Source organism: Promicromonospora noduliphila (assembly GCF_056951025.1).
Genome location: NZ_CM167806.1, coordinates 5,837,552 through 5,947,901 on the forward strand (window position 1 = coordinate 5,837,552; position 110,350 = coordinate 5,947,901).

Consider the following 110,350-nt stretch of genomic DNA (forward strand, 5'->3'; position numbering starts at 1 on the left):
GACCTCGCGGCCCAGCTCGGCGGACCAGAAGTCGGCGTCCTCCTGCGCGTAGGCGCAGACGGCCTGGTCGCGGCCGCCGTGGTTGGCCCGGTCGGCCTGCACGTCGGCGTACAGCCCGAGGGGCCGGACCTTGACCCGCCCCTCGACGGGCCGCTTGTCGATCGCCGTCACGCCCACGGTGCCGGCGTCGGGATGCAGGGTGTAGACGCGGCAGACCGCGAGAAGCTCAGCCATGCACCCATGCTCTCACTTGGGGAAGGCCAGGTCGGCGCTCCGCCGAGGCGGACCGACCCTGCTGACGTCGGCAGGTCGCCTCGCGGCGTCGGCAGTCTCCGGCGACGTCGGCAGTTTGCATCGAGATCGGTCCAGGCCTGAGCCGATCTCGATGCAAACGCACGAGTTCGTGGTGCAAACTGCCGACACCGCGGAGAACTGCCGACGTCCCGCAGCCTGCCAACGTCCCGGAAGACCGCCGACACCGCAGGAAACTGCCGACCGGAGTCACCAGTAGCCTCCAGTCAGCGGCCCCGTCAGTGGCCCCGCGGCAGCGGCAGCGGCTCCATCCACTGGTCGTTCGCGGTCAGATCGATGCCGAACTCCGACGCGAAGCGCATGCGCGTGCCAGCCAGTACCCCGTCCACCGACTCGTCGAGCTCGTACACCCGAGCGCCGCGCAGCCGGTTCCGCTCGGCACCCCCCAGGCCGTACGTGCCGAACCCGGTGTTGCCCGCGTAGCCGAGCAGCACGCCGTAGTAGTCGCCGTGGTAGGTGTTCACGTGGTCGTGCCCGCAGAACACGCCGCGGACGTCGCCCCGGTGCTGGATCGCGGAGAACATGCCGGAGTTGAACGGCCCTGGGCACTCCTCCTCGTTCCGCTCGCCCTCGATCCCGTGCCGCGCGAGCCCGCGCGCGTGGTCGGCGTCGGTCCGGCCGTCCACCGAGCCGAACCACATGAACCGGTACTCCCACAGCGGGATGTGGATGAACATGAGCGACGGGATCGCCCGCCCGTACCGGCGCTCGAGCTGCACCGAGGTGTCGTAGTACCACTTCACCTGGTCCATGCGCAGCCAGTCCCAGGTGGGGTAGCCGTCGAAGTTCTGGCCGGACAGCGTCTCGGGGGCGTACCGCCCAGAGTCGAGCAGCCAGAGGTTGAACGCCGGGCGCCCGTTCCGGCCCTCGATCAGCAGGTTCGAGTTGCCCTGCCCGGTGACGCCGCGCGCCGTCGGACCGTTCACGTTGTAGCGGTAGGACCGGTAGAAGGCCAGCATGTCAGCCTCGTCGACGCCGCTGTCGGGCGTCGAGTCCTCGTCGTGGTTGCCGAAGGTGATGGCCCACGGGATGGCCCGCTCCTCCATCGGCTGCACCACGTTGTTCATCGCCTGGCGCATCTCGAGCGGGGTGTCGCAGCCGCCCGTGATGTTGTCACCGTTGAGGACCACGAAGTCCGGCCGCTCGTCGTCGAGCACCGCGCGCATGAGCTCCAGGGTGCGGCGGTCGATCTTCTCGTCGTCCTGCGTGTCGTTGAACTGGACGATCTTGAACTTGCCGTCCCGCCCGAACCGCAGCCCGCGCTGCGGGTGCCGCGCGAGCTCGGTGGCGTCCGCCGGCGCGGAGGCGGCCGTGGCCGCCACGGTCGCGACGCCCGCCGCGCCGAGGCTGCTCAGGGACAGGAACGTCCTGCGGTCGACGCCGGACGCGGCGTCCTCGGCCGGGGTGGTCTCGCTCGGCATGCCGCCGGCAGTGTTCTCACTCATGCCGACGACGATCGAGCGCCGCGCTGGCGCCCGCCCGTCCGCCGGATGGACCCCCGGTGACGGTCTGCTGAACGCCTACCGCCGCGCCGTCGTCGCGGTCACCGCCGCGCCGTCGTCGCCTGCTCGGCCGGCACCCGGCGCACGGCGCGCGTGACCCCGTAGACCGCGAGGATCACCACGACGAGGCCGGCGGTCGCGGCGATCTGCGGCCGGGCGGCGTCATCGGACAGCATGAGGCCCACCACCGCGACGAGCGCCGCCAGCGTGGCCCACGAGAGCCACGGGTAGCCCCACGCGCGCAGGCGCAGGGGCTCGCCACGCTCTGCGGCGGCGGCCTCCAGCCGCGGCCGCAGCCGGAGCTGCGCGACGACGACGAGCAGCCACACCACGAGCAGCGCCGAGCCGACGGCGTTGAGCAGCACCCCGAGCAGCGACTCGGGCAGCAGGTAGTTGAGCAGCACCGCCACGACGCCGAAGAACACCGAGACCAGCACGGCGACCCACGGGACGTCGCGGCGCGAGACCCGGGTCGCGAGCGCCGGGGCGTCGCCGCGCCCGCCGAGCGAGAACAGCATGCGGGACGTCGCGTAGACGTTGGCGTTGAACGCGCTGAGCAGCGCGAGCACCACGACGACCTCCATGAGCCGCGCCGCGCCGTCGAACCCCGCCATCTCCAGCACGGACACGAACGGCGACTCCAGGCGGGCGGCGTCGGTCCACGGGATCAGGGCGACCATGATCGCCACGGAGCCCACGTAGAAGAACAAGATGCGCCACAGGATGGTGCGGGTGGCGCTCGCGACCGCCGTCTGCGGGTCGCGCGCCTCGGCTGCCGCGATGGTGACGATCTCGATGCCGCCGAACGCGAACACCACGGTGAGCAGGCCCGCCGCGATGCCGGGCAGCCCGGCGGGCGCGAACCCGCCGTGTGCCGCCCACTCGCCCAGGACACTGCCCGTCACCGGGACGACGCCGGTCACGATGAGCACACCCAGCACGAGGAAGCCCACGATCGCCGCGACCTTGATGGTCGCGAACCAGAACTCGGCCTCGCCGAACTGCCGCACGCCGATCAGGTTGACCGCCCCGAACACCCCCACGACGACGGCGGCGACCACCCACTGCGGCACCGCGGGCCACCAGCCGTGCACGATGCCGGCCACGCCGGTCACCTCGACGCCGAGCACCATGACGATGGTGAACCAGTACAGCCAGCCGAGCACGAACCCGGCCCAGCGGCCCAGCGCCGCCTCCGCGTACACGGAGAAGGACCCGCTCGACGGGAGCGCAGAGGCCAGCTCGGCGAGCATCCGCATGACGAGCACGACGATCGCGCCGGCTATCGCGTAGCTGACGAGGACGGCCGGGCCGGCGGCCGCGACGCCGAGGCCGGAGCCCAGGAACAGGCCGGCGCCGATCGCTGAGCCCAGGCCCATCATCGTCAGGTGGCGGGTGCGCAGGCCGTGGGCCAGCCCCTCGCCCTGGTCGGCCGGGCCGGTCTGGTCGGTCTGGTGGTCGGTGGTACTCACGACCGACCACGGTAACCCGGCGATGAGAGACTTTCGTACGTGACCGATTCCGTGCACACCTCCATGCAGCTACCCCCCGACGAGGACGAGGACTACGGCATCGAGACCCCGCTGAGCGGGCACCCCGAACCGCTGCCGCACGTGGTGGTGGTCGGCGGTGGGTTCGCCGGCATGGCCGTGGTGAAGGCCCTCCGGGACGCGCCCGTGCGGATCACCCTGATCGACCGCCGCGTCTACAACACGTTCCAGCCGCTGCTGTACCAGGTGGCGACGGGTGGCCTGAACCCGGGCGACGTCACCTACTTCCTGCGCGGCCTGCGGCTGCGCCAGAAGAACGTGCACGTGGTGCACGAGCATCTGGTGGGGGCCGACCACGCGGCGAAGAAGATCCGCCTGCTCAACGACCACTGGGTCAGCTACGACTACCTCGTGGTGACGGCGGGCGTGACCACCAACTTCTTCGGCACGCCCGGCGCCAAGGAGCACGCGTTCCCCATGTACTCGCGGTCGCAGGCGATGCGGATCCGCGACAACCTCTTCATCCGCCTGGAGAAGGCCGCGAAGTCCAAGCGGATCGACGACGGCCTGCGCGTCGTCGTCGTGGGCGGCGGCGCCACGGGGGTCGAGGTAGCCGGCGCGCTCGCCGAGCTGCGCACCGCGGGCCTCGCACCCGCCTACCCGGAGATCCACGGCGACGCGTTCGAGGTCAAGGTGGTGCAGCGCGGCGGCGAGATCCTCAAGTCGTTCGCCCCCAAGCTGCGCAGGTACGCGGCCGAGGAGCTGCGGCACCGCGGGGTCTCGCTGCACCTGGGCGCCGGCGTCGCCGCCGTCGAGCGCGAGGCGGTGGTGCTGACCGACGGCACGCGCATCCACGCCGACCTGACCGTCTGGTCCGCCGGCGTGCACCCGCACGAGGAGGTCGCCGACTGGGGGCTGCCGCAGGACGAGGGCGGCCGCATCAAGGTCGGCGACGACATGCAGGTCGAGGGCCTGCCGGGCGTCTTCGCTGCGGGCGACATCGCGGTCTCGCCGGCCGACCTGCCGCAGCTCGCCCAGCCGGCGATCCAGGGCGGCCTCGTGGTGGGCCGGAACATCCGCGCCCTGCTCGACGGCCGCCCCCTGCACGAGCTGCGCTACGTCGACAAGGGCACGATGGCGGTGATCGGCCGCCGCGCCGCGATCGCCGAGATCAACCTGCCCTTCGGCCTGCGCGAGGGCAAGCCGCTGCGGATCACCAAGGGTTCGGCGTGGCTGGTGTGGCTGTTCGTGCACATCATGTCGCTGGTGGGGCCCCGCAACCGGGTCACGACGCTGGCGGGCCTGGTCACGCGGTACGGGTTCCCGTTCCACCGGCGTCCCGTCCCGATCGTCGGCGACGTCCCGACGGTCCGGCCGCCCAAGAAGGCGACGGTGCTTCCGTCCGAGAGGGCGTAGCCGGCCTCTGGCGCTCTTGCGCCCTGAATCGACGAGTGTCAACATAGAAATATGTCGATACAGAGCGGAGCCGCCTCCTCCGCGGAGGCGCACGCGATCGGGGCCGACGCCGCGGCCGAGCTCGCCGCGACGCTCAAGGCGATCGCGGACCCGCTCCGGCTCCGCATGCTGTCGGCCATCGCCACCTCGCCCACCGGCGAGACGACGGCGGGCGAGCTCGCGACGCTGACCGCCGTCTCCCAGCCCACGGTGTCGCACCACCTCAAGGTGCTGCGCGACGTCGGCCTGCTCACCTCCGACCGGCGTGGCACGTGGGTCTGGTACCGGGTCGCGCCCGCCTACCGGGGCGCCGTCACGACGCTGCTGGACCGGTTCGCGCCCGCCGCCATCGAGGTCGCGAACGTCGCCAGGGCCGCGGAGCGCGGCGCACGAGGCGGGCACGGCTCGCCCGGCGGGCACGGCGAGGTGACGGGCCTCGACGACGTGGACGCGGCGCTCGACCGGCTCGCGGCCTCGCTCGCCGAACGGTTCCCCGGAACCCCGGAACCCGAGTGCTACCGCGTGGTCCGCGAGTCGTACGCGGCGCTCGCCCGCCGGGGCGGCAACACGGCCTACCTGGTGCCGCTCACCGAGCACTTCGCGCGGCAGCGCATCGTCGACGTCGAGAAGGTGCGGGCGCTGGACGCCGAGCACAAGCCGCAGGTGCTCTTCGTGTGCGTGGCCAACGCCGGGCGGTCACAGCTCGCGGCGGCCCTGCTGCAGCACTACGCGGGCGACCGGGTGGTGGTCCGGTCCGCCGGCTCCGCACCCGCGAGCGACGTGCACGCGACGGTACGCACCCTCCTCGACGAGCTCGGTGACAGCGCCGCCGCCGACACGGTCGACGACGTCACGCGCTTCTACCCCAAGCCCCTGACCGACGACGCGATCCGCGCCGCCGACGTCGTGGTGACGATGGGCTGCGGCGACGCCTGCCCCGTGCTGCCGGGCAAGCGGTACGAGGAGTGGATGGTGGGCGATCCCGCCCTCGCCTCCCCCGCCGGCGTCGCCGCCATCCGCGACGAGCTGGACCGGCGCGTGCGCACTCTGCTCGCGTCGCTGGCGACCTCCCCGTCGGCCACCCGATGAACCCCGGCGACCCGATCACCCCTGGACAGGAGAGCTCCATGACCACGCCCGCGCCCGAGACCACCGCCAAGCCGTCCGCCCTGTTCGTCTGCGTGCACAACGCGGGCCGGTCCCAGATGGCCGCCGGATTCCTCCGGGCGCTGTCCGACGGCGCCGTCGAGGTCCGTTCGGCCGGGTCCATGCCCGCGGAGCAGCTCAACCCCGTGGTCGTGGAGGCGATGCTGGAGAAGGGCATCGACCTCCGCGGCGAGAAGCCCAAGATCCTGAGCAACGAGGCCGTCGAGGCCTCCGACGCCGTCATCACCATGGGCTGCGGCGACGCATGCCCCTACTACCCCGGCAAGAACTACCAGGACTGGGAGCTCGACGACCCGGCGGGCCAGGACCTGGACGCCGTCCGCCCCATCCGGGACGAGATCGAGCGGCGCGTGCGTGGGCTTCTCGTCGAGCTGGGTGTGCAGCCCGTGGCGTGAGCGCGCCCGGGCCGCACACCCAGCTCGGCGCGGGTTGGCGCGTGGTCGCTCAGCGCATGGCGCACGAACGCTCGGCACACGAGCGCTCGGCGCACGAGCTCCCGGCGCTCGGCTCAGCGCGCCGCCGGGTCCGCCGTCCTGAGCCCGATCGAGACGGGCTGCGGGCCCGCGGGGACGGCGCAGCACGAACCCGATCCGGACACGGCGGCGAGCGCGTCCAGCGGAACGACGCCGTCGGCGGCGGCGGCCAGCGCGAGGTCGGACGAGCAGACGCCGGTCTGCGGGAGGTTCAGCTCGACGGCCTCGGCCGCCGCACGGTCCCCGGCCAGGGCCGCGGCGATGGACCGGACCTGCTCGTAGCCCGTGGCCAGGAGGAACGTCGGCGCGCGGCCGTAGGACTTCATGCCGACGAGGTAGAACCCGGCGTCCGGGTGGGAGAGCTGGGCCTCACCGTGCGCGGGGACGGTGCCGCATGAGTGCAGGTTGGGGTCGATGAGCGACGCGATCTGCCGCGGCGCCTCGACCACGGGGTCGAGGTCGAGGCGGATCTCCCGGAGCATCGCGAGGTCGGGCCGGAAGCCGGTGGCGGCCACGACGTTGTGCACCGTCAGGTCGAGCGCGCCGTCGCCGACGCCGTCGCCTTCGCGGAGGGTGCCGAGCACGCGCAGGGTGCCGACGGCGGGTGTCGCCCCGGGCGTACCCGCCGGTTCCAGCCGCTCGATCGCCACCCGGGTCAGCAGCTCGATCCGGCCCGCCTCCACGGCGTCGCGCAGGCGCGTGCCGAGCAGGCCGCGCGCCGGAAGCTCGTCACCGGACCCGCCGCCGTACAGGCGGCGCGGCGACCCGCCGCGGACGGCCCAGGTGATCCGCGTGCCCCGCTCCTGCTCGGCGAGCTCGGCCAGGCTGAGCAGGGTGTTCGCGGCTGAGTGCCCCATCCCGACCACCAGCGTGTGCCGCCCGGCGAACCGCGCGCGGTCGCGGCCCAGCACGTCCGGCAGGGCGCCCACGAGGAAGCCCGCTGACTCCTCCTCGCCGAGCGCCGGCAGCCCGGAGGTACCCAGCGGGTTGGGCTGCCCGAAGGTCCCGGACGCATCGATCACGGCCCGCGCGCGGATCTCCTCCACGGTGCTCGACCCGCCGGACGCGGGACCGGTGACCACCCTGATCAGGTACGGCAGGCTCGCGCGCCCCCGCGACCGGGAGCGGTCCGCACCGTCCCGGGTCACGGCGACCACTCGCGTGCCGTACCGGATCCGCGCGCCCGCACGCTCGACGAGCGCGTCGGCGAGGGGTACGAGGTACCGCTCGACCAGGTCGGCGCCGGTGGGCAGCGCGTCGGGGTTGGGCTCGGCCCACGTCGTCCCGGCCTGATCGGCACCTTTGCCCGTGGCACCCGCACCAGCGCTGCCGGCGCCCGGCGCACCGATGCCCGCGCCGGCCGGGTCCGCACCCGGTGCGGCAAGGAGCAGACGGCGGGCGGCGGCGTCGACGTCGTACCGCCATGGGGAGAAGAGGCGCACGTGGCCCCACCGTGCGACGGCGGCGCCCGGACCGTCGCCCGCCTCCAGGACCAGGGGCTCCAGCCCGCGCTCCGCGAGGTGCGCCGCGGCCGCCAGGCCCACGGGCCCCGCACCGATCACCACGACCGGAAGGCTCTGCCCCGCCGGCCTCCCCGCTCGCGTCGCTGTCGTCGTCATCGCCGTCACCGCTTTCTCGTAGGACCTACAGATCGAAGATCGTCAATACGTCTCTGGCGCCGAACATATCCAGAAACTTCGATGCATGGCAAGATGGGGGCATGACCACGATCGCGCTCGCGCCCACACCGGCCGCGCCGACGTCGGGCGCCTGCTGCGCCCCCATCGTGCGCGAGGCCACGGACCCGGCCGCTGCCGCCGACCTCGCCCGCTCCTTCAAGGCGCTGGGTGACGCCACCCGGGTGCGGCTGCTCTCGATCGTCGCGGCGCACGACGGCGGCGAGGCCTGCGTGTGCGATCTCACCGAACCCGTCGGCCTGAGCCAGCCCACGGTGAGCCATCACCTGAAGATCCTGGTCGAGGCGGGTCTGCTCGCCCGTGAGCAGCGCGGCAAGTGGGCCTACTACTCGGTGGTGCCCGGCTCGCTCGACCGGCTCGGTGCGCTGCTGAGCGAAGCGGCGAGGTAGCCTCGCTCCTGGCACTCGGCCACACCGCCGTCGGCCCAGGAGAGACCCATGACCCCGGACGAGCTGCGCTCCGCACAAAAACTCACCATGGCGAACCCGGAGCGGTTGCGTCTGCTGGCCCGCATGCTCACGCACCCGGCGGGCGGCTCCACCGCCGAGGAACTGGTACCGCGTCCGGCGCCGCCGCGGCCGGGGGACGCGCGGCTCGGCGACCTGCGGCAGGGCGTGGGCACCGTGCTGGCCGTCGCCGACGTCGAGCAGCACCTCGAGGCGCTCGTGTCGGTCGGGCTGGTCGCCGTCGTGGGGCCCGTGTCGCCCGATGCCCGCCGCTCGTACGCGCCGCTGTACCGCGTGTCGTCGCGCGGTATCGCGCGGTTCGGGTCGGCGGCCCTCGCGACCCCGCGGTACGACGGCGAGGCCGCGCTCGACGTGCACGACCACGACGCCCTCCTCGCGCGGCTGACCGAGACGCTGTCCGTCGGGTTCGCCGCGAACGCGGGCGCCGGCACGGTGGACCGCCTGGTCCGGGAGTGCTACTCGGCGCTGAGCAGGCAGGTCGGGTCGTTCGGGCATCTTCCGGCGCTCACCGCATGGCTCGCGACCGACCGGCTCGCCGCGATGACCGAGGTGACGCACGGCTCACCGCGCGACGTGCTGTTCGTCTGCGTGCACAACACGGGCCGGTCCCAGATCGCCGCGGCGGTCACCCGGCGCCTCGCCGGTGACCGCATCCGCGTGCGGACGGCGGGGTCACGGCCCGTCGCCGAACCCGACCCGATGACGGAGACCGTGCTCGCGCGGCGCGGCCTCGACGGGCTCATCGAGTTCCCGCGCGAGCTCACGGACGACATCGTGCGCGCCTCGGGAGTGATCGTGACGATGGGCTGCGGCGACGCGTGCCCCGTCTACCCCGGGCGGCGCTACCTCGACTGGCCGCTGGACGACCCGGCGGGCCGGCCGATCGAGGAGGTGGAGCGGATCGTCGACGACATCACGGCGCGTGTGCGGGCCCTGGTCGCGGAGATCGACGCGGCCGAGGACCGGCCGACGGCGGAGCTCTCGGAGGCGGGGCTGTCCGAAGCGGGGCTGTCCGGGGCAGGCTTGTCCGACGCCGGGATGCCGCGGGGCTGGCTGCCGCGTCTTGCGCGGCGCCCGTGGACGGCCGTCACGAGCGCCATCGCCGCGAAGAGTCAGCGCAAGGCCCGATAGCCCGCGGGGTCTGTGGCGGTTCCACAGGTGTCCACAGGGTTGTGGACGACTTCGGTGGATAACTCCGATCTGGCATCCCTCGCGGGTGTCCGGTGGGCAATGTCAGTGGCTGGGTGCAGGGTGGTAGTCCAAGCATCGTTCGTGAGACGACCTCCTGAAGGGCTGAACCATGTCCGAACAGACCTCTGCCGCCCCCGACGCCATGCCGCCGTCCAGCGGGGTGGGCTCGCTCGACAGCGTGGTGCTCGACGTCCCTGACCTCGTCACGGAGGCCAACTTCTGGGCGGCGCTGACGGCGGGCACCGTGTCGAAGCAGGACGACGACTGGGTCACCGTCGTGACCCCCGACCGGTGGGGCATCGCCTTCCAGCTCGCGCCCGACCACATACCTCCGCAGTGGCCGAGCCAGGAGCACCCGCAGCAGGGACACCTCGACCTGTACGTCCCGGACCTGGCGACCGCGAGCGCCCGAGCGGTGGAGCTCGGGGCGACCGTGCTGCGGGAGAACGAGCAGTGGATCACGCTCGCCGACCCGGCCGGGCACCCCTTCGACCTGTGCCTCAAGGAGGAGCAGGAGGGCGTCACCGTCATGGGCACCACCTTCGACTGCGCCGACGCGTCGGCGCTCGCCCAGTTCTGGTCCGGCGTGCTGGGCGCTCCGGTGACCTACGACGCCGACGGGCTCGCCATGGTCGGCGGCACCAGGCCCGTGCTGTTCCAGTCCGTGGAGAACTACAACCCGCCGCAGTGGCCGGACCCCGGGCACCCGCAGCAGCTCCACCTCGACGTCGAGGTGCCCGACCTCGACGCGGGCGAGGCGGCGGTGCTGGCGCTCGGCGCGACCCGCCTGCCCGGCGGGAACGGCGGGTTCCGGGTGTTCGCCGACCCCGCCAACCACCCGTTCTGCCTCTGCGCGGAGGCATAGGAATGCCGCGCCCCGGCCCGCCCTGCGGCCACGGTCCGCCGGGCAGCACACCCTCGAAAGGAGTCCGTTGACATGCTGACCGTACGAGAGATGAGGACGCAGCTCGCCCGTCGGTTCGGCACGGCGCTCGAGAAACGTGCGGGCGTCAAGGTGACGCGTGTGCCCCGGTCGCCGTCCGACCAGAATGCGGTGCCCGACCAGAAGGTGGCCGCGCGGGACGATGCCGGCGAGAACGGAGGCACGAACGCCGTCGCGCCAACGGGCCAGGCCGGCAGGGCCGGCCTCTCGCGGACCGTGCGCCCGCCGGCCGACCCCGAGGCCGACCGGCTCCTGGAGGCCCCGGTCTTCGTGCTCTCCGCGCCCCGCTCCGGCTCGACGCTCCTGCGCGTGGTGCTGAACTCGCACTCCCAGCTCCACGCACCGATCGAGACGCACGTCCGGCGGCTGTCCGTGCGCGTCACCACCCCGCTCGCCCGGGAGGCGATGGAGACCCTCGGGCACAACGCGGCCGACGTTGAGCACATCCTGTGGGACCGGATGCTCCACCGTGAGCTGCTGCGCAGCGGCAAGCAGACCGTCGTGGAGAAGACCCCCAGCAACGTCTTCGTCGCCGACCGGTTCGCGGTGTGCTGGCCCGACGCCCGCTTCCTGTTCCTGCTGCGCCACCCGGTGTCGATCGCCCGGTCCTGGCACGACGCCGACCCGCCGCGGCGGCCCATGAACCGGGCCATCCGCCACACGCTGAAGTACATGGAAGCCCTGGACCGCGCCCGGCGCCGGCATGCCGGCCTCACCGTGCGCTACGAGGACCTCACGGCCGACCCGGCCACCGAGACCCGCCGCATCTGCGAGTACCTCGGCGTGCCCTGGGAGCCCGACATGATCTCCTACGGGCAGCAGGAGCACGGCGAGTTCCGCAAGGGCATGGGCGACTGGCGCGGAAAGATCCATACGGGCACCATCCAGCCCGGGCGTCCCCTCCCGAGTCCCGACCGGATCCCGCGCGAGCTGCGCGCGATGTGCGAGCGCTGGGGGTACGTCCCGGCGCGGAGCGGCTGAACGGGCGCTGCGCGGGCTCGGGAGCGGGCGCCACGCGGGCTCGGAGCGGGCGCGGCGCGGGGCCTGGTCAGCGGTGCACGAGGGCCGGATGGTCCGGGTGGTCGACCCGGACGACCAGGTCGGAGAGGCCGTCGGCCTCCCGCGCGTACCGCTCGTAGGCGGGCAGCTCCCACGCCTGCTCGGGCGGTGTCCGACGGCGGAGCGTGGCCGGCTTGAGCGACAGGTGCACGGCGACGTCGGTATCGAGTCCGCGGCCGATAGCGAGTGAGCCGTCGAGCACAAGAACCGTGCCGGGTGCGGCCTGCACGTAGGCCGCGCGTGTGGCGCGGTCGGTGTCCGGGTCGCGCAGGCTGGGCAGGTACTCCTGCCGTTCGACGACGCGCGTCAACACCTCCCGATTGAGGGAGCCGACGTCGATCCAGTCGTCGAGCAGGCTGTCCGGGTCCTCGCGGCCCCGCTCCAGCCGGAGCGACCGCGAGCGGAGAAAGCCGCTCACGCTGACCCGGGCGGTGGGCCGGCCGGCGGCCTCGAACGGCGCAACGAGAGCGTCGGCCAGCCGCCCGGGATCTGTGGACGGGTGACCGTCGACGAGCAGGCGGACCGGAGCGCCGGATCCGCGCCGGTCCGCCTGCTCGGCGGCGCGGGCGAGGACAAGATCGACGACACGCTCGACGAGCAGCGCCGCACTGACCGGTTCTACGCGTGTGCTCATCGAGGAGTGACCTTATGTCGCCCTGCCTGCGACGGCTAATTCGGTTTCCACACCATGCATCACTCCGGGTGCGCCGCGTTCGATGCTCGCACGGCTGTCGTTCTACTGTGGCTCCATTCGTCCGGATCGGTGTGATGGAGGTCGTCGGCATGGGCACTGTCGAGGCTCCCGGCCTTCGCCTGCCTTCGCCGTTGACGCAGTTGCACGACGATCGCCTGTCGGCCGCGGCTGTGCGGGTGCTGCTCAAGCGGGATGACCTGATCCATCCTGAGCTGCCGGGCAACAAGTGGCGCAAGCTCAAGTACAACCTGGCTGCCGCGCGCGACGCCGGTGCCGAGCGTCTGCTGACGTTCGGTGGCGCGTACTCCAACCACATCCGGGCGGTGGCGGCGGCAGGCCGCATCTTCGGGTTCGACACGATCGGCGTGATCCGCGGCGAAGAGCACCTGCCCTTGAACCCGTCGCTGCAGTTCGCGGTCGAACGGGGCATGCGGCTGAGCTACCTGGATCGGACCACCTACCGCGCTAAGTCCACGGCGACGGTGATCGACCACTTGCATCAACAGTTCGGGGACTTCTACCTGATCCCCGAAGGCGGTAGCAACGCCCTGGCACTACGGGGCTGCGCCGAATTGGTCGAGGAGATCGAGGAGGACTTCGACGTCATCTGCTGCGCCAGCGGCACGGGCGGAACGCTGGCTGGCATCGCCGCTGCCCTGCCTCCTTCTCGCACCGCGGTGGGGTTCTCCGTGCTCAAGGGTGGCGGCTTCCTGCGCGACGACGTCGCCTCCCTCCAGCGTGACGCCTACGGTCGTGTGACGGGGAACTGGTCGATCGAGACCGACTACCACTTCGGCGGCTTCGCCAAGAAGAACGAGACCCTGCGCGGGTTCATCGACGATTTCGAGAGCAGGCACGGTCTGCGGCTGGAGTGGGTGTACGTCGCCAAGATGATGTACGGGCTGTTCGATCTGATCCAGCAGCGCCGGTTCTCGCCGGGCGCGACTGTGGTCGCGGTCGTCACGGGACCGGACTTCGCCACCGACGGATGACCGGCTGGCCGTGCGGTTGGTCAGACCCGCTCGTGGTAGCGACGTTGGACCGACTTCGTGGTCGAGCCTTCCTCCCAGGTGAGCGTCCACTCGCCAGTGTTCACGGTGAAGTCGCGTCCGAAACCGAGCCAGCGGCCGCTCATGTGCCGGCGGCTCGGGTCGATCACAAGCTGAAGAGCCCCGTGGTACGTCGCGCCCCGGTAGTACCCGTCTGGCGCCGTCGTCTCGCTCCAGCTTCCCGTGGCGACGGGCGGGTCCAGGGCGAGCTCGATCCGCACCCGAGAGCCCGTCGAGTGCGGCAGGCTCTGTGCGATGAGCTTGTTCGCGGTCTGCCGGGCCACCAGGTAGTGCTCGTCGACCAGGTCGGCTTCCGCCCTGGCGCTGCGATACACGTACCGGCTGTGCCAGATCCCTTCGAAATCGCCCGATGGCAGCAGGTGCGCACTCGTCGCCGCTCCCGACGATGCCTGGCCGGTCAGCTCGGGTGAAGCCACGGCCAGGGAGAGCCCGGCGCTGAGCTTGAGCAGGAGCGCGCGGCGTTCGTCCAGGCTGCCTATCTGGCGCGACCACTCGGTCGCCAGGCGAGCGATCTCCCCCATGTCGGCGCGCTCCAGTTGCGCCGCCAGCCCTTGAGCGGCCTCAGTGTCGGCGTCACCGGTGCTCGATAGCGCGGCCAGATGGGCGGGATCGAACCCCGCTGAGTCGCCGACGGCCTGGTCCCGCGACCGGAAGTCAGCACCGTCGCTGACCAGGTCGGCCACGCTGCACTCATACAGCTCTGCAAGGCGTGCCAGTACGTCCAACGACGGCGCGTGACCTGTGCGGCTGGGCCACAGCTCCCAGTACGAGAAGTTCTTGTCCGTCTTGGGGTCGTCCGGCCAGCGCTGGTTCCAACGGTCGGCGGCGTCCCGCTGGCTCCAGTCGCGTGCCATCCGCAGTCCGGCGCGGAGGTTGACGTGATACCGCTCGCGGAACACCGAGGCGACCTGAACCCAGGTCTTGTGCTCGGCGCGCAGGGCCGCGGCCAGGTTCCGCTGCTCCTGTCGGACGCTTCTTGTCCCCATTCCCGGTCCCCTCGTTCGGTGGCTCCTACCGAACACGCTCCGGCTCCCGACCGCAAGATATCCCGGTTGAACAGGGAGATCCCGCCTGGCATGTTCACGGATCTGCGGGGTGTCTTGAGCCTCTGACCTGCGGTTTCGTAAAGGCACTGGAGCTTTGCCAGTCCCCGGTCGATACCGCAGCCCGCCAAGGGAGCACCTCCGATGGCCCACACCCCAGCAAGCCCTCCATGCACGACACCAATGGCAGCACGCCGTGGGACCACCAGCGCAGCCTCGCGCCACATGGTCGCCTTGGATGTCGACGGAACCCTCGTTGGTCATGACGGGAGAGTGCCGACCGGGACCGTATCGGCACTGGACCTGGTCCGCGCAGCCGGGCACGAGGTGGTGCTGGCGACGGGTCGGTCTCTGGTGGGGCTGGGGCCGGTCGCTACGCAGCTCGGCCTGATCGACGGCCTCGCGGTGTGCTCGAACGGCGCCCTCACGGTGCGCCTGGACTCGGCGGTTGCCTCTGGCTACGTGATCCAGCACGCCCGCCGATTCGACCCCTCGCCGGTCGTCCGTCGCGCCCTCGACATTGCGCCAGAGGTTCAGATCGGAGTCGAGGACGTCGGCTGGGGCTGGCGCGTGTCCGAGCCGTTCGCGCCCGGGCTGCTCAACGGAGAGCAGAAGCACGTCAGCGTGGTGGATCTGTGCGCAATGCCAGCAACACGGATCGCGCTACACGCCACCGGCATCCGCCAGCACGTCGCGGCTGTGGCCGCTGCCGGGGTGACGGTGATCCCGGGCGGGCAGGACTGGTTGGACCTGACCGCGACCGGCACCGGAAAGGCCCCCGCCCTGGAACACCTCCGCACTCGGCTCGGCATTGAACCTGAGGCAACGGTTGCGATCGGCGACGGACACAACGACCTGGACATGCTCGCTTGGGCTCGCCGTGGTGTCGCGATGGGACAGGCCCCCGAGGAGGTACGACAGGCGGCGGACGAGGTCACCGGCACGATCGGCCAGCACGGGGCCATCGCGGTTCTCCGTTCCCTGCTTCCCGACGACATCCAGACGGACGCGCTCTCACCGCTCGCGGGGCAGCTCGCCGTAGCTGCCCGGACGGCGCCCGACCCACTGGTCCTGCGGGTCTGGCACGAGCACCGCTCAGAGATCGCACGGTGTGACACCGCGGTCCTTCGTGACGGCGTCTGGGTACAACACGGTCCGATCCCCTCCGGTACCGGGGCGACGATGCGCGCAATCGAGCTCGCCGCTCGTGAAGCCGGTCTCGCCTATCCACGCGGCGACGTCGGCCGACGTCGTGCGCACTGGCGCAGCGTGCACGACAGCCGAGGCCGAACCGGGTTCGAGCTGCCCCTTCACACGCGACTCGATGCGCTGACCTCCACAGTCACAGACAGCGGCCCGCACTGACCCGCCGCGCATCGGTGGCCTGTCGAGTAAGCCCGCCGCCCATTTCGGCCGCGGCGCCCACAGCCGTCCGGGATCTACCCGGACTCGATGAGAGGAGAGATAGCGATGGAGAACAACGCGAGCATCACGGCGGCGATGGCGGCCGAACCCATGGAGCAGGAAGTGATCGACCTCGGTGACGTCGTCACGCTCACGGAGGGCAGCAAGAAGAAGGCCGGTACGGAGGACAAGCGGTACACCTACCGCTGATCTGAACGGTGGTGGTCCGGTCGCGAAACCGGGCCACCACCCCGACGTGAAGCTGGGCAGACGAGCAGGAAAGGGACGCAGATGCACTGGATCGCAGGATCGTGCGGCGCCGGAGGGTCTCGGCGCCCGGCTGGTTCCGTACCCGTCGACGGTGCTGTGAACCTTTGGCAGGTCGGTGACCCACCCAGAGCCTGGATACACGTCGCCGGTGGTCCGATGCGGCGTGTCGTCGTCATCGGGACGTGCGGCGTCAGCGACGACGACCTGTACCAACTCGTCTCCTCGGGCGTCCCCGATGACGTGGCCTGGCGGTGGCCCGGCGCGTACGCAGTCGTCGAGCAGACCAACAGGGCCACCACGATCTGGACCGACTTGGCCTGTGCCGTCCCCGTCTACACCACGATGTTGGGCGACACCGTGTACTGGGCCAACACGGCACGCGGCCTGGCCGGGCTGACCGGTGCCACGGTGAACAACGAACGTCTCGCAGCCGAGCTGCTCGCGCCAAGCAGCCCGCTCCTAGCCGGCACCACCACCTACTTCGAAGCCGTCGATCTGGTGCCGCCCGGCCATCGCATACAGATCACCAGTAGCGGGATGACGGTGGCCCGCGTGTGGTGGCCGGGTAGGGCACCGAGCCCTGAGGGCTCGTTCCGCGCGGAACTCGATGCCGCCGTCGGAGTCCGGGTGGACAACGCCGTGTCGCCGTCTGCGGACCTGTCGGGTGGTCTCGACTCCAGCTCGCTCACGCTCCTGGCCGCTCATCGACTCAGCTCAGACCGGTCCGTGGCTGCATTCACGGTCCACGCACCGTTCGACCGCCCAGCCGGAGACGTGTCCTATGCCCTTGAAGCGGCCCAACGACGTGGCGTCGCGCACCATCTGCTCCCACTGCAAGCGGCGCATCTCCCCTACGGCGGCTTGGACGCGATCCCGGCCACCGACGAACCGGCACCGTCAACGCGTGCCTACGCCCGCTTCATGTACCAGATGACCGCGATGGTTGACCGGATGGGCACCGACGCACACCTCACGGGTGACGGCGGGGACTCGTTGCTGGGCACGCCGGACGCGTGGATCGCTGACCTCATCACGGCTCACCGGTACAGCGAGGCGTCCGCTGAGGTACTCCGCCTGGCACGTGCTCGCCGCCGCTCACCACGTCGAATCCTGCACGACGCCCTGGACTTCTTGCATAGCGACCCGGCCCACGCTCTCGTCACCTGGGCGCGGCTCGCGCGCGGTCGGGGAGCCACGAGCAAGACCCTCAAGCGCACCGCGCGCTGGCTGCCACTGCCTGACCAACAAGGTTGGGTCACCGATGCAGCTCGACACCAGGCCGCCACCCGGGCCGACCAGGCGGCCGAGTCAGCCTCGCCTGCACCGAGGGGACAGCAGGCGGTCTGGGACGTCATCGAGCAGATGACCGAGGTCGGACGCACCGCGCACGCCGATGCTCAGCTCGCAGCCGAGCCCGGCGTCCGCCTCCACAACCCGTTCGCCGACTCTCGCGTCATCGACTCCTACCTGTCCGCCGTCGCAGGACAGATGCCGAGCCCGGCCGCCTACAAGCCGGTGCTCCGGGCCGAGATGGGCGGGATCCTGCCGGCCTCGCTGCTGGCACGAACCACCAAGGGCATCTACACCCCCGACTACCACCTCGGACTGCGCGCCCACCTGACCGACCTCAGCAACCTCGCTGACGGCCACCTCGCGGCACTCGGCCTGATCGACCCCGCGGGTCTGGTCGATGCGCTGCGACGGGCTGCCGCCGGACTCACCGGTGGACTCTGGCTCCTAGACGCCGCGATCACCTGCGAGACCTGGCTGCGGGCTCACTACTCCACTGCGCTGCCCGCCTGGGAGAACGTCACAGACCACGTCAGACCGGAGGCGCTCACGCCATGATGCCCACACCCGCTATCCCTGACGTACGGGTCTGCGCGTTCGACAGCATGTCCATCAGGATCGACTACACGACCGGCCACGTCACCGCTGCTACCGGCGCCACAGCCGCGGCGTGGGCACAGGCACCCGGGGCCATCCATGGAACCCACTGGGGTCTGTCATTCGGCACCGAGGAAGCCGACCTCGAACCTAGCCCTACCTCGCGGCCCACCGTCTGGGACGGCGTCACGGCTGCAGCGGCGCTCGTCGTGACGCTCGCGGTCCGCTCACTCGGCCCACGCGAGCGAGCGATGTCACGGCTGACGAGCCTCGCAACGACAGCGGCCAGCCTCACCGCGACGTGGCCGACCACCAACGAGGCGGAACGAGTCGTATCCGCCGTCCGCTGGGTCGCACGCTGGATACCGTTCCGGGTCGCGTGCCTGGAAGAGTCGATCGCCGCCGTCCTGGTCCTGACAGCACGCCGACGCAGAGTGACGTGGTGCCATGGCGTTGCACCCGACCCGGTGCAGTTCCACGCTTGGACCCAGATCCACGGCCTGCCCGTTGCGGAGCCGTCCACGACCAGCCGCTACACCGTCCTGCGCACCATCCCCTGACCCACGTGGAGACCACCATCAACACCACCGCCACCCCCGACCTGTGGCTGACCCACAACGACGTCGGCCTCGGCCCGCTCCGCGCTGACCTCGCCGAGGCCTACTGGCGCTGGGAGAACTCGCTGCCAGTCATGGCCGGCTACGCCCGCCAGACCCCCGAGTCCCTCACCGAACGCACCGCCGGGCTTGAGGCCCAGCTCGAAGGCGGCGCCGACCAGACCCGCTTCACCATCTACCGCCGCCACAACGACACCTGGACACCCGTCGGGATGACGTCCCTGCTCATCGACGACCGCTACCGCACCGGCGAGTTCTTCATCTACATCGGCGACCCCGACCACCGCGGGCACGGCACCGGCACCACCGCCACCACGATGGTCCTGGACTGGGCCTTCCATGTCACCGCCCTGCGCTGCGTCTACCTGGAAGTCCTGGCCAACAACACCGCCGCCATCCGCGCCTACGAGAAGGCCGGATTCCGCACCGTCGGCACCCGACGCCGCACCGGCTCCTGGCTCGGCCAACCCGCCGACGAAGTCATCATGGACGCCATCCCCGAGGAATACGCGGGACCGCGACTCATCGAAGCCGCAATACTCGGCAACGACCCGACGGTCAGGTGACGATCCGGGCAGGCTCAGTTACTCACTCGCGCGTTCTGACAAGCCCACGAGGACCAGCTCTCCGGATGTGGGGCCGGGCTGTACCGTCGGTGGCATCGTCGAACACACGATCGACTCACAGGGGGACTACATGACGCAGACCGATGCGACCACCAGTTCGGCCGGGACGGCGTCGGGCTCGGAGGCCTTGCGGGAGCGCATGATTGCTGAGCTGATCGAGTCCGGTGTGCTCACCGACCCGGTCATCGAGGCAGCGTTCCGTGCCGTACCGCGCGAGGTGTTCACACCGGCCGGTACTCCGGCCGGACTGCCGTATGCGGTCAACGACATTGTGGCGACCCGGTTCAGCGACGACGGCAAGACCCTGTCCTCGCTGTCCGCACCCACGATGCACGCCGGCAACCTGCACCAGGCCCAGGTCCAGGACGGCCAGCGCGTGCTGGAGATCGGGTCCGGAGGACCGAACGCGGCCATGCTCGCCCACCTCGTCGGACCCACCGGCCAGGTGGTCACCGTCGACATCGACCAGGACGTCACCGCCCGCACCCGTACCGGTCTGGAACGTCTCGGCCTGGCCGACCGTGTCGAGGTCCTCACCGCCGACGCGGCCGAGCCCCTGCGCCGTGGCGTGTTCGACCGGATCATGATCACCGTCTCCCCCTGGTCCCTCCCCCAGCCCTGGGTTCAGCAGCTCGCGCCCGACGGGATCCTGGTCGTCCCGCTCCAGCTCGCACCAGGCCTGCAACGCATCATCGGGTTCCGCAAACGCGACGGGCGCCTGATCTCGGAATCCACCGTGCCCGGCGGGTTCGTCCCCCTGCAAGGCGCCGGACTGTACAACCCACCCTCGGTTCGGCTGACCGGCCCGTCCGGCAAACCCGTCACGTTCCAGTTCGCCAACCAGATCCCTCAAGGGTTCGCGGTATCGGACGACGTCCTGGCCTGCGAACCGGTCGAGGCCTGGTCCGGAGTGACCTACCAGAACAACACCATCTGGCTCGACCTACTCACCTACCTCCTGGTCCAACCACACGCCTGCGCGATCGACGCCCAGGACCCGGCCGACCGCGGCTCGGACAAGTCCTTCTACCCCGCGCTGGTCGACGGGGCATCGTTCGCGGCCCTGCACCGCCGCCCCGCCACCCCAACCACGGTCGAAGTCGGCGCCATCGGCAAAGGCCCCCACGCCACGCGCATCACCCGCCGCCTCGCCGACACCATCGCCCACTACGGGGCCAACCACCGCGGCACCGAACCACTCTTCCAATGGTGGCCCACCAGCACCCAACCCCACGACATCCCGCCGCCGGCGACCGTCCTGCCACGCCCACACGGCACACTGACCATCAGCTGGGCCGTAACGGGGCGCCGGTGACGCGGCCCTTCGACAGTGCCAGGGCGGGGTGATCAACCCACCGGGCCGACCCCGACTCCAAACTGGACCTACAGGTCCGCCCGCCGCGAACTGATGACCCCCGTGTTGAACCCCGCCAGATGCAGCCCCCCGTGGAACCGCGCGTGCTCGATCTTGACGCACCGGTCCATCACCACGTTCAGCCCGGCGGCCTCGGCCTTGCGCGCTACGTCCTCGTGCCACGAGCCGAGCTGCAGCCACAGCGTCTTCGCGCCGACGGCCAGCGTGTCCTCCAGCACGCTCGGCAGGTCGTCGTGCCGCCGGAAGACGTCCACGAGGTCGGGCACGACCGGCAGGTCGGCCAGGCTCGGGTACACGGGATGCCCCAGGATCTCGGTCGCCCGCGGGTTCACGAAGTACACGTCGTACGCGGACGAGGAGAGCAGGTACGTCGCCACGAAGTAGCTCGCGCGGGACGGGTTCGCCGACGCGCCGACCATCGCTATCGACCTGGTCGAACGCAGGATCCGCAGCCGCTCGGGCGCGCTGGGGCCCTGCCAGGTCCTCGTGGTCTCGCTCATCGGTTCACCCCGGTCGCCTTGGTCAGTGCCTGGTCGAGGTCCCAGAGGATGTCCTCGACGTCCTCCAGGCCCACGGAGATGCGGATCAGGTCCTCCGGCACGCCCGCCGCCTCGAGCTGTGCGGCCGAGAGCTGCTGGTGCGTGGTCGACGCCGGGTGGATCACCAGCGTGCGCGCGTCCCCGACGTTCGCCAGGTGGGACGCGAGCTGCAGCGACTCGATGAACAGCCGCCCGGCTTCGCGACCGTCCGGCACGCCGTCGGCCGCGGGGACGCGCAGGCCGAACGCGAAGACCGAACCCGGCCCCAGCGGCAGGTACTTCTGCGCCCGCTCGTGGTGGGGGTGGGACGGAAGGCCCGCCCAGAGCACGTACGAGACGCGCGGGTCGGTCTCGAGCCACTCGGCGACGGCGCGGGCGTTCACCAGGTGCGCGTCCAGGCGGTGCGGCAGCGTCTCGACACCCTGCAGGAGCTGGAAGGCGGACTGTGCGGAGAGCGCAGGGCCGATGTCGCGGAGCTGTTCGGAGCGCAGCTTGGTGAGGAAGCCGTACTCGCCGAAGTTCCCCCACCAGCTCACGTTCCCGTAGGACGGCACGGGCTCGGTCATCTGCGGGAACTTCCCGTTGCCCCAGTCGAACCGGCCGGACTCCACGACCACTCCGCCCAGCGTCGTGCCGTGTCCGCCGAGGAACTTCGTCGCGGAGTGGATCACGATGTCGGCGCCGTGCTCGATCGGCCGCACCAGGTACGGCGTGGCGAGCGTCGCGTCCACGACCAGCGGGACGCCCGCGGCGTGCGCCACCTCGGCGAGCCCTTCGAGGTCGGCGATCTCGCCCGACGGGTTCGCCACGACCTCGGTGTACAGCACCTTGGTCTCGGGCGTGATCGCCGCGGCGTAGTCCGCGGGGTCCGTGCCCGGCACGAACGTCGTCTCCACGCCGAACCGGCGCAGGGTCACGTCGAGCTGCGTCACCGTGCCGCCGTAGAGCTGCGCAGACGCGACCACATGGTCACCCGCCCCCACGAGCGCGGCGAACGTGATGAACTCGGCCGACATGCCGGACGCCGTCGCGACCGCGCCGATGCCGCCCTCCAGCGAGGCGATGCGCTCCTCCAGCGCCGCGACGGTCGGGTTGCCGATGCGCGAGTAGATGTTGCCGTACTTCTGCAGCGCGAAGAGGTTCGCGGCGTCGTCGGTGTCCTGGAACACGAACGACGTGGTCTGGTAGATCGGCACGGCCCGCGCCCCGGTCGCGGCATCGGGGATGCCTCCCGCGTGCAGGGCCCGCGTGCGGAACCCGAAGGTGTGCTCTGTCATCGTCCTGCCTTCCGTCCTGAGTTCTCGCGCCCGGCGTCCGACGTCGTCCACGGCCCGGAGGCCATCATGCCCACCTCCGCAGCAGGCGTCGTTCCGCCAGGCCGATCAGCGCGTCCGTCAGCTTGCCCAGCACCGCGAGCAGCACGATCGCCAGCAGGATGCGGTCGACGCGACCATTCTGCTGGGAGTCGTTGAGCAGGAAGCCCAGGCCCATCGACGACGCGATGAGCTCGGCGGCCACGAGGAACAGCCACGACTGGGCGAGCGCGAGCCGGAGCCCCGCCACGAGCGACGGCAGCACCGCAGGGAGCTGGACCACCGACAGGAGTCGGAGGCCGCGCAGCCCGAAGGCCCGCCCCGCCTCGACCAGGTGCGGGTCCACGTGCCGCAGCGCCGCCGAGATGGTCGTGTACACCGGGAAGAACGCGCCGATCGCGATGAGCGTGATCTTGGACTCCTCGCCGATCTTGAGCCAGAGGATCAGGAGCGGCACCCAGGCCAGCGAAGGCACGGCGCGGATGGCGCCCAGCGTGGGCGCGAGCAGGAGGTCGCCGAGCCGCGACAGCCCCACCAGCGAGCCGACGGCGAGACCGGCCGCAGCGCCCGCCGCGAACCCGATGAGCACGCGCTGCGTCGAGATCGCCACGTGGTGTCCGAGCTGGCCGCGGTCGACGAGGTCGACGGCGGCGTCCCACACCGCCACCGGGCCGGGAAGCTGGTACGACGGCACCAGCCCGGCCGCCGTCGTCCCCCACCACACCGCGAGGAGTGCCGCCGGGACGAGGAGGCCCAGCGCGACCCGGGCGGCACGGCCGATGCCCGGCCGTGCCGCACGCGGTCCGTCCGGCGAGGCGGCATCGCGCGGGGCGGCATCGCGCGACACGGCGCCCGCGGCGTCGGGTGCCGGCGACGCAGCGGCCGCCTGCCCGGCGTCCGCCGGCCGCGCCTCACCCATCCGAGACCACCGCCTCCTGCGCGAACTCGGGCGCGAAGAGCTCGTCGAGCGCGGTGTCGACGTCGGACTGGGCGGCGACGTCGCCCGACTCGACGAAGATCGGGCCGACGACCTCCAGCACGGCACGCTGCTCGTCGCCGGGAACCGGGTCGAGGTCGAGCACCGTACGCTCCTCGATCACCGTCGACGCGACCTCCGGGTCGATCGAGGCGACGTCCGCCAGCAGCGCGGAGAGCTCCTCCGGGTTCTCCAACGCCCAGGCGCGTGCCCGCTCGTAGGCGTCGACGACGGCCTGCGTGACGTCCGGGTGCTCGTCCACGAACTCCTCGCGCGCGTTGAGGAACCCGTAGGTGTTGAAGTCGATGTTCCGGTAGATCAGCTCGTCCCCCGACTCGGCCTCGGCCGCCGCCATGATCGGGTCGAGCCCGGCCCACGCGTCCACGGAGCCGTTGTCGAGCGCCGCCCGGCCGTCGGCGTGCTGCAGGTTCTGCACCTCGACGTCGTCGAGCGGGATGCCGGCCTCGTCGAGCGTCTGCAGTAGGAAGAAGTACGGGTCGGTGCCCTTGGTGGCGGCGACCGAGGCGCCCGCCAGGTCGGCGACGTCCTGGATCTCCGAGTCCCCTGGCACCACGATCGCCGACCACTCGGGCTGGCTGTAGATGTCGACGGTCCGGATGGGCGAGCCGTTGGCCCGCGCCAGGAGCGCGGCCGAGCCGGCCGTCGAGCCGAAGTCGATCGCCTCCGCCCGCAGGTTCTCGTTCGCCGTGTTGGACCCGTCGGACTGCACCCAGGTGACCTCGACGCCGTCGAGCTCCTCCTCCAGCCAGCCCTGCTCGCGGACCACGAGGCTGAGCGGGTTGTACGTCGCGAAGTCGATGTTCAGGGTGTCCGTGCTCCACTCGCCCGCCCCGCCGGCTGCGCCGTCGGTGGCCGAACCCTCGCCCGCCACACAGCCGCTCATCGCCATCGCCGAGACCAGGGCCAGGCCGGACGCCAGCACGGTGTACCTACGGTTACGCATGGGTTCGTTCCTCTCGCTGCCCGACGGCGGCCGGCGGGCTCGGGTCTCGGGATCAGTGGTCTCGGTGGTGGTGGGTCGGCACGCCGAGGCCGTCGAGCAGCTCGGCGCGCAGCTCGGCCAGGTCCCGGGCGGCGCGGTCGCGCGGCCGGGCGCCCGGGACGTCGAGGATCCGCGCGATGCTGGACGTCCGGCCGCCGTCGGAGGGGCGGCCGTCGGATGCCTCGCTGCCGGACGCGTCGCCGCTGGGCGCCTCGCCGTCGGGCGCCGCGCCGTCAGGCAGGGTGCGGAACAGCACCACGCGGTCGGCGAGGTAGAGCGCCTCCTCGACGTCGTGCGTGACCAGCAGGACCGTGGCGGGCTGCGCGGCGTGGACGTCCAGCAGAAGGTCCTGCATGCGCAGCCTGGTCAGCGCGTCGAGGGCGCCGAAGGGCTCGTCGAGCAGGAGGACGCCGGGGTTGCGCGCGAGCGCCCGGGCGAGCGCGGCGCGCTGCGCCATCCCGCCGGAGACCTGACGCGGCAGCAGCCCCGCCGACGCCCCCAGCCCGACCAGGTCGAGCAGCCGCGCCACGCGTGCCCGCCCGGCGTCCTTCGCCGTACCCGGCGGCAGGCCCAGCGCGACGTTCTGCGTGAGCGTGCGCCACGGCAGGAGGCGCGGCTCCTGGAAGGCGACGGCGGTGCGCGGATCGGCGCCGACGACGGGCGCGCCGTCGATCGTCACCCGGCCGGACGTCGGGGCGTCGAGGCCGCTGACCTGGCGCAGCAGCGTCGACTTGCCGCAGCCAGACGGCCCGAGCACCACGACGATCTCGCCGGGCGCTACCTCAAGGTCTACGCCGCGCAGGACGGTGCGCGTTCCGCGATCGCCCCGCGCCGCTCCCGGGCCGTGCGCTCGGCCGCGCGTCCGGCCCGACGCCGGGAACGCTCGCGCCACGCCGTCGAGGCGGACGGGCAGGGCCGGGGTAGCGAGGGACGCGTCAGCCGCGCGCCGCGAGGTCCCCGGGACGGCAGGCGCGCCGGTCGGCCCAGCGCCGGACGACGACGTGGACGAGGCGGTGAACGAGACAGTATCGATGGGCCCCATAGAACCGGACGATAAGAGCCGGGCACCAGAGCCTTCCATGATGTGAGACCACGATATGGACAGGCCGCGGCCACCCCCGCTCGCTGCTCTCAGCGATTTCCGGTGACGGGTGTCAGACCCCCCGAGTACGTTGAGCCGGTGACCCAGCCCTATCTCCGGTACCCCCACATCCATGGCGACCAGGTCGCGTTCGTGGCCGACGACGACGTCTGGCTCGCCCCCGTATCCGGCGGCCGCGCCTGGCGCCTGACCAGCGACCACGCACCCGCGGCCACGCCGCGCTTCTCCCCCGACGGCGCACGCGTCGCCTACGTGTCGCACAAGGACGGCCACCCAGAGGTCTACGTGATCGAGCTGGCGGACGGCGCGACGCGGCGCCTGACCTGGTTCGGCGGCCTCACGGCGATGGTGCTCGGCTGGGACGACGCCGGCCGGGTGCTCGTCGCGTCCAACGCCGGCACCCCCGAGCGGTCGCTGACGGTGGTCCGCGCGGTCGGGCTCGACGGCGCCGTCGAGACCCCGCGCTACGGGCCCGCCTGGGGCGTCGCCGAGCACCGCGGGCCGGACGGCGCGCGCACGACGGCGCTCGTCTCGGCGGGCTACCGCACCCCCGCGTACTGGAAGCGGTACCGCGGCGGCACGGCGTCCGTGCTGTGGATCGACCGGGGCACCGCCGACGGCGCGGCCGACTGGCAGCGTCCCCTGCCCGGCGACACCGCGGGGACCTACGACCCCATCTGGATCGGCGACGCGCTGGTCTTCACGTCCGACCGCGCGGCGACCTTCCCCGACCACGCCGACGAGCAGGCGAACCTGTGGGTGTGGGACGGTCTCGCGACCGGCACGCCCGCGCCCGAGCCCCGGCAGCTCACTCGCCAGACGGAGGCGGAGGGGTACGTCCGCGACGCGACGTCGGACGGCGCCCGGATCGTGTGGCACAGCCGCGGCGACCTCTGGCTGCTCGACGGGCTGGACGGCACACCGCGCCGCCTCGACATCACGCTCACAGGCGCGCTCCCGCAGCCGTACTCGGCCGGCCCGGACTCGACGCCGGGCAGCATCGACGGGCTCGCCGTCGACAAGAGCGGCGACGCGAGCGTCGTCGGCTGGCTCGGTACCGCGTTCTGGGTGACCCACCGCGCGGGGCCGGCCCGGGCGCTCGTCGCCGACCCGTCGGTCCGCGTGCGCGAGCCGGCACTGCTCGGCGACACCGGGCGCGCGGTGGTGGTGACGGATGCGCCGCGCGAGCTCTCCGGCGAGAGCGGCGAGGGCGGGGCTGCAGGCGGTGCGCCGCGCGTGAGCAGGGAGGACACACTCGAGATCCACGCCCTGCCCGGTGCGTCCGGCGTCGCCCCGGACGTGGCGCCGCAGCGCCTCGCGGCCGGCGAGCTCGGCCGGGTGCTGCACCTGGCCGCGAGCCCGTCGGGCGACCAGGTCGCCGTCGTCTCGCACGACGGCCGGGTCAGTGTGGTCGCGGTGCCCGAGGAGACGGATGCCGGCCCGGACGGGACCGCCGTCGCGCCCGGGACGATCACGCTGCTCGGCCGGTCCGTCAACGGCGAGGCGGAGTCCCCGACGTTCTCGCCGGACGGGCGGTACCTCGCGTGGTCGAGCCCGACCGGGATCGAGGGCGACCACCACCAGCTCCTCGTCGCGGACCTACGGGCCGAGAACCCCACGGCGACGCCGCTGACGTCCGGCCGGTTCCACGACTTCTCCCCGGCGTTCAGCGACGACGGCAAGTACGTCGTGTTCCTCTCGGACCGCACGTTCGACCCGTCCTACGACTCGCACGAGTTCGCCCTGTCGTTCAGCGCGGCCACCCGGCCGTGGCTGATCCCGCTCGCGGCGACCGAGCCGGCGCCGTTCGGGCCGAGCGCCGACGGGTGGCGCCTGGGCAAGCAGGACGAGAAGGACGGCGACAAGGGCAAGGACGGCGGCGACGCGGCCGACGGGAAGCCCTCCGACGGCAAGGACGAGCAGGACGACGCGCCGCCCACCTCCCCCGACATCGACTTCGACGGCGCGGAGGAGCGCGTGGTGCCCTTCCCGGTGACGTCGGGCCGCTACCGCGACCTGCTCGCCGCCAAGGGCGGTGTGCTCTGGGTGCACGAGACCGATGACGCGGGCGTCCTGGGCTCCCGGCACGCCGCCACCGAGGACGACCCGGCGCCCAACACGCTGCAGTTCTGGTCGTTCGAGGCCCGCAAGACCAGGGACATCGCCGAGAAGGTGAGCTCGTACGCGGTGTCGGGCGACGGCGAGCGCGTGGTCATCCGGTCGGGGTCGAGCCTCAGCACGCAGTCGGCCACGAGCAAGCCGGGCGACGACGACCCGAGCGCCTTCGACATCGACCTCTCCCGGGTCCGCTACGAGGTGGACCCGCGTGCCCAGTGGCACCAGATGTTCGACGAGAACGCCCGCATCATGCGCGACCACTACTGGCGGGCGGACATGAACGGCGTCGACTGGGACGCCGTCGTGGCGCGGTGGCGGCCGCTCGTTGACCGGATCGCGACGCACGACGACCTGGAGGACGTGCTCTGGGAGACGGTCGCCGAGCTCAACACGTCGCACGCCTACATCCGCCGGCCGCAGGAGCCGGGCGACACCTCGCGCAAGCTCGGCCTGCTCGGCGCGGACCTCACCCGGACCCCTGACGGCTGGCGGATCGACCGGGTGCTGCCGAGCGAGTCGTCCGACCCGGGAGCGCGGTCGCCGCTGCGCGCCGCCGGCGTCGACGCGCGGCCGGGCGACCTGATCGTCGCCGTGGACGGGCGGCCGGTGGACCCGGTGGCGGGTCCGGCGGCGAACCTGGTCGGCGCGGCCGAGATTCCGGTCGAGCTCACGCTGCGGCGGCCCGCGGTCGCCGGGGCGGGCGGCGAGCCGGACGGCGTAGGGACTGGCGACGCGACGACGGCGGGCGCCGAGCCGGGCGACGCGGGGACGGCGGACGCCGGAGCGGGTAGTAGGGCCGACGGCGCGGGGACGGCGGGTACCGACCGGCGCGTCGTCGTCGTGCCGCTGGCCAACGAGTCCGACCTGCGGTACCAGGACTGGGTGCGGTCGCGCCGCGAGTACGTCGCCGAGAAGTCGGGCGGACGGCTCGGGTACGTGCACGTCCCGGACATGATGAGCACCGGCTGGGCGCAGCTCCACCGCGACCTGCGGCTCGCCACGGAGTGCGAGGGCATCGTCGTGGACGTGCGGTTCAACGGCGGCGGGCACACCTCGCAGCTCGTCATCGCGCGGCTCGCCGCGCGGGTCGCGGGCTGGGGGCTGAACCGGCACTACGACCGCCCCAGCCCGTACCCGGACCGCGCACCGCGCGGCCCGGTCGTGCTCGTCACCAACGAGTACGCGGGGTCCGACGGCGACATCGTGAACGCGGCGGCGCAGGCCCTCGGCGTCGGACCGGTCGTCGGGGTGCGGACCTGGGGCGGCGTGGTCGGCATCGACGGCCGCTTCGACCTCGTGGACGGCACCGGCATCACGCAGCCGCGCTACGCCTTCTGGCTCGAGGGCAAGGGCTTCGACGTGGAGAACTACGGCGTGGACCCCGACATCGAGGTGCGGCACACGCCCGCCGACTACTTCTCCGACGTCGACCCGCAGCTCGATGCCGGTATGGCCGAGGCGTTCCGCCGGCTCGCCGAGCGGCCGGCGGCCGCCCCGCCGGCGCTGCCGGAGCCGAAGGTGCGCCGACGGTCGTGACCCGAGGCGTGTCGGACGTGCGGTCGCCGGGGTGACCTGCACGTCCGACACAGCCGGACCGGGAAGGCGGTCGGTGACGACCAGCCGTCGATGACGAGCGGACGGCAGGGGCTGGTCAGGCGACGGCGGGCGGCCGGTCCGGCGACGGCAGGCGGCCCGTCAGTCGCGGGTGGCCTGGACGAAGGTGATCGGCCCGTAGCGGTGCTCCACGTGGGCCACCTCGCGGGCGTCGGTGAACCCGGCGTCGGTGAGGAGGCGCACCAGGCCGCCCTCCAGGTTCCGCGCGGTGTGCGGGTTGGTCGCGACGCCGGAGTGGTGGTGGGCCGCGCCGCTGTGCCCATGCGCGCCGTCGTGCCCGTGCCCGCCGTTGTGGCCGGCGCCGCCGTGGCGGTGCAGCCTGCCGTGGCCATGCCCACGTCCGCGCACCCGGCCGTACCAGTGCGGATACTCCTGCTTGCCCTCGGGTCCTGGGTCCTTCGCGTCGCCCATGCTCCCGAAGTCGACGATCGTGACCTTCCCGCCCGGCCGGAGCACGCGGTAGGCCTCGCGCGCGAAGAGGACCCGTCCCTCGTCGGGCACGTGGTGCAGGGCGAGCGCGGACACGATGTGGTCGAGCGCGCCGTCGCCGGTGGGCAGCCGGTCGGCGAAGCCCTGCACGAGGGTGAGCGGGACGCGGCGGCGTCTGGCCTTACGGGCCGCGATGCGCAGGGCGCCGGCGTCGGGGTCCAGGCCGGTGACCCGGGCGGCAGGCTGCGCGCGCAGCATCGCGAGCGACAGGTTCCCCGTGCCGCAGCCGACGTCGAGCACGGACTCGCCGGGCGCGACGTCCGCGAGCGCCGCCGTGCGGTCGTGCAGGGGCCGCGCGCCGGTGAAGCGCGAGAACACGTCGTAGAACGGGAGCAGCCAGGGCTTGCCCATGCCGGGCAGGAACTCGCGGGCGCGCTCCTCCGGGGTGCGGTGGTCGAAGATCCGCACGGTCGTGTCGTTCATCCGGGTGCCTTCCGTCCGGGCGCTGCCCCGGTGCTGGGCGTCGCGCAGGTAGTGAGCCGAGCGGCGGTGAGCGTTGCGCCGGTCGTGGACGGGGCGCCGGCAGCGGGCCGGAACGCCGAGCCCACGCTGCGGGCCTCGCTCCCGTCCAGCGTCGGACATCCTGCGGTATGGCGGCAGGACGGAAGTCGGTGGCGGTTGCACGATCCTCGGATGAGCGCCTGCGGCGGAACGTCGGGTAGCGTCGAAGACGTCCTGCGGGCGACCAGTGACGGAAGGCGGCTCGGTGACGATGGCGCAGTCCTCGGGCAGGCCCCCGTACCAGCTCCGCACCGTCCGCCCGGACGGCACCCCCGTGTACCGGTACTCGCCTCGTCCGGGCCGGCCGCCGATCCGGATCGTCCGGATCGACTTCGACGTCGACCACCCGCACCTGCCGCCCGACCACCGGCACGCGCACGACTTCTTCGTGCTGGTCTACATCGAGCGGGGCGGGGGTGCCGTGACGTTCGACAGCCGGACCACACCGCTGCGCGACGGCGACCTGCACGCGATCCCGCCGGGACAGGCGATCGGTGCGGCGACGCTCGCCGACCTGCGGCACTGCCGGGCATGGAGCGTCGCCTTCACGCCCGACGCCGTCCCCTCGCTCGCCTCGGTCTCGCCGCTCGCCTGGGCGCACCACCCGCTTCTGGCGCTGTTCGCCACCGACCACGCCGTGGGCCTGGCCCCAGGCCCGGCCGCGAACACGACGGCGGCCACGGAAGCCACGGAAGCCACGGAAGCCACGGAAGCCACGGAAGCCACGGAAGCCACGGAAGCCACGGAAGCCACGGACAAAACCACCAGCACGAGCGCAAAGCTCCAAACGCTGGCCACCACAGCGAGCACCAGCGTCCCGAAAGCCGACCGCCCCCGCTGGTCGGCCTGGATGACCGAGCTGGCGGAGGAACTCGCCGAGCCGGAGCGGATCGGGGCGCGCGACGCGGCGTCGGCCCTGCTCACGCGGATCCTGATCGCGGCGGCACGCCTGGCGCCGTCGGCCCCTGTGCCGCCGGACCCGCTCGTGACGCGGGTCTTCGACGAGATCGAGGCCACCTTCCGCGGCCCGGTCTCCGCGGCCGACGTCGCCCGGGCGCTGGGCTACACGCCCGGCCACCTCACCACGGTGGTCCGCGAGCGCACGGGGCGCACCCTCCTCGACTGGATCACCGAGCGCCGGCTGACCGAGGTGCGCCGGATGCTGCGCGACACCGACCTGCCGCTCGCCGTGGTCGCCGCGCGCACGGGCCTGCGCGACGCGACCTACCTGGTCCGCCGGTTCAAGGACCGGTACGGGATCACGCCCGACCGGTGGCGGCGGAACGAGCGGGCCTGAGCGAGCGAGGGTGAGTTCGGCCCTGCTATCGGCTAGTTTTGGGGCACGCATCGGCACGGCCGATGTGTGCCACTTCCATCGAACGGAGTCCTCACCATGTCTCGCAACCGCGCCTTCGTCCCGGTCGCAGCGGCCTCGGCCGCCCTCCTGGCCCTGACCGGCTGTGGTGGTTCCGGCGAGTCGGGCGGCGCGGGCGAGGAGTTCGGCCTCGTGTCCGGGGACACCCTGACGGTCGCCACCGAGGGCACCTACCGGCCGTTCAGCTACCACGACGAGTCGGGTGAACTCGTCGGGTACGACGTCGAGGTCGCCGAGGCCGTCGCCGAGAACCTAGGCCTGGAGATCGAGTTCCAGGAGACCCAGTGGGACGCGATCTTCACGGGCCTGGACGCCGGCCGCTTCGACACCATCGCGAACCAGGTGACCATCACCCCGGAGCGCGAGGCCGACTACGTCTTCTCGACGCCGTACACCGTGTCCACGGGCGTGCTCGTGGTGCAGGCCGACAACAACGACATCACCAGCTTCGCGGACCTCGACGGCAGGACCACCGCCCAGTCGCTCACGAGCAACTGGCGCGACCTCGCCGAGGAGAACGGCGCCCAGATCGAGGGTGTGGAGGGCTGGGCACAGGCCGTCGCCCTGCTGGAGCAGGGCCGCGTGGACGCCACCATCAACGACAGCCTGACCTACCTCGACTACGCCAACACCGACGACGCCTCGGGGATCAAGGTCGCGGCGGAGACCGAGGAGGAGTCCCAGTCGGCGTTCGTCGTCACGCCGGAGCGCGAGGCCCTCATCGAGGCGATCGACGGCGCGCTCGACGACCTGCGCGCCGACGGTACGCTCGCCGAGCTGGGCGAGAAGTACTTCGGCGAGGACGTGTCCGAGTAGTCCATGGACTGGCAGCTCATCGCCGACTCGTTCTGGCCGCTGCTGCAGGGCGGCCTGGTCGGCACCATCCCGCTGGCGCTGGCGTCGTTCGCGATCGGGCTCGTGCTCGCGCTCCTCGTGGCGCTGCTGCGGCTGTCGCCGAACCCGGTCCTGTCGTGGGTCGGCCGCGCGTACGTCTCGCTGATCCGCGGCACGCCGCTGCTGGTGCAGCTCTTCGTGATCTTCTACGGCATGCCGTCGGTGGGGATCCTGCTGGACCCGTGGCCCGCCGCGATCATCGCGTTCTCGATGAACGTGGGCGGCTACGCGGCCGAGGTGATCCGCGCCGCGATCCTGTCCGTGCCCAAGGGCCAGTGGGAGGCGGGCTGGACGGTGGGCATGTCCCCCGGCCGGTCGCTGCGCCGGATCATCCTGCCGCAGGCGGCGCGCGTGTCGGTGCCGCCGCTGTCGAACACGTTCATCTCGCTGGTCAAGGACACGTCGCTCGCGTCGCTCATCCTGGTGACCGAGATGTTCCGCAGGGCGCAGGAGATCGCCGCGTTCTCGAACGAGTTCATGACGGTCTACGTCGAGGCGGCCCTCATCTACTGGCTGTTCTGCACGGTGCTCGCCACCGGCCAGAACGCACTCGAGAAGAGGCTGGACCGGTATGTCGCCCACTGACCGCACGCCCCGCGACGGGTCCGGGAACCTGCTGACCGCCCGCGGCCTGCACAAGTCGTTCGGCGCCAACCACGTGCTGCGCGGCGTGGACCTGGACGTGCGACGGGGCGAGGTGATCGCGCTGATCGGCCCGTCCGGCAGCGGCAAGACGACGGTCCTGCGCTCGCTCAACGGCCTGGAGACCCCCGACGCCGGGGTGCTGGAGCTCGACGGCGGTCCGGCGATCGACTTCGGCGCGCAGGCGGCGGCCGCCCTCGGACGGCGGACCGGCGCCGACGACGTCGAGGCGAACGCGGCCGCCGGCACCCCAGCCGACGGGGGGCCTGGCGCCGATGCTTCGGCCGACGGCGGCCCTGGCGCCGGTGCTCCGGCCGACAGCGACCCTGGCGCCGGTGCTCCGGCCGACGGCGGCCCGACGTGGGGCACCCCGACCGAGGGCGACCCTGCCACCGACGACCGCGGTCCGGCGTCCGACACCCCGACCGACGGCGACCCTGCCACCGACGACCGCGGCCCGGCGTCCGACACCCCGACCGCCGGGGCCGGCTCCGGCTGGTTCGCGCGCCGCGCCGCCCGCCGTCGGGCCAAGGCCGACCGCGCCGCCCTGCGCGACCGGTCCGCGATGGTGTTCCAGCACCACAACCTGTTCCCGCACCGCACCGTGCTGGAGAACGTGATCGAGGGCCCCACCCAGGTCCAGCGGGTCCCGCGCGCGACGGCGGTCGGCCGCGCCGAGGAGCTGCTGGCCCGCGTCGGTCTCGCCGACAAGCGCGACGCCTACCCACACGAGCTGTCCGGGGGGCAGCAGCAGCGCGTAGGGATCGTGCGCGCGCTCGCGCTCCAGCCGGACCTTCTGCTGTTCGACGAGCCGACGTCGGCCCTGGACCCCGAGCTCGTGGGTGAGGTGCTGACCGTGATGAAGGAGCTTGCCGAGGAGGGCTGGACCATGGTGGTGGTCACCCACGAGCTGTCCTTCGCGCGCCAGGTGGCGAACGAGGTGCTGTTCCTCGACGGCGGCGTGGTGGTCGAGCGCGGCACCCCGGACCAGATCTTCACTGCCCCGACGGAGGACCGCACGCGCCGCTTCCTGAACCGGATCTTGCACCCGCTCGACTGAGCTGTTGGCGGCCCTGTGTGCCTCAGGAAATCGGCAGTTGGCATCGAGATCGGCTCAGGCCTGGACCGATCTCGATGCCAACTGCCGACCTCGCGGCCCAACTGCCGACCTCGCGGCTGCAGGTGCGCAGGTCACCTCAGTGACTCGCACGGTTGACCCGTGTCAGGCGACCGCCGCGCGGTGGCGCACCGCGTAGCCCAGCGCGAACATGCACAGGGCGGCGGCAGCGGCCGCTGCCCCGAGCAGGTCGAGCCAGGCCGCACCGTACGGCAGCACCGACGCCCCGACGACGGGCGCGAGCGCGATCCCGACGTACATCGCCGTCGAGTACCAGGACAGGGACACCCCGGCGACGGCGGGGTCGACGTCGACCAGGCGGTGCTGGATGGGGACGAGGGCGGCGGCGGTGGCCAGGCCCCAGACCGCGAACAGGACGGCCGTGCCGAGGTACGAGCCCTCCGCCGCGAACAGCGCGACGAGCGAGACGACCACCGCGGCGAGGGCGGTGAGCGCGGTGGGCCGCGCGCCGAGCCGGTCGGTGAACGACCCGCCCAGCCAGTTGCCGACCAGGCCGGCGACGCCGAAGACCAGCAGGAGGGCCGCGAGCGCCGTGCCGCTGCCGCCGGTCGCGCTCCGCGTCACGGCCGAGCTGAAGATGTAGACCAGGTTGAACGCCGTGGTGAACAGCAGGGCCGTCAGCAGGGCGAGGCCGATCCTGACGTCGCGCAGCACAGCGAACCGGGCGGCGAGCCCAGGCACGGCGGCGGTCGGCACGTCGCGCGTGAGGAGCGCGACGGCCGCGGCGAGCGCCGCCGCGAGCCCGGCGAGGATGCCGAGGGCGAGCCGCCAGCTCCCGAGGGCGGCGAGCGCCGTGCCCAGCGGTGAGCCGACGGCGGTCGCGAGCATGAACCCGAGGCCGATCACGCCGAGCGCGCGCCCGCGCTGCTCGGCGGGCACGAGGGTGGGGGCGACCGCCATCGCCGCGGGCATGAGCGCGGCCCCGCCCAGCGCGGCGACGATCCGGCCGGCCGTGAAGACCGCGAGGTCGCCGGCGATGGCCGAGAGCGCGATCCCCGCGGCGATGAGCCCCATGCCCGCGCCCATCAGGGCGGCGCGCGACGCCCGGGCGAACAGGACGGAGACCACGGGTGCGAGCACCGCGACGATGACGGCGTACCAGGAGATCGAGTAGCTGACCGAGCTGGTGGTCGCGCCGAGCCCGGTCGCGATCTGCGGAAGGACGCCGGCGATGACGAAGGCGTTGGTACCGACCACGAACAGCGCCGCGGCGATCAGGCCGATCCGGAGATAGGCGCCGCGCAGCGAGTATGATTGTTCGATGAACGTCATACCGTTGAGCGTAGTGAACCGTTCGACGGTTGTCGAACTGTTTGGACTGGCGGGCGCGGAGGCGGGTCATGGGTGACTACCCCAGCCCGGACATGTCCGAGGTCGAGCTGGTGGACGTGCTCCGGGCGCTGGCCGACCCGGTGCGCCTGGACCTGGTCCGCAAGCTGGCCGACGGCAGGCCGTACCCCAAGGGCGAGTGCACCATGGGCCTCGACCTGTCGAAGTCGACCACGTCGTACCACTTCCGCACCCTGCGGGAGTCGGGGCTCACGCGCACGATCGTGCACGGCCGCACCCACGACATCCAGCTCCGGCGCGACGAGCTCGACCGGAAGTTCCCCGGCCTGATCGAGGCGGTCCTGCGCGACGGGCCTGAGCGCGGCGACGCGCCTGAGTGAGCCCATCGCGCGGCGAGGTGGTCGTGCTCGACTCCGCCCCACCGCGGCTACCACGGTGCGGCTCCGACGCCGGCCCGCGACCACCGCAGTACAGTTTCCGACGCCAGCCCGCGGCTACCGCAGGTTCCAGCGCCACCCGCGGCCATGGCGGGTTCCAGCGCCGCCCACGACTACCGCGGCGCGGGTTCCAGCGCCGCCAGCACCTCGTCCCGGCTCGGGCCCGCGGCGTCCAGCACCACCCGGCCCGGCCGGGCACTCAGCACGACGACGCGGTCGGCCAGGGCGAGCGCCTCGTCGACGTCGTGCGTCACGAGCACCACTGCCCGCTGCCCGGCCTCGAAGCCGGGTGCCGGATGAAGCCCCGCGAGCCCTACCCCCGCCAGCCACTCGTTCATCCGCCGCCGCGTGATCGGGTCGAGCGCGCCGAACGGCTCGTCGAGCAGCAGCACCGGACGCCCGGCCAGGCACGTCCGGAGCAGCGCGAGCCGCTGCCGCATGCCGCCCGACAGCTCGTGCGGCCAGGCGCGCTCGAAGCCCGCCAGGCCGAACGTCTCGAACAGCTCGGCGGCGCGCGCCTCGGCGTCGGACCGCGGGATGCGGGCGATCCGGGCGCCGAGCAGCGCGTTGGACCACGCGCGGCGCCACGGCAGCAGGCCGTCCCACTGCGGCATCCACGCGGTCGCCCGCCCGCCGCCCGCGGCCCACGAGGTCCTGGCTCGGAGCTTCGCAGAGGCCCCGGGCGCGGCTCCGCCGTCCGGCAGGGTGGGCAGCGTGAGCGTGCCCGACACGGTCGCATCGGGCGGCAGCAGGCCGCCGAACGCGCGCAGCAGCGTCGACTTACCGCACCCGGACGGGCCGACGACGGCGACGAACTCGCCGTCGGCCACCGCGAGGTCCACCCCGTCGAGGGCCACGACGTCGCCGAACCGCACGGTCAGCCCGCGCGCCGCCAGCACGCTCACGGCTGATCGCTCCGCCCACTGGCGCCGGCGACGGCACCGGTCTGGGCGCCCGCGCCGTCCGGCACGGCGCCGGCCTGCCTGTTCGCACCGTCCGGCCAGGCACTGGTCTGCCCGGTCGCACCGGCCTGCCCCGCACCGGCCTGCCCGCTCGCGCCGTTCTGTCCGTCCGCGCCGTCCTGTCCGTCGGCGCCCGGCAGATAGTCGTCAGTCCACGCCGCGTCGGTGTCGAAGCCGGGCTCGGTCAGGCCCTCGTCCTCCAGGAATCCGACGAACTCGTCCCACACCTCGGCCCGCTGCGCACCCCAGTCGCCCGACGCGTACCGCGGGCCCAGCCACCGCGCGCTCGCCGAGACCAGCTCCGGGTCGAGCTCGGGCGCCGCCCCCAGCAGCGTCTGCGCCGCGCGGTCGGGGTCGGCCGCCGCCGCCTCGTACCCACGCGCGAGCGCCGCCAGGAACCCGCGCGCGACGTCCGGCTCCTCGTCCAGCAGCGTCCGGGACGTCGCGACGAGCGGCGTGTACCAGTCGGGGATGCAGTCGAAGTGGTCCCGGAACGCGATGGTGTCGACGTCGAGCCCGTCCACCTCGCCCAGCCGGATCGTGTCCCAGGCGTCGAACACCCAGGCGGCGTCGAACTGGTCCTCGGTGAGGCCGATGCGGAAGTCGTCGCTGAGCAGCGGCGTGAACTCCACCTGCGCCGGGTCGCCGCCGTCGCACTCCACGAGCTTGCTGATCAGGGCCTTCTCCAGCTCGGACTCGTAGGAGCCGTACCGCTTGCCCGCCAGGTCGCGGGGCCGGGTGATGCCGTCGTCCGCCAGGCTGATCAGGGAGGACGTGTTGTGCTCGATGACCGTGGCGACCGAGACGACGTCGGCCCCCGCGGCCCGGGCCGGGACCAGACCCTCCGCGACGGAGTAGGCGAAGTCGGCCTGGCCGGCCGCGACGAGCTGCAGCCCGGACGTGTCGCCGGGCTCCACGATCTCGACGTCGAGCCCTTCCTCCTCGAACCAGCCCTCTGCCTGGGCGAGGTAGAGGCCGGAGTGGTTGGTGTTGGGCGTCCAGTCGAGCACGACGGTGACCTCGCGCAGGTCGCCGGACGCCGCGCCGTCGCCCTGGGCGGCCGGGCCCGACGCGCCGGCCGCGCCGCAGCCGGCGAGCGCCAGCACCGCGAACGTGGCGAGCGCCGGCGCGGACCGTGCGGCGAGCGGCGGGGCCGGCCGTGCCGCAAGTGCCGAGACGGACCGTGCCGCAAGCGCCGGCGCGGGCGGTACCGCAGACGCGGCACGCGCTGGGACGGGCCGACGCCGGGAACCCGCGGAGCCGGCGCAACGGAGAGCGATAAGACGAGACAGCTTCATGATTTTCCTCTCTGCCACGGCGTCGCGACGCGCGTCAGCACGGCGACGAGGGCGAAGAACAGGCCGGACAGGAGGGCGATCAGCACGACGCCCACGAAGATCTGGTCCACGGCGTACGCCTTGCGGGACCGCTGCACGAACACCCCGAGCCCGGACTGGCCGGCCAGGTACTCGGCCACCACGGCGGCGCCCACCGCGTACGTCGCGGCGACCCGCAGCCCCGCGAGCGCGCCAGGGACCGATGCGGGCAGGCGGACCAGCAGGAACTGGTCCAGGCGGGTGCCGCCGAGGCCGGCCACCATGTCGGAGTGCTCGGCGTCGACGGCGCGCATGGCGCCCACCGCCGAGACGAGCACGGGGAAGAAGACGGTGAGCGCCACCAGGACGACCTTGGGCAGCAGGCCGAAGCCCGCCCACAGGATCATCAGCGGCGCGAGCACCACGACGGGCACGGTCTGGGTGAGCACGACCAGCGGGTACACGGCGTCGCCGGTCACGCGCGAGGCCGTGACCAGGATGCTCAGCACCAGGCCCGCCAGTGTGCCGAGGACGAGCCCTGCCGCGGCCTCCGTGAGCGTGGTCGCGACGTGCGGGCCGAGCAGCGGCGCCACCTCGACGGCGGTCCGCGCCACCTGCGACGGCGCGGGCAGCACGAACTCGGGCACGTCCGCGAGACGCACCCACGCCTCCCAGACCGCCAGCAGCACGCCGACGGTCGCGAGCGGGGCGAGCACCCGCCCGGCCTGCCGCCGTCGGACAGCGCGCCGGGCGACCTGCTCGGGGCGCCCCGCGTCGCGGGGACGATCGTCCGGCGCACGCCGGCCGTCCGGCTCGCGCTGGCCGTCCCGCGCACGTCGCGACGCCGGGCCACGCCGAACCACCCGATCCCGCCGCGATGCCGGGCCGCGCTGCGCCGCCCGACCGCGCCGAACCTCCCGGCTCACGCCCGGAACTTGGTGACGAGGTCCGCGATGGTGGGGCCGGCGTCGTCGGCGCCCTGGCTGACCTTGATGTTGGACTGGACGCCGGCGGCGCCCGCCTCGAGCGTCGCCTCGTGGACGGCGCGCAGGAGCGCCCACACCTCGTCCGGGCTGCCTTCGACGAACGTGCCCATGGCGCCCACCTCGTAGGTGAGCCCGGAGGCCTGGACGACGGCGATGGCGGCGTCGACGTACGCGTACTGCGCGTCAGGCGTGCCGCTGGGGCGGGGAGAGACCTGGATCTCGGCGAGCATGTGCGACCTCCGTGCACGGGCAGGCCAGAGGTCGCCGATCCCGACGGGGCGCACGACCACGCCCCCGCGCAGGGGACGGCCTCGACCGAACGCCCGTGCCGTCAGGCACGTCCTTCCGCTGGCATTACCCAGTTCAAGTGATCGGGTCGACGGCGTCGGGCGCGCTGCCCAGGCCGTCCTCTCAGCCCGGCTACCCCGAGCTCCCCGCGTTGGCGAGGACACGCTACCCCTCCCCACCGCGAAGAGGAAACGACCGGGGCAAACGAAAAGGTCCGCTTCGAGAACGCGATCCGGCATGGAATCACCGCCCGGCGCATGCCGGATCGCGTTCTCGAGGCGGACCTTCACCCGGTTTCGCTCGCGGGACGCCGTTCTACTCGCCCGGGTAGGTGAGGCCGATCTGTTCGCGGATCGTGTCCAGGGTGCCCATGATGGCCACCGTCTCCTCGCGCGGCAGCAGCGGGCTGTCTAGCTCGCCGTCCGCGACCAGGCGCTCGGCCTCCGCGGCCTGGAAGTGCATGCCGCGGCCCGTCACCTCGGCGCGGTAGGTCTCCGTCTCCGTGCCCGCGGCGTCGTAGACGTGCACGGTCGACGGGTTGTACCAGGTCGCGTCGATCTCGATGCGGCCTTCGGTGCCCAGGATCGAGGCCCGGTTGGGGCCACGGGTGTCCGACGCCGAGACGGTCGAGGCGACCCGTGCGCCGTCATACCCGAAGATCGTGGCGATCGTGGCGTCAGCACCCGTCTCCTTGAACGTCGCGTGGGACTGCACGGTGAGCGGCTCGCCGAACAGGTCCCAGGCGAACGAGATCGGGTAGATGCCCAGGTCGAGCAGGGAGCCGCCGCCCAGGGCCAGGTCGTTGATGCGGTGCTTCGGGTCGTCGGGCAGGTCCTGCGTGTGGTCGACGATCAGGGTCCGCACCTCGCCGAGCGCACCCGAGGCGATGATCTCCCGCACGCGGGCCATGTGCGGCAGGAACCGGGTCCACATGGCCTCCAGCGCCACGAGCCCCTTGGCCTCGGCCAGGTCCACGATCTCGCGCGCCTCGGCGGCGTTGAGCGTGAACGGCTTCTCGACCAGCACGTGCTTGCCGGCCTCCAGCGCGAGCCTCGCGGCGTTCGCGTGCATCGGGTGGGGCGTGGCGACGTAGACGATGTCGACCTCGGGGTCGTTCACCAGGTTCTCGTAGGAGCCGTGCGCCGTCGGGATGCCGAACCGGTCCGCGAACGCGCGCGCCTTCTCCAGGGATCGGGACCCCACCGCCTGCACGGTGAAGCCGTTGTCGTTCAGGTCTGATGTGAAGCTCCCGGCGATCCCGCCGGCCGCAAGGATGCCCCATCGCAGGTGTGTCATGCGTTCGAGCGTAGTACCCGCGCAGAAAGCGCCAGACGCTCAGGCCACCGGGGTGACCTGAGCGTCTGGCGCTGGTGGTGCGAGGTCAGTTGACCTGGATGGTCATGTGACCGTTCCGGGTGTCCTGGGTCAGCACCTTGATGGTGGTGCCGGTGCCGCCGACCTTCACGGAGTTACGCGGGTTGGCCGGGTCGTAGTACGCCACCGGGTTGGTGTCGTCGAACTTCCACACCGGCCACTGCCGCGCCGTGCGCAGCGTGGTGAGCTGGGTCGCGGAGACCTCACGGTGCAGCGAGAGCGCGTCGGTCCGCTGCAGGCCGAACGTCGCGTCGTACGTCTGGATCCGGTTGCGGGCGATCGTGCCGTCCGACCACTTGAGGGCCTTGGGCCGGGCGTCAACGGGGAGCGCCTGGCCGCCGCCCTCGTGCTGCGAGGTGTTGTTGTCGCCGTACAGGCTGTTCACGTACCAGATCAGCAGGCCGTCCTGGTACGGGAAGTGCTCCACCCGGTTGCTGTTGCTGAAGGTCCAGCCGAAGTTGTACGGGCCGGTCTTCAGCGTCTGGTCGTAGCCGCCGTACGCGCGGTTCTCGGCCACGTAGTAGTGGGAGTACTCGACCTCGTAGGTGCCGTCGGCGCCCACCGTCACGAACCCGTCGGCAGTCCAGTCGGCCGCGTCCGTGAAGTCCTCGGACAGGGCGTCACCCACGGCGACGTCGTCGACCATGAAGCCGATCTCGTTGGTGCCGCCGTCGCTCGAGTAGCGGAACCGGACCGACGCCGTCTCGCCGGCGTAGTCGGCGAGGTCGGCCGTCAGGTCGACCCAGGCGCCGTCCGAGGTGCCGGTGATGCCGGAGCCCGGGTTGGTGCCGTTCGGGTCCTCGTCCGTCGACAGGTTGTTCGGCAGGGCGGTCCAGGTGGAGCCGCCGTCCGTCGAGATCTCGGCGAACGCGTAGTCGTAGTCCACCTCGATGTCGTACTGCACCTTCGCGGTCAGCGAGGCGCCGTCCGGCACGGTGAACGACGGCGACGTGATCGTGTTGTTCAGGTCGTTGCCCGTGTTCGAGTAGACGAACTCGCCGTCGAACGGCGTGGCCTCCAGGGGGACGTCGGCGACGCCGTCCGGCAGGTTCACGATCGCCGCCTGCTCGCGCGTGGTGGCGTGGAACGACGGGCCGAGCTTGACCCGCTCGGTCGCGCCGGGCTCCACCACCTCGTAGTCGAGCCAGCCCAGGAACAGCTTCTCGGTGGCGCCCATGTGGTTCGGCGTGGTGCCGATGGTGCCCTCGCCGTGGCCCAGCCACGAGCCGGAGCTCATGAGGTTCCAGAAGCCGGTGCCGTTCTCGCCGCCCGCGGTGTCGTAGTAGTCCGGCAGGCCGAGGTCGTGACCGAACTCGTGCGCGAACACACCGAGGCCGCCGTTCTCCGGCTCCGTGGTGTAGTCACGGATCCAGATGTCGGAGTCACCGATCTTGATGCCGCCGAGCTTCTCGTAGTCGGCCGGGCCGTCCGTGCCCAGACCGCCCTGGTTGACCGCCCAGCGGTGCGACCAGATGGCCGACTCGGGTGCGCCGGCCTCCTCGCCCTCACCGGCGTGGATCGCCTGGAAGTGGTCGATGTAGCCGTCCGGCTCGGACGTGATGCCGTCGCCGTCCATGTCATAGCGGTCCCAGACGTCGAACGACTGGAGGTACGCGTCGATCTCCGCGGCGGTCTTGCCCGCGGCGACCTGCTGCTCGTACCAGGCGTTCGCGGTGTCCTGGATGAACCGGGTCATGTCCGTGCCGGACTCGGTGGTGCCGTAGGACGCCGTGTTGTACGGCACCGTGACCCACTCGGACACGTCGCCCTGCAGGTCGAACCGGCCCGACGACATCTCGTCGTAGATGCCCGCGAACGACTCGCCGTCCTGGTCCTCCAGGCCGGTGAAGAACATCTCCTGGAAGTGCTCGCGGGAGAAGTCGGGCTCCCAGTAGGTGGAGTTGTCGTCGTCCGCCGGCTCCGGGATCTCGTTGTGCGCCGGGCCCGCCGCGGCGTCCGGGTAGCGCTCGTCGGCCTGGTCGCCGAACTCGACGAGGATGCTGAAGAGCTGCGCCGTCTCCTCGACGCCGTACTCCACGTACTCGCGCGGGGAGATCTCCACGACCTTCGAGGCGCGGTCGCCCGTGCCGCGGGTCTCGACCTTGGCCTCGCCGGTGGCGACCATGTCGACGGCGAGCTGTCGCCGCTCGGTCTGCTTCTCGGCCAGCGCGTCGGGACGGTTGTCCTCCTTGGCCGGCGCCGCCTGCTGTGGCGGCTCCTCGGCGGGCGGTGCCGCGGAAGCGGTGATCGGTACGACGGCGGCCGAGAGCAGCAGGGCTGCTCCCGCACCGACGGCACAGATGCGTGGGTTCATGTTTCCTCCGTGAAGAGAGCGGCGTCCGGGACGAGGAGGTGGTACGTACGGGTCCCGGACCTGCTGGACACCTTTGTCCACCGAGGAGGAAAGCAGGGAAATATTACGACAATGTTGCCTACGTCACCGGCCGGGCCGACGCCGGAAGCCCGAAATCGATGCCGCGAATCGGTTCGACAGCGCGTACCTTGGCGTTGCCGCGTGCGGCCCGCCCGCCGGGACCCGCCCCAGCCCCATGAACCCCCGGAGAGAGCATGACCTCGAACAGGCCGACCGCCGCGGCGGAGTTCGCCGCACCCCCGGTGAACCAGCGCCGGGCGGTCGTCGCGCTCGCCGCCCTCTCCGTCAGCGCGTTCACCTTCGTGGATAGGGCCTAGTTACACCCAGGTAGCCACGCCTCGCGTGCTCCACAGCTCGCGAGGCTGACCTGAGGAGTAACGCATGACACTCTCGAACGCGCTCCGGCTAGCGATCTCGGCAATATCCACGGTGGCGATCCTGCTCACCGGCACCGCCGCCGCGGCCCCGGCCGCGGCGGCCGGGTGCACGACGGCGGACGGCACCCGCGGCACCTCCGTGTGGATCAAGTCACCGACCGTGCTCGACGCGCTTGGGCAGCCCGTCGGAAAGACCCGGCCGGCGGGCACCCGGCTGTGCAAGGCCCCCGACGGGTTCGTGACCGCGACCTACGTCCAGGGCGCCGCGGGCAGCATCCTGGTCACGAAGAGGGTGCCGAACCTCGGTGGCCCTGCCGGATCCGCCGGGCGCGCGCACGCCGACGCCGCGAAGGACTTGGCGGCGCAGTACGGGGTCACGCTCCAGTTCGCCGCGGCCGACGAGGCCGGCCGTGCCGGCTACGTCACCGCCTCCAAGGCGCTGCTCACCGGCTCGTACTCCCCCGGGGGCGCCTATGCCCCTGGCAGCGGCCTCATCCGGATCGGGAACGGCGCCGACAACATGAGCGTGGCCGGGTCCGGCAACAACTGGTTCCGGCAGTACCTGCTCAAGGTGGTGCATCACGAGATCGCGCACGCCGAGATCGAGCAGCGCTGCGGTACCACCACACCGCCGATCGCTGGGGGCCCCGACAAGGTGCGCGCCAGCACAGGGCGCGAGGTCTTCGAGCATGTAACCGACGCTTACGCCGAGCTCTACATCGGTCCCACCAACCGTGGGAGTGCCGGCTACTCGGAGACCTGGGACATCCCGCGTGCGCAGGCGATCCACGCCGGCGACTGCGGCTGAGCCCTACGAACGGAGGGCCCCCGCCTCGTCGAGGCGGGGGCCCTCAATCGTGCTGCGGACTGTCACACCTCCGCGGGCATGATGTACGCGCGAGCGAAGTGGGTCTTGACGGTTGCGCGGTGGAGGTGGCCGGCGCGGGCCTGGTCGCCCTCGATGCCCATGACGACGTGGATGTGCGGCTTGCCGTCGACAATCTCGCCCGTACCGGTCATCTCGGCCACCACGTCGTAGTCCGTGATCGTGTCGCTGGTCGCGTCGTAGGCGGGCATGGTCGAGATGGTGAAGTCCTCGACGCCGCCGATCAGCGACACGATCGCCGCGTTCTGGATGCCGGCGTCGGTGATCTGCCGCTGCAGTGAGGCGACGAGCTCGTCGTCGCGGACCTCGAGGACGATCACAGGGCACCTGCCCCGAGGAGCGGGCTGATCTCGCGGAGCATGTGGGAGGAGCACCACCGCGCGCCGATGTCACGGGGGTTGACGGCTTCCTGGGCAAACCTGGTGGCCATGTATTGGGCGTCCTTCGCGTGGGCGTGTGGGTTGGTCACGATCGATTGGGCAACGGCCCAGTCGACGGCGCAAACTCTGGCGGTGACGGCGGTCAGGTACAGGCTGCGCATCTCGACGTCGTGAACGAGCGCCTGCGCGATCCGGCGGCCGTGGTCGGCGCCGGGAACCTTGGCGAGGATGCCGACGGCGTTGACGCGCAGGACCGCGTTGTCGTCGTCATCGGCCCACTGGCGCAGACGACCGACGGCCGTCTTGTCCGCGAACGACGCGACGACGATGTCGGTCTGGTGGGTCGTCTGGACTCGGGCGAGCGTGTCAGCGTCGCCGCCGGCGATGCTCGCCACCAAGTCCCTGGCGACCGCGCCGTGCACCGCGACCATCGCGCTCAGCCCGAGGAAGGCTCGCCGGTTCACCCGACTGAGGGTAGCCGCTTCGTGCATGACGTCCAGGGGCACAGCCAGGACCTGAGATAGGTGGACCTGCCAGAACGGGCCCGGGATCACCTTGCCCGACTCCCACCTCTTCACGGCGTCGCGGCCTGGCGCACCCGACGGATCCTCGGCGGAGGCGCACAGGCGCTCGGCGAGCTGCGCCTGTGTCAGGTTCAGCGCCGTGCGCCGATCGCGGATCAGGTCGTTGATCGCCATGCCCCCAAGGGTGCCCGACTACTTGCCCCCCTGCGTGCCCCTCCGGCATGCGTTTACACAGATGCAACATTCACGGCGTGACTCGCCAACGGAGCGGGCCCTACCCCGGGACACAGTGATGGACACCACCACCAGGACCAACCTCGACATGGATACAGCCCTCGTCGCATGTGACATCGACGGAACCCTCGTCCATACCGGGCGCCCCGTAACCCTTGCGGTACGCGAGGCCGCGAGCGCCGTGCGCGCGGCCGGCCATCACATCGTGCTCGCGACCGGGCGGTCCCTGGTGGGCGCGGTGCCGGTCGCGGTGCAGCTCGGGCTCCGGGACGCGTGGATCGTGGCGTCGAACGGCGGCGTGGTGGCGCACCTGGTTGGGGATCACTACGAGGTGGCCGAGCAGCACGACGTCGATGCCGAGCTCGCGATCCGCGTCGCCGTGCGCGAGGCACCGGATATCCATGTCGCGGCGGAGATCGTCGGCGACGGCTACCGGGTCAACCAGCCCTTCCCCGCCGGCGAGCTGCCTGGTGCCCAGCACATGCGCCCGCTGACGGAATTCGCCGCGCATCCCACCCCGCGCGTGGCCCTGCACGGGCCGGACGCGTACCGGATCGTGCCGGCGCTGCTGGCGTACGGGCTGACGGCGATCGCCGCCCGGCCCGACTGGGTGGACGTCACGGCGCCCGGCATCAGCAAGGCCACGGCGCTCGAACTGGTGCGTACCCGGCTCGGTGTTGAGGACCACAACACGGCCGCGATCGGCGACGGCGAGAACGACATCGAGATGCTCCGATGGGCCGCCCACAGCTTCGCGATGGGCCACGCCCGACCGCACGTGCAGGGCGTCGCCGACCGGGTCACCGGGACGATCGACGAGGACGGTGCCGCCGCGGCGCTGTTGTCACTGCTGGACTGAGCGCTTGGGCGCGTCGGAGACGTGCAGCCAGACCCCGAGGGTCTGCCAGCGGTGGTCGCACACCTCGACGAGGACCAGACGCCCAGGGCCCCAGGCGTACGCGATCGTGTCCTTGTGCTCTACGCCGGAGCGCTCCCAGACCAGCCGGGCCCTGACCGGCACCTGGCAGTCGTGCTGCAGGCCCCGGCGCGGGATCGGGAAGCTGTTGAGGATGTCCTCCCACACATCGCGGTAGGCGTCCCAGGAGTCGTACTTGACCATGGGCCCTACTCCCAGGGCACGAGATCGCGGCGGTGCAGCCACGTCGTGGGGGTCTTGCGCCGTGGGTCGTCGACCAGGACCTCGGCTACGAGCTCGCCGTCGACGATCGCCCACCGGGTCGCGATCGTGTGCTTCCAGTGCTCCCCGTCGCGCTGCCAGACCAGGCGCACCGAGACCCGTGGTGGCGAGGGCCATTCCCGCTGGAGATCGGTGTCGGGGACGGGCACGGAGTTGGTGAGCTGCTGACGTGTCACTGCGCGCGCTCCTGCTCTGCCTGTTCGGGGATCACCGGTAGCCCGACCCGCTCCGCCGGCCAGTCGTTGAGCACACCCTGGAGTTCGTACATACGTTCGATGATAGGGCCGAATGCAAGCGCGAGCACCGGGCACAGGCGGAGCACCCCCGCGCCGTCCACGAAAGGACGGCGGGGGCGCTCCGGTTCACCCTCCCTCACCTTGCTAATTAGCAAGTCTTCTCGTAGACTGGTCTTGTCAACGAGAGAGGAGGTGGAGAAGATGGACAAGGACATTCGGAAGATCGTCCGGGCGCTGGAGGCCCAGGGCTTCGAGGTGCAGGCCACGAGGCGTGGCAACCTCGCGGTGTACCGGGACGGCGCGCTGATCGCGACGTTCTCGGGCAGCAGCAGCGACTGGCGAGCGATCCGAAACGCCCTGGCCCCGCTCAAGCGGGCAGGGTTCCAGTGGCCGCCCCGCCGGTGACACTGGGCCGGGGGTGGGAGACAAGATCGGTGCCTCCCACTCCCGGTGGTCCTCCATCATCCCACCGCGCGCAACCCACCTATCAAGGAGAATCCCATGACCACCTACAACGCCCGTATCGAGTACAGGACCCGTGAGCCGGTCGACGACCACCTGATCGCCGCCTTGCTCGACCACCACCCGGCCACCTCGCGCAGCCCGCTCGGCTGGGTCGAGGTGACGATCACGCTGCCGGCCGAGTCGCTGCGGCAGGCGACCATGACGGCGCTGGCCCTGGCCGACGCTGCGCTGGCCGTCGAGGTCCTCGGCTTCGAGGTGCTGCCTACCGACCAGTACGATGCCCGGATCGGCCTGACGCCCCTGCCCGAGCTCGTCTCGGTGACCGAGGCCGCCGACCAGCTCGGGAAGAGCCGGCAGGCGGTGCTGCAGCGGCTGGAGTCCGGGTCGCTGCCCGGGCAGAAGGTCGGCAACACCTGGGTCGTTCCCGCCGACGCCCTGCTGACCGCCGACCAGCGGCGCGAGCTGCTCGAGGCTGGCCACGCCGAGCAGCTCGCCGCGGCGCCGGCGATGCAGCAGCGGCCCCGCCCCTGACCCCGCTGGAGGAGACCATCACCAGCCTCACCCGCCCTTCACCCCGTGTTTCCCGAGCATCCCTGGGGACGCGCTCGTAGCGTGGAGGTGTCCCCCGGCGTCGCGGGGGCACACCCCTTCGCAGAGAGAGGGTGACCGGTCCGACGACGAAAGCGCCCCACCCCGCGTGAGCGGGGTGGGGCGCTTCTCGTGTGGTGCACCAGGGCGACGCCGGGGCCCATTCTACGTCGGGGGTCTGACAGTCACTCGGGGGGCCGTTCCAGCGCCGCCCGGTGGCCCGGGTCGGTGACCAGACGCTTGCTCGCGCGGACGGCGCAGTCCTTCGACTCCAGCAGCTTGCGCAGCGCGACGGTCGTCTCGGGGTCCGCGGGCAGGCGGTCCGCGAGTTGGTGCGCCAGCGTGTTGAACAGCCGTGAGGTGTCGCGCATCTCGCCGGCGGCCAGGTGCTCGAAGTCGAAGTGCTGCAGGACCTGCTCGACGGCGGGGTGCCGGCCCGTCACTGGTCGCCGCTCTTGGGCAGGAGAAGCTGCAGGTCGTCGGCGTCAACTGCGGCGACGACGGCCTCGCGCGGCCAGCCGGCGTGCACGAGCGTGTCGATCGTCTGGGCCCGGATGGCCTGGATGTTGGCGAGGTCGACGGCGTCGGACAGCACCGGGACCGCCTCGGCCGACGGCAGCGCGCCGCGGGTGGGCCGGTACGCGGTACCCAGGACGCTGACCACGAGCAGCGCCGCGGCGAGCACACCCGAGGTAGTCCGGTCGACCCGGGCGTCGAGCTCGGGCCACCAGATCCCGGCGACCCACTGGGCGGCGGGCGCGAGCAGGGCCACGCCGAGCGCTGTCGCGTAGACGACCGTGCGGACCTGGGCGGGGACGAGCTCGACGATCTCCTCGAGCGCGGTGCGGACGTTCACGGTGAGATCTCCCACCTTGGCCATGTCAGATCCTTCCCTTGTTGAGGCGCCGCTGCAGCGCCATGACGGCCCGCGAGTCGCGGGAGAGCACGCCGTCAACCGACATGCCGAGGTGGCGCTGCAGGCGGCGGATCGTCTGGGGGCCGATCTTCCCGTCGCGGTCGGCGCCGACGACCTCCTGCAGCGCTGAGATGACCCGGGACCCGTTCGGCGTGGTGTCCCAGTCCCACCCGGTCGTGAGCCCGGGGTTGGCCGTGCGCCAGACGGCCGGCTGGGAGGAGACGATCCCGTCGACGGGGGTGTGCAGCACCTGCTGCAGGCGGCGCGTGGTCGCCGAGCCCCAGGCGCCGTCGACGACCAGGAGCCCGGGCTTGGCCGGCGTGGACGGCTTCGAGGGGGCCGGGTTGTCGACGGGCCGGGCACCGGAGCGGATCTCGTCCAGGCGCGCGTATACGTGCCGGCCGGGGCACGCGGTCTGTGACACGTCGCGGTGGCCGCCCAGGGGTGCACCGGTCGCCCACCAGCGGCCCTGGCCGGTGCGGTAGATGCGGGCGGCGGTCGCGAGCTGCGCGGCGGTGGGCTTGTTGGTCTCGTAGTTGCCGGCGAAGCAGATGGACCGGGAGGTGCTGTTGCGCCCGCCGGTGTGGGTGCCGCGGCGGTTCCAGCTCACGCCCTGGTAGGCCCGCCCGGACGGGAAGATGACCACGTTGTAGGAGATGCCGGTGCCGAACCGGGTCTGGCCGATGCTCTCCAGCGCCCGCATCTGCTCGCACTCGGCGGCCATGTCTGCGTCCGGGGAGAGCTGGGCGGTCACGCTGTGGTGCGCCCACACCTCGTCCGCGGGTCCGGTCAGGGTGAGGTCGCCGTCGGGGTACCGGGCGCCCCAGGCGCTGCGGGGGTGGATGGTCACGTCAGGTTGGCTCATGGTCAGGCTCCGATCCCGAGGGTTGAGGTGAGCACGCCGGCGCCGCCGCCGAGCGCGATGGCGCCCCCGATGACCGTCCAGCGCCACTGCTCGAGCTTGGCCAGGCGCTCGTCGTGCCGGCGCAGCTCTTCGCGGTGGTCCTTCAGGTCGGCGAGGGCCTGGTCGACGCGGCCGGTCAGGTGCGAGATCGACTCGCGCATCGAGCTGCCCAGCCGTTCCAGGGCGAGCGTCATGCGCAGCTCGTCGACGTCGGGCGCGGGCGTGTTGGGCAGGAAGTCGCTCACGCCGCCCCGCCCTCCTGGCCGGACGGCACAGCGCGCAGCTGCTCGAGCTCGACCTCGGCTGCCGCGGCGCGCTGCTCGGCCTGCTCCGCGCGGTGCTCGGCCTGCTCGGCGCGCTGCTGGCTCTCGCTCGCGAGCGCCTCCCAGACGGCCGCCTGGGTGAGCGCCGCGGTCAGGTGCCGCTGCAGGATCGGCAGGACGGCGGCGGGGGCGACGCCGGGGGTGTCGGTGGTCATGCGTTCTCCAGGGCTCGTTCCAGTGCTGCGATGCGGGCGGCGTGGTTGATCAGCACGGCCTGTTGGCCGGCGGTCATGCGCTCGTAGGTCAGGCCGTCCGGCTGGCCGTTGAGGAGCTGTACGAACTCGTGGAAGCCGGCCGCGGCGACCTCTTCGGCGATGAAACCGACGTGGCGCCGCGTGGTGTCGGGGTTCTCCCGCACCTCGTCCTTGGCTCGCCACGAGCGGGGCCGGATGCTGAGCCACGCGTCGACGTCGATCTCGTGGTCCTCGACGTCTTGCTTGTAGGTCAGGGAGGAGGTGATGCGCCGCAGCGGGTACAGGGTGCCGACCGGGGCACCCAGACCGATGTTCGCGGTCGCAGTCGTGGCGGTGAGGAGGTTGTCCAGGCCGACCGACCCGGCAGCGGTGAGCGCGAGCCGCCGCGTGCTGTCGGCGTAGAAGTCGGTGTTCTGGGCGCGCAGGCTGATGTCGTTGTTGGTGGTGCGGACCTCGATGTTCCTCGTGTTCGAGTACAGCAAGAACAGGTTGTCGAGGTCCTGGGGGACGATGTACCCGACCGAGACACCGGTGCCTGTCGAGTCGCTGCCGTCGTAGAGCTCAATGCCGTCGGTCTTGATGTTCAGGCCCTGGAGGAAGTCAACGAAGGTCATGGTGCCGGCGCCGGTGTACGCGGACAGGCGGAACTTCAGGGCGCCGGTCGAGTTGTAGGCGACCAGTGCGTTCGGGTCGAGCTGCAGGCCGAGGTTGCCCCCGACGTACGCCTTGAACGACGTGCCGGACAGCTCCAGGCGGTCGCCGCCTGCGTCGGTGCGGATGACGGCGCCCGTGATGAGCTTGCCGTCGATCGCGCCCGCGGCGATCGCGCCGGCCGTAACCGAGTCTGCGGCCAGCTTGACCGCGGTGATCGACCCGTCCACGACGAGCTCCGCCGTGGTCCGCGCGCGGACGTCCGGCATGCACATGCGCACCGCGTCGCTCGTGGTACCCGTCTTGTACAGACCGAACAACACGCCCACGTTGTCCACCCCGGCCGGCACCGTCACCGAACCCGTGATCCTGGTCCACGTGTTCGCCGGGATCGCCGGCGACGGCGTAGCGATGCTGGACACCGTCGCGCCGGTGTCCATCCTCACGGTGCGCACCCACACCCGCGCGACGTTCGCCGCGAGCGCCACCGGGGAGTACACCCAGGCGTAGGTCTGCAGCTGCTGGCCGCCGGTGACGCGCACCGCGTAGGTGGCCGGTGCGCCGGCGCCGAAGTAGGACCCGGTCTGGGCGGCGCTGGCGGGGATGACCAGGGCGCGGGCGTTGTCCTTGCCCTGCCCGTCCTGGATCCAGTCCGGGTTCTCCCAGGCGGTCGGCTGCTGCATGCCGGGGTCGGGGTGCATGTTGTCGCCGGGTCCGATCAGGACCCGGTTGGGCAGCACGGTCCACGGGGTCAGGCGCGTGCCGTCGACGGGCCCGGTCAGGGCCTGGTCGATGGCCTCGATGATGGTCTGGTCGATCTCGTCGGCGACGACGGACTGGACGACCACGGGCACCGCGGTCGTCCAGTCGGAGCGGTTGTCGGAGGTGTCGACCGACCTGGTGCGCACGTAGCGGGTCTCGTCGATGGTCTCGCCGTCGATCTGGACGGTGCCGGGACCGGTCAGCGTGCCGCGCACGGTGGTCGGGGTGGCCGTGGGCCCGACGGCGACCTCGACCTTGGCGAAGTCTGCCGGTATGACGCCGGTCAGCAGGCCGTCCCAGGTGACCGAGATGACGGTCATCGCCCCGTCGACGTCGGGCACGGTCGGCACCGGCGGGGCGGTGACGTCGCCCGGGACGGTCACCGGCTCAACCGTGCTCCAGGCCGAGGGCAGCGTGGTGCGCGCCCCGACGGTCCGCACCCGCGTCCCGACCTCGTCGCCCGGGGTCAGTGGCGGCAGCTCGGCGGCCAGCTCGGGCGTGGGGATCGTCTGCCAGGCGCCGTCACCTAGGCGCCACTGCAGCTCGTAGCCGGCGATCGCCAGGGTGCCGCCGTCGGTCGCGGTGGTGACCGCGTCCCAGGAGGTGGTCACCCGGCCGCGCGGGGTGCCGGCGTCGAAGTACAGCTCCGCGAGCGCCTGCAGCCCGGTCGGCGTGGTCGGGACGCGGGAGGCCTCGGGGTCGACGGCGGTCGGGGCCGGCGGGCCGCCGGGGGCGATGATGCCGCCGCCGGCGAGGCTGGCCAGGGTGCGGGCACGCCGTTCGTCGCTCTCCAGCAGCAGGTCGTTCAGGGTCGCGGAGCCGGTGACGTCGACGCCGCGGACGGTGAGGGTCGTCTGCTGGACGCGCAGCTTCTCGCCGGCGGCCGATGCGCCGGGGGCGGTGATCCAGGCACCGGGCCAGTAGTCGACCAGGGGCCGCTGGGAGCGGGGGGTGAGGACCAGGTCGCGGGTGTACTGGCCGCGGACCTTGCCGACGCGTTCGAGCTCGGCCTCGCCGGCGGCGACGGCCGCGGACTCGTCGGCCACGGACCCGACCTGCAGCGCGGCCTCGAACACGCCCCAGGGGGCCGGTGCGGCCGGTTCGGTCGCGGTGGCGACGCCGCCGGCCTCGGTGCGCACGTACATGCGGCCGGCGAGGTTCTCGATGGTGCGCTTGTTGGGTGCGGAGGAGACGTCGACGCCGAGCTGCAGCACCACGCCGCCGTCGCCGGACAGGTCCGGCGACAGGGTGGCCGAGTCGGGCAGGTAGGCGTACAGGCCGCGGGCCTGCGTGGTCCAGTCGAGGGCGCCCTTGGCGGTTAGGTCGTCCAGGATGGACAGGTAGTCGAGCGTGAGTGGGTAGGTCTGGTCGGGCAGGGTGGGCCACGGGGCGCCGGCGGAGTCGTGGGTGGCGGTGAACGTGGGGTTGATCGCCTGGCACACGCCGCCGCGGGCGGCGTTCTCGTTCAGCAGTGTGAGCAGCAGGCTGCCCACGGTCGGCGCGACGAACACCCGGTCGCCGGCGGCGTTCAGGCCGGTCGTGGCGTAGTTGGTCGCCTTGGACAGCAGCCAGGCGTAGGACGGCATCTCGAGCGACACCGACCGGGTCTGGTCGGCGGGGTCGTCGCCGTCGGAGATCCGCACGAAGCGGCACCCCTTGGGCTCGGTCCAGTCGTCCGGGCCGGGACCGAGCCAGGCCTCGACCGCTACCTCGAGGCCGGCGCCCAGGGCGGTGGCCAGGTGCTGGCCGCCGGCGGCAACCGAGGTGTAGGTGACCGCCAGGGAGCCGACGTCGTTGTGCGCGACCATCGGCCGGAACTCGAGCGGGTTGGGCAGCGGGCCCAGGGCGGCGCCGTCGGGCGCGTAGGCGCGTAGGCGGTACGGCATCGGTCACCCTCCGTTCACAGGTAGGCCGGCTGGGCGCGGACGGTTACCGCGGTGGCGGGGCCGAAGCCGGTCCCGGTCACCTCGAGCGACGCCGAGCGCACGTCGGGATCGGCCTCGGCCATGCGTGGCCAGATCTGCAGCGGCCCGGCGACGGGGTAGCTCACGCCGCCGGAGACGTCGAGGCCGCCCGTGGCCCAGTCGGTGGCCTCCGTCGAGCGGCGCGCGGTCAGCGTGGCCGCGTCCAGGAACACGTAGGAGCCGGCCGCGAGTGCCCCGGTCCAGGAGATGCCGGTGCGGGAGACCGGGTCGAGGGCGGTGACGGACGTCGCCGGGCCGGTGACCCGGACGACGGCGTCGGCGACGGGGGCGTTGCCGGCCGCGAGCGCCGGCAGTGGCACGGTGTCGCCCGTGGTGACCACGACGGGCCCGACGTCGGCGGACGGGCCGCGCAGGAACACGCCGGGGATGTCGAGGATGATGCTGAACTGCGCCCATGTGCTGGCGATGAACTGGCCCGGGGACATGCTGACGAACCGGGCTGGGGCCGCGGTGAGCAGGCCGCCCGAGGAGCGGCCCACGACCAGGCCGGGTGCGGCCAGGAGGCCGAGGAGCTCGACCTTCCTGGCCTCCAGGTCCGCCTGGGTGGTGGCCCGGCAGATCAGCTCCATGGGCAGTTGCGGTGCGGTGTAGACGGGCAGGCCGATCGGCACGACCCCGTGGCGGCCAGGGATCTGCACCTGGGGCAGCTCGGCGCCCACACCGGGGGTCCAGGCCGAGTCGGCGCGGACGTTCCACCGGCGGGTGTCGATCCCGGACAGGGTCCAGGTGAACTCGGCTGCCATCTCACCGCCTCCCCACGCCGGCCAGGGACCGGGCTGTCTTGGCCGCGGTGACCGACGGTGGCTCGTTGACCGGGTGCACGTTGGTGATGTTGAAGTTGTTCACCACGCGGGTGCCGGCCAGCACGTTGGCGGTCTTGGTGGCGTCGAGCATGTATCCGGAGGTCTGCGGGAAGAACAGTTCCTCGCCGCGCTCACCGACCTTGTACGCGCCGCCGGCCCACACATCGCCGCCGGCGGCGCGCGGCTTGATGCCCAGCGCCTTGGCGAACTCCTTGCCGATCTTCGTGGCCCAGGCCCCGATCCTCTTGTCGATCGACGCGGCGGTCGCCTCGGCCTGCCGCACGGCGGCCGCCGCGGCGGACGCCCCGCCGGGGCTGATCGCGTCGGTGACATACTCGCCGGCGTTGCCGGCGTAGAACGCGATCGCGGAGTAGGTCTGCGCCAGGTCGGCCAGCTCACCCTTGGGCAGGGTGAGCAGGGCCTCGGCGACCGGGATGCCCTGCTCGATGCCGTACCGGCCCAGCTCCTGCATGACAGCGGGCCCGACCTTGGCCGCGGTCAGCCGCTTGATCAGGCCGGCGTACTTCTGCACCTTGCCCTTGTAGGCCTCGGCCGCGGCCTTGAGCTGCTGCCCGGTGGCGGCCCGTTCCTGCCCGGACCAGGGGTCGATGCCGCCGGACACGTCGGCGAGGCTGAAGCCGCCGACCAGGTTGTCCTGGACCTGGGAGCGGACCGCCTGCAGCTCCTCCAGGCGCTGGCGCGCCTGGTCGATCCGAGCCTCGGCGCGTTCGGCCTGCTTGTACAGGCTGGTCAGCGCCTTCTCGGCGTTGCTGGCCACGGCGCGCAGCCGGTCGGCGCGCTCGGACCCGACGTCGCCCGAGGCGGCCAGGTCGCGCAGCTGGTCGGTCACGCCCAGGGCGGAGTCCAGGCCCCCGGTCACCGACTCGCGCAGGGTGCCGCGGCGCAGGTCCGTGGACAGCTCCGCGCGTTCGGCCCGCAGCCGGCCGTACCGGTCGCGGGCCTCCTCGAGCTCGCGCTCGACCCGATCCAGGCGGGCCTCGGCCTCCCGCTCCAGGCGCTCGGCGCGGGCAGCGCCGCGGGCCGCGTCCCGGTCGTCCGCCTCGCTGTCGGTCCGGCCGGCGCGGCGTTCCTCGGCCGCCGCCTGGCGGACCAGGTCGCGCGCCGCGCGCACCCGCTCCCGGGCCCGGACCAGATCTCGTCGACGCCGCTCGAGCTGGTTGCTCGCTTGCCCGACGGCGCCCCCGACGGCGAGCCCGGCCAGGCTCGCCAGCTCCTGGCGGTCGATGGCCCGGGCGTTGAGCGCCCCCATGATGTCGTCGCCGTAGTAGTCCGACGCCGGCTGGGACACGACCCACTCCCGGGAGCGGACCCGCACCCGAGCCAGCCCGGCCTCGTCGACGCCGAGCAGGTTGTCGGCCAGCGGGTTCGCCGGCGGGATGCCCGGCAGCCGGCCGCCGGCCGGGAACCCGGGCAGCCGACCGCCCAACGCCAGCGCACCCTGCCCGTACTGGCGCACGGCGACGTAGGCGCTGACGGTCCTGCCGTCGATGCTGTTGAGGGTGCGGTCCAGGTTCCCGATCGTGGCCAGGGCGGCCGAGGCGTCCAGAGTGGCCTGGGTCGCGATCCGCCTCGGGATCAGGCCGTACTGGTCGGCCAGCCGCTTGGCCTGGGTCCCGGTCAGGCCCATGGCGGTGACCTGGTCAACGAACGCCTGGCGCGCCTGCTCGACGCGCTGGCGCACCTGCTTCTGCGACTCGCCGTTGCGCGCCGCGGCGCCGGCCTGCTCCTCCAGGGACCGCCGCACGGCCCGCAGCTGGTTGTCCAGCCGCTTGCCGGTGCTGGTCGAGGTGTCCAGCTCGCCGTCCAGCAGGCCGATCTGCAGCTTGGACCCGTCCGCGGCGTACCCCACGTTCGAGATGTCGTCGGCCAGCCGGTTGGTGGCGTCCGACAGGGCCGCGTTGTTGACCAGCCCCTCGCCCAGCTCGTTCAGCTTGCGCTGGGCCGGGTCGAGCGCGTTGTCGATGATGTTGGTGCGGATCTTGTCGGCGGTGACCTCGGTGGACCTGTCGAAGTCCTGCATGCCGCGGATCGCGTCGTCGGTCCAGTCGGCGAAGCTCTGTGCTTCCTCGTCCGAGATGACGCCCAGGGTGCCCAGGCTCTGCACGATGTCGTTGATGACGCCGAGCACCGCGGGCCCGGTCTCGCCCACGAAGTCGCCGAAGCCTTCGGTGCCGGCCGCGGCGGCCTCGACCATGGCGCGGCCGAGGTCGATCGCCGCGTTGGCGCCGTCGAACAGGAACCCGACGATCGCCTCACGGTTCTCCGTGGCGAGCTCGGAGAACTCTTCGAGCTGGGGCGCGAAGGCCTCCGCCAGGGCGCCCTTGATGCCGTCGGCGGACAGCTCGATGCTGCGCTGCGCGGAGGCGACCTTGCCCGCGGTGTTGTCGCCCAGGGTGGACAGCGCGCGCGAAGCGGCGCCGTCCAGGTTGTCGAACTGGGACGCCGCGGTGTCCAGGTCCATCGCGTACAGGGCCTTGCCGAGGTCCTCGGCCTGGGTGCCGAACAACGCGACCGCGGCCTGGTCCCTCTTGACCGGGTCCTCGATGGCACGCAGCCCGTCCAGAGTCTGGTCCAGGGCGTCGCGCGCGCTCTCGCCGCCGGCTGCGATCTTGGCGGCCATGTCCTCGGCGGACAGCCCGATCGCGTCGTAGCCGGCTTTCGTCGTGGCCGACCCGTCGCGCGCCCGGATCGAGAATTCCTTCAGGCTGTCGGCCGCGATGTCCGTGTCCCGGGCGCCGGCCTTGACTCCCTGCGACAGCAGGCCGAGCACATCACCACTGGTCAGACCGAGGTCACGCCACTGCGTGGCGTACTCATCGATCGTGTCCAACCAGTCCTCGGACACGTTCAGGCCGGCCTGCTGACCGGCCACGATGATGTCGAAGGCGTGCTGCGCGTCCCGGGCCAGGCCGGTGCGCAGCAGTTGGGCCGAGGACCGCGAGACGCGGGCGACGTCCTCCTCGAGGACGTCGGCCACCCCGGACAGGGAAGAGATGATCTCCTCCGCGTCGCGCTGGGTGGACTTCGGGTCCAGCAGGCGGGTGTCCAGCGCCCGCCGGGCCGTGTCGATGTTCGCCTCGATGGACAGCCCGAAGTTGTCCGCATAGCTCTCGCCCGCGGCGGCCCCGAAGCGGGCCGCGGTGGCCTCGTCCAGGCCGGTGCGCGCGGCCAGAGTGTCCGCGCGCACCTCGACGGCCAACCCGTCCTGGAAACCCTGCACGACCGCCTCGCCGGCGGTCTGCGCGATGCCGGCCACGGCCCCGGCGATCGGGATGGTCGCCAGCGCCCCCACGATGCCGCCGACCAGGCCGGCACCGGCCGCCTTGCCGCCGTCGCCGCCGGCCGCCGCGGCCGTGTCCGCCAGGCCCTCGATCTTCGACTCGGCGCTCGAGGTGTCCGCGTCGACCGGGACCGTGGCGTCCGCGCGCCGGGCGCGGTCCTCCAGGCGCCCGACGCTGGCCAGCGCGGTGCGCACGTCCGCGTCGACCTTGGCGACGGTCGGCTTGGCCGCGAGCGCCTTGTTGCGGGCCTCGACCGTGCGGACGGCCTTCTCGTGGCCGGTGATGTCGCCGGTGAACAGGGTCTCGAGCTCGAAGACCCGCATGCGTTCACCTCCCTGTCAGTGCGCGGTACAGCCGGGAGGTGGGGTCATCGAGCAGCCCGTGGATCAGGGTCCGCACCCCGGGCCACGGGCGGGCCAGGACGGCCGGGTCGTACAGGTCGAGTCCGTAGAAGGCGGCGAGGTCCTGGATGACGGCGTCCCAGTGGGCGAGGATGTCGGCCCAGCCGGCGCTCACTTGTCCGGCCGGTTGGCCTTTCTGCTGGCCGTCTGGGCTCGGCGGCGCCGGCGGCGGCGGTTTGAGCTCGACCGGGACCCGGTAGTCCGGGTAGACGCCGTCTTTGTCGGGCTTCCCGACGCCGTACGGGGCCCACTCGTCGAGCCCGGTCGGCCTTTTGGGCCCGACGCCGCCTGCTCGGCGTCCTCCTGGTCCTGCGGGGTCCACATGCGCTCGGCGAGCCAGTCGGCCCGCTCCTTGCCGCGCACCCAGTAGAAGATCCCGTACAGGCCCATGCGGCTGACGGTCTCCGGGGAGACGCCGTCGGCCACCAGCTGCTCGCGGGTCTCCTTGCCCAGGGACGCCTCGGCCACGGGCATCGTGCCCAGGGCGTCGACCAGCTCGGCCAAGTCGGCGGGCATCTTGCCGGTGACCAGGCCGAGCTGGATCTCGGCCTGCACGGCCAGGGCCAGCAGGCTCTTGGCGTGCTCGACCGTGGGCGGGGCGGAGCGGTACTGCTTGCCGCCGATGGTCAGGACCAGGTCGCCCTGGGCCCATTCGGTGAAGTCGACCGTCGCCATCAGGCGCCGCGGTTGTAGGCCAGGGGCGCCGACGCGCCGGCGGTGTTGGTCACCACGACGTCGACGGTGCCGGCGTCGCCCACGGGCATGATCGCCACGATGGTGGACCCGCCGATCACCTGGAACTCGGCCGGCGTGCCCCCGATGGTGACCCCGGTGGTGCCGACGAACCCGGCACCGGTGATGGTGACCAGGTCCCCGTCGCCGGCGCCCGCGGGCGTGACGCCGGCCAGGACCGGTGCGGTGACGCCCCAGCCCGGGAACGGGTTGGCGATCGTCTGCCAGGGGCCCTTGTTGGTCAGGGTGACCGACAGGGTCTCGGTGGCGCCGTCGTTGCCCGTGTTGGTGCGCTGGGCGGCCACGGTGGCCAGGCCCTGCTGGGCGTCGTTCGGGTTCGGGGTGCCGGTCTCGGGCTTGTGGTACCACCTGGCCTCCAGGACCGCGGCGTCGCCCTTGGACTCCGGGCGGCTGCGCGCCAGGATCGCCTCGATCTCCGGCAGGTACAGGCCGGTGGTGGTGGACCGGTTGACCAGCACGGTGAACGCCACGGTGTTGTTCCAGCCGACGACCTCGAGGTTCTGGGACCCGAAGTCGTCGTAGCTGCCGGCGTCGGCGGTCACCGGTGTCGGGGTGGGCTGGAACGCGGAGTGCCGGCGCACCGACTGCCACGTGGGGGTCTCGGGCGTGCCGAGGTTGACGTCGATGCCGTACTCGAAAGAGCGGCCGAGAATGGAGCCAGCGGGGATGCTGGGTGCATCGGGCATGGTCATGCCTCCGGGTTGTCGAGGGTGATCTGGTAGTTGTCCGCTCGCTCCATGCGGCGGTTACCGTCCGGCCCGAACAGGGCGACGGAGATTCGGCGGATGGTCGACAGGCCGCGCGACGGCGCCCGGCCGTGCAGGACCTCGAAGGCGGCGTCGGAGATCTCGTCGGCGCCGTCGGGCACGTCCGGGGCGCCCCGCAAGAGCATCTGCACGCGGCGCACCGCCAGGCCGTTCTCGAGGTCGTCGCTCGGCAGGTACGCGCTGATCCCGATGCCGCGGTCCGGGCCCTCGGGCAGCGGCCCGTAGTGGATCGCGAGCTCGCCGGGCTGGTAGTCGGGGCCGGCCGGGCGCCAGACGCCGACGCCGGCGTCGGCCAGGATCTGGGCCAGGAGCTTGACGAGGGTGGCGTCGCCCACGGCTCACCCCCTTGTCCTGCTGAGGTCCGGCTGGAGTCGTGGGTGCTACATGCCGAAGGCGCGGCGGATGTGCTCGGCGATCAGGTCCTCGACCTCGGTGGCGCTCTCGACGCCGGCACGCTCGAGGAACTTCGGGCCGCCGCCGTGCGGGTGCTGGTAGTCCATGCGCTCGTGCTGCGGCACCGCATGCTTGGCGTTGGTGTAGACGCGGGCCTCGAGGTTGTCCGGGGTGGCCGGTACGATCCGGATCGACTCGACCAGGTCCTCCTCGGCGGTGGCCGGGTCGTCGGGCGCGTTGGCGCGGGCGCGCTTCTGCACCAGCTCGGCGCCAGCGTTCAGACCGTCGGCGAACGCCTGGCGGGCGACGTAGATCAGGGTGGACATCGCGGTGTACGGGACCGCCACGGTGGCCTCCCTACGTCAGCGCGAGCGTCTGGTGGGACGGCAGGATCGGGTGCGGGGCGCCGGCGGTGGTGATGACCTGGGCCTCGCGGGCGCGCGGGGTGCCGGGCCAAATGGTGACCAGCGACCCGGGTGGGGCGACGACGTCGAAGCTGCAGGAGACGCGGGCCGAGGAGACGACCTCGGCGCCGGTGGTGTTGCGGACCAGGCGGGCGCCGTCCTCGGTCATGCACGCGATCGTCACGGCGGGGCCGTAGGTGGGTCCCATGCCGGTCTGCCCGGTCTTGGGCCGCACGACGGCGGTGTGCGGGAGGAACCCGGGCGGCAGCGGCACGGACACCTCAGGCCACCCCCGCGGTGGTGTAGGCCAGGATCGTCGCCGCGGCGTCGGGCGCTCCGGCGGCGCGCAGCGACGCAGAGAACGGGCCCGAGGTCCAGGAGGCGATGCTGGGGTCGGTGCGCTGCTGGACGCACGCCGCGGCGATCGCCGCGAGCAGGTCGGCCGGCACCTTCGCGTACCCGTGGGTGACGTCGGCCTCGTACCAGCCGGGCGCCCAGCACGAGCCCTCCAGGATCGCCTCCGAGGCGCCCGTGAGCGTCCACCCGGTGACGGCCGCCCCGCCGGCGCCGCGCACCGCGGTGACCGCCGTGACGTGGCGGGAGGGCAGCAGCAGCTGGTGCCGCGCGGCGCCGGCAGGCATGCGGGCCCGCAGCATCTCGGTCTTGACCGGGGCGACGTGCCAGCCGAGCTCGCGGGTCAGCCGGGTCACGACGGCGTTGATGATCGTCTGGGTGAACGGTGCGCCGGGGAACTCGGCAAGGTCAGCCACTGTTACTTCCACGGCGCACCGTCCTTCCTGTGTTGGCTATCTGTGTCGGCCGGGCTCAGTCGCCGGCGCCGGGCTCGGCCGGCTCGGGCGTCTTGCTCTCGGGGGCCTTGTTCTCGGGGGCCTTGCCGGTGGCCTTGGTCGCCCGGGAGGTAGCCGGCTTGGCCGGCTCGCTCGCCGGTGTGACCGGCACCGGGTCGGGGGCGGGCTCGACGTGCTCCTCGACGTAGCCGGCCTTGAGCAGCGCCTTGGCCTTCGGGGCCGGGATGTCCACGACCGCGCCAGGCTTCGGCGCGATGGGCACGGGCCCGTTGTAGGTGACGAACGGGGTGAGAATCTTGACCTTCACGGCCACTCCTTGCTCTGAGGTCATGGGGCAGGGGACGGGCCGGGCGCCGTGGTGCGACGCCCGGCCCGTGGGTGCGCGGTGGCTCAGAGGAGCAGGCGCGCGAGGGCCTTGGGCCGGATGACGTCGCCGCCGACGCGCAGCGTGAACATCAGGCCGATCTCGCCGTCCTCGGCGTACAGCTCCACCAGGCGCTTGACGCGGACCTGGGCGCGGTCGGCGACCATGTAGCCCTGGCGCATGTCGCCGAACAGCAGCGCCGGGTTGCTGCCGGCCGCGCCGGCGCCGTCCTCGGTCGCGTTCATCGCCGGCAGGCCGTCGACGCGGTAGAACGGGTAGCCGGCCAGGGTGGCCGGCTCGCCGGCACGGAACGACTCGCGCCAGATGTAGTCGCCGTCGCTGTTCTTCAGCAGCGACGCGGCCTGCGCGACGGACACGCCGCCGTAGTAGGAGGCCTCGCCGGTCAGGGCCCACTGCGGCACCGTGTACTGCAGCTTGATCACGTCGTCGCTGACCAGGGTCTCGCCGACCTCGGCGGCCAGGCCCTGGGTGATGACGCCGCCCGGGGCAGCGCCGGCGCGGGCGCGCGTGGCGATGCCGTACGGCTGCTTGTTCGTGTCGCCGGTGCCGGCGGCGAAGGCGTTGTCCTCCAGCTCGGCGAACTTCAGCACCAGGGCGGCGCGGATGATCGCCTCGATGTTGTCCTCGGTGTCCGCCAGCTCGTCCTCGCCGATCTTGACCAGCGCGTTGAGGTTGTGGACGGTGACCTCGTCCTTGCCGGCCGGCGGGTTGCCCAGTCCGTCGGGCGCGGTGTCGCCGGTCTCGAGCTTGCCCCAGCCGGCGGTGTTGATGACCACCGAGCCGATGTCGACCTTGTTCTTGGAGGTCGGGCGGATGAAGGAGCGGGCGCGCAAGACACCCTTGTTGGGCAGCTCCTTGAGGATGGTGCCGGCGAAGTCGTGCGGCACGAGGTTCTGCCCGGTCGCGTCCTCCACGAGGGCGGCCTTCTCCTCCGGGCGCAGCGCGTCGATGCCGCCGCGGATGTAGGAGTGGAACGCCTTGCGCGCCAGCTCCTTCTTCTCCGAGGTGAGCAGCCCGGTGCCGTGCCCGAACTCGGTCGCGACCGAGCCGCCGCCGGTCATGTCGTGCTTGTACTGCGGCTCGGCGATCCAGTCCTCGTGCGCCTTGAGCTGCGCCTCGGTGGAGACACGGTCGCGGTACTCGGACGCCTTGGCCAGGTGGGCCTTCATCTGCGCGCCGGCCTCGGCCGGCATCGCCTTGCCCTCGAACTCGTCGTTGATCGCGCGCGCCTGGGCGAGGTGCTCGGCCGCGCGCTCCAGCAGGGGGTGAGCCATCTCAGCTCTCCTTCCCGCTCACGGATGCCTCCATGAGCTCCAGAGTGGTGCGGAGCCCGGCCCGGGTGGCCGAGTCCACGTGTGCGTCGGTCGCGGTGGTGTCGTCGCGCAGCAGCGCTCGTGACTTCCACCGGTCCCAGCCCGCTGCACCCTCGTCAGGCGCGGCCCCGGCGTTGTCGGCCGGCGCGGGGTCGTTCTTCGTGGCGGCCGGCTCGTCGCCGGCCTTCGCCGCCGGCTCGTCACCGGAGGGCCCGCCCGTCGGCGGAAGAGTGGTCAGGGCCGCGAGCGCCGCAGTGCGGCCGGCCTCGTCGAGGGCGCCCAGCAGCGACTTCACGCGGGACACGGCGGCCTCGGGGTTCATGGGGAAGACCACGACGCTGGTCTCCCAGAGCTTGATCTCCTTCAGGAGCCGGACGCGGCGGCCGTCGTCGAGGTCCTCGTAGGCGTGGTCCATCGGCTCGTACCCGATGGACATCCGGTTGAGGTGGCCCTCCAGGAGCTTGGTGCGCACGTCCTGCGCCGACGGGGCGGCGGAGAACCGGGCCTTGATCCGCAGGCCGTGGTCGTCCTCGGCGGCGTCGTAGATGGTGCCGAGGACCGAGGCGGTGGAGGCGACGTGGTCGGCCAGCAGGGGGATGCCGTTGGCCTTGATGTTGGCGATGGTCTTGGTGAAGGCGCCGGGCTGGACGACGTCGCCGCCCAGGTCCACGTTCCCGAACGTGGAGGCGTAGCCCTCCAGCGTGCCGGAGCCGTCGTCGGTGGCCTTCCACTCGATGGGGACGGTCAGTCTCTCGAGCATGCCGTCACACCTCCTCGATCTTCACGGTGAGGCGGCATTTGCAGCCTGCGGTCTCGTCGATGCCGCCGGCGGGGTCGCCGGGGTGGAGCATCCCGTTGCCGAACCGTTCCTCGATGCCGATGGTTCGGCCGTCCAGGCGGGCGTGGGACGGGCGCGGGTTGGTGCTGGTCACGTGCCAGGTCTTGGTGACCGTCCGGCCGCCCTCGATGGCCTGCTTGCCGGCTTCGACGGCGCCGCGGGCGATCATGGTGGTGGTCATGGTTTCCGCCAGGCGCACGGTGTCGGTGGTGCGCTTGCGGGTGAACAGCTCGGTCACCGCGTCGGCCAGGGTGACGGCCGGGGCCAGGGAGTTCTGGGTGGTCTCGATCTCCTCCAGCAGGCTGACGGTGATGCGTTCGCCGTCGCCGTCGGCCCGTAGCCGCAGCCAGGAAAGGACCCGCTGGGGCCGGTAGGTGGCCAGGATCGCCTGCCCGACCTGGGAGGTGACCGCGATGTGCAGGCGCAGCAGCTCGGCCGACAGGACGCGCTGGGTGCCGGCGAGGTAGGACTCGTCTGCCTTGCCGTCGCCGATGCGGGCCTCGACGATCACCGCGGCGTCGTCGTAGAACCGGCGCAGCACCCGGGCGTACCGCTTCTCGACGTCCTCGCGCGGCGGCGTCGCCTTGAGCTCGGCCACCGCGGCGGGGAACAGCAGCGGCGGGGTGTAGATCACGCCGGGTCCTGACCGGACGGCGCCGGATCCTGGGTGGCGGCCGGCTGCTGGCCGGAGCCGTCGACCTGCGACATGACGCCGGACACGTCGCGGGTGGCCACGACGCCGGACGGCACGAGGAACACGTCGCCGCCGGCCACCTCGCCCAGGCCGACCTCGCGGCGGAAGTCGTTCAGGGTCATGCCGCCGGCGCGCAGCGCCTCGGTGGCGCGGCGCCACCGGTCGGCCTCGTTCTCCTTGAGGGCGATCACCTGGGAGGTGTCGTGCTGCAGGACAACCCGGCGGTGCCCGGGACCGGTCGGGAACCGGGGCAGCAGCTGGGTGGTCAGGGTGTCGCGCTCGCGCCGCTGCAGCGGCATCAGCGTCTCTTCCCAGAACGACTTGCGGGCCTCGGCGTAGTTGGCGAACGTGGACCGGTCCAGGCCGACCTTCGCGCCGACGAGGATCGGCGGGACGCCGAACGACATGCAGATCCGGGACTCGGAGATCGTGCGCAGGTCGGGGAACTCCAGATCGCGCAGCGACAGGCCGAGTTCCTTGACGTCCATCCCGGTCTGCAGGAATGCCGGCTCGCCGCGGTTGCGCCCGCCGTAGGACTGCTTCCACTTCGCCTTCAGGCGGGTGGTGGTCGCATCGTCCAGGACGGCCTCGAGCTGCTGCATGGTGACCACCACGCCGGGGATGGCGTGGTTCTGCAGCAGCGTCTTGACAAAGTCGGTTGCCTCGTTGTCCAGTGCGGTGGCGCGCAGCGCGGACCGCATCGGGGCCTGGCCGACCAGGCCGTCGATCGGGGCGGTGAGCCGGAAGTGGACGACGTCGACGGGCACCGAGGTGCCGTCGACCCAGTACCGGTACTCGATGCGGTTGGGCCGGCGGATCATGCGCAGCAGGTCCGGGCGCAGCGGCCACAGCTCGGCCGGGCGGCCGGCGCGGTCGTTGACGACCTCCCAGAACGCGTTGCCGGCCAGGTCCTGGTGCATGACCCGCAGCTCGCCCATCTCGTACTCGGACAGCAGCGGGTTGGGGTTGGCCAGCAGTTGCCGCAGCGCGTGGTCCTCCAGGGCCTCGCCGCGGCGCCCGAGCGCGTCGTATACGCGCACCGGCGCCTCCGGGGAGGAGGTGGCCCGCTCCTGGATGCACGCGTACACCAGCTCGTTCCTCTCGTACCCGTGCCGCACGTTGGACAGGAAGTCGGGCAGCGGGTACTCGGCCTCCGAGGAGGTGCCGTCCAGCGTGGACAGCAGACCACCCAGGCCGGCGGCCTTCGTCTCGGCGGTACTCGGGTCGGTCGGCCGGTGGGCGGTGCGCCAGCCCATCAGTTCTTCCAGCCCAGCAGCAGGGACAGGCCGATGCTCAGCACCCCGAACACGACCAGGCCGGCGCCCACCCCGAGGATGATCCCGACGCCGATCGCGGTCGAGGCGATGCCCACGCCCATGGACGTGTCCGCCAGGCCGTCGCGGGTGATGCCGCGCAGCGCGGTGCCGGTGACGCGGGCGACGCGGGCCGCGAGCGCCGCGGCGGCCTTGAGCATGCTCTTGCGTGCGGGCTTGAGCACGGCGGCTCCTCTCAGAAGATGTCCGGGGGCGGTGCCTGCGGGGGTTTGTCCGGCGGCCGGCGCAGGCCCCAGAACGCCGCGGTGAGGGCGACCAGGGGCGCGATGTCGGCCAGGGACTTGATCCGGTCCCAGACCACGGCGCCGGCGCCGAGGTACTTCGTGGCGGCGAACTGGGCGGCCGTGTCGAGCACGGGTTGCGGGTTGTGCCGCAGGCCGGCCGCGTCGGGCAGCGCGACGGCGTCGTAGATCAGTGAGGTCGCGATCGTCAGGTCGGAGCTGCCCCACTCGATGACGTTGACGCCCTCGACCTTGGCCAGGTCCTCGGCTAGCGAGGAGACCGGGGCGCCGCGGGCCTGCAACACCACGTTCATCTCGGGGTACTTCTCGGTGCCGGCCCGCTCGGTGAACCAGGGCACGACCCAGTCGGTGCCCTGCCGGCTGGCGGTGATCTCGCCGTGCGGGATGCCGTCGGCCCGTTCGCCGACGACGGCGACGTGCGCCTTGTCGCGGTTGACGGACACGTCCAGGCCCCACCACAGCTCGGAGTCCGCGGCGATCTCGGAGGCGGGCTCGGAGCGCTCCGGGTTCTCCTTGTCGACGGCCGGCCAGCCGGCTTCCCACGTGCCGGGCGGGAAGGCGCCGTCCAGGGTGCCGTCCGACCACTGGCACAGGCACTCGGTGCGGAACACCCACTCGGGGTCGTCGCGCGCGTCGGACAGGATCGTGCGCAGCGCGATGCCGTACCCGACCGACGGGTTGGCCTGCAGGATGCCGTCCAGGTCGGTGACCGGGCAGCCGGGCGGGGCGGACCACTCGAACAGGCCCAGGGTGGACTCGTCGAGCAGCTCCTCGATGGCCTCGTCGACCAGGGTGGCCACCGCGTCGTCCAGGACGTCGGCCGCGTCCTGCTCGACGGGCAGCAGGTCCTCGGGGCTCTCGGCGGCGTTGATGCCGTCGGGGTCGCCGAGCTCGGCGTGGGCGAGCTTGCGCAGGTAGCGCAGCACGACCGAGGTCGCGTCGCCGGCGTTGGACATGGTCCAGATCAGCGCGCCGGGGCGGGCGTTGGTGGTCTTGGTGATCGCGCCCCACGCGTCCCAGGACTGGTGCTCGCGCAGCTCGTCCAGCAGGATCAGGTCCCCGGACAGGCCGCGGCCGGCCTTGCGGTTGGCGGCCTTGACCTTGTACCGCTCGCCGCCGGCCAGCCGGATGGTCTTCTTGCCGTTGACCATGATCGGCTTGAGCGCCTGGGCGGACAGCTCGGGCGTCTCCTCGATGATGTCGAGGGCGCCCTCCCACACCTCTTCGGCGGTGTCCAGGTCCTGCGCGGTGCCCAGCACCAGGGCCACGCCCAGCGCGTACAGGAAGAACAGCGACAGGACCTGGGAGAGCGTGGACTTGCCGTTCTGCCGGGCCACCAGGATCACGATCTTGCGGAACCGGAAGATCGGGTCCAGGGGGCCGCGGTCCCAGATGGTGGCCGTGGTGACCTCGGGCGCGAGCTCCAGGGCGTGGATCAGCAGCCATCGCTGCCAGGGGTAGAGCGTGATGCCGCAGACCGTCTCGGCGAACTCCGCGGCGGCGAACCCGAGCGAGGTGTCGTCGGTCAGCTCACGCAGCGGCGGGGTCCAGATCCGCGGCGTCTCCTTGCCGAAGTACTGGGGTGCCTTACGCCGTTTGCCCGTCGCGGGCCGCTCGGACCTTGCCGAGCGAAGTGACGCTGCCGACGCCGTCACCCGGCCTCCCTTCGCCCGCCCCGCTCCCACCGGCGTTCTCGCCGGCGCCGCCGGACTTCTTCGCGGTGCCGGTGCCCTTGGCCGCGGTGCTCGGCTTGTCGGAGCCCATGGCGCGCTGCAGGTCCTTGATGGCCGAGAGGTAGGTCGCGGTCAGGTTCACCGGGCACGCCGAGCCGGCCATGTCGACCTGGTCGGCGACCATCCGGCACAGGCCCACCAGGGCCGCGTGCCGGTCGGTGCTGAGCTTCGGGTCGCTGGCCAGCGTGGTCTCCAGCGCCTTGCGCACCGGGCCGTAGGTGGCCTCGACGCCGGCACGCACCCAGCCACGCAGGGTGGACGGGTTGACCTTCAGGTCGCCGGCGACCAGGTCGACGACGGCGGCCTGCGAGAGCTGCGGGTGCTCGGCGGCCACCTCGGCGACGATCCGCACCGCGCGCTGGCGGGTGCCCGGCTCGTACCGGGTCACCATGTCGGCCTCCGCGAGCGCCTGCCCATCACCACTCCCTCGAGGTCGTGCCGATCGACAGGCCGGCGTCGTGGTCGACGTGCTGCCAGCCGGGGAAGTCGGCCACGCCGTCGTCGCGCTCGAACGCGTCCAGCCAGCGCTTCACGCCGGCCATGGTGCGGACCATGTCTTCCCGGCCGCGGCGTGACAGGCGCCGGCGCAGCTCGGCCGGCTCGGCGAGCAGGACGTAGGTGTGCGTGGCGCGGCACAGGGTCGCGGCCTTGCGGCGGGCGGACGACGTCGCGCCGGAGCGGATCACCACGGCCCGGGCCGCGGGGTCAAGGGCAAGGCCGCGCATCGCGGTCTGGAACTCGGCCTCGCCGGGCCACCACGGGTCGTCGCGGTCCAGGACGACGAGGCCGGATGCGATGGCCGCGGTCGTCTTGCCGGCGCCCGGCGGCCCGCACAGCAGCACCACTTTGCGATCCAGTATCAACCACCATCCACCGGGCTCGTTGAGGAAAAAATCGGGGGGAGAGGCCCCCTCCCCCGGCGGCCTGGGCCGCCCCCTGCGGAGGAAGTCTCCGAACCCCTCCCCCACCCATCCGTGCACCTCAGCAGTGATACTCAGGTTCACGGTCGGGGGCTGTCACCAGTCGCGGGTCGTGGTGCCCAGCTGCACCGGCTCTCGCCGGCCGCGGGCCTTGTTGCACGACCCGTGCGACGGGCGGAAGTTGGACGGCACCTCGGTCAGCTCGGGGAAGTCGGCCCGAGGTAGCCGGTGGTCGAGGTTGAACGCGTCGACGTGGTCGGACGGCAGGCTGTAGTCGATCTCCTGGGTACAGATCCAGCACGGCGCATTGGCCCGGCGGCTCTTCTCCCTGAAGTCCCGCTTCAGCTCCTTGTACCGGCGGCACTGACCACACGAACAGTTCGCCGTCTCGCGGCCGGCCATCCGACCTCCTCGAGTCCGGCGCCTGCCCGGGCACGACGAAGGCCCGGCACCGCGTGGTGACCGGGCCTTTCGCCAGATGTTCTAACCGTGGCACACATTAGCGCAGACGGGTCACGGGTGCCAGCATCTCGCCGTCGCGCTCCTCAGCGGAGTTGCCGGACCGTCTGGAATCCCTCGTGTACTTCGTCGTTGTGATCCGTCATCTCGGTGGTGGCGTCCCATTTACTCACGTGGTCCGGGCCGGTGAATCCACACGCCGCGCACCGGATGTGGTGCACGGTGGAGCCGTCCTCGAGGGTGGTGGTTACGACCCGCGCGGTGGGTATGGACTCGTACCCCGAGGGCACATGAGCTGTGCCGGCCACGTAGTGCGCTACGCAACGGGGACAGGCGTCCGGGTCTTCATCGTCGAAGACTGCTGGCATGATCACCCGTACCGTCTTGCCGCAGAGTGCCCGTGCAGCGACGATTCCCTCAAGGAACCTTGGCGCGACGACACGCTGGTGCCTGATGGAGTCGAGTGCATGAACTGGCCCAGGCGAGTCCGGCACTACCGGTTCGGGCGGCGCGCCCGGGGCGACTCGCTTCATGCCGAACCGCGCATAGGCGGCGCGCGTGAGTATCTCGCTTGTCACGGTCGCCACGCTTCGTTGTAGTCGGGATGATTCGCGTAGGCGAGGGCGAGTGCCCGCACGGCGATACGCAGCCCGTCCTCGAGGCCAGCACGCCGCTGGTCCGGGAGGTCGACCTCCGCGTCGTGCCTGCCGATGACCGCTCGTTTGGCCTCGCACTCGGCGAGAACTCGGCGTGGTGAAACGCCCACCATCCAGGTGCCGGTCGGGTGCAAGGTCGCCTCCCGTTCCTTCCACCACGTCATGAGCTCAGCGTCGCTGCGCGCCTGCTCATCCTGGTGTGCAGCACGCAGCTCGGGGTCGTTCGGGGCCGACTGCTCGACCGCGCGTGCTGCCGCCTCGTCCTCAGCGATGCGCGCTTCCAGGAACTCGATAAGAGTCATGTGTCGCATCATGCCGCTTCCGTCCGGGTCTCGCCGCAAACGCACCGCGCGCGGCGGCGGCGCAGGAGCCGGTCGGCGGTCGTGGTGGCGTCGGTCCACACATGGGCGTGGGTGACTTTGCGCAACTGGTCGACCACGGTGGTGTCCTTGCCGCGGTCGCGGGCGATGCGTTCGACGACGGCGAGCACGTCCTCGACGCGGTAGACGGCGCGACCCTTGACCCTGACATCCTGGCCGGCCTCGTCGCGCACGGGTTCGATCAGGCCGCGGGAGGCGTACTCGCGCACGCGCGACGGCGTGACGTCCAGGCCGAGGCCGACCAGCGCGCGGGCGCAGTCGGTGGCGCCGAGCTGCAGGCCGGCGGCGAGGCCGAGCAGGTGTGCGCGGCGTTCGGCGAGCGTGTAGACCCAGCCGCAGCGCCGACACGTGAACTCCGGCCGGGTGGGCACGGCGTACAGCTCTTCGGTGCAGGGCTGCTGGGCGCCTTCCTCGAGATGGACGGTCCCAACGCACCGGCCGAGGTAGACGCGGTCCGTGGGCCGGTCGACGGTCCTCGCCGCGGTGTGCAGCACGGCGAAGAGGTGGTCGACCATCTCGGCGCCGTTGTGCTGGGCGCGCATCCAGGGCACCTGGGCGGCCAACCAGTGGCCCAGGGCCTTCGGGGTGTCCAGCGGCCGGAACAGCTCACGCTGCTCGGCGATGTGGTCGGCGGCCTCTCGCAGGTAGGTGACCAGCTCGTCACGCGCCCTGCTGGCACGGGAGTTGAACGGGACGGGCGACTCGTCGGGGTGGCCCGGGCCGGAGACCGACGACGAGAACCGTTGCGCCTTGACGATTGCGTCCTCGAGGGCATCGGCCAGCGACCCCGTGCCGAGCAGCTCGAGCGCGAGCTCGTCGGCGTGCCGGCCACACACGACCATCCCGGGCGGCACCATCTGCTCACAGCGGGGCAACACTTGGCACTTGGACAGCTTCATGCGCCACTCCTCTCCATCTCCTCGATCACCCAGGTAGGCGGGTCCTCGATGGGCTTCTTCTTGCGGCCACCCCTCTTGCCCCGCTTGCGCCGACGACCCTCTGCGTGCCCCTCACCAGGGCGGGCGGAGGCCCGTTCAGGCCCGACCCGGCCCGTCCCGTCCCGACCCGGCACATCCGGATCCTGGAGACCGAGCTTCTGCCTGGATCTGCCGGAGTCCGCCAGGTCCGCTGCCGGCACGGTGTGAGCCTCGGGCGCTGCGGTGCGGCGCGCCGTCGGGCGCTGCCAGCGTGCTGCTGCCGTGGCGCTGCTCGGCGCGGGCCCGGAGGGCGCGGCGCCGGCTGCTGCCGGCCGAGTCGTGCCGTCCGTCGCGCGGCGCCCCTTGAGGGCTGCCTGCGCGCCTGGGACGGGACGCCCGGCGATGAGGTTCTTCTGGTCCGGTGCCACCTCGGGCGGCACCATGCCGTGCTGGCGCAGGATCTGTGCGTAGCCCTGCAGCCAGTCGCGGGTCGAGGAGTGGTAGTACGGCTCGGGAAGGACCGGCAGCAGGGGCCGGTCGACGTCGGCGACGTCGACCGGCCGGTCGCCGCGGGCCTGGTTGCACTCCCCGCAGCACACGACCGTGGTCTCCCACGAGCTGGGCTCGCCGGGTGGCCGGTGGTCGTAGGTGCCGCGAAGCTTGCCCTTGCGGGCGTTCCAGTTGACGACGTTGTAGCAGTACCTGCACACGTCCCCGTCGCGCAGCCGCGCGGGGACAGTGATCTGAGGGTTGCCGTTGTCCGCCTTGCGCTGCTGCTCCCAGGCGTGCTGCTCGGCGGTGATCATGTGGATGAACTCGGGGTCGTCGACCAGCCGGAAGCGGCGCCGTCCCGTCTCGTCGTCCACCTCGAACGCGCCGTAGCCGGCGAAGTCGGCCTGGAGCAGCAGCCGCTCGGCGCGCTCCGGCGACCCCGCGAACTGGGCCGCGATCGAGAACGGGATCACGTAGTCCGTGTAGTGCAGCGCCGCCTGGGTCGACAGGCGGACGATGTAGCCGGCGACTTCGTCCACGGAGCGCTCGTCAGCGTCCGGGTGCTCCATCACGGCGAGCACGATCGGGTGGGTTCCGAACGTGTCGGTCAGGCGTAGCCAGGCCACAGGGCCCCTCTCAGGTAGTGGTGGTGCGTGGTGCTGTGGCGCGCGGCGGTCCGCGCGCGGGTCTCGACCGGTCCGCGAGCGCCTGGCGCATCAGCGGCCCTCCTTCCGGTGGATGAGCTCGTGGAAGGCTGCCCAGACGTCCGCGATCAGGCGGGCGAGACCGAGGTCGCGCATCCGGATCTCGCGGTCGCAGTCGGTGCATTCCACGACGAGCCAGCGCGTCATGGCCGGACGAGCCGGACGGGTACGCCGAGGATCCGGTGCAGTTGCCGGGTCATCCGCTCGCCGAGCACGTCGATCCGTTCGTCGACGGACTTGGGGTCGTGGCCGACGGAGACGACGACCAGGGGGCCGAGCTCGGCGAGGCCCTCCGACGTCGAGCGGGTGCCGCGGCCCATGCGCCACAGGCCGGGCCGGCCGGCGCGGGTCCACTCGTAGCCGACGGCGTCGGTGACCTTGGTGCCCTCGGGGGCCGCGAGGAGCCACTCGGCTACTGCGCCCTCGGCGTCGTGGACGACGTCGCCCGGGCGGAACGGCCACGGCTCAGGCGTGGTCTCGGCCAGGATGTCGCGCACGCCGGCGGCGTCGGCCTCACGGCGGGGCACACCCGCGGAGGTGCGGATCACGCACCCGGCCGTGGGCTCACCGACGAGGTAGGGCCCCTTGTGGTTGAGCGGGCCGCCGGTGGCCCGGGGCGGCGTCGTGGCGGTGGCAGCGTCGACGTCGGTGGCCCGGAGTTGGGCGAGCTTGTCCAGGAGGTCGTTCCGCTCGCCGGCGAGGGCGGCGAGGTTGCCCGCCAGGACCCGGACCTGCTCCTGGGCGTCACGCCGGGCGACGTCGACGCGGCGTTCCGCGGCGTCCGCGCGCTGCTCGGCCAGCACGGCACGCTGCGCGAGCTTGGGGCGCTCGGCCTCGAGCTCGGCGCGGCGGGTGTTGGCCCGGGCGGCCTTGCGCTGCAGGCGGGTCGCTCTGGCCTTGAGCCGGCCGAGCTCGCTGTCGACGAGCTGGAGCGTGTTGACGAGCTGCGCGGCGTCCTGCAGTTCGGGTGGGGTCACGGGCGCGCCGAAGATGATGGTGGTGAGGTCCCGCGGGAGCTGCGGCGGGCGCGAGATGCTCGCCGGGCCCTTCGGCGGGCGCTGGGGGTCGTCGCTGGGTGGCAGGGTCGTCATCGGTTCTGGTCCTCCGTGGGTGTGGTGGTGAGCGCGGCGGCGAGGCGTTGCTCGGCGTCGGCGGTGGTGTGCCCGTCCCAGGCGGGCGGCCGAGGCGTTCAGCGTGAGCGTGTGCTTGTCCGCCACCTGCCCGAGAGTGGACACCTCCAGGCCGACGAGCGCCGCGGCGAGCGCCATGGTCTGGCGGTGCACCTCGATCTGGTAGCGCCAGTCAGGGGCGCCGGCGGTGTCTGACACGGTGAAGTTGCACAGGATGCACCGCGGGACGCCGGTCTCGTACGGCTTGGGTTCCATCGGCGCGTGGTCGCGCCACGCGGCCAGGGCGGCCTGGACCGCGGGAGTCGGTTCGGTAGTGGCGGGCGGGGGCTGGTTCATCGGGTCTGGTCCTTCGCGGTCGGTTCGGTGTGGGTGGCCCGGTGTCCGGCCCAGTCGGCGGGCGTGACGTGGTGGACAGCTGCCCTGCTCTTCGCGCGCGCGACCCGTGAGGGCCGGATGGGCACGTAACGCTTGCAGGGGTGGCACCAGAGCTGGACCGCGGACGCCGAGGCCTCGTCGGTCTGGCTGTCAGTCACAGGTCGCCCGCAGCGTCAGGTACTCGACGAGCACGTCGACCTGCCAGCGATACAGCTCCAGGCCTGCGGCCCGGGCCTTGCGGACGATCTGGCGCCGCAGCCGCCAGCGGTGCCACCTGGTCATCGCGGTCACCGGATGCCTCCGGTGGCCGCGAGCGCCTGGTGGCCGGCGTCGGTGAGGTTGATGGGGCAGCCTCGATCGCGGTAGCCCTTGGCGCCCCAGCCGGGGATGTCCTCGAGGTTGCCGAGCTCGATCAGACCGGCGTCGACGAGTGGGGTGATCGTGACCGGATAGGACACCCCGGAACTCCAGCGCGGGCCGAGCAGGGTCTGCGTGACGATGACGGCGGCGCCGTGCGTGGTGCAGTGCGCGACGACCCACGACCGGGGCGCCTTCGACCGGTTGAGGTCGGTCAGCAGGGCCCACTGGCGGGGCGTGCACTGCTGGCCGGACGGCTTTACGTCGGGCAGTAGGCGGGCGCGCGGCGCCCGGTGGCCGTCCGGCTCCGAGAACACCAGCTCGACGTTCCCGTCACGGACCATCTGGGCCGCCTCGGTGGCGGAGAACGCTTCGACCTGGGCCGAGCCGACGACGCGGTAGGCCTCGGTGACCTCGTACACGCGCAGCCGGCCACGGCGGGGCATGGCCTCGCCGAGCACGGCGCGCTGGGAGGTCAGCGCGCCGTGCTCGGCGCCCGTGGTGGGCTGGTGCATCAGCTGTTGCCGCCCAGGCGTGGGACGTCGATCGGCAGGGGTGCGTCGGACTCGAGGTAGTCCAGGGACGTGGAGACCATGGTGCCGTCGGCGAGGAAGAAGAAGATGCCGGGGTCGCCCTGGCCGTAGGTGCCGTCGTCCTGCTTGGAGTCGAGCACGACGTTGCCGTAGGAGTGGTAGTCGACCTCCATCTCCGGGGCGATCTGCGAGCCCGAGCTGGAGACCTTGCCCTTGATGACGTAGTAGCCGACGATCTGGCCGAAGTTCATCAGGTAGACGTAGCGGACCGCGGCCGGGTCGTTCTCCCGGGCGAGCTTCTCCTTGAGGTTCGACTTCTCCAGGCTGTCGCCCTCGATCGTCGTGGCGTTCTGCTCCTTGATGCGCTCGTCGGCGCGGTCGTCCCAGGTGCAGCCGGTCAGGGCCAGCGAGAGGCCGAGCACGGCCGCGACGAGGGCGGTCAGGCGGGTGGTGAGGTTCTTCACGGGTCAGTTCTCCTTGCAGTCGGTGGTGGGGTCGGTGGTGCTGATCTGCTGGGGCAGGTCAGCCGCTCGGAAGTGCTCCGAGAGGTACTTGCGGGCCTCGGCGTTGTAGTCCGCGATGAAGGACAGGCACACGTTCCGCGTGCCGTAGTAGGTGTCCTGCGCGGTGCGGTCGGTCCGGTCGGCGTCCAGGCGCTCCTTGGCGATCGCGACCTTCTGGTCGGCCGCGACGACCTCGGCGTACAGGTCCTCGAACCGGGCCTGCGCCGTCGTCCAGTTCTGGGCGCTGTTGCGCTGCGCGTACGCGTCGCCCGTGCCCTTCACGGGCGACAGGGCGACGTTCAGCGCCCAGGCGCCCCAGACGACGGCGAGCACGCCGACCACGACCGTCACGCCGACGGCGATGGACTTGAGGGTGGACTTCATGAGGCAGGGCTCCTTCGTGGGGTGGGGTGGGGGTCGTCGCGCTGCTCGGCGTCGACGTGGTCGGGGCGCGGCTCCTCGCCGCGGCGGGCGGCGGCTCGGCGTCGACGCGCGGTCTCCCGGCGCTCGTCCCGCTGACGCCGGCGGGTGTGGGATCTGGCGGTCACGGCGTGGATCCGGGCGCCGGGGGTCAGATGTGGACGTCGACGAGGTAGGCGGGCTGCTCGGCGTGCTGTGCGACGAGCTCGCGCCACCGGGTTGCCCACACGCCGGGCTCGACGCCGTCGCGCACCACGCCCCACCAGCCCATGTGGCCGCGCTCGTGCCACTGGCCGTCGGGCGTGAGGACGGCGAACGTCGGCTCGGTCTCGTCCAGGTCGAGCAGGGCCAGCCGCGGCGTGTGGTTGACGTGCCAGGTGTCGCGGGGGTGCAGGCGCTCCTCGGCGATCTGGGTCACTGGGTACCGGTCGCCGGGGACCCGGAGGGCGTCGTGGTCGGCCGGCCGCTGGTTGAGCACCAGGCCCCCATCCCAGCGGCCACCGATCTGGTACCAGTCCCACCTCGACTTCGGGTTGTACGTCGACCAGACGTCACCGTTCTCGTCGCGCTCGGTCCCCGACTCCCGCTCGAGGATCAAGGCCCACAGCTCGTCGTCGTCGAGCGCCGCCTCGGCGGGCGCCTCGGTCTGGATCCACGCGAGGTGCCGCACGTTGACGACGGGCCTGTCGTACGGGGCCTGGCGGGCCTCGTACTTGCGCAGGTCCTCCGCGGCCTGGGCGTGCAGCTGCCGTCGGTCGGCGATCTGCTGCGCCTTGGTCTCGCGGACGTAAGGCTCGACCTCCTGCTTGTCGTCGAAGGGTGCCAGGGCCGTGGCGAGCTCGTCCTCGGTCGTCGGGCCGATGACCAGGACCGTGCTGTGACTCATGCGTCGTGCTCCTTGGTGAGCTGGTTGCGGATGGTGCCGTTGCGCAGGTCCGACGGGCGCCAGACGGCGGCGTCGGCGTTGGTCTTCATCAGGGCGTAGAGCCAGTCGCGCTGGTCGGGCGACAGGTCCGCGCCCGGGGTGCTCAGCACGCGCCACAGGCTCCGGCCGTCGCGGACCAGCACCAGGCCCGGGAAGCCAGCCGGGGAGCGCCGCGGGCCGCGGGCGTGGTGGATCTGCCAGCCGAGGTCGGTGGCGAGCTGCTCGACCTGACGCCGCAGGTCGGGCACCGCCGCGTCGAGTGCAGGCTCGGGGCGTGTGGGGGTGTCGGTGGTGGTGGTCATGCCAGCCCTTCGAGGTCGAGGACGTCCTGGGCGAGACGCCGGGCGGCGATCTCGCAGTACTTCTCGTCGAGCTCGACGCCGATCGCGCGGCGGCCGAGCGCCTTGGCGGCGACGAGGGTCGAGCCGGAGCCGGTGAACGGGTCGGCGATGACGCCGGCCGGGGCCTTGGAGATCAAGGTCTCCATGAGCTGCAGCGGCTTGGGGGTGGGGTGCCCGACGCGGGCCGGGGCGGAGGAGGCGTGCACGGCGCGCAGCACCGGGGACTCGCGCTTGCCGTTCCAGCCGCCGCCGGCGATGTAGATCAGCTCGTACCCGCGGCCCCAGGGGAAGCGGGTATCGCCCATCCCGACGGTGCCCTTGTCCCACACGAGCGGGAACTCGCGGAACAGCGGGGCGGCGTCGATCCGGGCCGGCGACCCGAACACCGCATACGGCCGGTCGCCGCCGCGCCCGCTGCGGGCCCAGGCCTCCAGGGCGGCGTCACGTACCCGCAGGTCCCTGTCCCAGTCCGGTTTGGCGATCGCGCGCCGGCGCTCGGGCGTCAGGTCGTTCCGGGCCGCCGAGGAGAGGTGCGCGTCCAGGCCGTAGGGCGGGTCGGTGATCAGGACGTCGGCCTCCAGCCACGCCGTCACCTCCAGGCAGTTGCCGTGGTAGAGCGTCACCCGGTCGTCCTGGTAGTACGGCTCCGGCGTGCTGCCCTGTGCGGTCGCGGCCTGGTCGTGGTTGGTGATCATGCGGGCCCCCTTCGTGGTGCTGGTGGTGCGGTGGTTCTGGTGACGCCCCGGTTCAGGCGTCGCCGGCGTCCAGGCCGGGTGGTGACGCCTCGCGCTCTCGCACGCGCTTGCGGGCGCGGTAGGCGAGGTTGCGGTGCGAGCGCGTGCAGTACTCCTGCGTCGGTGACGTCGGCTCGAACGGCGCGCCGCAGTGCGCGCACGCGCGCGTGGCGGGCGCGGCGGCGCCGGGCGCGGCCTCACCGCGCGGGGTGGTGACGGCGCGCGTGCCGTCACCACGGGCCGCGTAGGCGGCCTCGGCGGTCGCGTCGAGCAGCTCGTGCGCGTGCGCGAGATCCAGCGCCGTGGTGACGTCCCCAGCGAGCAGCGCGCGCACCGCCTGGCGTGCGGCGCGACGGCGCGCCCACAGCGCGGCTGTGTACCCCTCGGCGAACCCGAGGCGCACCATCTCCGCCAGGAGCCGCTGCGCGGTCTCCATGCCCGGCGGGGTGGACGTGGCCGGCGCCGTCACCAGTCACCGCCGTCGTCCTCGTCGTCGACGTCGTCGTCCTCGTCGTCGACGTCGTCGGCGGCGATGCTGTACACGGGCGCCGGCCGGGCGACCGGGCACACCGCGTGATGGATCAGCGCGGGGTGCTCGGTCGGCCCCGGCGCCTCGCCCTTGCGCAGCGGCCGGCAGTCCCGCCGGCCCGCGGACAGCGCGTGCGAGGGCGGCACGTCCCCGTGGTAGGTCGGGTACCCGACCACCAGCGGGACGTACGTCGCATCACCCTTGACCGGCACGTCACGGACCAGACGCACCAGCCGCACCTGCTCCCCGCAGCCGGCCCGGCAGGCCTGGGTCGCGAACGGGGACCGCGACGCGAGCTGCCGCGTCACGACCGGTCCTCCTTCTCGTCCTCGGCGACCTGGCAGGCGTCGCACAGCCCGTTGGTGGTCACGACGCCCTTGGCGCCGCAGCCGAAGCAGAACGGCATCTCAGGACACCTCCGTGACGTACTCGGCGATCGCGTGGTCCCACCGCGCCGCGGCCTCGACCAGGAACGCGAGCCGGTCGGTCGCCGTGTGCATGTCGGGGGCGTGCGCGTACCACAGTGCGCCCTCGTCCAGGTCGATCCGCGCCCTCCCGACGGACAGCCCGTGCCGGCGCCCGGCGACCCAGGACCGCAGGTCGATCGCCAGCGCCGGGCGCAGGTCGGGGTGGTCGTTGCTCGGGCCGAGCGCGATCGGGCGCGGCTCCAGCGGGGCGACCCAGGTCAGGCCGGGCGCGGTGTGCGACTCGACCGTGGTGTGCCCGTCGGCGAGCGGGGCCTCCAGGAACAGGTGGTCCGGCGCCGGGGTGCCGATCGGCAGCGACGGCGGCAGGTGGTCCAGGAGCAGGGTGGGTGCGGTCACTTCTTCCTCCAGCGGGTCACGAGGTCGCCGAGCTGGGGCAGGCCGACCAGGCGGGCGGAGATCGAGCGGGAGCGGGCCGCCGCGTCCAGCTCGCTGCGGCGGGCGCGGTAGGTGGCGCCGGCGGCCTGCGCGAAGGCGTCACCCTGCCCGGGCCGCATCAGGCCGTGGTCGGGCAGCGCGGCGGCCAGCACCGCGGCCGGGGACGCGCCCGGGGGCGGGGGCGGCGTCGGGCACGTGTGCTCGTCGCCGGCCCAGTACCAGGTGCCGCAGGCCTTGCACATGGTGCGGTCGATGTGGGTGCTCACCGGTACCTCGCCGCCCGCTCGATGACGTCGGCCAGGAGCCGGCGGGTGAGGGCGATCACCCGGCGGGCGTGGGCCACGAGCAGCTCGGCCTGCATGTCGGCACGCATCCAGGACCGCAGGTCGTCGGCCTGCTCGTCGGTCAGGACGGGCGCTGCCGGCCCGTCGAGGTCCTCCCAGCGCATCGTGACGGCCGGCAGGTCGCAGGTGTCGAACCAGACGGGCAGGGGGCGGCGCGGCAGGCCGGCGCGGTTCGCGTGCCGGGCCGCCGGCGCGCCACGGCGCCGGCGGCGCGCGCGCAGCGTGATCAAAGGGAGCCCCCGATCACGAGGCCCACCACGACGACGTAGCCCAGGATGAGCAGGCTCGCGATCGCGACCAGCACGGGCAGCTTGTGCGGGGCGTGGTGCCGGCGGGCGCTCACTGGACCGCCTCACGGGCCTGGCCGCCGGCGCGCGCCACCAGGTGCAGGTGGCTCAGCCGTGACTGGTTGCGCTGGGGGCGCTTGCCGGTGTCCGAGACCAGGCGGGCGGCCGGCTCGATCTCACGGGCGTAGTTCGCCGGCGCCGGGTACAGCTCGGTGATCTTCCAGGGCCCGCGGCCCTTGCCGACCGTGACGACGTCGCCGACCTGCGCGAGCGTGCCGTCGGCGTACGTGTACCAGGTGGGCAGCGGCGCGGTGCCGGCAGGCAGGCGCGGCGGCTGGACCGGTGCGACGGCGTCCGAGGTCGTGCCGTCGTCGGCGCCGTCGGGCACCTCGACCGCCGCAAGCGCCTGGGCGCCCTCGCCGGCCAGGTCGAGCGTGACCTGGTGGGCGAGGTAGCCGACGACGTGACCGGGCCGGTCGTCGTGCTCGACACCGACCAGCGTGAAGGTCCCGACGGCCTTGGCCCATCGCACGGCGCCAGGGCCGTCCGGGGTCTGCACCCGGTCGTCGCGCTGGAACCCGCCGTGCGACCCGCGGACCCGCTGCGGCAGCTCCGGCCCCTCCACCGGCTCGGGCGTCTCGGCACGGTCGGGCGTGTCCGTGAGCTCGTACGGCACGGGCTCGGCCAGGTGCTGCTCCTCGTGGTCCTGGACGTCCTCCAGCCACTGCTCGTAGTCCTCGTCCGTCGAGCCAGCGCCGCAGACGATGATCACCCCGTGCGTCTCGCACTCGTACTTCGCCCGGTGCAGCGACTCGGCGGCCGGCACCACCTCGGCGCCCTCGAGCGCCTGGTGCATCGCGACGGCCGGCGCCCAGTTCGGAGAGGCCGGGTCGACGTCGACCGCCTCCACCTCTACGGCAGGCGTCGCCGGCTCGGGGTCAGCGATGTGGACGACCCTGAACACGAACGAGCCGCGGAACGCCGCGAGCGCACTTGGTCGGGCGTTCGGGTTCGTGCCCAGGACCAGGTCAGCACTGGTGTGGCCGCCGTTCTCCTGGACCGGAAGGTCGTGCTGCGCGGCGAAGGCGTGCACCTCCTCGACGGTGTTGACCGCCAACGTCGTGCCGAGGGCCTGGTCGGGGTGCGTGTCAGCCGGCAGGCCGTGCTGGTCGATCAGGTCCGCCAGCGCGCGCACGCCGGCAGCGATCTCGGCGGCCGTCAGCGGGACCTGGGCGTTCATGCCGCCACCGCCTGGATCTGAGCGACCAGCGTCGACGCGACGGCAAGCACGTCCGACGGGACGACGTCCGGGTCGTCCGCGACCACGATCGCCGCCACCGCGCCCGGGGCGCCGAGCACCGCGAGCGCCTCAAGCCAGCGCTGCGCCTGCGCGGGCCGTCCCTCGTCGACGTCGACCCAGCGGGCCCGCCACGCCAACGACCGGGCCACCAGCGTGATCTGCGGGCCGCGAGCGCCGGTACGGCTCGCCGTCTCGCGCGCCTGGTCGGCGAGCTGATGCGCCTCGGCGCTCAACTCCCTAACGAGCTGCAACTTCTTCATGGGATGCTTCCTCTCGGTGGGGCCCGCTTGGCGCTTGGAGGTGACAGGCGGGCTTCGCTGTGCCTGAAGCCGTCAGGCAGCGGATTCGGTGGGCCAGTGCGCGCGTTCTGCGCGGATCCGTTCGACGAGCTCGTCGAACGTCGGGCCGCCGGCATGCATGGCGGCTCGCGCGGCGTCCTCGACGCTCATCGAGTCGGCCACGCGCAAGCCCTCGACGATCGAGCGCGCCGCCCCGGCGATGGCCATCGATCGGGTTCTCATCGGTGAAGCCACCTCACTCCCTCATCGTATCGAATTATCGATACGCTAGGCAGCGACGATGGCGATAGTGCGGCGCGAAAAAAGCTCCGCAACGCCGATGCCGAAGAAGTCGGCAATCGCCTCAAGTTCGTCCGTGTTGAACGGGCGATTCTCGGCGAGCTTGTCGGACAGCGTCGTTGGGGTTCGGTGCATGTGCTGGGCAAGTGCGCGCTGTGTCTGCCCGGTGGCACGCAGTCGGTCCCGGATCTGCTGGGCGACGACGGTGCGACTCTTGACGAACGGTTGCATAGCCGGAACGTATCGAACTATCGATAGATCTGCAAGGGTGTCTAGCGGGTGATCTCGAATAGTCGATACCCTCGAAGCATGCCCAGTGACTTCACGCGCGAGTTCGCGCGCCACCTGAACGACATCAGGCTCGAGCGCGGGGTCACTCAGACCGCCGTCGCCAAGCTGCTCGGGAAGGCTCAGAGCGTCATCTCTGAGCACGTGACCGGCGTCCGCGCGCCGGACACCGATCTGATCGACGCCATCGCCTACCTCGGTGGCCTGACAAGCATGGAGCTCGTCACGCTCATCCAGGACCGGATGCGCGCTCTCACCCGACAAGGCGCTGGCACCGCTGGCCCTTCAGCCGACGGCGCGTCGCCGCACCCAACATCGCTCGCGCCCGGGGACACGAATGCAGCCCCGTCGCGCGTCCACGGACAGTCGATTCGCCGACGGGGCGGACACCCCCGATGACGTGCTCCGGATGGAGCAGACACCACGTCGCCCAGCACGCCGCCGCCGGGCATATGCCCCGTTGCCGCCCATTTACACCCTTTTCCCCCGCATGTGGCATGTCACCCATGATGCAACGTGGTAATCGCTTGCTCGCGGCAATTGCCTAGTTTTTCCCAGTACCGATCACCCGGGTGATTATTGGTTTCATAATGCGAAATAGCCCGGTTGATGCACGTGCATCAAATCGGGCACCCGAGGAGGCTCAACGCATGGCAGTTCAATCCCCTGGACCGCGACGGCTTCGCCGAGCTGTCGCCATCGTGCGCGTGTCGAAGGAGGCTGGCCGCGGCGAGAAGCTGCTCTCGCCTGATCTTCAATGGGCCGAGATCGAGAGCCACGCGGCCAGCGCGGGCATCGAGATCATCGACACCGTCGAGGCGATCGACGAGTCCGGGTCTCGCAGCAAGTCGGCATGGTGGCCACGCCTCGACGCCCAGATCGCACGCGTCGAGGCCGGAGAGATCGACACGATCCTCGCGTGGGAGTTTTCCCGACATGCCCGCAACCGCGTCCGATGGGCGGTTGCCCTCGACCGCGTAGAGAGCGCCGGCGGTCGCCTGGAGTCCGCGACCGAGCACCCTGACGTCACGACGGCTGCCGGACGGTTCCAACGTGGCATCCTCGCCGAGATGCACGCCTACCGTGCCGAGGCCCTGGGCGAATCCTGGAAGAGCGTTCAGGCCAACCGGATCGCGCGCGGGCTGCCCGCCAACGGCAAACCGCGGTTCGGCTACGCCTACGACACGAAGTTGCACAAGCACGTCCCCGATCCCACCACCGGGCCGATCCTCGCCGAGGCCTACACGCGGTTCGCCGCCGGCGAGAGCTTCTACACGCTGATCGGATGGCTCAACACCTCGGGCGTCAGACCGGTCGAGGGCCACGGTGTCCGCACGACAACGCCACTCTGGTCCGACCGGACCATCCGCCGCATGATGGACTCCGGCTTCGCAGCCGGCCTTCTGTCCGTCCACGACCCCGAATGCGAGCATCCGCGCGGCAAGCAGTGCACGCGCCGCATTCACCTCCCAGGCATCCACGAACCGCTGATCGACCACGAACTGTGGGAGGAGTACCTCGCCCAGCGCGAGGCACGCCGCATCACACGGACTACCGAGCGATCGACCTACCTCCTATCCGGCCTGCTGCGGTGCGTCGCACCGCTGCCCGACGGCGGAACCTGCGGCGGCCCTATGGGTGGCAGCCTCAGCGGCTACAGAGGGCGACCGCGCTACGTCTGCAACCGACGCATCGCCGCCCGCGCCCACACCGGCGGCACCGTCTCCATCGATAAGGTCGAGCCCGAGGTCATGAAGTGGCTGCACACCCTCGCCGCCGACCTCGAACCCGCCATCGCCCGAGAGCAGGCCGCGAGCGCCAAGCGGGGTGTGAACGTCGGGCAGGTCGAAAGCCAGATCGAGGCGGCGAAGAACAAGCTGTTGTCGGCAACACGGAGCTGGCTCGATGGTCAGATCCCGGAGCTGGCGTGGCCGACCTTGCGGGCGGAGCTCGAGGCAACCGTGCAGGCTTTGGAGACGAAGCGCTTGGCGCTCAAGGTGGCCGAGCGGCGACCGGTGCCGGCTGTCATCGCTGCGGATGCACTTGCACGCTGGGACGTGATGCCGGTCGAGCACAAGCGCGGGGCGCTGCGTCAGCTCATCAAGCGCGTTGAGGTCGAGCCGGGTCGCATACAGCGGGTCGACGGGGTGTGGGCTCCGCGGGTGAACATCGTGCCGAACTGGGTAGAGGACGAGTCTCTGCAGGGGTGAAAGCCGCCCGAAGCATTCCGACTGTGCGGTAAGTTCTGAATCGTCAGGGTGCGGCTAGGCCCTATTCACGTTTGTCGCCGCCGAGAACCTGCCGGGCGGCCTGCTCACCCTCATCGCCCCCGACCTCGGCCGCAGCACGTCCGAGATCGGGCTGCTGGTCACGGCGTACGCCGTCGTCGTCGTGCTGACGTCGCTGCCGCTCTCGCGGCTCACGCGGCGGTTCCCGCGCCGCTGGGTGCTCGCGGCGACCACCGCCGTGTGCACGCTCGGCACGCTGTGGTCGGCGCTCGCCGTCGGCTACGGGGACCTGCTGGCCGCGCGCATGGTCACGGCCTTGGGGCAGGCGCTGTTCTGGTCGGTCGTCACGCCGGCCGCCGCGAGCCTGTTCGCACCGGCCGTCCGCGGCAAGATGCTCGCGCGGCTCGCCATCGGCAACTCGCTCGCGCCGCTGCTCGGCGTGCCGTTCGGCACGTGGGTGGGCCAGCAGGCCGGCTGGCGCACCGCGTTCCTGGTGTTCTCCGCGGTGAGCCTCGCGGCATGCCTCGCCATGGCGATCGCCATGCCGGACGTCGACGCCGAGGAGAGCGGCACGGCGCGCGGGACCAACCCGAGCCTGCGCCGGTTCGTCCTGCTCATGGTGGTCACGGTGCTGCTGGTGACCGGCGGGTTCATGATGATCACGTTCGTCACCCAGTTCCTGCTGGAGACGGCGGGCTTCCCCGACCAGTACCTCAGCGCGCTGCTGCTGGGCCAGGGCACCGCGGGCCTGGTGGGCACGCTGCTGATCGGCCAGGTGCTCGACAGGCGGCCGTGGCAGACGGTGCTCGTAGCGCTCGGCCTGCTGACCGGCGCGCTGGTGCTGCTCTGGGCCGTGGGGGACGTCCCGGCCCTCGCCCTGGTCGGGCTGGCCCTGTTCGGCCTCGCGTTCAGCGCGATCCCGCCCGCCCTGTCGTTCCTGTCCATGCACGTCGCCCCGGGCGCCACCGAGTCGGCAACCGCGATCTCGAGCTCCGTGTTCAACATCGGGATCGGCGGCGGCGCGGCGCTCGGGGCATGGGTGGTCGCGGCGGCGGGCGTCAGCCTGGTGCCCCTGTTCGGGGCGGTCTTCGTGCTGGGGGCGCTGGCGGTCCTCGCGGTGGACCTGCGGATCGCGTCGCGCGCCACGCGCAGCACTCCCTGACCGACGTCGGCTCCCTGAGCGGCCGCGCCGCCGTCGGGAGACCGCGACGCGGTAAGGAGCGAGCGGCTGCCGTCGCGAGCGACGGCTACTGCGCGACGCCCTCCAGGCTGCCGGTCACCGGCTCCTCGGAGCTGACGATGCACTGCAGCGCGCGGTCGTTGAGCTGCTCCCAGGTCTCCTGCGTCGGGTAGAACCCGGTGTAGCCGTACACCGACTCGTCGTAGGACAGGCCCACGAACTTCTCGAACTCGGCGTAGCACCAGTCGTCGAACTTCTTCGACATGGCGGCGTCGCCCGGGTAGGCGTCGCCCTCCATGATCAGCTCGGCGTAGACCTCGCCGGTGTGCTCGTCCGCGCAGGGCACGACGGGCACCGAGTCGACCTCGAAGTCCTCGCCCTCCGCGGACTCGCCGTAACCGTCGAGGGCCTCCAGGTCGATGCAGTCGCCCTTCAGGATCTCGAACGCGTCCGCCTCGGCCGGCGCCGTGATCTCGCCGCCCGGCTCGTCCCGCGGGGCCTCGCCGCCCGACGTGATCTCGTCGAGGATCGCATCGCAGCCCGTGAGCAGGGTCAGCGAGACGGCGGTGGCCGCCGCGGCAGCCAGCAGCCGGGCCGGACGCGTGAGGGGGCGGGCGGAGCGAGAAGTGCGGTTCATCGGCTCTTCCTTCGGGTCAGCACGACGGCGGACGCCGTCGGCGCGACCGGCGCGGCCGCCCCGGAAAACTACCGGCTCGACCGTCCGCGCTGGTCGCCACCGGACAACGATTCGGTCACGACCCCGCCCGGCTGACCGCGGTTCAGCATGCGCCTGCTGCGGGTACGACGCCGGGATCGAGCAACAAGAGCATGCTGAACGCCGGTCAGCGAGCCGGGCGGGGCGGCGCCGTCGGGCCGGGCGGGGCGGCGCCGTCGGGCCGGGCGGGGCGGCGCCGTCGGGCCGGGCGGGCCGGCGCCGTCGGGCCGGGGGTGTTCATGCGTTGTTCACGCGCGCGAACCGGCGTCGCTCTACCGTGGCTGACGCGGACCCGCCGCGCGCCCTACCAGCGCGCGGCAACCCGTGAAACCCCCAGAGCACGACACCCGAAGAAGGAGCAGTCATGCGAGTCAGCACCCCCTCGCGCCTGACCGCCGCGGCCGCGGCAACGGCCCTGCTGGCCGGGGCCTTCCTCGCCTCGGCAGGTACGGCGGCGGCAGGCACGACGACGACCGGCGCAGGAGCGGCGGGCGCGAACCCGGCGGGCTCGACGTCGACCGGCACGGACCGCGCCGACGCGAGGCACCCGGCCGCCGGGAAGCACCGGACCCTCCGCGTCGCCACCTACAACCTGTCGCTCAACCGCGCGACGGAAGGTGAGCTCGTCGCCGACTTGTCCACCGGCGACGACGCGCAGGCGGCGACCGTCGCCGAGGTCATCCAGCACGCCAACCCCGACATCGTGCTGCTCAACGAGTTCGACTACTCCGGCGACGCCGACCCGTACGCCGCTGCCGACCTGTTCCGCGAGAACTACCTGGAAGTTCCCCAGGGCACCGGCGAGCCGGTGGAGTACCCGTACGCGTTCGTGGCGCCGTCGAACACGGGCATCCCGAGCGGGTTCGACCTGAACAACAACGGGACGGTGGGCGGCGGCGACGACGCGCTCGGCTTCGGCCTGTTCCCCGGCCAGTACGGGATGCTCGTGCTGTCCAAGTACCCGATCCAGCACCGGCAGGTGCGCACGTTCCAGAACTTCAAGTGGCAGGACATGCCGGGCGCACTCCTGCCGGACGACCCCGCGACCGCCGCCCCCGCCGACTGGTACTCGGCCGAGGAGCTCGCGGTGCTGCCGCTCTCGTCGAAGTCGCACTGGGACGTGCCGGTGCGCGTCGGCCACGAGACGGTGCACGTGCTGGCGGCGCACCCGACCCCGCCGACGTTCGACGGCGCGGAGGACCGCAACGGCCTGCGCAACCACGACGAGATCCGGTTCTGGGCCGACTACGTGCGCGGCGGCTGGTCCGCCCGGTACCTGTACGACGACGAGGGCCGCCGCGGCGGCCTGCGCCCGGGCTCCTCGTTCGTGATCGTCGGCGACTACAACGCCGACCCGCTCGACGGCGACTCCGTGGACGCGGCGATCGACCAGCTCCTGGACAACTGGCGGATCACCGACCCGCAGGCGACGTCGGCCGGCGCGGCCGAGGCCGCCGAGTTGCAGGGAGGCGCGAACCTCGGCCACGAGGGCGACCCCGCGCTCGACACCGCCGACTTCGCCGACACGACCCCGGGCAACCTGCGCGTCGACTACGTGCTCCCGTCGCGAGACCTGCGCGTCCGGGACACGGGCGTCTTCTGGCCGGCCAGCACCGACCCGCTGTCCCGCCTTACGGGCGTCTTCCCGTTCCCGAGCAGCGACCACCGCCTCACCTGGACCGACCTCAAGCCGTGACCAGCCAGGCAGGTTCTGACCATCTAGACAGTCAGTTCCCGACCACCTAGACAGTCAGTTCTCCCGGACAGCTCGGCAGCCAGTTCTCCCGGACAGCTCGGCAGCCAGTTCTCCCGGACAGCTCGGCAGCCAGTTCCCCCAAACAGCTCCCTCCCCGCCTACCCCACCCCCTCGGCACGGTGGGTCCAGGCACGAGGAACGGGGCGGGGGGATGGTGCGGCCGGCCGTAAAGCCGTAGCGGAGGGCCCCCTGGGGCCCGTGAGCGAGGCCGGCCGCACCATCCCCCCGCCCCGTTCCGGAGGCGAGTAAACAGAAAGAATCAAGAAGCCTTGTCGACGTCCTCAGCCAACGTCCCGAGGTACAACGAGATCACCTTGGGATCCGACTGCAGCTCCTTCCCCGTCCCGGTGTACGCATCCTTGCCCTGGTCGAGCACGTACCCCCGGTCGCAGATCTGCAGGCACCGCCGGGCGTTCTGCTCCACCATGACCACGGACACGCCCGCCTTGTTGATCATCCGGGTGCGCAGGAACGTCTCGTCCTGACGCACCGGGGACAGGCCGGCGGACGGCTCGTCGAGGAGCAGCACCGACGGGTTCATCATGAGCGCGCGGGCCATCGCGACCATCTGGCGCTCACCACCCGACATGGCGCCCGCACGCTGCGAGCGCCGCTCCCCCAGCGTGGGGAACAGGTCGGTGATGAACTCGAACCGCTCGGCGAACGCCTTGGGCCGCAGGTACACGCCCATCCGCATGTTCTCCTCGACGGTGAGCGAGGGGAACACGTTGTTGTTCTGCGGTACGAAGCCCACACCCTGCGACACGAGGCTGTTCGCCTTGTGGTTGGTGATGTCCTCCCCGCGCATGGTCACGGTGCCCGAGCGCACGTTCACCAGGCCGAACAGGGCCTTGAGCAGCGTCGACTTCCCGGCGCCGTTGGGGCCGATGATGCCGACGAGCTCACCCTCCGCGACCTCGATGTTGCACCCGTTCAGGATGTTCACGCCGGGCAGGTACCCCGCCACGATGTCGGTCGCCTTGAGCAGGGTCTTCCGCTGGGCGGTCTTGGCCGCGTCGCTCATCGCTTCTCCTCCTCGGCCTCGAGCCGGGCCAGCACAGCGGGGTCGAGCAGCGAGTCGTCCCCGAGGTCGGTGTCGTGGTGCGCGCCCAGGTAGGCGTCGACCACGGCCTGGTCCTGCATGACGGCCTTGGGCGGGCCCTCTGCCACGATCCTGCCCTCCGCCATCACCACCACCCAGTCGGAGATGTGCCGCACCGCGTGCATGTCGTGCTCCACGAACAGCACGGTCATGCCGTCGTCACGCAGCGACTGGATGTGGTGCAGCAGGGACTGCACCAGGGCCGGGTTCACGCCGGCCATGGGCTCGTCGAGCATGATCATGGTCGGGTCCGTCATCAGGGCCCGAGCCATCTCGAGGAGCTTGCGCTGGCCGCCGGACAGGGAGCCGGCGAAGTCGTCCTTCTTGGTGTCGAGCTTGAACCGTTCGAGGATCTCCAGCGCCTTCTCGGTGTTCCGCTGCTCCGTGCCCGCCCACAGCGGCCGCACCAGGGAGCCGAACAGGTTCTCCCCCGGGTTGTCCATCGCGGCGAGCAGCATGTTCTGCATGACCGTGAGGCGCGACAGCGCCTTGGTGAGCTGGAACGTGCGGACCATGCCGTTGCGCGCCACCTTGGCGGCGCCCATCCCGGCCAGCGACCTGCCCTCGAACGACCACGAGCCGTGGTTGGGCTTGTCGAACCCGGTGAGCAGGTTGAAGAAGGTCGTCTTGCCCGCACCGTTCGGCCCGATGAGGGCCGTGATGACGCCGCGCTGCACCTCCAGGTGGTCGACGTCGACGGCGGTCATGCCGCCGAACCGGCGCTGCACGCCGTCGACCGTCAGGATCGTGTCCGGCTTGCTGACGCCCACGGTCGGCTCGACCTTGGCCAGGACGTGCTCCGCCGCCTTCGCCGCCTCGGAGTCGCTGCGCTCGACGGCGTCCAGCGCCTCGACGGTGCTCTCTGGCTCTGTCACCTCGGTCACTGTGCTCTCCGTCGTCTCGCTGGTCTCTGAGTTCTCCGTCGTCTCATCGGGCATCGAAGGCGAGCTCCTTCTTGTTCCCCAGTATTCCTTGTGGGCGGAAGATGACGAGGAGCATCAGCGTCACGCCGACGAGCAGACCACCGATCTGCTCCACCGTGGTGCTCGACACGACGCCTTCGAGGCCCTCACGCATACCCGCGCGGAGCAGCATGTAGACCGCGTAGAAGAGCATGGAGCCCAGCACCGGGCCGAACAGGGTGGCCGCACCACCGAGCAGCAGCACCGTCCACGCGAAGAACGTGAGCGAGCGGCCCATGGCGTCGGGGGCGACCGACCGGGGCAGCACGTAGAGCATGCCGGCGAGCGAACCGCACATGCCGCCGAGCACCAGCGCCTGCATCTTGTAGGAGAAGACGTTCTTGCCCAGGGCGCGGACGGCGTCCTCGTCCTCGCGGATCCCCTTCAGCACGCGGCCCCACGGGCTGCGCGTGAGGAGCCAGACCACGACCACCGCGATGAGCACGACGGCCCAGGCGAACAGGCGAGTCCACCACGAGTCCGAACCTGTGAACACGTACTCGAGCGGCCCGAACGCCCCGCGCTCCGGCGGTGCCGGCAGGAACGACAGGTCCTGGAACGTCTGCTTGAACGAGCCACCCGTGAGACCCGCCGCGCCGCCGGTGTACTCCTGGAACACCGTGGCGCGGCCGAGCATTCGGATGATCTCGGCGGCGGAGATGGTCACGATCGCCAGATAGTCGCCGCGGAGCTGCAGCGTCGGCAGACCGAGGATGAGCGCGAAGAGCGCGCCCGAGGCGAGCGAGACGATCAGGGCGAGCCAGAACGGCGCGCCGGACATCGTGGCGATCGCGAAGCCGTAGGCGCCCAGCAGCATGAAGCCCGCCTGGCCCATGTTGAGCAGTCCGGTGAACCCGAAGTGCAGGTTGAGGCCGATGGCGGCCAGCGCGACGGCGGCGGTGGTCGGCGCGATGAGCTCGGCGAGCGCCTGGGTGAGGATGCGGCTCAGTTCCATGACGGTTCTCCTTTCAGCCGATCCGCTCGGCGCGGCCGAGCAGGCCCTGGGGCCTGAGCAGCAGCACGAGGATGAGGATGACGAGGGCCGATGCGTACCTCAGGTCGCTCGGCATTCCGGGGATGAGGGTGGACATCTCGACGACGAGGCCGATCAGCAGGGACCCGACCAGGGCGCCGTACGCGGTGCCGAGGCCGCCGAGGGTCACGGCAGCGAACATCAGGAGCAGCAGGAGCAGGCCGAGCGACCAGTTGAACGAGCTGAACGAGATGGCCAGCAGCATGCCCGCCAGGCCGGCGAACCCGGTGGACATGACCCACACGATGCGGATGATGCGGTCGGGGTTGATGCCCGTCGCCGCCGCGAGCGCCGTGTTGTCCGAGACGGCGCGCGTGGCGCGCCCGATCCGGGTGCGCGTCAGGAACCAGGCGATGAACAGGATCACGCCGATGGCCACCAGCATCGAGAGCCACGACGCCGTGCTGAGCGTGACGCCGGCGATCTCCAGCGGCCGGGGGTTCTGCGGCAGGACGCGGAGCGACCGGCCGCCGATGACCATCTGGATGGCGTACTGCAGCGCGAGCGACAGGCCGATGGTCACGATCATCATCTGCGTGACCGGGGTGCCGCGCCGGCGCAGCGGTGCCCAGATGGCTGCGTCCTGCAGCCAGCCGGTGGCGGCGCAGACCACCACGACGAGGATCACGGTGAGCCAGACCGGCAGGTTCAGCCAGTTCACGCCGATGAAGCCGAACATGGCGCCGAGCGTCACCTGCTCACCGTGCGAGAAGCTGGACAGCCCGGTCGTGCCGTAGATGAGGCTGATGCCCACCGAGGCGAGGGCGAGCAGCAGGCCGAAGCGGATACCGGAGCCGAACTGCTGCCAGATCTGCTGGAAGGACGGGCCGCCGCGGGTGGTCGTCGTGTCGCCGCCGCCCAGGCCGTCGCCGACGGACGTAGCGCCGTCGGTCGGCTCGCTGCCCTCGGTCTCACCGTCGGACGGCGCGGTGGTGGCGCCGTCGGTGGGCTCTGCGCTCTCCGGCGGTGTGGTGCCGAGGTTGAACGCGGCCCGCGCCGAGATGCCGGTCTGGGCGGTGACCTGCCGTTCGGTGGCGTCGGGGAACAGCCCGTCCGGGACCGTCGACTCGTCGAGGGTAAGTGTGTAGGTACCGACCTGCGGCACCGTTACCGAGGCCGGTCCCTCCTGGGTGGTTGTCACGTCTGTCTCGAACCCTGCACCCGAGATGGTCACGCCGACGTCCGGGACAGGATTGTTCTCCTCGTCCAGGACGATGGCCACGACGCAAGCTGTGGAAGCGTCGGGGGTGCACTCGGCGGCGGGCGCCTCGGCGGCCATGGCTGGCGCCGCCGCGATCACGGCTGGAAAGGCCACTGCCGCGAGTGCGGCGAGCAGCCTCCGCGCGGCCGTCGCGAGGTTCGGTCGGTCGGCTGTCATCTGCCGGGTCCTCCGTCGGTTCTGGTGATGTGGTGCTCCGAGGTCTCGGGGCCGCCGACACCAGGATGATTCAGTCCTGCTTAACCAGGCCTGCATCAAACTGATGCCATCGGCGTGCCGAGAGTGTAGCCGTGTGATGTGTCACTGATGACGCGCGCCAGTCACGCTCAGGTCACGGAGTGCCACAGCGAGGGAGCAAAAGGTGCGGAGGGTTACAAGCCCCTCGCGCGGCGGGCGGCGCGGCTAGGCTGACGCGGTGTCCGACGACGCCATGCCGGCCCCCACGGCAACCCCAGCACCCGCTCGACCGACCGACTCCGTAGGTGTCCTGCCCTCGTCCGAGCCGCCGTTCACCGTGCGCCGGCCCGTCCAGCGCACCTTCCACGGCGACACGTTCACCGACGACTACGAGTGGCTCCGCGACAAGGACGACCCCGAGGTCGTCGCGCACCTGGAGGCGCAGAACGCCTGGACGGTCGCCCGCCAGGAGCACCTCGCGCCCCTGCGGCAGACCCTGTTCGACGAGATCAAGGGGCGCACCCTCGAGACCGACCTCTCCGTCCCCGCACGCGACGGCGACTGGTGGTACTACGGCCGCACGGTCGAGGGTCAGCAGTACCCGATCCACGCGCGCTACCCCGCCGCCGGCCCGGACGACTGGACGCCCCGCGTCCTCGAACCCGGCGAGCCGGTGCCGGGCGAGGAGGTGCTGCTGGACCAGAACGAGCACGCCGAGGGCCACGACTTCTTCGCGCTGGGCTCCCTCGACGTCTCCGACGACAGCGCCCGCCTGCTCTACGCGACCGACACAGCGGGGGACGAGCGCTACACGCTGCGCGTCCGCGACCTGGCCACCGGTCAGGACCTCGCGGACGAGGTGCGCGACACCGCGCCGGGCGCCCTGTTCGCTCCCGACGGCCAGCACATCTTCTACCTGACCGTCGACGACGCCTGGCGGCCCTGGCGCGTCTGGCGGCACCGGCTCGGCACGCCTGGGTCCGACGACGTGATCGTCTTCGAGGAGCCCGACGAGCGGTACTGGGTCGGCATCGGGCTGTCCCGGTCGAAGAAGTACCTGCAGATCGAGCTCGGCTCCAAGGTGACGAGCGAGTCGTGGCTGCTGGAGGCCGACGACCCGACCGGCGAGTTCCGGGTCGTGTGGCCCCGCCGCGACGGCGTCGAGTACACGGTGGAGCACGCGGTGTTCCCGGACGCGGCGGGCACGCCCACCGACACGCTCCTGATCCTGCACAACCAGGACGCCCTGAACTTCGAGCTGGTCGCCTCTCCCGTGCCCGGGCCCGGCGCGCCGGTGGCCCCGGAGGCGGCGACCGTCGTCGTGCCGCACGACCCTGAGGTGCGGCTCGAGAGCGTGAGCGCGAGCGAGCGCTACCTGGTGCTCTACTACCGCCGTGGCGCGATCTCCCGCTCGGCCGTGCTCCAGCTCCCCGCGAGCGGGCCGGTCACCTGGGACTTCCAGGAGATCTCGTTCGGCCAGCCGCTCGAGTCGGTCGGCGCGGGCGTCGGCGTGTGGAACCAGCCCAACCTCAAGGTCGGCTACACGTCGTTCGTGACGCCGCAGTCGCTCTACCTGTACGACGTCGCCTCCGGCGAGCGCACGCTGCTCAAGCAGCAGCCGGTGCTCGGCGGCTACGACGCCGACGACTACGACCAGCGCAGGGAGTGGGCGGTCGCGGAGGACGGGACGCGCGTCCCGATCTCCCTGGTCTGGCGCAAGGACCAGGTGCGGTTCGGCGACGGCGCTGGATCGGGGGCGGGAGCCGCGCCGGGCGGGTCGAACGGGACCGGCGGGCCGACCGAGCCCGCTCCCCTGCTCCTGTACGGGTACGGCGCCTACGAGACCTCGATCGACCCCTACTTCTCCGTGCCGCGCCTGAGCCTGCTCGACCGCGGAGTGGTCTTCGCCGTCGCGCACGTGCGGGGCGGTGGCGAGATGGGCCGCGCCTGGTACGACGACGGCAAGCTGGCCGCCAAGCGCAACACGTTCACCGACTTCGTGGCCTGCGGCCGGCATCTCGTCGCGACCGGCTGGACGGCGTCGGACCGCCTGGTGGCCGACGGCGGCAGCGCCGGCGGGCTGCTCGTGGGCGCCGCCACCAACCTGGCGCCGGAGCTGTTCGCGGGCGTGCTGGCCGGGGTGCCGTTCGTGGACGCACTGACGTCGATGCTCGACCCGACGCTCCCCCTGACCGTCACCGAGCGGGACGAGTGGGGCGACCCGCTGCACGACCCGGAGGTCTACGCGTACATGCGCTCGTACACGCCGTACGAGAACGTGGCCGACGACGCCTCCCACTATCCGCGGATCCTCGCCACCACGAGCTTCAACGACACCCGCGTGCTGTACGTGGAGCCGGCGAAGTGGGTGGCGCGGCTGCAGGCGGCGGGCGCTCCGGCGATGCTGAAGATCGAGATGTCGGCCGGGCACGGCGGCGTGTCCGGGCGCTACTCGGCATGGGAGCAGATCGCGTTCGAGCACGCGTGGACGCTGGAGGTGCTGGGCCTGGCCGACCGCTGAGGGCGACCCGGCGGTCGGCCTCCGGTCGCGCCGGCCCGGCCCCGGCCCTCTGGTCGCGCGGCTCTCAGAGATCGGCCTTGGCCGCAACCACCCGGGCCGCGGCGGCGTCCACCTTCGCGGCGAACGCCGGATCGGCCTTCGCCGTCCTGATCAGTGCGTTCACCATCGTGTGGGCTACGGACGGCTCGGCGGACGCGAGCACCAGGTCCACCCCCGCGTCGACGGCGCGGACCGCGCGCTTCCCCGCTGGCACGCCCTGCACCTGGACGGCGGCGGACAGGTCGTCCGAGATGATGACGCCGTCGAACCCGAGCCCGCGGACCAGGCCCACCACGGTGGGGCTGAACACGGCGGGCGCGTTCGGGTCGATCCGCGCGTAGGTCGCCGACGACATCATGACCAGGCCGGACCCCGCCTCGATGCCGGCGCCGAAGACGGCCACCGACGGGTCGTCGGGGCCGGTGACGGTGTCGGTGACCCCGGCAGTGGTGTCGGTGTTCGCCGTGACCCGGCCCAGCCCGGGGAAGTGCTTGACCGACGTCTGCACGCCCGCGTCGCGCTGCCCCCGCGCGAACGCGTTGCCGTGCAGCATCACGGACCGGGCCGTGTACCCGTAGTTGCGCCCGAACGCGCCGATCGGCGCGTTGGCGGCCGCGTTGGCCTGCGGCACGAGGTCCAGCACCGGCGCCAGGTTGAGGTTCACGCCGGCCGCGGCGAGCTCGGCGCCCCAGGCCCGGGACCGGGCGCGCAGGTCGGGCGGGCTCAGCTTCGCCTGGTCGAGCGCGCTCGGCAGGTCGCTGAAGCCGGGGCCGCGCAGCACCTGCACCGCGCCACCCTCCTGGTCGGTGGCGACGAACAGCGGCTCACGCTCCTGCGCCGCCGCGGCGACGGCGGCGTCCACCAGGTTCTTCACCGGCTGCCGGCCCGCCTTGGTGCGGCCGTGCAGGAACACGCCGCCGATCTGCTGGTTCCGCAGCATGTCGAACGTCGGCTGGAACGGGCCGGCCACGGGCAGGCCGACCATCACGAGCTGGCCCACCTTCTGCTGCAGCGTCCAGCCCGCCACGAGCGACAGGTCCGGCTTCTCCGGCGTGGGCTTCGGCGACGGCGGTGCGGGCGGGCTCGCCGTCGGCTCCCCCGGCGCCACGCCGCCCGACGGCGCCCCCGTGCCGGACGGCGGTCCGCCCGGCACCGACCCGCCGGGCGCCGGACCGCCGAGCGACGGCGGGACCGGCGGCGAGCTGGTCCGCCCGCTCGGCTGGGGATTCGACTGCACGGGTCCGGGCAGCGCGGTCGGGTCGGGCTCCGCCGTCGGACCGGCACAGCCCGCGGCGAGGGCCGCCACGACAAGAACTGTCGCGGCGACCGACCCGATCGGGTGAAAACGGCTCATGGCCCTCAGTCTCGCCCCAAGGCGGCGGTGAGCGCCTCCACGAACCCGTCGACGTCCGCCTCCGTGGTGTCCCAGGCGCACATCCAGCGCACCTCCACGCGGTCGGCCGTCTCGCCTGGCGCCCAGTCGTAGAACCGCGCGTGGGCGCGGACCCGGTCGGCCGCCGCCCGGGGCAGCGTCGCGAACACGGCGTTCGCCTCCGTCGGGCAGGTGATGCGGACCGTACCCGGCTGGTCGCCGTCCGGCAGGCCCCTGGTCTGCGGGTCGAGACCCTCTGCTCCGCCGGTCCCGGCCAGCCCGGCCGCCTCGATCCCAGAGCGCAGCCGCGCCGCCATCGTGTTGGAGTGCGCGGCGTTGCGCAGCCACAGCGGCGCACCCTCGCCGGCGCCGGACGTCGGCGTACCCGGCTCCCCGAGCAGCGCAAGGAGCTGCGCCGACACGAACCGGGTCTTCGACGCGAGCTGCATGGTCGCCTTGCGCAGGTAGGGCACCGCCGCACCCAGGTCCGACGACGGCCCGCCGTCGGACAGCACCACCACCGCCTCGCCCAGCATGCCGCCGTTCTTCGCCGCGCCGAGGGACAGGATGTCGACCCCGACGTCGGTGGTGAGTTCCCGCAGCCCGACGCCGAGCGTGGCCGCCGCGTTCGCGAGCCGGGACCCGTCCACGTGCACGTGCAGGCCCGCCGCGTGGGCGGTGTCCGCGAGGAGCTTGAGGTCGGCCACCGTGTAGACGGTGCCGAGCTCCGTGGCCTGCGTGAGGCTCAGGACCGCGGGCTGCGCGCGGTGCACGTCGCCGAGGTCGACGGCAAAGCGGTCAACGGCGTCCGGCCCGATGCGGCCCTCCACGCTCGGGACGGCGAGGATCTTGAGGCCGCCCACGCGCTCGGGGGCACCGTTCTCGTCCGTGTGGACGTGCGCGACGTCGCTCGCGATCACCCCGCCCCAGCGCGGTGCGGCGGCCATGAGGCTGATGACGTTCGCGCCCGTGCCGTTCAGCACGGGGAAGATGCGGGCCTGCTCGCCGAACACCTCGGCGGCGCGCTCCTGGAGGCGGGCCGACACCGGGTCGTCGCCGTACGAGACGGCGGCGCCGTCGTTCGCCGCGACGATCGCGGCCATGACCTCGGGGTGGACGGGGGCGTAGTTGTCAGAGGCGAAGTGCTGCACGGTGCCATTCTCCCGCCGCGGCTCCCCACGGCGACACGGTGGTGGCCGCGGGACGCCGGTCGCCTGAGGCCGGTCAGGACGCCGGTGTCCTGGGGCCGGACAAGATGCCAGTCTCCTGAGGCCGGACACGACGAAGGCCCGGTCACCTCGAAAGGTGACCGGGCCGACGTCGGACAACCGGGCGGGCTCAGGCGAGCCCGCCGTAGCGGCCGTCGGGGATCAGAGCGGGCGGATGTTCTCCGCCTGGAGGCCCTTGGGGCCCTGCTTGACGTCGAACTCGACGCGCTGGTTCTCCTCGAGCGAGCGGTAGCCGCTCGACTGGATCGCGCTGAAGTGGGCGAACACGTCCTGCCCACCGTCCTCGGGTGCGATGAACCCGAAGCCCTTCTCGGCGTTGAACCACTTGACGGTTCCGAATGCCATGTACTGCTCCTTGCAAGATGCGACGACCCCGGCCTTCGGGATCGCAGGAATCACGGTGTCGTCGTCATCTCTTGGAAGAACGATCGAGGCACTGCAACACGGCAAGCGTACCCGTCCCGGTCCAGGAAAGCCCGATCAATCTCCGTGAGGTGCGCCGAACGGGTCCACGGATGAACTTTCCTTGGGTCTAGAGTGAGCTGGGTCACGTCCTCGTAACAATATCGGCCCGGTCGGCGGATTCGACACGTGAGCGTTACACAAGGTGGCTACTTTCAGCGACCACGACGGGGCAAAGTGCGCCGTTCAGATCCACTCCCGCTTGAAGGGGAACAGCAGAAATGATTCGACGTTCCACGGCTGCGCGCGGTCTCGCGCTAGCGGCAGTCCTCAGCGTGGGCCTGGCAGCCTGCTCCACCTCGGGTTCCGGGGATGGCGGGGGTGAGGGTTCCGCCGATCCGCTCGTCGTCGGCACCATCCTCCCGGTCACCGGTTCCCTCGCGTACCTCGGCCCGCCGGAGGTCGCCGGCGTCGGACTTGCGATCGACCACATCAACGCGGCCGGCGGCGTGCTCGGCAACGACGTGACGCTCGAGACCGGTGACTCCGGCGACTCGACCGACATGAGCGTGTCGACCAACACGGCCACCGACCTCATCGGCAAGGGCGTGCAGGTCGCCATCGGCGCGGCGTCCTCGTCCGTGTCCCAGAACGTGGTGGACCAGTTCACCGAGGCCGGGGTGCTCCAGATCTCGCCCGCGAACACCGCCACGGACCTCTCGGGCGTGAGCGACATGTACACCCGTACCGCCCCGCCGGACACCGTGCAGGGTGCGGCGCTCGGCTCCCTCGTGCTGGACGGCGGGCACCAGAAGGTCGCCTTCCTCGTGCAGAACGAGACCTACGGCACCGGTCTGCGCGACAACGTGCAGAAGGCGATCGAGGCCGCAGGCGCCGAGGCCGTCTACGGCGCGACCGGCGCGGGTGAGGAGTTCGCCCCGGGCGAGACCAACTTCTCGTCCATCGTGACCGACGCGCTGGCCGCTGACCCGGACGCCATCGTCATCCTCGCGTTCGAGGAGACCAAGGCGGCCATGGCCGAGCTGGTCTCCCAGGGCTGGGACTTCGCGGGCAACACCTACCTGTGCGACGGCAACACCGCCGACTACTCGAAGGACTTCGACCCGGGCACCCTCGAGGGCGTCATCGGCACCATCCCCGGCGCCGACCCGGAGCAGTCCTTCAAGGACGAGGCGAACGCCTGGCACGAGGAGAACGAGGGCGAGGCGCTCACCGACTACGCGTACGCCGCTGAGTCGTACGACGCCGTGATCCTCGCCGCGCTCGCCGCGGTGAAGGCGGAGTCGACCGCCGGTACCGACATCGCCGCGGAGATCCGTGCGGTGTCGGGCGCGAACGGTGGCACCGAGGTGTCCACCTTCGAGGAGGGCGTCGAGGCGCTCGAGGCCGGCGAGGAGATCCACTACACGGGTGTCTCCGGCATCGGTCCGATCAACGAGGACAACGACCCGTCGTCCGCGTTCATCGGTGTGTACGAGTACGACGCCGACAACAAGAACGTCTGGACCCGCGTGATCGAGGGGTCCGTCGAGGGCTGACGCTCCCGGCAGACGTGCGACGGAGCCCGGTCACCCCGCGCGGTGACCGGGCTCCGTCGTGTCCCGTTCACGTGGCAGAGGGAGGATGGACGGGAACCCGGGGCGACCGCGCTCCGTTGACCTGGGTGGACCATCAGGACCGAACCCTCACGAAGGACTGAGATCATGGGCTTCCTCGACCGACTGCTCGGCCGCGAGCCACGCGAGCAGACCCCCGGTATGTATCAGGGCGGCCGCGCGCCGCAGCCCCAGTACGGACAGGCGCCAGGCCAGACCCCCGACTACGGCACGGCCCCCGTCTACGGGTCGGCCGCCAGCACCGGCCGCAGCGAGGACGAGGTGGCGATCGAGCGGTACCGCTACCTGCTGCGCACCGCGCCGCCCGACCGGGTCGAGGAGGCCCACGCCGAGGCGTTCGCGCAGCTCACCCCCGAGCAGCGGAACCAGGTGCTGACCCAGCTCAGCGAGACCGTGCCGCCGAGCGAGCGCGCGACGTCGAACGACCCGCGGGACCTGGCCCGCATGGCCACCCGGGCCGAGATGCGCAACCCGGGCACCCTGGAGCGGAACCTGGGCGCGAACCGTGGCCCGGGCTTCGGCACGATGCTCGGTGCCAGCATGCTCGGCACGATCGGCGGCATGGTCATCGGCACGGCCGTCGCGGACATGATGTTCGGCAGCTCCTTCGGCGACCCGGCCCAGGACTTCGCGGGCTCGGAGGGTGAGGCCGGCGGCGAAGGCGGCGGCGAGGCCGGTGCCGAGCCGGTCGAGGCGTCCGGCGCCGACGGCGGTGACGCCGGGGCTGATGCCGGCAGCGACGGCGGCGGCTTCTTCGGCGACTTCGGCGGCGGGGACTTCGGCGGGGGCGACTTCGGGGGCGGCGACTTCTAGGCGCGCTCCGGCGACACAGAGCTGCGGCGAGGCAGGACCGCGACGAGTTCCGGTGCTGCGTCGCCGCAGGTCTGTCCGCTGCGTTTCCATTCGGACGGCCCGTCAGGCGCCGATGAGGCGCAGGAACCCGCCCAGCTCCATGAGGTGCCGGACGCCGTTGGCCTCCAGGTCCCCCGGCAGGTAGTCGGTGAGCCGCGGCGACGAGATCACGACGGCCCGCCACTGCGCGCGCGACACCGCCACGTTGATCCGGTTGCGCGACAGCAGGAACCCCATGCCCCGCGAGACGTTCTCAGGCGCCGACGCGGCGAGCGTCAGGATCGCGACCGGCGCCTCGCGCCCCTGGAACATGTCGACCGTGCCGACCGGCACACCCCCGAGGCCGGCCTCGCGCAGCGCCTGGCGCACGGTGTGGACCTGCGCGTTGTAGGCGGCGACCACGACGACGTCGTCGAGGCCGATGGCGCGGGCCGGGCGGCCGCCGCCCGGCACCCAGGCCCGCCCGATCACGCCCTGCACCTGGCGCACCACCTCGGCCGCCTCCTCGACGGACGACGTCGAGCGGCCCTCGTGGACGACCGGGAGGTGCACGACCCCTGGCGTCACGCCGTCGAGCGAGCGCTCGGTGGTGACCGGGTTGGCCGAGAGCCGGCCGGCGTAGGAGAGCTGCGACACGGCGGCGCAGACCTCCGGGTGCATCCGCCACGACTCGGGCAGCAGGTAGCCGAGCCCGGCGGGCAGCACGGCGCTGCCCGCCGCCAGCCAGGCGAGCGCCGACTCGTCGACCGGCTCGGGGTGCCGGCCCTGGCTGACCTGCGGAAGCTGCTGCGGGTCGCCCAGCAGCAGGAGCCGCTGCGCCGCCCGGCCGACGGCGATGGTGTCGGCGAGGGAGAACTGCCCGGCCTCGTCGATGACGAGCAGGTCGAGCCCTTCGTCGGGCCAGCGCTCGTGCGCGAAGTCCCACGCGGTGCCGCCCACCACACAGCCGTTCGAGCTGCCGGCGACCACATCGGCGAGCTGGCTGCCGGTCACCTCCTGCCAGGGCGGGGTGGAGCCGTCCGCTGTGCCCTTCGCCCGCTGCTTCTTCGCGACCAGCTCTGCGGGCACGCCCGCCTTCTCGACGACGGCGCTGAGCATGTTCTCGACCGCCGCGTGCGACTGCGCGACGACGCCGACACGCCAGCCCGCACGCACGAGCTGCCCGACCACATGCGACCCGACGTGCGTCTTGCCGGTGCCCGGCGGACCCTGGATCGCGAGGTAGGAATGGTCGAGCCGCCGCACCGCGTCGAGGACGGCCGCCTCCAGGTCGAGGCCGCCGTCCGCGGTGCCGAGCTCCGGCAGGTCCCCGCCGTCGACCAGCCTCGGCGGACGCCGGCGCAGCAGGTCGACGGCGGCGCCGTCGGGCAGGGTCCGGTCCGCGTCCCACGAGGCCAGCGCGGCGCGGGCGGCGTCCTCGACCGCCCGCTCCTGCGCGTCGTGCGCGGGGCCGCGCTGCGGCGCGAGCGCGACGGGCGCCTGGTCGTGCGGCTCCGCTCCCCCGGAGAGCCGTTCCCGCAGGACGACGACGTCGCGCCCCGGCGCAGCCTCGGCCTCCTCGCCGCCCAGCTCCTCCCGGATCTCCACGATCACGCCCCCGGAGTGCTCACCCCGCAGGGCCCGCGCCTCGAGCTCGCCCACCACGGGCGGCACCGGCTGGTCGTAGAGCACGTGCACGGCGTCGCCGACGCCGAGGTCGGAGCCGTCGATCCGCGACCCGTCGAGCATGCGCCCCACCAGCTCGATCTCCCGCGACGGAAGCCGGTCACGGCCCACGACGTCCCAGTCCCGGAGCACCCGCGTCCGTTCCACATGAAACGTCGCCCGGCGCCCGGGCCACTCGTCCAGCGGCAGCTCCAGCCGGGCGAAGTGCTCCAGCCAGAACGGCTTCTCCTCCCGCTGGTAGTAGCCGACGGCGGCACCGAGCAGCGCGAGCGCCTGCACCTCGAGCGACCGTTCACCCCGGTTCTCCCCCACCCGCGAGGAGATCTCACCAGCCAGCGCCAACCGCCGCTCCCGCCCCTCCCGCCGAGCCACCACCCGGGGAGATTCCTCGACCTCAGTGGCCCCCTCCCCCGAGACGAACGTCTCCCCGGCACCAACGCCCGCAACCCCCGCGGGCACCTCTCGCTCAAGAGTTCCCTCTTCGCCACCCCCACCCGCAGGCTCCGCCAACCCGCCACCCTCGGAGCGCGCACCCACCTCGAAAGGTGAGCCGACAGCGGAGGCCGTGGGGAGCGAGACCCCGCGCGCGGATGTATCTGTTCCCGAAGTGGAGGGCCCCCTGGGGCCCGTGAACGCATCCGCGCGCGGGGTCTCGCTCCCCACGGCCGACCCGACCGACCCGACAGAAACCCGCGCACCCCGCAACCAGTCGAGCAACCGCAACGTAGACCGGCAGTCGTACTCGTTGTAGTCCAGGATCCGCTGCTTGAGCTCCACCGCACGCTCGTCGCCGTCCGCGGCGAGCTTCGCGTACTCGGCATACTCCGTGACCGACGCCGTAGCGCTCGTGACCCCCTCGCGCGCCGGATCGTCCTGCATGTAGAGCGGTTCGAGCTTCTTGATCGACTTGGACCGGTTCGAGATGCGCAGGCACGACCGGACCACCGCGTACAGGTCGACCAGCACGCCGTCACGCAGGAGCTGGTCCACCTCGTCCTCGTAGACGCCGTGCCGCGCCGCGATGGACAGCAGGTGGGTCTTCTCGTAGGCGGCGTAGTGGTAGACGTGCAGGTCGGGATATGTCTTGCGCCGTTCGGCGAGATAGTCGACGAACCGCACGAGGGCGTCCCGCTCACCCGCCAGGTCGTCGGCCCAGAGCCCGTGGAACGGCGGGGTCCCGTCGTCCGGGCCGGGGCGCTCGACCCAGCCGAAGAGGTAGTCGAGGCCCATCGCGGGCGCCTGGTCGTCGCCGGGCAGGCGCTCCTCCTCCCACAGGGGGTCGCCCTCGAAGTCGAAGAACACGTCGCCAGGGCTCGGCTCGGGGAGCCGGTCGATCGCCTCGGTGGCGACGAGCTGCCAGCGCAGCCGCGCGTCGGGGCTCTCGGGCGAGACGCCCTCCGGCAGGTGGTCGAGCGCGACCGAGCCGTCGCCGTCGTCCAGGCCGAGCTGGAGGCGCGCCTGGGCGCGCAGCACCTCGAAGCGGCTGGCGGCCATGCCGTCGGGCGGTTCCTCGGCGGTCGCGAGCCCGTCGATGGTGGTGATGCCCGACGCCGACAGCTTGGCCCGCTGCACCCCGTACACCCCGCCGACGAGCAGGACGTCGCGGGACTGCTCGGCGGCGTCGGCGCAGTCCTGGCACTCGCGGAGCCGGCCGCACGCCAGGTACCGCTCGTCGCGCCAGCTCACCGGGGCGTCGTCGGCGAGGTGGGCGGCCAGGACCTCGGTGAGGCGGGCGCGGCGCTTGCGGAAGACGGGCAGCAGGTCGGCGAGCCGGTGCGACGTGGTCTCCCCCGTGCCGAGCACGAGATGCACGTCGTCGGTCGGGTCGATCCGTGCGGCCATGAGCTGGTCCGCATAGGCGGCGAGCTGGAGCAGGGCACGGACCTTGGTGCGGCGCGCGAGCTTGGAGTCGTGCACGGCGTACCGCGGCACGACGCCGCCGGGGTCGCCCAGCCGGATCTCCTCGCCGAGCGGGTCGCGCACGAGGAAGTCGGCCCGGCCGTGGAACTGCCCGTCGAAGAACGAGGCCTGGTAGACGACGTCGGCACCCTGTTCGAGGGCGGCCAGCGTGCGGTCGTGCGCATCGGTCAGCTCGTCGCGCGACATCCGGCGCGCCGGCGCGACCTCGAGCACGCCGCCGGGCTGTCCGTCGCCGGCCCGGCCGAAGGCGCGGAGGTGACCCTCCAGGACGCGGCGCTCGTGATCCTCCCCCAGCGCCGCCGTGCGGGCGAGCATCTCGTCCTCCTCTCGCGCCCGGCGTGGGCTGCGGCCGAGCAGCTCGTCGAGGCGGCGCAGCAGGCGGAACTCGCACTCGCCCGCGATCACGAGGTCGCTGGCCGAGTGCACGAGTGTGCTGGCGTCTTCACGCTCCAGGAGGAACATGTCCCCAGGTCTACCAGCCGCCTCCGACACGAGCGCGCTACTGTCGCTCTGACAGGCGGTAGATATGTCCGGTTCGACCCTGACTTCTGGCGTCAACCCGCCTGGATGGCCGATAGTGGGGCCGACCGTATCGAAGGAGCAACCATGCCCGTGCGCTTCAACCCGCCTCCGGGTTGGCAGGTGCCCCCGGGATTCCGACCCGACTCCACCTGGGCTCCCGACCCGTCGTGGCCGCCGGCCCCGCCCGGTTGGGACTACTGGGTCGACCGGCCCGACACTCCCGGGAGCGACGCCGGACCGCGCGGTGCCACGCCCGCCGCGCCGTCGGCGCCCGCCGCACCGCCGATCCTCGCCGCGCCCCCCGCGGACACCGCACCCCCGGCCTCCGTCGCACCGCCGGCTCCCGCCGCGCCGCCCGCGGACACCGCGGAAGCGGGCGCGGACACGAGGACCGTCGCGATCCAGGTGATCGACGGCCCGGGCGGCCGCCCGGCACCCCCGCCGTCCAACGCACCCAGCGTCTCGCCCGCCGAGGCCATGGGCTCGACCATGACCATGGCGCCCATCGCGGCTCCCCCGGCCCCCGGTCAGCCCCGCCCGGGCTCCGGCCCGCAGCCCGTCTACCCGCCGGCGCCCGCGACGACGCCCCCGCCCCCGCCGCCGGAGAGCAAGAAACCGACCACCGGCGTGCTCGCGGCGCTCAAGGGGCTCGGCGGCCGCAAGGCGACGGCGCCCGTCGGCGCACCCCCGGGGCAGCGGCCCGCACCCGGCGCGCCGGGTCCCGGCCCGCTGAGCATCGACGACGCGAACTACCGCTCCGGCGGGTCGATGCCCCCCGGAGCCGTGCCTGCCGGGGCCATGGGGGCCGGCCCGCGTCCCGGCGGCCCCGCGCGCCAGAACGGCTCGCGCCCGCCCGGAGCCGGGCTCATGGTCGCGATCGGCGTGGCAGGGCTCGCGCTGGGCGTCATCGTCGGTGTGGTCATCACGGCCGGCCAGCAGGCCGACGCGAACCAGGCGATCACCGACGCGCAGAACATCCAGTCGCAGATCGACGAGCAGCGCGCCGAGATCGAGGCCGAACGTGCCCAGGTCGAGAAGCAGCGCGACGAGGTGGCCGCACGGGAGCAGGCGCTCGGCGACCGCGAGGCCCAGCTCGAGGAGCGGGAGACCGCGCTCGAGCAGCAGGAGCAACAGCAGCAGCAGCAGGAAGAGCAGCAGGAGGACCAGGAGGGAGACGGCGACAACGGCTGGGGCAACGGCAACGGCACCGTCTTCTACTGGAACTGCGACGCCGTACGCGCCGCCGGCGCGGCGCCCCTCGCGAGCAACCAGCCGGGCTACCTGCCGCACCTCGACGGGAACGGCAACGGCATCGCCTGCGAGGACGGCGAGTAGTCCCGACGCCCGGGCGACGGAACCCAGCCCCTAGGGGCCACGGAACCGAGACCGGACGGAACCAAGACCCGGGCACGCCAGCCGAGAACAGAAGCGCCCAAGAACAAAGAGAACGGGCCGAGGCAGATCCCCAGACTCTGCCTCGGCCCGCTCGTGTGTTCCCGGCCCACGCCATCTCCCCAGACGAGACGTGGACCGGGAAGTCTGTTACCCCCCGAAGAGTCCCTCCAGGAGTTCACCGAGGCCCAGCGGATCGCTGTCCTCGGGAGTCTCGGTCGGCGCCGGCCTGCTCGGCACCGGGCTGGGCGACACCTCGCCGTCGGGCTGGACCTCGCCCGTCGAGGCGAGCTGCAGCGCCTCGCTCATGTCGATCAGGCACAGCCGCCAGACGTTGGAGTCCACGCCGGGCGGCGCCCGCCAGAACGACCGGCCCGTGAGCTGCGGCGGCGCCGTCCAGCTGGTCCCGGTGCGCTGTGCGACGCACGCCTCCATCGCCGGGACCTCGTTCGCCTGCGCGTTCTCGGCCAGCATCGGGGCGAGCTCCGCCACCATCGGCGCCGGTGCCACGGCCTGCGGCGTCGCCACCGTCTTGGCCGCGACGTCGTGGATGACCGCGCAGTCGGGCGAGGTGCTGCGGCACCACGAGGCGCTCCAGGTGCCCTGGCTCGCGTAGACGAACCCGCGCGGCTCCGCCGTCGAGCGGTCCACCTGCAGGACCCGCATCCACACACTGCCGTCGCCGAGCACGTCGAACGGCGTGACGCGGAGCGACGCGCCCGCCTGGGACGCACCCGTGCCGGCGCCGCCGGTTCCGGCCCCCGGTGACGCGGACGCCCCCTGCGCGTCCGCGGCACCATCGGTCTGCGGGTCGTCGAAGACAAGGAACTGGTCCCCCTCGGTCGCCCCGGACGAGAAGCCGAACACGAGTGCCGGACCGCCGTCGGACGGCAGGACCATCGCGTCGGACGTGACGCCGCGCCAGAGCAGGGTTCCGCCGAGGTTCCCCGCGCGGAGGTTCGCCAGGGCGGTGTCGCCGCCCGAGAGCACCTCCAGGTCCGTCGCGCTGTGGCGCCCGTCGATCTTCGCCAGGGTCACCACCGCGAGGTACCGTTCGCCGCCCCCTGCGTCCAGCCCCAGGTCGAGCACGGCGGTGTCGGCGTCGACGCGGTAGGCCGCCGGCTTCGCCACCGTGGCCACGCCCGGCGCGAGGTACGCGACCTCGGCCTCCGGGTCCGGCGACGGGATGGCGGTGGGCGACGGCGGTGCGGGCTCGACCGGAACCGTCTCCATGAGCTGCGGCACCTCGGTGCTGGGCGCCACCTCGACCGGCGCGCTGCTCCACAGGCCCGGGATGCCGGGGAGCGCACCCGCCGCACCCGCGCCGACCGTGGCGAGCGCCAGCGTGGAGGCCAGCGTGACGCTCGCACGCCGCGTGGTGTGCTTGCGCCGGCTCGACCGCAGCACGCTGTCCAGATCCAGCGTCGACGGCGGCACCGCCGCGTGCGCCGACTCGCGGATCCGGGCGACGAAGTCGTCGTCGGGAGCGCCGTGGGAGGGGTTCATGTTCATCGGGTTCCGCCCAGTGAGTCGAGATCGAGGATCGCGCGCAGGTGGGCGAGGCCGCGCGAGGCTGTGGACTTGACGGTGCCGAGCGGGATGCCGAGCTCGCTCGACACCTCGGACTCCGAGAGGTCCAGGAGATGACGCAGCACCACGACTCGGCGCTGCTTCAGGGGGAGGCGCAGCAGGGCGCGCACGACGGCGTCGCGGTCGTCCACGGTGCGCGTGGGCGTCCTGGCCGACTGGCGAGCGACCTGGACCTCGTCCTGCGGCAGCTCGTCGGGGCCGGTCAGGATCTCGCGCCGCGTGCGGCGCCAGGTATCGATCCGCAGGTTGGCCAGCACCCGCCGCGCATACACCAGCGGGTCGCCCTGCCGGGCCTTGTGCCAGTGGCGGTAGCACCGCTCGAAGGTCTGCTGGGTGAGCTCCTCGGCACGGTGCGCATCACCGCTCAGAAGGAAGGCCATCCGGTGCAGCGGATCCTTGGCCTCTCGCATGAACGCCGTGAACTCTTCGTTCTTCGTAGCCTGTGCGTTCCTGCGCGCGTGAGTGGCCCTGGGCCGGTCTGTACGCACGGGCAGCGAGGCTACGTCATCGGCGGCCACCGCCCCACCCCGTACCACCGTGAGCGGCCGGGTGGCTGGGACGGATTCGGCCTCGGTCGTGCTGGTCGTGGTGGATGAGGAGTCTGGGGTGTTCTGCTCGGTGGTCACGGTCTCCAGGTCGTCCGCAGAGCTGGAGTCGGCGCGCACGACGCGCAGGATCACGGGCTCGATGACCCATGACTCTGGCGCCTGGACGCGCGGACTCGTGACTGTCACGAACGGAACACGGGCTGACCGGGACGAAGGTTCCATATGGATCTACAGAAATTCGTCGGAACAGTGTGATCCGGACCACGCCACCGCCGATCCGCCGGATTCCGGCGGACAGGGGTGCTTCGCCGCCGCCCCGCGAACGGTTCTTACGAGGTCCTGACGCCCCCGGTCCGACGCCGGGATTCCGCCCGGCCCACCCGTACCCTGAGGCGTGGCCAGAGTTCTCGTGATCGACGACGACGCCACCGTCGCGCAGGTGGTCGTCGCCTACCTCGAACGCGCCGGTGTCGCCGCCGAGCATGCCGCCGACGGCCCCGCCGGCCTGGCCGCCGCCGCCGCGAACCCGCCCGACGCCGTCGTGCTCGACCTCATGCTGCCCGGCATCGACGGCCTCGAGGTCTGCCGGCGGCTGCGCGCAGCCCGCGCCGACCTGCCCGTGCTCATGCTGACGGCGCGCGGCGAAGAGGAGGACCGCGTGCTGGGCCTGCAGCTCGGCGCCGACGACTACGTGGTCAAGCCCTTCAGCCCGCGCGAGCTCGTGCTGCGGGTGCAGTCCCTGCTGCGCCGGGCCGGTGCCGGCGTCGGCCCGGCGGATCCGGCCCGGCCGGGCGCGGAACCCGGCGGGACGGCCTGGCCGCCCGGCGCGACGGCCCGGCTCGGCGCCGTCGCGGCGCCGTCCGGCCCGCCCCCCGCGGGCGGTTCCGGCTCCCCGGAGGCTGCGGTCGCCCTGTACGACGGCGACCTGCGCCTCGACCCCGTGGCGCACCGCGTCACGCGGTCCGGAACCGAGCTGCAGCTCACGGTGCGCGAGTTCGAGCTGCTGCGCTGGTTCCTCACCCACCCCGGCCAGGTGCACGACCGCGAGGCACTCATGCGCGGCGTCTGGGGCTGGGAGTACGGCGACCAGTCGACCGTGACGGTGCACGTCCGGCGGCTGCGCGAGAAGGTGGAGGCCGACCCCTCCCGGCCGAAGCGCCTGGTGACCGTATTCGGCGTCGGCTACCGGTGGGACGCCACGCCGCCGACTCCGGCGCCGCCCGGCCCGGCGGGCCCTGCAGCGACGGGAGGCGCCGCGTGAACAACCTCGAAGGCGTGATCCTGTCCGTCTCTGTCGCCGCCGTGGTGGGCACGGCGGGCGCGTTCGCCCTGTTCGCCCTGGCCCGCCGCCGGGTCGCGCTCGCGGCGACCCTCGCCCCGCTCGTCGTGGTGGGCTCGGTCGCGGCGGGCGTCTACGCGAGCGCCCGGGCGATGTTCCTGTCCGACGACGACTCCACGACCGTCCTGCTGCTCCTGCTCGCGACGGTTCCGGTGGCGCTCGCCGTCGGACTGGTGCTGACCGCGCGCATCCGCAGGGTGACCACGGCGGCCGCCGCCGAGAAGGCGGCCCGCGAGCGCGACCGCGAGGTCGAGCTGCGCCGCCGCGAGATGGTGGCCTGGGTGTCGCACGACCTGCGCACGCCGCTGGCCGCCGTGCGGGCCCTGGCGGAGGCGCTGGAGGACGGCGTCGGCCGGGTGGACGAGTACGTGCCCCGCATCCTGGCGGAGAACCGGCGCATGGCCGCCATGGTCGACGACCTGCTCGCCCTCTCCCGCCTCCAGTCCTCGACGACGACGCTGCGCCGCGAGCCGGTGGCCGTCGCCGACCTCGCCTCCGACGCGATCGCCGCCGCCCAGCCCCTTGCCGACGCCGGCGGGGTCACCCTCGCCTGGGACGTCACCGATCCGGTCGTGACGTCGCTCGACGCCCAGGACGTCGGGCGGGCGCTGCAGAACCTGCTGGTGAACGCGATCCGGCACACCGGCC

The 110,350-nt window shown here is 72.2% G+C and carries 115 protein-coding genes and 2 pseudogenes (2 of these 117 cut by a window edge); 36 read left to right on the forward strand and 81 right to left on the reverse strand.

The features are described from left to right. The 3 genes from AC0QU1_RS25475 to AC0QU1_RS25485 all read right to left on the reverse strand — a co-directional run. On the reverse strand, positions 1–234 hold the 5' portion of the coding sequence (locus AC0QU1_RS25475) for an MOSC domain-containing protein (protein ID WP_483573436.1). The gene continues 636 nt to the left of window position 1, outside the view; only the first 234 of its 870 coding nucleotides appear in the window; its start codon is at positions 232–234; the stop codon falls past the left edge of the window. 296 nt (positions 235–530) lie between these two features. Continuing rightward, positions 531–1,757 (reverse strand): metallophosphoesterase family protein, encoded by a 1,227-nt coding sequence (locus AC0QU1_RS25480; protein WP_483573437.1) that lies wholly within the window; start codon positions 1,755–1,757, stop codon positions 531–533. A gap of 98 nt (positions 1,758–1,855) precedes the next feature. After that, the gene (locus AC0QU1_RS25485; RefSeq protein ID WP_483573438.1) at positions 1,856–3,286 is read right to left on the reverse strand and encodes an amino acid permease; all 1,431 of its coding nucleotides are present in this window, start codon (positions 3,284–3,286) and stop codon (positions 1,856–1,858) included. Between the two features lie 39 nt (positions 3,287–3,325). Between AC0QU1_RS25485 and AC0QU1_RS25490 the strand changes: the two genes are divergently transcribed. From AC0QU1_RS25490 to AC0QU1_RS25500, 3 genes are read left to right on the forward strand one after another with little or no spacing between them, the layout of a single operon-like run. Continuing rightward, complete coding sequence (locus AC0QU1_RS25490; protein ID WP_483573439.1) at positions 3,326–4,720, forward strand: NAD(P)/FAD-dependent oxidoreductase; 1,395 nt, start codon at positions 3,326–3,328, stop codon at positions 4,718–4,720. Between the two features lie 51 nt (positions 4,721–4,771). Then, positions 4,772–5,848: a metalloregulator ArsR/SmtB family transcription factor gene (locus tag AC0QU1_RS25495; RefSeq protein ID WP_483573440.1), complete on the forward strand. Its 1,077-nt coding sequence runs from the start codon at positions 4,772–4,774 to the stop codon at positions 5,846–5,848. Positions 5,849–5,886: 38 nt separating this feature from the next. After that, the gene (locus AC0QU1_RS25500) at positions 5,887–6,321 is read left to right on the forward strand and encodes an arsenate reductase ArsC (protein WP_483573441.1); all 435 of its coding nucleotides are present in this window, start codon (positions 5,887–5,889) and stop codon (positions 6,319–6,321) included. 113 nt (positions 6,322–6,434) lie between these two features. Here AC0QU1_RS25500 and AC0QU1_RS25505 read toward each other — a convergent pair whose 3' ends face one another. Continuing rightward, positions 6,435–8,018, reverse strand: coding sequence for an FAD-dependent oxidoreductase (locus AC0QU1_RS25505; protein ID WP_483573442.1), 1,584 nt, complete (start codon positions 8,016–8,018; stop codon positions 6,435–6,437). Between the two features lie 101 nt (positions 8,019–8,119). On the opposite strand from AC0QU1_RS25505, the gene AC0QU1_RS25510 reads away from it, so the two are divergent. From AC0QU1_RS25510 to AC0QU1_RS25525, 4 genes are all read left to right on the forward strand, one after another. After that, positions 8,120–8,485, forward strand: coding sequence for an ArsR/SmtB family transcription factor (locus AC0QU1_RS25510; protein ID WP_483573443.1), 366 nt, complete (start codon positions 8,120–8,122; stop codon positions 8,483–8,485). 48 nt (positions 8,486–8,533) lie between these two features. After that, positions 8,534–9,694: an arsenate-mycothiol transferase ArsC gene (locus AC0QU1_RS25515; RefSeq protein ID WP_483573444.1), complete on the forward strand. Its 1,161-nt coding sequence runs from the start codon at positions 8,534–8,536 to the stop codon at positions 9,692–9,694. Positions 9,695–9,863: 169 nt separating this feature from the next. Further along, a complete protein-coding gene (locus tag AC0QU1_RS25520) occupies positions 9,864–10,619 on the forward strand; it encodes a VOC family protein (protein ID WP_483573445.1) in 756 nt (251 codons plus the stop codon). Positions 10,620–10,691: 72 nt separating this feature from the next. Continuing rightward, positions 10,692–11,678, forward strand: coding sequence for a sulfotransferase family protein (locus AC0QU1_RS25525; RefSeq protein ID WP_483573446.1), 987 nt, complete (start codon positions 10,692–10,694; stop codon positions 11,676–11,678). Between the two features lie 67 nt (positions 11,679–11,745). Here AC0QU1_RS25525 and AC0QU1_RS25530 read toward each other — a convergent pair whose 3' ends face one another. After that, positions 11,746–12,390, reverse strand: coding sequence for a nucleoside/nucleotide kinase family protein (locus tag AC0QU1_RS25530; protein ID WP_483573447.1), 645 nt, complete (start codon positions 12,388–12,390; stop codon positions 11,746–11,748). 149 nt (positions 12,391–12,539) lie between these two features. Here AC0QU1_RS25530 and AC0QU1_RS25535 point away from each other — a divergent pair, with 149 nt between their 5' ends. Then, positions 12,540–13,442 (forward strand): 1-aminocyclopropane-1-carboxylate deaminase/D-cysteine desulfhydrase, encoded by a 903-nt coding sequence (locus AC0QU1_RS25535; protein ID WP_483573448.1) that lies wholly within the window; start codon positions 12,540–12,542, stop codon positions 13,440–13,442. Between the two features lie 20 nt (positions 13,443–13,462). On the opposite strand, the gene AC0QU1_RS25540 is transcribed toward AC0QU1_RS25535, so the two are convergent. Next, a complete protein-coding gene (locus AC0QU1_RS25540; protein WP_483573449.1) occupies positions 13,463–14,419 on the reverse strand; it encodes a hypothetical protein in 957 nt (318 codons plus the stop codon). A 369-nt stretch (positions 14,420–14,788) separates the two neighbouring features. Here AC0QU1_RS25540 and AC0QU1_RS25545 point away from each other — a divergent pair, with 369 nt between their 5' ends. The 6 genes from AC0QU1_RS25545 (at position 14,789) to fxlM (ending at position 20,682) form a co-directional block, all read left to right on the forward strand. After that, positions 14,789–15,928, forward strand: coding sequence for an HAD family hydrolase (locus tag AC0QU1_RS25545; RefSeq protein WP_483573450.1), 1,140 nt, complete (start codon positions 14,789–14,791; stop codon positions 15,926–15,928). An 87-nt stretch (positions 15,929–16,015) separates the two neighbouring features. Continuing rightward, positions 16,016–16,177: an albusnodin family lasso peptide gene (locus tag AC0QU1_RS25550; protein WP_483616335.1), complete on the forward strand. Its 162-nt coding sequence runs from the start codon at positions 16,016–16,018 to the stop codon at positions 16,175–16,177. An 81-nt stretch (positions 16,178–16,258) separates the two neighbouring features. Continuing rightward, positions 16,259–18,085 (forward strand): albusnodin/ikarugamycin family macrolactam cyclase, encoded by a 1,827-nt coding sequence (locus AC0QU1_RS25555; protein ID WP_483573452.1) that lies wholly within the window; start codon positions 16,259–16,261, stop codon positions 18,083–18,085. Positions 18,086–18,132: 47 nt separating this feature from the next. Further along, the gene (locus AC0QU1_RS25560) at positions 18,133–18,684 is read left to right on the forward strand and encodes a lasso peptide biosynthesis B2 protein (protein WP_483573453.1); all 552 of its coding nucleotides are present in this window, start codon (positions 18,133–18,135) and stop codon (positions 18,682–18,684) included. Positions 18,685–18,689: 5 nt separating this feature from the next. Beyond that, complete coding sequence (locus AC0QU1_RS25565; RefSeq protein WP_483573454.1) at positions 18,690–19,307, forward strand: GNAT family N-acetyltransferase; 618 nt, start codon at positions 18,690–18,692, stop codon at positions 19,305–19,307. Between the two features lie 130 nt (positions 19,308–19,437). Continuing rightward, positions 19,438–20,682 carry a methyltransferase, FxLD system gene (gene fxlM, locus AC0QU1_RS25570; RefSeq protein WP_483573455.1) on the forward strand — a complete coding sequence of 415 codons (1,245 nt, stop codon included), beginning with the start codon at positions 19,438–19,440 and terminating at the stop codon, positions 20,680–20,682. A 68-nt stretch (positions 20,683–20,750) separates the two neighbouring features. On the opposite strand, the gene AC0QU1_RS25575 is transcribed toward fxlM, so the two are convergent. The 5 genes from AC0QU1_RS25575 to AC0QU1_RS25595 all read right to left on the reverse strand — a co-directional run bounded on the left by AC0QU1_RS25575 (position 20,751) and on the right by AC0QU1_RS25595 (position 25,615). Continuing rightward, positions 20,751–21,242: a CoA-binding protein gene (locus AC0QU1_RS25575; protein ID WP_483573456.1), complete on the reverse strand. Its 492-nt coding sequence runs from the start codon at positions 21,240–21,242 to the stop codon at positions 20,751–20,753. After that, positions 21,239–22,558: an O-acetylhomoserine aminocarboxypropyltransferase/cysteine synthase family protein gene (locus tag AC0QU1_RS25580; protein WP_483573457.1), complete on the reverse strand. Its 1,320-nt coding sequence runs from the start codon at positions 22,556–22,558 to the stop codon at positions 21,239–21,241. Before AC0QU1_RS25580 ends, AC0QU1_RS25575 begins: the two co-directional genes overlap by 4 nt. Positions 22,559–22,622: 64 nt before the next feature. Beyond that, positions 22,623–23,513 (reverse strand): ABC transporter permease, encoded by an 891-nt coding sequence (locus tag AC0QU1_RS25585; protein ID WP_483573458.1) that lies wholly within the window; start codon positions 23,511–23,513, stop codon positions 22,623–22,625. Further along, on the reverse strand, positions 23,506–24,534 hold the full coding sequence (locus tag AC0QU1_RS25590; RefSeq protein ID WP_483573459.1) for an aliphatic sulfonate ABC transporter substrate-binding protein: 1,029 nt from the start codon (positions 24,532–24,534) through the stop codon (positions 23,506–23,508). The genes AC0QU1_RS25585 and AC0QU1_RS25590 overlap by 8 nt, the downstream gene beginning before the upstream one ends. A 52-nt stretch (positions 24,535–24,586) precedes the next feature. Further along, positions 24,587–25,615 carry an ABC transporter ATP-binding protein gene (locus AC0QU1_RS25595; protein WP_483573460.1) on the reverse strand — a complete coding sequence of 343 codons (1,029 nt, stop codon included), beginning with the start codon at positions 25,613–25,615 and terminating at the stop codon, positions 24,587–24,589. Between the two features lie 138 nt (positions 25,616–25,753). Here AC0QU1_RS25595 and AC0QU1_RS25600 point away from each other — a divergent pair, with 138 nt between their 5' ends. Continuing rightward, positions 25,754–29,329 carry a S41 family peptidase gene (locus tag AC0QU1_RS25600; protein WP_483573461.1) on the forward strand — a complete coding sequence of 1,192 codons (3,576 nt, stop codon included), beginning with the start codon at positions 25,754–25,756 and terminating at the stop codon, positions 29,327–29,329. Positions 29,330–29,488: 159 nt separating this feature from the next. Here the strand turns inward: AC0QU1_RS25600 and AC0QU1_RS25605 are convergent, their stop codons facing one another. After that, positions 29,489–30,319 carry a class I SAM-dependent methyltransferase gene (locus tag AC0QU1_RS25605; RefSeq protein WP_483573462.1) on the reverse strand — a complete coding sequence of 277 codons (831 nt, stop codon included), beginning with the start codon at positions 30,317–30,319 and terminating at the stop codon, positions 29,489–29,491. 289 nt (positions 30,320–30,608) lie between these two features. Here AC0QU1_RS25605 and AC0QU1_RS25610 point away from each other — a divergent pair, with 289 nt between their 5' ends. From AC0QU1_RS25610 to AC0QU1_RS25630, 5 genes and pseudogenes are all read left to right on the forward strand, one after another. Beyond that, positions 30,609–31,694, forward strand: coding sequence for an AraC family transcriptional regulator (locus AC0QU1_RS25610; protein WP_483576596.1), 1,086 nt, complete (start codon positions 30,609–30,611; stop codon positions 31,692–31,694). A gap of 96 nt (positions 31,695–31,790) precedes the next feature. Then, positions 31,791–32,588 carry an amino acid ABC transporter substrate-binding protein gene (locus AC0QU1_RS25615; protein ID WP_483573463.1) on the forward strand — a complete coding sequence of 266 codons (798 nt, stop codon included), beginning with the start codon at positions 31,791–31,793 and terminating at the stop codon, positions 32,586–32,588. Between the two features lie 3 nt (positions 32,589–32,591). Further along, entirely contained in the window at positions 32,592–33,251 is a 660-nt protein-coding gene (locus AC0QU1_RS25620) for an amino acid ABC transporter permease (protein ID WP_483573464.1), read from the forward strand. After that, positions 33,238–33,483, forward strand: a pseudogene (locus tag AC0QU1_RS25625) (ATP-binding cassette domain-containing protein); the annotation flags it as partial. The gene AC0QU1_RS25620 and the pseudogene AC0QU1_RS25625, both read left to right, overlap by 14 nt. Positions 33,484–33,831: 348 nt before the next feature. Beyond that, a pseudogene (locus AC0QU1_RS25630) lies at positions 33,832–34,368 on the forward strand (amino acid ABC transporter ATP-binding protein); the annotation flags it as partial. A 162-nt stretch (positions 34,369–34,530) separates the two neighbouring features. Here AC0QU1_RS25630 and AC0QU1_RS25635 read toward each other — a convergent pair. Continuing rightward, entirely contained in the window at positions 34,531–35,718 is a 1,188-nt protein-coding gene (locus AC0QU1_RS25635; protein WP_483573465.1) for an MFS transporter, read from the reverse strand. A 68-nt stretch (positions 35,719–35,786) separates the two neighbouring features. Between AC0QU1_RS25635 and AC0QU1_RS25640 the strand changes: the two genes are divergently transcribed. Beyond that, positions 35,787–36,116 carry an ArsR/SmtB family transcription factor gene (locus AC0QU1_RS25640; protein WP_483573466.1) on the forward strand — a complete coding sequence of 110 codons (330 nt, stop codon included), beginning with the start codon at positions 35,787–35,789 and terminating at the stop codon, positions 36,114–36,116. Between the two features lie 170 nt (positions 36,117–36,286). Here the strand turns inward: AC0QU1_RS25640 and AC0QU1_RS25645 are convergent, their stop codons facing one another. From AC0QU1_RS25645 to AC0QU1_RS25670, 6 genes are all read right to left on the reverse strand, one after another. Further along, complete coding sequence (locus AC0QU1_RS25645) at positions 36,287–37,078, reverse strand: ABC transporter ATP-binding protein (RefSeq protein ID WP_483573467.1); 792 nt, start codon at positions 37,076–37,078, stop codon at positions 36,287–36,289. After that, positions 37,075–38,241, reverse strand: coding sequence for an ABC transporter substrate-binding protein (locus tag AC0QU1_RS25650; protein WP_483573468.1), 1,167 nt, complete (start codon positions 38,239–38,241; stop codon positions 37,075–37,077). Before AC0QU1_RS25650 ends, AC0QU1_RS25645 begins: the two co-directional genes overlap by 4 nt. A gap of 188 nt (positions 38,242–38,429) precedes the next feature. Continuing rightward, positions 38,430–39,377 carry an ABC transporter permease gene (locus AC0QU1_RS25655; RefSeq protein WP_483616337.1) on the reverse strand — a complete coding sequence of 316 codons (948 nt, stop codon included), beginning with the start codon at positions 39,375–39,377 and terminating at the stop codon, positions 38,430–38,432. After that, positions 39,374–39,667, reverse strand: a complete 294-nt coding sequence (locus AC0QU1_RS25660; protein WP_483573470.1) for a thiamine-binding protein — start codon at positions 39,665–39,667, stop codon at positions 39,374–39,376. Before AC0QU1_RS25660 ends, AC0QU1_RS25655 begins: the two co-directional genes overlap by 4 nt. Positions 39,668–40,040: 373 nt before the next feature. Then, entirely contained in the window at positions 40,041–41,021 is a 981-nt protein-coding gene (locus tag AC0QU1_RS25665) for a Gfo/Idh/MocA family protein (RefSeq protein WP_483573471.1), read from the reverse strand. Positions 41,022–41,106: 85 nt separating this feature from the next. Then, on the reverse strand, positions 41,107–43,413 hold the full coding sequence (locus AC0QU1_RS25670; RefSeq protein WP_483573472.1) for an immune inhibitor A domain-containing protein: 2,307 nt from the start codon (positions 43,411–43,413) through the stop codon (positions 41,107–41,109). 254 nt (positions 43,414–43,667) lie between these two features. Here AC0QU1_RS25670 and AC0QU1_RS25675 point away from each other — a divergent pair, with 254 nt between their 5' ends. Together AC0QU1_RS25675 and AC0QU1_RS25680 are read left to right on the forward strand one after the other, a co-directional pair. Then, positions 43,668–43,790, forward strand: coding sequence for a hypothetical protein (locus AC0QU1_RS25675; RefSeq protein WP_483573473.1), 123 nt, complete (start codon positions 43,668–43,670; stop codon positions 43,788–43,790). A gap of 64 nt (positions 43,791–43,854) precedes the next feature. After that, complete coding sequence (locus AC0QU1_RS25680) at positions 43,855–44,658, forward strand: hypothetical protein (protein ID WP_483573474.1); 804 nt, start codon at positions 43,855–43,857, stop codon at positions 44,656–44,658. Between the two features lie 62 nt (positions 44,659–44,720). Here AC0QU1_RS25680 and AC0QU1_RS25685 read toward each other — a convergent pair whose 3' ends face one another. Then, complete coding sequence (locus AC0QU1_RS25685) at positions 44,721–45,056, reverse strand: PCC domain-containing protein (protein WP_483573475.1); 336 nt, start codon at positions 45,054–45,056, stop codon at positions 44,721–44,723. Continuing rightward, positions 45,053–45,814: a helix-turn-helix domain-containing protein gene (locus AC0QU1_RS25690; protein WP_483573476.1), complete on the reverse strand. Its 762-nt coding sequence runs from the start codon at positions 45,812–45,814 to the stop codon at positions 45,053–45,055. Before AC0QU1_RS25690 ends, AC0QU1_RS25685 begins: the two co-directional genes overlap by 4 nt. 118 nt (positions 45,815–45,932) lie before the next feature. Here AC0QU1_RS25690 and AC0QU1_RS25695 point away from each other — a divergent pair, with 118 nt between their 5' ends. Beyond that, entirely contained in the window at positions 45,933–46,733 is an 801-nt protein-coding gene (locus tag AC0QU1_RS25695) for an HAD family hydrolase (protein WP_483573477.1), read from the forward strand. On the opposite strand, the gene AC0QU1_RS25700 is transcribed toward AC0QU1_RS25695, so the two are convergent. Both AC0QU1_RS25700 and AC0QU1_RS25705 read right to left on the reverse strand, forming a co-directional pair. Beyond that, positions 46,719–46,994, reverse strand: a complete 276-nt coding sequence (locus AC0QU1_RS25700; protein WP_483573478.1) for a hypothetical protein — start codon at positions 46,992–46,994, stop codon at positions 46,719–46,721. The two genes, AC0QU1_RS25695 and AC0QU1_RS25700, sit on opposite strands and share 15 nt — an antisense overlap. A 5-nt stretch (positions 46,995–46,999) precedes the next feature. Beyond that, positions 47,000–47,248 (reverse strand): hypothetical protein, encoded by a 249-nt coding sequence (locus AC0QU1_RS25705; protein WP_483573479.1) that lies wholly within the window; start codon positions 47,246–47,248, stop codon positions 47,000–47,002. Between the two features lie 261 nt (positions 47,249–47,509). Between AC0QU1_RS25705 and AC0QU1_RS25710 the strand changes: the two genes are divergently transcribed. Then, the gene (locus tag AC0QU1_RS25710; protein ID WP_483573480.1) at positions 47,510–47,713 is read left to right on the forward strand and encodes a hypothetical protein; all 204 of its coding nucleotides are present in this window, start codon (positions 47,510–47,512) and stop codon (positions 47,711–47,713) included. 96 nt (positions 47,714–47,809) lie between these two features. Further along, on the forward strand, positions 47,810–48,304 hold the full coding sequence (locus AC0QU1_RS25715) for a helix-turn-helix domain-containing protein (RefSeq protein ID WP_483573481.1): 495 nt from the start codon (positions 47,810–47,812) through the stop codon (positions 48,302–48,304). A 242-nt stretch (positions 48,305–48,546) separates the two neighbouring features. Here AC0QU1_RS25715 and AC0QU1_RS25720 read toward each other — a convergent pair whose 3' ends face one another. The 47 genes from AC0QU1_RS25720 to AC0QU1_RS25950 all read right to left on the reverse strand — a co-directional run bounded on the left by AC0QU1_RS25720 (position 48,547) and on the right by AC0QU1_RS25950 (position 82,245). Then, on the reverse strand, positions 48,547–48,804 hold the full coding sequence (locus AC0QU1_RS25720) for a hypothetical protein (RefSeq protein ID WP_483573482.1): 258 nt from the start codon (positions 48,802–48,804) through the stop codon (positions 48,547–48,549). Next, a complete protein-coding gene (locus AC0QU1_RS25725; protein WP_483573483.1) occupies positions 48,801–49,241 on the reverse strand; it encodes a hypothetical protein in 441 nt (146 codons plus the stop codon). Before AC0QU1_RS25725 ends, AC0QU1_RS25720 begins: the two co-directional genes overlap by 4 nt. Before the next feature lies 1 nt (position 49,242). Beyond that, a complete protein-coding gene (locus AC0QU1_RS25730) occupies positions 49,243–50,142 on the reverse strand; it encodes a peptidoglycan-binding domain-containing protein (protein ID WP_483573484.1) in 900 nt (299 codons plus the stop codon). A 2-nt stretch (positions 50,143–50,144) separates the two neighbouring features. Then, positions 50,145–50,426, reverse strand: coding sequence for a hypothetical protein (locus AC0QU1_RS25735; protein WP_483573485.1), 282 nt, complete (start codon positions 50,424–50,426; stop codon positions 50,145–50,147). Next, on the reverse strand, positions 50,423–50,659 hold the full coding sequence (locus tag AC0QU1_RS25740; protein WP_483573486.1) for a hypothetical protein: 237 nt from the start codon (positions 50,657–50,659) through the stop codon (positions 50,423–50,425). Before AC0QU1_RS25740 ends, AC0QU1_RS25735 begins: the two co-directional genes overlap by 4 nt. Continuing rightward, complete coding sequence (locus AC0QU1_RS25745) at positions 50,656–53,997, reverse strand: tail fiber domain-containing protein (RefSeq protein WP_483573487.1); 3,342 nt, start codon at positions 53,995–53,997, stop codon at positions 50,656–50,658. Before AC0QU1_RS25745 ends, AC0QU1_RS25740 begins: the two co-directional genes overlap by 4 nt. Positions 53,998–54,011: 14 nt before the next feature. Next, the gene (locus AC0QU1_RS25750) at positions 54,012–54,839 is read right to left on the reverse strand and encodes a hypothetical protein (protein ID WP_483573488.1); all 828 of its coding nucleotides are present in this window, start codon (positions 54,837–54,839) and stop codon (positions 54,012–54,014) included. Position 54,840: 1 nt separating this feature from the next. Further along, positions 54,841–58,524, reverse strand: a complete 3,684-nt coding sequence (locus AC0QU1_RS25755; RefSeq protein WP_483573489.1) for a phage tail tape measure protein — start codon at positions 58,522–58,524, stop codon at positions 54,841–54,843. A 4-nt stretch (positions 58,525–58,528) separates the two neighbouring features. Then, positions 58,529–58,717, reverse strand: a complete 189-nt coding sequence (locus tag AC0QU1_RS25760) for a hypothetical protein (RefSeq protein WP_483573490.1) — start codon at positions 58,715–58,717, stop codon at positions 58,529–58,531. Then, positions 58,714–59,277 carry a DUF7426 family protein gene (locus AC0QU1_RS25765; protein ID WP_483573491.1) on the reverse strand — a complete coding sequence of 188 codons (564 nt, stop codon included), beginning with the start codon at positions 59,275–59,277 and terminating at the stop codon, positions 58,714–58,716. The genes AC0QU1_RS25760 and AC0QU1_RS25765 overlap by 4 nt, the downstream gene beginning before the upstream one ends. Continuing rightward, positions 59,277–60,047 (reverse strand): phage tail tube protein, encoded by a 771-nt coding sequence (locus tag AC0QU1_RS25770; protein ID WP_483616339.1) that lies wholly within the window; start codon positions 60,045–60,047, stop codon positions 59,277–59,279. The genes AC0QU1_RS25765 and AC0QU1_RS25770 overlap by 1 nt, the downstream gene beginning before the upstream one ends. Continuing rightward, positions 60,044–60,457, reverse strand: a complete 414-nt coding sequence (locus AC0QU1_RS25775; RefSeq protein WP_483573493.1) for a phage tail terminator protein — start codon at positions 60,455–60,457, stop codon at positions 60,044–60,046. Before AC0QU1_RS25775 ends, AC0QU1_RS25770 begins: the two co-directional genes overlap by 4 nt. 45 nt (positions 60,458–60,502) lie before the next feature. Continuing rightward, complete coding sequence (locus AC0QU1_RS25780) at positions 60,503–60,862, reverse strand: HK97 gp10 family phage protein (RefSeq protein ID WP_483573494.1); 360 nt, start codon at positions 60,860–60,862, stop codon at positions 60,503–60,505. A gap of 10 nt (positions 60,863–60,872) precedes the next feature. After that, positions 60,873–61,199, reverse strand: a complete 327-nt coding sequence (locus AC0QU1_RS25785) for a hypothetical protein (RefSeq protein WP_483573495.1) — start codon at positions 61,197–61,199, stop codon at positions 60,873–60,875. A gap of 1 nt (position 61,200) precedes the next feature. Continuing rightward, entirely contained in the window at positions 61,201–61,689 is a 489-nt protein-coding gene (locus tag AC0QU1_RS25790) for a hypothetical protein (RefSeq protein WP_483573496.1), read from the reverse strand. A 55-nt stretch (positions 61,690–61,744) separates the two neighbouring features. Continuing rightward, entirely contained in the window at positions 61,745–62,035 is a 291-nt protein-coding gene (locus AC0QU1_RS25795) for a hypothetical protein (RefSeq protein ID WP_483573497.1), read from the reverse strand. Positions 62,036–62,118: 83 nt separating this feature from the next. Next, positions 62,119–63,387, reverse strand: coding sequence for a phage major capsid protein (locus tag AC0QU1_RS25800; protein ID WP_483573498.1), 1,269 nt, complete (start codon positions 63,385–63,387; stop codon positions 62,119–62,121). Between the two features lies 1 nt (position 63,388). After that, complete coding sequence (locus AC0QU1_RS25805; RefSeq protein ID WP_483573499.1) at positions 63,389–64,186, reverse strand: HK97 family phage prohead protease; 798 nt, start codon at positions 64,184–64,186, stop codon at positions 63,389–63,391. Between the two features lie 4 nt (positions 64,187–64,190). Continuing rightward, on the reverse strand, positions 64,191–64,898 hold the full coding sequence (locus AC0QU1_RS25810) for a hypothetical protein (RefSeq protein ID WP_483573500.1): 708 nt from the start codon (positions 64,896–64,898) through the stop codon (positions 64,191–64,193). Further along, positions 64,895–66,214 (reverse strand): phage portal protein, encoded by a 1,320-nt coding sequence (locus tag AC0QU1_RS25815; RefSeq protein WP_483573501.1) that lies wholly within the window; start codon positions 66,212–66,214, stop codon positions 64,895–64,897. Before AC0QU1_RS25815 ends, AC0QU1_RS25810 begins: the two co-directional genes overlap by 4 nt. Beyond that, positions 66,214–66,456 carry a hypothetical protein gene (locus AC0QU1_RS25820; protein WP_483573502.1) on the reverse strand — a complete coding sequence of 81 codons (243 nt, stop codon included), beginning with the start codon at positions 66,454–66,456 and terminating at the stop codon, positions 66,214–66,216. The genes AC0QU1_RS25815 and AC0QU1_RS25820 overlap by 1 nt, the downstream gene beginning before the upstream one ends. Positions 66,457–66,467: 11 nt before the next feature. Further along, the gene (locus tag AC0QU1_RS25825) at positions 66,468–68,189 is read right to left on the reverse strand and encodes a hypothetical protein (protein ID WP_483573503.1); all 1,722 of its coding nucleotides are present in this window, start codon (positions 68,187–68,189) and stop codon (positions 66,468–66,470) included. Next, positions 68,122–68,658, reverse strand: coding sequence for a hypothetical protein (locus AC0QU1_RS25830; RefSeq protein WP_483573504.1), 537 nt, complete (start codon positions 68,656–68,658; stop codon positions 68,122–68,124). The genes AC0QU1_RS25825 and AC0QU1_RS25830 overlap by 68 nt, the downstream gene beginning before the upstream one ends. Before the next feature lie 25 nt (positions 68,659–68,683). After that, the gene (locus AC0QU1_RS25835; protein WP_483573505.1) at positions 68,684–69,130 is read right to left on the reverse strand and encodes an ATP-binding protein; all 447 of its coding nucleotides are present in this window, start codon (positions 69,128–69,130) and stop codon (positions 68,684–68,686) included. A 153-nt stretch (positions 69,131–69,283) separates the two neighbouring features. Continuing rightward, on the reverse strand, positions 69,284–69,589 hold the full coding sequence (locus AC0QU1_RS25840; protein WP_483573506.1) for an HNH endonuclease: 306 nt from the start codon (positions 69,587–69,589) through the stop codon (positions 69,284–69,286). A gap of 143 nt (positions 69,590–69,732) precedes the next feature. Then, positions 69,733–70,224, reverse strand: coding sequence for a hypothetical protein (locus AC0QU1_RS25845; RefSeq protein WP_483573507.1), 492 nt, complete (start codon positions 70,222–70,224; stop codon positions 69,733–69,735). Continuing rightward, positions 70,221–70,604, reverse strand: coding sequence for a DUF6221 family protein (locus tag AC0QU1_RS25850; RefSeq protein ID WP_483573508.1), 384 nt, complete (start codon positions 70,602–70,604; stop codon positions 70,221–70,223). The genes AC0QU1_RS25845 and AC0QU1_RS25850 overlap by 4 nt, the downstream gene beginning before the upstream one ends. An 8-nt stretch (positions 70,605–70,612) precedes the next feature. Further along, positions 70,613–71,581 (reverse strand): hypothetical protein, encoded by a 969-nt coding sequence (locus tag AC0QU1_RS25855; protein ID WP_483573509.1) that lies wholly within the window; start codon positions 71,579–71,581, stop codon positions 70,613–70,615. Then, on the reverse strand, positions 71,578–72,717 hold the full coding sequence (locus tag AC0QU1_RS25860) for a hypothetical protein (protein ID WP_483573510.1): 1,140 nt from the start codon (positions 72,715–72,717) through the stop codon (positions 71,578–71,580). The genes AC0QU1_RS25855 and AC0QU1_RS25860 overlap by 4 nt, the downstream gene beginning before the upstream one ends. 90 nt (positions 72,718–72,807) lie before the next feature. Beyond that, entirely contained in the window at positions 72,808–72,942 is a 135-nt protein-coding gene (locus AC0QU1_RS25865; RefSeq protein ID WP_483573511.1) for a hypothetical protein, read from the reverse strand. Then, positions 72,939–74,261, reverse strand: a complete 1,323-nt coding sequence (locus AC0QU1_RS25870) for a hypothetical protein (RefSeq protein WP_483573512.1) — start codon at positions 74,259–74,261, stop codon at positions 72,939–72,941. Before AC0QU1_RS25870 ends, AC0QU1_RS25865 begins: the two co-directional genes overlap by 4 nt. A gap of 189 nt (positions 74,262–74,450) precedes the next feature. Further along, positions 74,451–74,582 carry a hypothetical protein gene (locus tag AC0QU1_RS25875; RefSeq protein WP_483573513.1) on the reverse strand — a complete coding sequence of 44 codons (132 nt, stop codon included), beginning with the start codon at positions 74,580–74,582 and terminating at the stop codon, positions 74,451–74,453. Positions 74,583–74,587: 5 nt separating this feature from the next. Next, positions 74,588–75,172 carry a hypothetical protein gene (locus AC0QU1_RS25880; RefSeq protein ID WP_483573514.1) on the reverse strand — a complete coding sequence of 195 codons (585 nt, stop codon included), beginning with the start codon at positions 75,170–75,172 and terminating at the stop codon, positions 74,588–74,590. Beyond that, on the reverse strand, positions 75,172–75,654 hold the full coding sequence (locus AC0QU1_RS25885) for a hypothetical protein (RefSeq protein WP_483573515.1): 483 nt from the start codon (positions 75,652–75,654) through the stop codon (positions 75,172–75,174). Before AC0QU1_RS25885 ends, AC0QU1_RS25880 begins: the two co-directional genes overlap by 1 nt. Positions 75,655–75,657: 3 nt before the next feature. Beyond that, complete coding sequence (locus tag AC0QU1_RS25890) at positions 75,658–76,077, reverse strand: hypothetical protein (RefSeq protein WP_483573516.1); 420 nt, start codon at positions 76,075–76,077, stop codon at positions 75,658–75,660. Positions 76,078–76,264: 187 nt separating this feature from the next. Continuing rightward, complete coding sequence (locus AC0QU1_RS25895) at positions 76,265–76,999, reverse strand: hypothetical protein (RefSeq protein WP_483573517.1); 735 nt, start codon at positions 76,997–76,999, stop codon at positions 76,265–76,267. Continuing rightward, a complete protein-coding gene (locus AC0QU1_RS25900) occupies positions 76,996–77,340 on the reverse strand; it encodes a VRR-NUC domain-containing protein (RefSeq protein WP_483573518.1) in 345 nt (114 codons plus the stop codon). The genes AC0QU1_RS25895 and AC0QU1_RS25900 overlap by 4 nt, the downstream gene beginning before the upstream one ends. Further along, a complete protein-coding gene (locus AC0QU1_RS25905) occupies positions 77,337–78,074 on the reverse strand; it encodes a DNA-methyltransferase (RefSeq protein ID WP_483573519.1) in 738 nt (245 codons plus the stop codon). Before AC0QU1_RS25905 ends, AC0QU1_RS25900 begins: the two co-directional genes overlap by 4 nt. Positions 78,075–78,126: 52 nt before the next feature. Next, positions 78,127–78,582 carry a hypothetical protein gene (locus AC0QU1_RS25910; RefSeq protein ID WP_483573520.1) on the reverse strand — a complete coding sequence of 152 codons (456 nt, stop codon included), beginning with the start codon at positions 78,580–78,582 and terminating at the stop codon, positions 78,127–78,129. Further along, positions 78,579–78,950: a hypothetical protein gene (locus AC0QU1_RS25915; protein WP_483573521.1), complete on the reverse strand. Its 372-nt coding sequence runs from the start codon at positions 78,948–78,950 to the stop codon at positions 78,579–78,581. The genes AC0QU1_RS25910 and AC0QU1_RS25915 overlap by 4 nt, the downstream gene beginning before the upstream one ends. Before the next feature lie 99 nt (positions 78,951–79,049). Continuing rightward, positions 79,050–79,466 (reverse strand): hypothetical protein, encoded by a 417-nt coding sequence (locus tag AC0QU1_RS25920; protein ID WP_483573522.1) that lies wholly within the window; start codon positions 79,464–79,466, stop codon positions 79,050–79,052. Further along, a complete protein-coding gene (locus tag AC0QU1_RS25925; protein ID WP_483573523.1) occupies positions 79,463–79,771 on the reverse strand; it encodes a hypothetical protein in 309 nt (102 codons plus the stop codon). The genes AC0QU1_RS25920 and AC0QU1_RS25925 overlap by 4 nt, the downstream gene beginning before the upstream one ends. Next, positions 79,768–80,079 carry a hypothetical protein gene (locus AC0QU1_RS25930; RefSeq protein WP_483573524.1) on the reverse strand — a complete coding sequence of 104 codons (312 nt, stop codon included), beginning with the start codon at positions 80,077–80,079 and terminating at the stop codon, positions 79,768–79,770. The genes AC0QU1_RS25925 and AC0QU1_RS25930 overlap by 4 nt, the downstream gene beginning before the upstream one ends. Before the next feature lie 109 nt (positions 80,080–80,188). Continuing rightward, positions 80,189–81,376, reverse strand: coding sequence for a hypothetical protein (locus AC0QU1_RS25935; protein WP_483573525.1), 1,188 nt, complete (start codon positions 81,374–81,376; stop codon positions 80,189–80,191). Beyond that, positions 81,373–81,696 (reverse strand): hypothetical protein, encoded by a 324-nt coding sequence (locus AC0QU1_RS25940; protein ID WP_483573526.1) that lies wholly within the window; start codon positions 81,694–81,696, stop codon positions 81,373–81,375. Before AC0QU1_RS25940 ends, AC0QU1_RS25935 begins: the two co-directional genes overlap by 4 nt. Positions 81,697–81,768: 72 nt before the next feature. Beyond that, a complete protein-coding gene (locus AC0QU1_RS25945; protein WP_483573527.1) occupies positions 81,769–81,957 on the reverse strand; it encodes a hypothetical protein in 189 nt (62 codons plus the stop codon). A 45-nt stretch (positions 81,958–82,002) separates the two neighbouring features. After that, on the reverse strand, positions 82,003–82,245 hold the full coding sequence (locus AC0QU1_RS25950) for a helix-turn-helix domain-containing protein (protein ID WP_483573528.1): 243 nt from the start codon (positions 82,243–82,245) through the stop codon (positions 82,003–82,005). A gap of 78 nt (positions 82,246–82,323) precedes the next feature. Between AC0QU1_RS25950 and AC0QU1_RS25955 the strand changes: the two genes are divergently transcribed. The 3 genes from AC0QU1_RS25955 (at position 82,324) to AC0QU1_RS25965 (ending at position 85,692) form a co-directional block, all read left to right on the forward strand. After that, the gene (locus tag AC0QU1_RS25955; protein ID WP_483573529.1) at positions 82,324–82,701 is read left to right on the forward strand and encodes a helix-turn-helix domain-containing protein; all 378 of its coding nucleotides are present in this window, start codon (positions 82,324–82,326) and stop codon (positions 82,699–82,701) included. Positions 82,702–82,952: 251 nt separating this feature from the next. Further along, on the forward strand, positions 82,953–84,512 hold the full coding sequence (locus AC0QU1_RS25960) for a recombinase family protein (protein ID WP_483573530.1): 1,560 nt from the start codon (positions 82,953–82,955) through the stop codon (positions 84,510–84,512). Positions 84,513–84,624: 112 nt separating this feature from the next. Then, positions 84,625–85,692: an MFS transporter gene (locus AC0QU1_RS25965; protein WP_483616574.1), complete on the forward strand. Its 1,068-nt coding sequence runs from the start codon at positions 84,625–84,627 to the stop codon at positions 85,690–85,692. Between the two features lie 85 nt (positions 85,693–85,777). Here the strand turns inward: AC0QU1_RS25965 and AC0QU1_RS25970 are convergent, their stop codons facing one another. Further along, positions 85,778–86,347: a septum formation family protein gene (locus AC0QU1_RS25970; protein ID WP_483573531.1), complete on the reverse strand. Its 570-nt coding sequence runs from the start codon at positions 86,345–86,347 to the stop codon at positions 85,778–85,780. Positions 86,348–86,789: 442 nt separating this feature from the next. On the opposite strand from AC0QU1_RS25970, the gene AC0QU1_RS25975 reads away from it, so the two are divergent. Next, positions 86,790–88,121: an endonuclease/exonuclease/phosphatase family protein gene (locus AC0QU1_RS25975; RefSeq protein ID WP_483573532.1), complete on the forward strand. Its 1,332-nt coding sequence runs from the start codon at positions 86,790–86,792 to the stop codon at positions 88,119–88,121. Positions 88,122–88,440: 319 nt separating this feature from the next. Here the strand turns inward: AC0QU1_RS25975 and AC0QU1_RS25980 are convergent, their stop codons facing one another. From AC0QU1_RS25980 to AC0QU1_RS25995, 4 genes are read right to left on the reverse strand one after another with little or no spacing between them, the layout of a single operon-like run. After that, the gene (locus AC0QU1_RS25980) at positions 88,441–89,205 is read right to left on the reverse strand and encodes an ABC transporter ATP-binding protein (RefSeq protein ID WP_483573533.1); all 765 of its coding nucleotides are present in this window, start codon (positions 89,203–89,205) and stop codon (positions 88,441–88,443) included. Continuing rightward, positions 89,202–90,221: an ABC transporter ATP-binding protein gene (locus AC0QU1_RS25985; RefSeq protein WP_483573534.1), complete on the reverse strand. Its 1,020-nt coding sequence runs from the start codon at positions 90,219–90,221 to the stop codon at positions 89,202–89,204. The genes AC0QU1_RS25980 and AC0QU1_RS25985 overlap by 4 nt, the downstream gene beginning before the upstream one ends. Then, complete coding sequence (locus tag AC0QU1_RS25990; RefSeq protein WP_483573535.1) at positions 90,211–91,200, reverse strand: branched-chain amino acid ABC transporter permease; 990 nt, start codon at positions 91,198–91,200, stop codon at positions 90,211–90,213. The genes AC0QU1_RS25985 and AC0QU1_RS25990 overlap by 11 nt, the downstream gene beginning before the upstream one ends. Positions 91,201–91,213: 13 nt before the next feature. After that, positions 91,214–92,656 carry an ABC transporter permease subunit gene (locus tag AC0QU1_RS25995; RefSeq protein ID WP_483573536.1) on the reverse strand — a complete coding sequence of 481 codons (1,443 nt, stop codon included), beginning with the start codon at positions 92,654–92,656 and terminating at the stop codon, positions 91,214–91,216. A 271-nt stretch (positions 92,657–92,927) separates the two neighbouring features. On the opposite strand from AC0QU1_RS25995, the gene AC0QU1_RS26000 reads away from it, so the two are divergent. After that, the gene (locus tag AC0QU1_RS26000; protein WP_483576597.1) at positions 92,928–95,195 is read left to right on the forward strand and encodes a S9 family peptidase; all 2,268 of its coding nucleotides are present in this window, start codon (positions 92,928–92,930) and stop codon (positions 95,193–95,195) included. A gap of 64 nt (positions 95,196–95,259) precedes the next feature. On the opposite strand, the gene AC0QU1_RS26005 is transcribed toward AC0QU1_RS26000, so the two are convergent. The 3 genes from AC0QU1_RS26005 to AC0QU1_RS26015 all read right to left on the reverse strand — a co-directional run bounded on the left by AC0QU1_RS26005 (position 95,260) and on the right by AC0QU1_RS26015 (position 98,180). After that, complete coding sequence (locus tag AC0QU1_RS26005; protein ID WP_483573537.1) at positions 95,260–96,588, reverse strand: glycoside hydrolase family 3 N-terminal domain-containing protein; 1,329 nt, start codon at positions 96,586–96,588, stop codon at positions 95,260–95,262. Between the two features lie 5 nt (positions 96,589–96,593). Beyond that, positions 96,594–97,757, reverse strand: coding sequence for a threonine aldolase family protein (locus AC0QU1_RS26010; RefSeq protein WP_483573538.1), 1,164 nt, complete (start codon positions 97,755–97,757; stop codon positions 96,594–96,596). A 219-nt stretch (positions 97,758–97,976) separates the two neighbouring features. Next, positions 97,977–98,180, reverse strand: a complete 204-nt coding sequence (locus AC0QU1_RS26015) for a cold-shock protein (protein ID WP_020017413.1) — start codon at positions 98,178–98,180, stop codon at positions 97,977–97,979. Positions 98,181–98,518: 338 nt separating this feature from the next. On the opposite strand from AC0QU1_RS26015, the gene AC0QU1_RS26020 reads away from it, so the two are divergent. Next, positions 98,519–99,796: an ABC transporter substrate-binding protein gene (locus tag AC0QU1_RS26020; protein WP_483573539.1), complete on the forward strand. Its 1,278-nt coding sequence runs from the start codon at positions 98,519–98,521 to the stop codon at positions 99,794–99,796. Positions 99,797–99,961: 165 nt separating this feature from the next. Next, positions 99,962–100,687, forward strand: coding sequence for a hypothetical protein (locus tag AC0QU1_RS26025; protein WP_483573540.1), 726 nt, complete (start codon positions 99,962–99,964; stop codon positions 100,685–100,687). 102 nt (positions 100,688–100,789) lie between these two features. Here the strand turns inward: AC0QU1_RS26025 and AC0QU1_RS26030 are convergent, their stop codons facing one another. Next, positions 100,790–104,773, reverse strand: a complete 3,984-nt coding sequence (locus tag AC0QU1_RS26030; RefSeq protein ID WP_483573541.1) for a TM0106 family RecB-like putative nuclease — start codon at positions 104,771–104,773, stop codon at positions 100,790–100,792. 144 nt (positions 104,774–104,917) lie between these two features. Between AC0QU1_RS26030 and AC0QU1_RS26035 the strand changes: the two genes are divergently transcribed. Beyond that, entirely contained in the window at positions 104,918–106,168 is a 1,251-nt protein-coding gene (locus tag AC0QU1_RS26035) for an excalibur calcium-binding domain-containing protein (RefSeq protein ID WP_483573542.1), read from the forward strand. Positions 106,169–106,375: 207 nt separating this feature from the next. On the opposite strand, the gene AC0QU1_RS26040 is transcribed toward AC0QU1_RS26035, so the two are convergent. Both AC0QU1_RS26040 and AC0QU1_RS26045 read right to left on the reverse strand, forming a co-directional pair. Then, positions 106,376–107,731: a hypothetical protein gene (locus AC0QU1_RS26040; RefSeq protein ID WP_483616341.1), complete on the reverse strand. Its 1,356-nt coding sequence runs from the start codon at positions 107,729–107,731 to the stop codon at positions 106,376–106,378. 2 nt (positions 107,732–107,733) lie between these two features. Then, positions 107,734–108,195: a SigE family RNA polymerase sigma factor gene (locus AC0QU1_RS26045; protein ID WP_483616343.1), complete on the reverse strand. Its 462-nt coding sequence runs from the start codon at positions 108,193–108,195 to the stop codon at positions 107,734–107,736. Positions 108,196–108,757: 562 nt separating this feature from the next. On the opposite strand from AC0QU1_RS26045, the gene AC0QU1_RS26050 reads away from it, so the two are divergent. Continuing rightward, positions 108,758–109,624, forward strand: a complete 867-nt coding sequence (locus AC0QU1_RS26050) for a response regulator transcription factor (RefSeq protein WP_483573544.1) — start codon at positions 108,758–108,760, stop codon at positions 109,622–109,624. Further along, positions 109,621–110,350 carry the 5' portion of a sensor histidine kinase gene (locus AC0QU1_RS26055; protein WP_483573545.1) on the forward strand. Its footprint extends 335 nt past the window's final position, so 730 of the gene's 1,065 nt are visible here — the first part of the coding sequence; it begins with the start codon at positions 109,621–109,623; its stop codon lies beyond the right edge, outside the window. The genes AC0QU1_RS26050 and AC0QU1_RS26055 overlap by 4 nt, the downstream gene beginning before the upstream one ends.

Bases quoted from the DNA above. Each gene is read 5' to 3' on its own strand.
- AC0QU1_RS25480 (WP_483573437.1), bottom strand. From the start codon at position 1,757: ATGAGTGAGAACACTGCCGGCGGCATGCCGAGCGAGACCACCCCGGCC.
- AC0QU1_RS25495 (WP_483573440.1), top strand. From the start codon at position 4,772: ATGTCGATACAGAGCGGAGCCGCCTCCTCCGCGGAGGCGCACGCGATC.
- AC0QU1_RS25500 (WP_483573441.1), top strand. From the start codon at position 5,887: ATGACCACGCCCGCGCCCGAGACCACCGCCAAGCCGTCCGCCCTGTTC.
- AC0QU1_RS25505 (WP_483573442.1), bottom strand. From the start codon at position 8,018: ATGACGACGACAGCGACGCGAGCGGGGAGGCCGGCGGGGCAGAGCCTT.
- AC0QU1_RS25510 (WP_483573443.1), top strand. From the start codon at position 8,120: ATGACCACGATCGCGCTCGCGCCCACACCGGCCGCGCCGACGTCGGGC.
- AC0QU1_RS25515 (WP_483573444.1), top strand. From the start codon at position 8,534: ATGACCCCGGACGAGCTGCGCTCCGCACAAAAACTCACCATGGCGAAC.
- AC0QU1_RS25520 (WP_483573445.1), top strand. From the start codon at position 9,864: ATGTCCGAACAGACCTCTGCCGCCCCCGACGCCATGCCGCCGTCCAGC.
- AC0QU1_RS25525 (WP_483573446.1), top strand. From the start codon at position 10,692: ATGCTGACCGTACGAGAGATGAGGACGCAGCTCGCCCGTCGGTTCGGC.
- AC0QU1_RS25530 (WP_483573447.1), bottom strand. From the start codon at position 12,390: ATGAGCACACGCGTAGAACCGGTCAGTGCGGCGCTGCTCGTCGAGCGT.
- AC0QU1_RS25535 (WP_483573448.1), top strand. From the start codon at position 12,540: ATGGGCACTGTCGAGGCTCCCGGCCTTCGCCTGCCTTCGCCGTTGACG.
- AC0QU1_RS25545 (WP_483573450.1), top strand. From the start codon at position 14,789: ATGGTCGCCTTGGATGTCGACGGAACCCTCGTTGGTCATGACGGGAGA.
- AC0QU1_RS25550 (WP_483616335.1), top strand. From the start codon at position 16,016: ATGAGAGGAGAGATAGCGATGGAGAACAACGCGAGCATCACGGCGGCG.
- AC0QU1_RS25555 (WP_483573452.1), top strand. From the start codon at position 16,259: ATGCACTGGATCGCAGGATCGTGCGGCGCCGGAGGGTCTCGGCGCCCG.
- AC0QU1_RS25560 (WP_483573453.1), top strand. From the start codon at position 18,133: ATGTCCATCAGGATCGACTACACGACCGGCCACGTCACCGCTGCTACC.
- fxlM (WP_483573455.1), top strand. From the start codon at position 19,438: ATGACGCAGACCGATGCGACCACCAGTTCGGCCGGGACGGCGTCGGGC.
- AC0QU1_RS25575 (WP_483573456.1), bottom strand. From the start codon at position 21,242: ATGAGCGAGACCACGAGGACCTGGCAGGGCCCCAGCGCGCCCGAGCGG.
- AC0QU1_RS25580 (WP_483573457.1), bottom strand. From the start codon at position 22,558: ATGACAGAGCACACCTTCGGGTTCCGCACGCGGGCCCTGCACGCGGGA.
- AC0QU1_RS25585 (WP_483573458.1), bottom strand. From the start codon at position 23,513: ATGGGTGAGGCGCGGCCGGCGGACGCCGGGCAGGCGGCCGCTGCGTCG.
- AC0QU1_RS25590 (WP_483573459.1), bottom strand. From the start codon at position 24,534: ATGCGTAACCGTAGGTACACCGTGCTGGCGTCCGGCCTGGCCCTGGTC.
- AC0QU1_RS25595 (WP_483573460.1), bottom strand. From the start codon at position 25,615: ATGGGGCCCATCGATACTGTCTCGTTCACCGCCTCGTCCACGTCGTCG.
- AC0QU1_RS25605 (WP_483573462.1), bottom strand. From the start codon at position 30,319: ATGAACGACACGACCGTGCGGATCTTCGACCACCGCACCCCGGAGGAG.
- AC0QU1_RS25610 (WP_483576596.1), top strand. From the start codon at position 30,609: ATGGCGCAGTCCTCGGGCAGGCCCCCGTACCAGCTCCGCACCGTCCGC.
- AC0QU1_RS25615 (WP_483573463.1), top strand. From the start codon at position 31,791: ATGTCTCGCAACCGCGCCTTCGTCCCGGTCGCAGCGGCCTCGGCCGCC.
- AC0QU1_RS25620 (WP_483573464.1), top strand. From the start codon at position 32,592: ATGGACTGGCAGCTCATCGCCGACTCGTTCTGGCCGCTGCTGCAGGGC.
- AC0QU1_RS25635 (WP_483573465.1), bottom strand. From the start codon at position 35,718: ATGACGTTCATCGAACAATCATACTCGCTGCGCGGCGCCTATCTCCGG.
- AC0QU1_RS25640 (WP_483573466.1), top strand. From the start codon at position 35,787: ATGGGTGACTACCCCAGCCCGGACATGTCCGAGGTCGAGCTGGTGGAC.
- AC0QU1_RS25660 (WP_483573470.1), bottom strand. From the start codon at position 39,667: ATGCTCGCCGAGATCCAGGTCTCTCCCCGCCCCAGCGGCACGCCTGAC.
- AC0QU1_RS25665 (WP_483573471.1), bottom strand. From the start codon at position 41,021: ATGACACACCTGCGATGGGGCATCCTTGCGGCCGGCGGGATCGCCGGG.
- AC0QU1_RS25670 (WP_483573472.1), bottom strand. From the start codon at position 43,413: ATGAACCCACGCATCTGTGCCGTCGGTGCGGGAGCAGCCCTGCTGCTC.
- AC0QU1_RS25675 (WP_483573473.1), top strand. From the start codon at position 43,668: ATGACCTCGAACAGGCCGACCGCCGCGGCGGAGTTCGCCGCACCCCCG.
- AC0QU1_RS25680 (WP_483573474.1), top strand. From the start codon at position 43,855: ATGACACTCTCGAACGCGCTCCGGCTAGCGATCTCGGCAATATCCACG.
- AC0QU1_RS25690 (WP_483573476.1), bottom strand. From the start codon at position 45,814: ATGGCGATCAACGACCTGATCCGCGATCGGCGCACGGCGCTGAACCTG.
- AC0QU1_RS25695 (WP_483573477.1), top strand. From the start codon at position 45,933: ATGGACACCACCACCAGGACCAACCTCGACATGGATACAGCCCTCGTC.
- AC0QU1_RS25700 (WP_483573478.1), bottom strand. From the start codon at position 46,994: ATGGTCAAGTACGACTCCTGGGACGCCTACCGCGATGTGTGGGAGGAC.
- AC0QU1_RS25710 (WP_483573480.1), top strand. From the start codon at position 47,510: ATGGACAAGGACATTCGGAAGATCGTCCGGGCGCTGGAGGCCCAGGGC.
- AC0QU1_RS25715 (WP_483573481.1), top strand. From the start codon at position 47,810: ATGACCACCTACAACGCCCGTATCGAGTACAGGACCCGTGAGCCGGTC.
- AC0QU1_RS25725 (WP_483573483.1), bottom strand. From the start codon at position 49,241: ATGGCCAAGGTGGGAGATCTCACCGTGAACGTCCGCACCGCGCTCGAG.
- AC0QU1_RS25730 (WP_483573484.1), bottom strand. From the start codon at position 50,142: ATGAGCCAACCTGACGTGACCATCCACCCCCGCAGCGCCTGGGGCGCC.
- AC0QU1_RS25740 (WP_483573486.1), bottom strand. From the start codon at position 50,659: ATGACCACCGACACCCCCGGCGTCGCCCCCGCCGCCGTCCTGCCGATC.
- AC0QU1_RS25745 (WP_483573487.1), bottom strand. From the start codon at position 53,997: ATGCCGTACCGCCTACGCGCCTACGCGCCCGACGGCGCCGCCCTGGGC.
- AC0QU1_RS25750 (WP_483573488.1), bottom strand. From the start codon at position 54,839: ATGGCAGCCGAGTTCACCTGGACCCTGTCCGGGATCGACACCCGCCGG.
- AC0QU1_RS25755 (WP_483573489.1), bottom strand. From the start codon at position 58,524: ATGCGGGTCTTCGAGCTCGAGACCCTGTTCACCGGCGACATCACCGGC.
- AC0QU1_RS25765 (WP_483573491.1), bottom strand. From the start codon at position 59,277: ATGGCGACGGTCGACTTCACCGAATGGGCCCAGGGCGACCTGGTCCTG.
- AC0QU1_RS25770 (WP_483616339.1), bottom strand. From the start codon at position 60,047: ATGACCATGCCCGATGCACCCAGCATCCCCGCTGGCTCCATTCTCGGC.
- AC0QU1_RS25800 (WP_483573498.1), bottom strand. From the start codon at position 63,387: ATGGCTCACCCCCTGCTGGAGCGCGCGGCCGAGCACCTCGCCCAGGCG.
- AC0QU1_RS25805 (WP_483573499.1), bottom strand. From the start codon at position 64,186: ATGCTCGAGAGACTGACCGTCCCCATCGAGTGGAAGGCCACCGACGAC.
- AC0QU1_RS25815 (WP_483573501.1), bottom strand. From the start codon at position 66,214: ATGGGCTGGCGCACCGCCCACCGGCCGACCGACCCGAGTACCGCCGAG.
- AC0QU1_RS25830 (WP_483573504.1), bottom strand. From the start codon at position 68,658: ATGGTGACCCGGTACGAGCCGGGCACCCGCCAGCGCGCGGTGCGGATC.
- AC0QU1_RS25840 (WP_483573506.1), bottom strand. From the start codon at position 69,589: ATGGCCGGCCGCGAGACGGCGAACTGTTCGTGTGGTCAGTGCCGCCGG.
- AC0QU1_RS25850 (WP_483573508.1), bottom strand. From the start codon at position 70,604: ATGACTCTTATCGAGTTCCTGGAAGCGCGCATCGCTGAGGACGAGGCG.
- AC0QU1_RS25855 (WP_483573509.1), bottom strand. From the start codon at position 71,581: ATGAAGCTGTCCAAGTGCCAAGTGTTGCCCCGCTGTGAGCAGATGGTG.
- AC0QU1_RS25865 (WP_483573511.1), bottom strand. From the start codon at position 72,942: ATGACGCGCTGGCTCGTCGTGGAATGCACCGACTGCGACCGCGAGATC.
- AC0QU1_RS25870 (WP_483573512.1), bottom strand. From the start codon at position 74,261: ATGAACCAGCCCCCGCCCGCCACTACCGAACCGACTCCCGCGGTCCAG.
- AC0QU1_RS25875 (WP_483573513.1), bottom strand. From the start codon at position 74,582: ATGACCAGGTGGCACCGCTGGCGGCTGCGGCGCCAGATCGTCCGCAAG.
- AC0QU1_RS25880 (WP_483573514.1), bottom strand. From the start codon at position 75,172: ATGCACCAGCCCACCACGGGCGCCGAGCACGGCGCGCTGACCTCCCAG.
- AC0QU1_RS25890 (WP_483573516.1), bottom strand. From the start codon at position 76,077: ATGAAGTCCACCCTCAAGTCCATCGCCGTCGGCGTGACGGTCGTGGTC.
- AC0QU1_RS25895 (WP_483573517.1), bottom strand. From the start codon at position 76,999: ATGAGTCACAGCACGGTCCTGGTCATCGGCCCGACGACCGAGGACGAG.
- AC0QU1_RS25900 (WP_483573518.1), bottom strand. From the start codon at position 77,340: ATGACCACCACCACCGACACCCCCACACGCCCCGAGCCTGCACTCGAC.
- AC0QU1_RS25905 (WP_483573519.1), bottom strand. From the start codon at position 78,074: ATGATCACCAACCACGACCAGGCCGCGACCGCACAGGGCAGCACGCCG.
- AC0QU1_RS25935 (WP_483573525.1), bottom strand. From the start codon at position 81,376: ATGAACGCCCAGGTCCCGCTGACGGCCGCCGAGATCGCTGCCGGCGTG.
- AC0QU1_RS25940 (WP_483573526.1), bottom strand. From the start codon at position 81,696: ATGAAGAAGTTGCAGCTCGTTAGGGAGTTGAGCGCCGAGGCGCATCAG.
- AC0QU1_RS25945 (WP_483573527.1), bottom strand. From the start codon at position 81,957: ATGAGAACCCGATCGATGGCCATCGCCGGGGCGGCGCGCTCGATCGTC.
- AC0QU1_RS25950 (WP_483573528.1), bottom strand. From the start codon at position 82,245: ATGCAACCGTTCGTCAAGAGTCGCACCGTCGTCGCCCAGCAGATCCGG.
- AC0QU1_RS25955 (WP_483573529.1), top strand. From the start codon at position 82,324: ATGCCCAGTGACTTCACGCGCGAGTTCGCGCGCCACCTGAACGACATC.
- AC0QU1_RS25960 (WP_483573530.1), top strand. From the start codon at position 82,953: ATGGCAGTTCAATCCCCTGGACCGCGACGGCTTCGCCGAGCTGTCGCC.
- AC0QU1_RS25970 (WP_483573531.1), bottom strand. From the start codon at position 86,347: ATGAACCGCACTTCTCGCTCCGCCCGCCCCCTCACGCGTCCGGCCCGG.
- AC0QU1_RS25975 (WP_483573532.1), top strand. From the start codon at position 86,790: ATGCGAGTCAGCACCCCCTCGCGCCTGACCGCCGCGGCCGCGGCAACG.
- AC0QU1_RS25980 (WP_483573533.1), bottom strand. From the start codon at position 89,205: ATGAGCGACGCGGCCAAGACCGCCCAGCGGAAGACCCTGCTCAAGGCG.
- AC0QU1_RS25985 (WP_483573534.1), bottom strand. From the start codon at position 90,221: ATGCCCGATGAGACGACGGAGAACTCAGAGACCAGCGAGACGACGGAG.
- AC0QU1_RS25990 (WP_483573535.1), bottom strand. From the start codon at position 91,200: ATGGAACTGAGCCGCATCCTCACCCAGGCGCTCGCCGAGCTCATCGCG.
- AC0QU1_RS25995 (WP_483573536.1), bottom strand. From the start codon at position 92,656: ATGACAGCCGACCGACCGAACCTCGCGACGGCCGCGCGGAGGCTGCTC.
- AC0QU1_RS26000 (WP_483576597.1), top strand. From the start codon at position 92,928: ATGCCGGCCCCCACGGCAACCCCAGCACCCGCTCGACCGACCGACTCC.
- AC0QU1_RS26005 (WP_483573537.1), bottom strand. From the start codon at position 96,588: ATGAGCCGTTTTCACCCGATCGGGTCGGTCGCCGCGACAGTTCTTGTC.
- AC0QU1_RS26015 (WP_020017413.1), bottom strand. From the start codon at position 98,180: ATGGCATTCGGAACCGTCAAGTGGTTCAACGCCGAGAAGGGCTTCGGG.
- AC0QU1_RS26020 (WP_483573539.1), top strand. From the start codon at position 98,519: ATGATTCGACGTTCCACGGCTGCGCGCGGTCTCGCGCTAGCGGCAGTC.
- AC0QU1_RS26025 (WP_483573540.1), top strand. From the start codon at position 99,962: ATGGGCTTCCTCGACCGACTGCTCGGCCGCGAGCCACGCGAGCAGACC.
- AC0QU1_RS26030 (WP_483573541.1), bottom strand. From the start codon at position 104,773: ATGTTCCTCCTGGAGCGTGAAGACGCCAGCACACTCGTGCACTCGGCC.
- AC0QU1_RS26035 (WP_483573542.1), top strand. From the start codon at position 104,918: ATGCCCGTGCGCTTCAACCCGCCTCCGGGTTGGCAGGTGCCCCCGGGA.
- AC0QU1_RS26040 (WP_483616341.1), bottom strand. From the start codon at position 107,731: ATGAACCCCTCCCACGGCGCTCCCGACGACGACTTCGTCGCCCGGATC.
- AC0QU1_RS26045 (WP_483616343.1), bottom strand. From the start codon at position 108,195: ATGGCCTTCCTTCTGAGCGGTGATGCGCACCGTGCCGAGGAGCTCACC.